Annotated in this window: 110 protein-coding genes, 2 tRNA genes and 5 pseudogenes (2 of these 117 only partly in view); 57 read left to right on the forward strand and 60 right to left on the reverse strand. The window is 33.4% G+C overall.

What is annotated here, in order from left to right:
* Both AAGD44_RS03860 and AAGD44_RS03865 read right to left on the reverse strand, forming a co-directional pair.
* On the reverse strand, positions 1 to 1,007 hold the 5' portion of the coding sequence (locus tag AAGD44_RS03860; RefSeq protein WP_341763462.1) for an IS4 family transposase. Its footprint begins 97 nt before the window's first position; 1,007 of the gene's 1,104 nt are visible here — the first part of the coding sequence; its start codon is at positions 1,005 to 1,007; its stop codon lies off the left edge, out of view.
* An 82-nt stretch (positions 1,008 to 1,089) separates the two neighbouring features.
* The gene (locus AAGD44_RS03865; protein ID WP_341763463.1) at positions 1,090 to 3,663 is read right to left on the reverse strand and encodes a PEP/pyruvate-binding domain-containing protein; all 2,574 of its coding nucleotides are present in this window, start codon (positions 3,661 to 3,663) and stop codon (positions 1,090 to 1,092) included.
* Between the two features lie 468 nt (positions 3,664 to 4,131).
* On the opposite strand from AAGD44_RS03865, the pseudogene AAGD44_RS03870 reads away from it, so the two are divergent.
* Positions 4,132 to 4,584 (forward strand): annotated as a pseudogene (locus tag AAGD44_RS03870) (transposase); the annotation flags it as partial.
* Here the strand turns inward: AAGD44_RS03870 and AAGD44_RS03875 are convergent.
* Positions 4,579 to 4,722 (reverse strand): palindromic element RPE1 domain-containing protein, encoded by a 144-nt coding sequence (locus AAGD44_RS03875; protein WP_341763464.1) that lies wholly within the window; start codon positions 4,720 to 4,722, stop codon positions 4,579 to 4,581. The pseudogene AAGD44_RS03870 and the gene AAGD44_RS03875 overlap by 6 nt on opposite strands.
* A gap of 376 nt (positions 4,723 to 5,098) precedes the next feature.
* Positions 5,099 to 7,591 (reverse strand): valine--tRNA ligase, encoded by a 2,493-nt coding sequence (locus AAGD44_RS03880; RefSeq protein ID WP_341763465.1) that lies wholly within the window; start codon positions 7,589 to 7,591, stop codon positions 5,099 to 5,101.
* A 225-nt stretch (positions 7,592 to 7,816) separates the two neighbouring features.
* Between AAGD44_RS03880 and ubiA the strand changes: the two genes are divergently transcribed.
* A complete protein-coding gene (ubiA, locus tag AAGD44_RS03885; RefSeq protein WP_341763466.1) occupies positions 7,817 to 8,677 on the forward strand; it encodes a 4-hydroxybenzoate octaprenyltransferase in 861 nt (286 codons plus the stop codon).
* Positions 8,678 to 8,889: 212 nt separating this feature from the next.
* Entirely contained in the window at positions 8,890 to 9,144 is a 255-nt protein-coding gene (locus AAGD44_RS03890) for a hypothetical protein (protein WP_341763467.1), read from the forward strand.
* Positions 9,145 to 9,249: 105 nt separating this feature from the next.
* Here AAGD44_RS03890 and AAGD44_RS03895 read toward each other — a convergent pair whose 3' ends face one another.
* Positions 9,250 to 13,155, reverse strand: coding sequence for an autotransporter outer membrane beta-barrel domain-containing protein (locus tag AAGD44_RS03895; RefSeq protein WP_341763468.1), 3,906 nt, complete (start codon positions 13,153 to 13,155; stop codon positions 9,250 to 9,252).
* A 395-nt stretch (positions 13,156 to 13,550) separates the two neighbouring features.
* On the opposite strand from AAGD44_RS03895, the gene rplU reads away from it, so the two are divergent.
* From rplU to AAGD44_RS03925, 6 genes are all read left to right on the forward strand, one after another.
* Positions 13,551 to 13,868 (forward strand): 50S ribosomal protein L21, encoded by a 318-nt coding sequence (gene rplU / locus AAGD44_RS03900; protein ID WP_341764677.1) that lies wholly within the window; start codon positions 13,551 to 13,553, stop codon positions 13,866 to 13,868.
* Positions 13,869 to 13,891: 23 nt separating this feature from the next.
* On the forward strand, positions 13,892 to 14,137 hold the full coding sequence (rpmA, locus tag AAGD44_RS03905) for a 50S ribosomal protein L27 (protein ID WP_341763469.1): 246 nt from the start codon (positions 13,892 to 13,894) through the stop codon (positions 14,135 to 14,137).
* A gap of 106 nt (positions 14,138 to 14,243) precedes the next feature.
* Positions 14,244 to 15,491 (forward strand): aspartate kinase, encoded by a 1,248-nt coding sequence (locus tag AAGD44_RS03910; protein WP_341763470.1) that lies wholly within the window; start codon positions 14,244 to 14,246, stop codon positions 15,489 to 15,491.
* Between the two features lie 18 nt (positions 15,492 to 15,509).
* Complete coding sequence (locus tag AAGD44_RS03915) at positions 15,510 to 16,106, forward strand: phosphatidylglycerophosphatase A (protein WP_341763471.1); 597 nt, start codon at positions 15,510 to 15,512, stop codon at positions 16,104 to 16,106.
* 124 nt (positions 16,107 to 16,230) lie between these two features.
* Positions 16,231 to 16,773 carry a copper chaperone PCu(A)C gene (locus tag AAGD44_RS03920; protein ID WP_341763472.1) on the forward strand — a complete coding sequence of 181 codons (543 nt, stop codon included), beginning with the start codon at positions 16,231 to 16,233 and terminating at the stop codon, positions 16,771 to 16,773.
* 764 nt (positions 16,774 to 17,537) lie between these two features.
* Positions 17,538 to 18,074, forward strand: a complete 537-nt coding sequence (locus AAGD44_RS03925) for a hypothetical protein (protein ID WP_341763473.1) — start codon at positions 17,538 to 17,540, stop codon at positions 18,072 to 18,074.
* A gap of 143 nt (positions 18,075 to 18,217) precedes the next feature.
* Here AAGD44_RS03925 and AAGD44_RS03930 read toward each other — a convergent pair whose 3' ends face one another.
* The 5 genes from AAGD44_RS03930 to AAGD44_RS03950 all read right to left on the reverse strand — a co-directional run bounded on the left by AAGD44_RS03930 (position 18,218) and on the right by AAGD44_RS03950 (position 22,397).
* The gene (locus AAGD44_RS03930; protein WP_341763474.1) at positions 18,218 to 19,504 is read right to left on the reverse strand and encodes an IS4 family transposase; all 1,287 of its coding nucleotides are present in this window, start codon (positions 19,502 to 19,504) and stop codon (positions 18,218 to 18,220) included.
* 223 nt (positions 19,505 to 19,727) lie between these two features.
* The gene (locus tag AAGD44_RS03935) at positions 19,728 to 20,900 is read right to left on the reverse strand and encodes a hypothetical protein (RefSeq protein WP_341763475.1); all 1,173 of its coding nucleotides are present in this window, start codon (positions 20,898 to 20,900) and stop codon (positions 19,728 to 19,730) included.
* Between the two features lie 98 nt (positions 20,901 to 20,998).
* Positions 20,999 to 21,892 (reverse strand): IS3 family transposase, encoded by an 894-nt coding sequence (locus AAGD44_RS03940; protein ID WP_341763476.1) that lies wholly within the window; start codon positions 21,890 to 21,892, stop codon positions 20,999 to 21,001.
* An 11-nt stretch (positions 21,893 to 21,903) separates the two neighbouring features.
* On the reverse strand, positions 21,904 to 22,197 hold the full coding sequence (locus AAGD44_RS03945; RefSeq protein WP_341763459.1) for a hypothetical protein: 294 nt from the start codon (positions 22,195 to 22,197) through the stop codon (positions 21,904 to 21,906).
* Positions 22,198 to 22,247: 50 nt separating this feature from the next.
* Positions 22,248 to 22,397, reverse strand: a complete 150-nt coding sequence (locus tag AAGD44_RS03950) for a hypothetical protein (RefSeq protein ID WP_341763477.1) — start codon at positions 22,395 to 22,397, stop codon at positions 22,248 to 22,250.
* Positions 22,398 to 22,636: 239 nt separating this feature from the next.
* Here AAGD44_RS03950 and AAGD44_RS03955 point away from each other — a divergent pair, with 239 nt between their 5' ends.
* The 7 genes and pseudogenes from AAGD44_RS03955 to AAGD44_RS03985 all read left to right on the forward strand — a co-directional run bounded on the left by AAGD44_RS03955 (position 22,637) and on the right by AAGD44_RS03985 (position 29,880).
* Positions 22,637 to 22,801, forward strand: coding sequence for a hypothetical protein (locus tag AAGD44_RS03955; protein ID WP_341763478.1), 165 nt, complete (start codon positions 22,637 to 22,639; stop codon positions 22,799 to 22,801).
* A gap of 122 nt (positions 22,802 to 22,923) precedes the next feature.
* A pseudogene (locus tag AAGD44_RS03960) lies at positions 22,924 to 23,167 on the forward strand (transposase); the annotation flags it as partial.
* Positions 23,168 to 23,194: 27 nt separating this feature from the next.
* Positions 23,195 to 23,353 (forward strand): palindromic element RPE1 domain-containing protein, encoded by a 159-nt coding sequence (locus AAGD44_RS03965; protein ID WP_410521016.1) that lies wholly within the window; start codon positions 23,195 to 23,197, stop codon positions 23,351 to 23,353.
* Positions 23,323 to 23,819 (forward strand): annotated as a pseudogene (locus tag AAGD44_RS03970) (transposase); the annotation flags it as partial. The gene AAGD44_RS03965 and the pseudogene AAGD44_RS03970, both read left to right, overlap by 31 nt.
* 35 nt (positions 23,820 to 23,854) lie before the next feature.
* Positions 23,855 to 24,130: a hypothetical protein gene (locus AAGD44_RS03975; protein ID WP_341763481.1), complete on the forward strand. Its 276-nt coding sequence runs from the start codon at positions 23,855 to 23,857 to the stop codon at positions 24,128 to 24,130.
* 182 nt (positions 24,131 to 24,312) lie between these two features.
* Positions 24,313 to 24,516, forward strand: coding sequence for a hypothetical protein (locus AAGD44_RS03980; RefSeq protein ID WP_341763482.1), 204 nt, complete (start codon positions 24,313 to 24,315; stop codon positions 24,514 to 24,516).
* Between the two features lie 1,209 nt (positions 24,517 to 25,725).
* On the forward strand, positions 25,726 to 29,880 hold the full coding sequence (locus tag AAGD44_RS03985; protein ID WP_341763483.1) for an ankyrin repeat domain-containing protein: 4,155 nt from the start codon (positions 25,726 to 25,728) through the stop codon (positions 29,878 to 29,880).
* Between the two features lie 121 nt (positions 29,881 to 30,001).
* Here the strand turns inward: AAGD44_RS03985 and AAGD44_RS03990 are convergent, their stop codons facing one another.
* From AAGD44_RS03990 to AAGD44_RS04005, 4 genes are all read right to left on the reverse strand, one after another.
* Positions 30,002 to 30,220 (reverse strand): palindromic element RPE1 domain-containing protein, encoded by a 219-nt coding sequence (locus AAGD44_RS03990; RefSeq protein ID WP_341763484.1) that lies wholly within the window; start codon positions 30,218 to 30,220, stop codon positions 30,002 to 30,004.
* Positions 30,221 to 30,259: 39 nt separating this feature from the next.
* The gene (locus tag AAGD44_RS03995; protein ID WP_341763485.1) at positions 30,260 to 30,613 is read right to left on the reverse strand and encodes a hypothetical protein; all 354 of its coding nucleotides are present in this window, start codon (positions 30,611 to 30,613) and stop codon (positions 30,260 to 30,262) included.
* Between the two features lie 201 nt (positions 30,614 to 30,814).
* A complete protein-coding gene (locus AAGD44_RS04000; protein WP_341763486.1) occupies positions 30,815 to 31,270 on the reverse strand; it encodes a hypothetical protein in 456 nt (151 codons plus the stop codon).
* 58 nt (positions 31,271 to 31,328) lie between these two features.
* Positions 31,329 to 32,522: an FAD-dependent oxidoreductase gene (locus tag AAGD44_RS04005; protein ID WP_341763487.1), complete on the reverse strand. Its 1,194-nt coding sequence runs from the start codon at positions 32,520 to 32,522 to the stop codon at positions 31,329 to 31,331.
* Between the two features lie 790 nt (positions 32,523 to 33,312).
* Here AAGD44_RS04005 and AAGD44_RS04010 point away from each other — a divergent pair.
* Positions 33,313 to 35,574 carry a hypothetical protein gene (locus AAGD44_RS04010; protein WP_341763488.1) on the forward strand — a complete coding sequence of 754 codons (2,262 nt, stop codon included), beginning with the start codon at positions 33,313 to 33,315 and terminating at the stop codon, positions 35,572 to 35,574.
* 372 nt (positions 35,575 to 35,946) lie between these two features.
* Here AAGD44_RS04010 and AAGD44_RS04015 read toward each other — a convergent pair whose 3' ends face one another.
* The 3 genes from AAGD44_RS04015 to AAGD44_RS04025 form a co-directional block, all read right to left on the reverse strand.
* A complete protein-coding gene (locus AAGD44_RS04015) occupies positions 35,947 to 36,951 on the reverse strand; it encodes a virulence protein RhuM/Fic/DOC family protein (protein WP_341763489.1) in 1,005 nt (334 codons plus the stop codon).
* A 17-nt stretch (positions 36,952 to 36,968) separates the two neighbouring features.
* Positions 36,969 to 37,529 (reverse strand): VUT family protein, encoded by a 561-nt coding sequence (locus AAGD44_RS04020; protein WP_341763490.1) that lies wholly within the window; start codon positions 37,527 to 37,529, stop codon positions 36,969 to 36,971.
* Between the two features lie 161 nt (positions 37,530 to 37,690).
* Entirely contained in the window at positions 37,691 to 39,133 is a 1,443-nt protein-coding gene (locus AAGD44_RS04025) for a D-alanyl-D-alanine carboxypeptidase family protein (RefSeq protein WP_341763491.1), read from the reverse strand.
* 324 nt (positions 39,134 to 39,457) lie between these two features.
* Here AAGD44_RS04025 and AAGD44_RS04035 point away from each other — a divergent pair, with 324 nt between their 5' ends.
* Positions 39,458 to 40,234, forward strand: coding sequence for an RNA methyltransferase (locus tag AAGD44_RS04035; RefSeq protein ID WP_341763493.1), 777 nt, complete (start codon positions 39,458 to 39,460; stop codon positions 40,232 to 40,234).
* An 84-nt stretch (positions 40,235 to 40,318) separates the two neighbouring features.
* On the opposite strand, the gene AAGD44_RS04040 is transcribed toward AAGD44_RS04035, so the two are convergent.
* The 5 genes from AAGD44_RS04040 to AAGD44_RS04060 all read right to left on the reverse strand — a co-directional run bounded on the left by AAGD44_RS04040 (position 40,319) and on the right by AAGD44_RS04060 (position 45,002).
* The gene (locus AAGD44_RS04040; RefSeq protein ID WP_341763494.1) at positions 40,319 to 41,065 is read right to left on the reverse strand and encodes a porin family protein; all 747 of its coding nucleotides are present in this window, start codon (positions 41,063 to 41,065) and stop codon (positions 40,319 to 40,321) included.
* 177 nt (positions 41,066 to 41,242) lie between these two features.
* Positions 41,243 to 42,151, reverse strand: a complete 909-nt coding sequence (locus AAGD44_RS04045; RefSeq protein ID WP_341763495.1) for a hemolysin family protein — start codon at positions 42,149 to 42,151, stop codon at positions 41,243 to 41,245.
* 17 nt (positions 42,152 to 42,168) lie between these two features.
* Complete coding sequence (gene ybeY / locus AAGD44_RS04050) at positions 42,169 to 42,666, reverse strand: rRNA maturation RNase YbeY (RefSeq protein WP_341763496.1); 498 nt, start codon at positions 42,664 to 42,666, stop codon at positions 42,169 to 42,171.
* 324 nt (positions 42,667 to 42,990) lie between these two features.
* The gene (locus AAGD44_RS04055; RefSeq protein ID WP_341763497.1) at positions 42,991 to 44,286 is read right to left on the reverse strand and encodes a hypothetical protein; all 1,296 of its coding nucleotides are present in this window, start codon (positions 44,284 to 44,286) and stop codon (positions 42,991 to 42,993) included.
* A 467-nt stretch (positions 44,287 to 44,753) separates the two neighbouring features.
* Positions 44,754 to 45,002, reverse strand: a complete 249-nt coding sequence (locus AAGD44_RS04060; protein ID WP_341763498.1) for a BolA/IbaG family iron-sulfur metabolism protein — start codon at positions 45,000 to 45,002, stop codon at positions 44,754 to 44,756.
* 29 nt (positions 45,003 to 45,031) lie between these two features.
* Between AAGD44_RS04060 and AAGD44_RS04065 the strand changes: the two genes are divergently transcribed.
* From AAGD44_RS04065 to AAGD44_RS04090, 6 genes are all read left to right on the forward strand, one after another.
* On the forward strand, positions 45,032 to 45,628 hold the full coding sequence (locus AAGD44_RS04065) for a nicotinate-nucleotide adenylyltransferase (RefSeq protein ID WP_341763499.1): 597 nt from the start codon (positions 45,032 to 45,034) through the stop codon (positions 45,626 to 45,628).
* 2 nt (positions 45,629 to 45,630) lie between these two features.
* A complete protein-coding gene (rsfS, locus tag AAGD44_RS04070) occupies positions 45,631 to 45,984 on the forward strand; it encodes a ribosome silencing factor (RefSeq protein ID WP_341763500.1) in 354 nt (117 codons plus the stop codon).
* Between the two features lie 962 nt (positions 45,985 to 46,946).
* Entirely contained in the window at positions 46,947 to 48,686 is a 1,740-nt protein-coding gene (locus AAGD44_RS04075) for a cation:proton antiporter (protein ID WP_341763501.1), read from the forward strand.
* 92 nt (positions 48,687 to 48,778) lie between these two features.
* Complete coding sequence (locus AAGD44_RS04080) at positions 48,779 to 48,934, forward strand: palindromic element RPE1 domain-containing protein (RefSeq protein WP_341763502.1); 156 nt, start codon at positions 48,779 to 48,781, stop codon at positions 48,932 to 48,934.
* A gap of 446 nt (positions 48,935 to 49,380) precedes the next feature.
* Complete coding sequence (locus AAGD44_RS04085; protein ID WP_410521008.1) at positions 49,381 to 49,872, forward strand: SH3 domain-containing protein; 492 nt, start codon at positions 49,381 to 49,383, stop codon at positions 49,870 to 49,872.
* A 559-nt stretch (positions 49,873 to 50,431) separates the two neighbouring features.
* The gene (locus AAGD44_RS04090) at positions 50,432 to 50,587 is read left to right on the forward strand and encodes a hypothetical protein (protein WP_341763503.1); all 156 of its coding nucleotides are present in this window, start codon (positions 50,432 to 50,434) and stop codon (positions 50,585 to 50,587) included.
* 53 nt (positions 50,588 to 50,640) lie between these two features.
* Here AAGD44_RS04090 and AAGD44_RS04095 read toward each other — a convergent pair whose 3' ends face one another.
* Both AAGD44_RS04095 and AAGD44_RS04100 read right to left on the reverse strand, forming a co-directional pair.
* The gene (locus tag AAGD44_RS04095; protein ID WP_341763476.1) at positions 50,641 to 51,534 is read right to left on the reverse strand and encodes an IS3 family transposase; all 894 of its coding nucleotides are present in this window, start codon (positions 51,532 to 51,534) and stop codon (positions 50,641 to 50,643) included.
* An 11-nt stretch (positions 51,535 to 51,545) separates the two neighbouring features.
* A complete protein-coding gene (locus tag AAGD44_RS04100; protein ID WP_341763459.1) occupies positions 51,546 to 51,839 on the reverse strand; it encodes a hypothetical protein in 294 nt (97 codons plus the stop codon).
* Between the two features lie 94 nt (positions 51,840 to 51,933).
* Here AAGD44_RS04100 and AAGD44_RS04105 point away from each other — a divergent pair, with 94 nt between their 5' ends.
* Positions 51,934 to 52,182 (forward strand): IS4 family transposase, encoded by a 249-nt coding sequence (locus AAGD44_RS04105; RefSeq protein ID WP_341763504.1) that lies wholly within the window; start codon positions 51,934 to 51,936, stop codon positions 52,180 to 52,182.
* Between the two features lie 439 nt (positions 52,183 to 52,621).
* On the opposite strand, the gene htpG is transcribed toward AAGD44_RS04105, so the two are convergent.
* From htpG to AAGD44_RS04125, 4 genes are all read right to left on the reverse strand, one after another.
* On the reverse strand, positions 52,622 to 54,490 hold the full coding sequence (htpG, locus tag AAGD44_RS04110; RefSeq protein WP_341763505.1) for a molecular chaperone HtpG: 1,869 nt from the start codon (positions 54,488 to 54,490) through the stop codon (positions 52,622 to 52,624).
* Between the two features lie 243 nt (positions 54,491 to 54,733).
* Complete coding sequence (locus tag AAGD44_RS04115; protein ID WP_341763506.1) at positions 54,734 to 56,542, reverse strand: aminopeptidase P family protein; 1,809 nt, start codon at positions 56,540 to 56,542, stop codon at positions 54,734 to 54,736.
* Between the two features lie 414 nt (positions 56,543 to 56,956).
* Entirely contained in the window at positions 56,957 to 57,295 is a 339-nt protein-coding gene (locus AAGD44_RS04120; RefSeq protein WP_341763507.1) for a hypothetical protein, read from the reverse strand.
* The gene (locus AAGD44_RS04125) at positions 57,295 to 57,687 is read right to left on the reverse strand and encodes a helix-turn-helix transcriptional regulator (RefSeq protein ID WP_341763508.1); all 393 of its coding nucleotides are present in this window, start codon (positions 57,685 to 57,687) and stop codon (positions 57,295 to 57,297) included. The genes AAGD44_RS04120 and AAGD44_RS04125 overlap by 1 nt, the downstream gene beginning before the upstream one ends.
* A 413-nt stretch (positions 57,688 to 58,100) precedes the next feature.
* On the opposite strand from AAGD44_RS04125, the gene AAGD44_RS04130 reads away from it, so the two are divergent.
* Positions 58,101 to 58,352: a hypothetical protein gene (locus tag AAGD44_RS04130; RefSeq protein ID WP_341763509.1), complete on the forward strand. Its 252-nt coding sequence runs from the start codon at positions 58,101 to 58,103 to the stop codon at positions 58,350 to 58,352.
* A gap of 78 nt (positions 58,353 to 58,430) precedes the next feature.
* On the opposite strand, the gene AAGD44_RS04135 is transcribed toward AAGD44_RS04130, so the two are convergent.
* The 11 genes from AAGD44_RS04135 to AAGD44_RS04185 form a co-directional block, all read right to left on the reverse strand.
* Positions 58,431 to 58,838: a DUF2660 domain-containing protein gene (locus AAGD44_RS04135; protein ID WP_341763510.1), complete on the reverse strand. Its 408-nt coding sequence runs from the start codon at positions 58,836 to 58,838 to the stop codon at positions 58,431 to 58,433.
* 310 nt (positions 58,839 to 59,148) lie between these two features.
* Positions 59,149 to 60,492, reverse strand: coding sequence for a trigger factor (tig, locus tag AAGD44_RS04140; RefSeq protein WP_341763511.1), 1,344 nt, complete (start codon positions 60,490 to 60,492; stop codon positions 59,149 to 59,151).
* A 138-nt stretch (positions 60,493 to 60,630) separates the two neighbouring features.
* Positions 60,631 to 60,715, reverse strand: a tRNA-Leu gene (locus AAGD44_RS04145).
* A 1-nt stretch (position 60,716) separates the two neighbouring features.
* The gene (dapE, locus tag AAGD44_RS04150; protein WP_341764679.1) at positions 60,717 to 61,865 is read right to left on the reverse strand and encodes a succinyl-diaminopimelate desuccinylase; all 1,149 of its coding nucleotides are present in this window, start codon (positions 61,863 to 61,865) and stop codon (positions 60,717 to 60,719) included.
* 260 nt (positions 61,866 to 62,125) lie between these two features.
* Positions 62,126 to 62,554 carry a universal stress protein gene (locus AAGD44_RS04155; RefSeq protein ID WP_341763512.1) on the reverse strand — a complete coding sequence of 143 codons (429 nt, stop codon included), beginning with the start codon at positions 62,552 to 62,554 and terminating at the stop codon, positions 62,126 to 62,128.
* A gap of 351 nt (positions 62,555 to 62,905) precedes the next feature.
* Positions 62,906 to 64,108, reverse strand: a complete 1,203-nt coding sequence (locus tag AAGD44_RS04160) for a dicarboxylate/amino acid:cation symporter (protein ID WP_341763513.1) — start codon at positions 64,106 to 64,108, stop codon at positions 62,906 to 62,908.
* A gap of 396 nt (positions 64,109 to 64,504) precedes the next feature.
* Positions 64,505 to 64,801 (reverse strand): divalent-cation tolerance protein CutA, encoded by a 297-nt coding sequence (cutA, locus tag AAGD44_RS04165; protein ID WP_341763514.1) that lies wholly within the window; start codon positions 64,799 to 64,801, stop codon positions 64,505 to 64,507.
* Between the two features lie 18 nt (positions 64,802 to 64,819).
* Entirely contained in the window at positions 64,820 to 65,236 is a 417-nt protein-coding gene (locus tag AAGD44_RS04170; RefSeq protein ID WP_341763515.1) for a 6-carboxytetrahydropterin synthase, read from the reverse strand.
* 27 nt (positions 65,237 to 65,263) lie between these two features.
* Positions 65,264 to 66,559, reverse strand: coding sequence for an MFS transporter (locus tag AAGD44_RS04175; protein WP_341763516.1), 1,296 nt, complete (start codon positions 66,557 to 66,559; stop codon positions 65,264 to 65,266).
* A 1,173-nt stretch (positions 66,560 to 67,732) separates the two neighbouring features.
* Positions 67,733 to 67,807, reverse strand: a tRNA-Gln gene (locus AAGD44_RS04180).
* A gap of 256 nt (positions 67,808 to 68,063) precedes the next feature.
* Positions 68,064 to 69,548, reverse strand: coding sequence for an Npt1/Npt2 family nucleotide transporter (locus tag AAGD44_RS04185; RefSeq protein WP_341763517.1), 1,485 nt, complete (start codon positions 69,546 to 69,548; stop codon positions 68,064 to 68,066).
* Positions 69,549 to 69,773: 225 nt separating this feature from the next.
* Between AAGD44_RS04185 and AAGD44_RS04190 the strand changes: the two genes are divergently transcribed.
* Positions 69,774 to 70,193, forward strand: coding sequence for a hypothetical protein (locus tag AAGD44_RS04190; RefSeq protein ID WP_341763518.1), 420 nt, complete (start codon positions 69,774 to 69,776; stop codon positions 70,191 to 70,193).
* Positions 70,194 to 70,919: 726 nt separating this feature from the next.
* On the forward strand, positions 70,920 to 71,567 hold the full coding sequence (locus tag AAGD44_RS04195) for an HD domain-containing protein (protein ID WP_341763519.1): 648 nt from the start codon (positions 70,920 to 70,922) through the stop codon (positions 71,565 to 71,567).
* A gap of 3 nt (positions 71,568 to 71,570) precedes the next feature.
* On the opposite strand, the gene AAGD44_RS04200 is transcribed toward AAGD44_RS04195, so the two are convergent.
* The 4 genes from AAGD44_RS04200 to AAGD44_RS04215 form a co-directional block, all read right to left on the reverse strand.
* Positions 71,571 to 71,717: a palindromic element RPE1 domain-containing protein gene (locus tag AAGD44_RS04200; protein ID WP_341763520.1), complete on the reverse strand. Its 147-nt coding sequence runs from the start codon at positions 71,715 to 71,717 to the stop codon at positions 71,571 to 71,573.
* A 53-nt stretch (positions 71,718 to 71,770) separates the two neighbouring features.
* Entirely contained in the window at positions 71,771 to 73,114 is a 1,344-nt protein-coding gene (locus AAGD44_RS04205) for an MFS transporter (protein ID WP_341763521.1), read from the reverse strand.
* Between the two features lie 211 nt (positions 73,115 to 73,325).
* Positions 73,326 to 73,484 (reverse strand): palindromic element RPE1 domain-containing protein, encoded by a 159-nt coding sequence (locus AAGD44_RS04210; RefSeq protein WP_341763522.1) that lies wholly within the window; start codon positions 73,482 to 73,484, stop codon positions 73,326 to 73,328.
* A gap of 40 nt (positions 73,485 to 73,524) precedes the next feature.
* Positions 73,525 to 74,154, reverse strand: coding sequence for a bifunctional (p)ppGpp synthetase/guanosine-3',5'-bis(diphosphate) 3'-pyrophosphohydrolase (locus tag AAGD44_RS04215; RefSeq protein WP_341763523.1), 630 nt, complete (start codon positions 74,152 to 74,154; stop codon positions 73,525 to 73,527).
* Between the two features lie 1,195 nt (positions 74,155 to 75,349).
* Between AAGD44_RS04215 and AAGD44_RS04220 the strand changes: the two genes are divergently transcribed.
* Together AAGD44_RS04220 and AAGD44_RS07820 are read left to right on the forward strand one after the other, a co-directional pair.
* On the forward strand, positions 75,350 to 77,179 hold the full coding sequence (locus tag AAGD44_RS04220) for a hypothetical protein (RefSeq protein ID WP_341763524.1): 1,830 nt from the start codon (positions 75,350 to 75,352) through the stop codon (positions 77,177 to 77,179).
* A gap of 299 nt (positions 77,180 to 77,478) precedes the next feature.
* A complete protein-coding gene (locus tag AAGD44_RS07820) occupies positions 77,479 to 77,562 on the forward strand; it encodes a hypothetical protein (RefSeq protein ID WP_410521009.1) in 84 nt (27 codons plus the stop codon).
* Between the two features lie 495 nt (positions 77,563 to 78,057).
* Here AAGD44_RS07820 and mobQ read toward each other — a convergent pair whose 3' ends face one another.
* Entirely contained in the window at positions 78,058 to 78,885 is an 828-nt protein-coding gene (gene mobQ, locus AAGD44_RS04230) for a MobQ family relaxase (RefSeq protein ID WP_341763526.1), read from the reverse strand.
* Positions 78,886 to 79,285: 400 nt separating this feature from the next.
* Between mobQ and AAGD44_RS04235 the strand changes: the two genes are divergently transcribed.
* From AAGD44_RS04235 to AAGD44_RS04290, 12 genes and pseudogenes are all read left to right on the forward strand, one after another.
* On the forward strand, positions 79,286 to 79,642 hold the full coding sequence (locus tag AAGD44_RS04235) for a hypothetical protein (protein ID WP_341763527.1): 357 nt from the start codon (positions 79,286 to 79,288) through the stop codon (positions 79,640 to 79,642).
* 19 nt (positions 79,643 to 79,661) lie between these two features.
* Positions 79,662 to 79,880, forward strand: a complete 219-nt coding sequence (locus AAGD44_RS04240) for a conjugal transfer protein TraD (RefSeq protein WP_341763528.1) — start codon at positions 79,662 to 79,664, stop codon at positions 79,878 to 79,880.
* A gap of 657 nt (positions 79,881 to 80,537) precedes the next feature.
* Positions 80,538 to 80,837, forward strand: coding sequence for a helix-turn-helix transcriptional regulator (locus AAGD44_RS04245; RefSeq protein ID WP_341763529.1), 300 nt, complete (start codon positions 80,538 to 80,540; stop codon positions 80,835 to 80,837).
* A 549-nt stretch (positions 80,838 to 81,386) separates the two neighbouring features.
* Positions 81,387 to 81,638, forward strand: a complete 252-nt coding sequence (locus AAGD44_RS04250) for a CopG family antitoxin (RefSeq protein WP_341763530.1) — start codon at positions 81,387 to 81,389, stop codon at positions 81,636 to 81,638.
* A gap of 17 nt (positions 81,639 to 81,655) precedes the next feature.
* Positions 81,656 to 81,928: a hypothetical protein gene (locus tag AAGD44_RS04255; RefSeq protein ID WP_341763531.1), complete on the forward strand. Its 273-nt coding sequence runs from the start codon at positions 81,656 to 81,658 to the stop codon at positions 81,926 to 81,928.
* Positions 81,929 to 82,284: 356 nt separating this feature from the next.
* A pseudogene (locus tag AAGD44_RS04260) lies at positions 82,285 to 82,635 on the forward strand (Tn3 family transposase); the annotation flags it as partial.
* Positions 82,636 to 82,895: 260 nt separating this feature from the next.
* The gene (locus AAGD44_RS04265) at positions 82,896 to 83,225 is read left to right on the forward strand and encodes a hypothetical protein (protein WP_341763532.1); all 330 of its coding nucleotides are present in this window, start codon (positions 82,896 to 82,898) and stop codon (positions 83,223 to 83,225) included.
* Between the two features lie 98 nt (positions 83,226 to 83,323).
* A complete protein-coding gene (locus AAGD44_RS04270; protein ID WP_341763533.1) occupies positions 83,324 to 83,770 on the forward strand; it encodes a hypothetical protein in 447 nt (148 codons plus the stop codon).
* 17 nt (positions 83,771 to 83,787) lie between these two features.
* Positions 83,788 to 84,003, forward strand: coding sequence for an ankyrin repeat domain-containing protein (locus AAGD44_RS04275; RefSeq protein WP_341763534.1), 216 nt, complete (start codon positions 83,788 to 83,790; stop codon positions 84,001 to 84,003).
* A gap of 51 nt (positions 84,004 to 84,054) precedes the next feature.
* Positions 84,055 to 85,176 carry an ISAs1 family transposase gene (locus tag AAGD44_RS04280; RefSeq protein WP_341763535.1) on the forward strand — a complete coding sequence of 374 codons (1,122 nt, stop codon included), beginning with the start codon at positions 84,055 to 84,057 and terminating at the stop codon, positions 85,174 to 85,176.
* Positions 85,177 to 85,274: 98 nt separating this feature from the next.
* Positions 85,275 to 86,450, forward strand: coding sequence for a hypothetical protein (locus AAGD44_RS04285; protein WP_341763536.1), 1,176 nt, complete (start codon positions 85,275 to 85,277; stop codon positions 86,448 to 86,450).
* A 30-nt stretch (positions 86,451 to 86,480) separates the two neighbouring features.
* Complete coding sequence (locus tag AAGD44_RS04290) at positions 86,481 to 87,248, forward strand: tetratricopeptide repeat protein (protein WP_341763537.1); 768 nt, start codon at positions 86,481 to 86,483, stop codon at positions 87,246 to 87,248.
* On the opposite strand, the gene AAGD44_RS04295 is transcribed toward AAGD44_RS04290, so the two are convergent.
* The 3 genes from AAGD44_RS04295 to AAGD44_RS04305 form a co-directional block, all read right to left on the reverse strand.
* Entirely contained in the window at positions 87,229 to 87,375 is a 147-nt protein-coding gene (locus AAGD44_RS04295) for a hypothetical protein (protein ID WP_341763538.1), read from the reverse strand. The genes AAGD44_RS04290 and AAGD44_RS04295 overlap by 20 nt on opposite strands.
* Before the next feature lie 39 nt (positions 87,376 to 87,414).
* Positions 87,415 to 88,305 carry an IS982 family transposase gene (locus AAGD44_RS04300; RefSeq protein WP_341763461.1) on the reverse strand — a complete coding sequence of 297 codons (891 nt, stop codon included), beginning with the start codon at positions 88,303 to 88,305 and terminating at the stop codon, positions 87,415 to 87,417.
* 236 nt (positions 88,306 to 88,541) lie between these two features.
* Positions 88,542 to 89,426: an IS982 family transposase gene (locus AAGD44_RS04305; protein ID WP_341763539.1), complete on the reverse strand. Its 885-nt coding sequence runs from the start codon at positions 89,424 to 89,426 to the stop codon at positions 88,542 to 88,544.
* A 24-nt stretch (positions 89,427 to 89,450) separates the two neighbouring features.
* On the opposite strand from AAGD44_RS04305, the gene AAGD44_RS04310 reads away from it, so the two are divergent.
* From AAGD44_RS04310 to AAGD44_RS04320, 3 genes are all read left to right on the forward strand, one after another.
* Entirely contained in the window at positions 89,451 to 90,434 is a 984-nt protein-coding gene (locus AAGD44_RS04310; RefSeq protein WP_341763540.1) for an IS982 family transposase, read from the forward strand.
* Positions 90,435 to 90,640: 206 nt separating this feature from the next.
* Positions 90,641 to 91,132, forward strand: coding sequence for a helix-turn-helix domain-containing protein (locus AAGD44_RS04315; RefSeq protein ID WP_341763541.1), 492 nt, complete (start codon positions 90,641 to 90,643; stop codon positions 91,130 to 91,132).
* Between the two features lie 4 nt (positions 91,133 to 91,136).
* Complete coding sequence (locus AAGD44_RS04320; protein ID WP_341763542.1) at positions 91,137 to 91,634, forward strand: IS630 family transposase; 498 nt, start codon at positions 91,137 to 91,139, stop codon at positions 91,632 to 91,634.
* On the opposite strand, the gene AAGD44_RS04325 is transcribed toward AAGD44_RS04320, so the two are convergent.
* Complete coding sequence (locus AAGD44_RS04325; RefSeq protein WP_341763543.1) at positions 91,603 to 92,673, reverse strand: ISAs1 family transposase; 1,071 nt, start codon at positions 92,671 to 92,673, stop codon at positions 91,603 to 91,605. The genes AAGD44_RS04320 and AAGD44_RS04325 overlap by 32 nt on opposite strands.
* Before the next feature lie 201 nt (positions 92,674 to 92,874).
* On the opposite strand from AAGD44_RS04325, the gene AAGD44_RS04330 reads away from it, so the two are divergent.
* The 3 genes and pseudogenes from AAGD44_RS04330 (at position 92,875) to AAGD44_RS04340 (ending at position 95,257) form a co-directional block, all read left to right on the forward strand.
* Positions 92,875 to 93,627, forward strand: coding sequence for an IS5 family transposase (locus tag AAGD44_RS04330; RefSeq protein WP_341763544.1), 753 nt, complete (start codon positions 92,875 to 92,877; stop codon positions 93,625 to 93,627).
* Positions 93,628 to 93,739: 112 nt separating this feature from the next.
* On the forward strand, positions 93,740 to 94,345 hold the full coding sequence (locus AAGD44_RS04335) for a recombinase family protein (protein WP_341763545.1): 606 nt from the start codon (positions 93,740 to 93,742) through the stop codon (positions 94,343 to 94,345).
* 24 nt (positions 94,346 to 94,369) lie between these two features.
* Positions 94,370 to 95,257 (forward strand): annotated as a pseudogene (locus tag AAGD44_RS04340) (aminoglycoside phosphotransferase family protein).
* A gap of 238 nt (positions 95,258 to 95,495) precedes the next feature.
* Here AAGD44_RS04340 and AAGD44_RS04345 read toward each other — a convergent pair.
* Positions 95,496 to 95,711, reverse strand: a complete 216-nt coding sequence (locus tag AAGD44_RS04345; RefSeq protein WP_341763546.1) for a hypothetical protein — start codon at positions 95,709 to 95,711, stop codon at positions 95,496 to 95,498.
* A 351-nt stretch (positions 95,712 to 96,062) separates the two neighbouring features.
* Between AAGD44_RS04345 and AAGD44_RS04350 the strand changes: the two genes are divergently transcribed.
* From AAGD44_RS04350 to AAGD44_RS04365, 4 genes are all read left to right on the forward strand, one after another.
* Complete coding sequence (locus AAGD44_RS04350) at positions 96,063 to 97,457, forward strand: DUF6880 family protein (protein ID WP_341763547.1); 1,395 nt, start codon at positions 96,063 to 96,065, stop codon at positions 97,455 to 97,457.
* Between the two features lie 371 nt (positions 97,458 to 97,828).
* Positions 97,829 to 98,320 carry a helix-turn-helix domain-containing protein gene (locus AAGD44_RS04355; protein WP_341763541.1) on the forward strand — a complete coding sequence of 164 codons (492 nt, stop codon included), beginning with the start codon at positions 97,829 to 97,831 and terminating at the stop codon, positions 98,318 to 98,320.
* A 4-nt stretch (positions 98,321 to 98,324) separates the two neighbouring features.
* Positions 98,325 to 98,822 carry an IS630 family transposase gene (locus AAGD44_RS04360; protein WP_341763542.1) on the forward strand — a complete coding sequence of 166 codons (498 nt, stop codon included), beginning with the start codon at positions 98,325 to 98,327 and terminating at the stop codon, positions 98,820 to 98,822.
* Between the two features lie 76 nt (positions 98,823 to 98,898).
* A complete protein-coding gene (locus AAGD44_RS04365) occupies positions 98,899 to 99,684 on the forward strand; it encodes an IS256 family transposase (protein WP_341763548.1) in 786 nt (261 codons plus the stop codon).
* 72 nt (positions 99,685 to 99,756) lie between these two features.
* Here the strand turns inward: AAGD44_RS04365 and AAGD44_RS04370 are convergent, their stop codons facing one another.
* The 4 genes from AAGD44_RS04370 to AAGD44_RS04385 form a co-directional block, all read right to left on the reverse strand.
* Entirely contained in the window at positions 99,757 to 100,269 is a 513-nt protein-coding gene (locus tag AAGD44_RS04370) for a hypothetical protein (protein ID WP_341763549.1), read from the reverse strand.
* Positions 100,270 to 100,292: 23 nt separating this feature from the next.
* Positions 100,293 to 101,954, reverse strand: a complete 1,662-nt coding sequence (locus AAGD44_RS04375; RefSeq protein WP_341763550.1) for a hypothetical protein — start codon at positions 101,952 to 101,954, stop codon at positions 100,293 to 100,295.
* A 462-nt stretch (positions 101,955 to 102,416) separates the two neighbouring features.
* Positions 102,417 to 102,743: a tyrosine-type recombinase/integrase gene (locus AAGD44_RS04380; RefSeq protein WP_341763551.1), complete on the reverse strand. Its 327-nt coding sequence runs from the start codon at positions 102,741 to 102,743 to the stop codon at positions 102,417 to 102,419.
* A 701-nt stretch (positions 102,744 to 103,444) separates the two neighbouring features.
* Positions 103,445 to 104,548: a Fic family protein gene (locus AAGD44_RS04385; protein WP_341763552.1), complete on the reverse strand. Its 1,104-nt coding sequence runs from the start codon at positions 104,546 to 104,548 to the stop codon at positions 103,445 to 103,447.
* A gap of 239 nt (positions 104,549 to 104,787) precedes the next feature.
* On the opposite strand from AAGD44_RS04385, the gene AAGD44_RS04390 reads away from it, so the two are divergent.
* Entirely contained in the window at positions 104,788 to 105,468 is a 681-nt protein-coding gene (locus AAGD44_RS04390) for a Fic family protein (protein ID WP_341763553.1), read from the forward strand.
* A 323-nt stretch (positions 105,469 to 105,791) separates the two neighbouring features.
* Positions 105,792 to 106,016 (forward strand): hypothetical protein, encoded by a 225-nt coding sequence (locus AAGD44_RS04395; protein ID WP_341763554.1) that lies wholly within the window; start codon positions 105,792 to 105,794, stop codon positions 106,014 to 106,016.
* Positions 106,017 to 106,046: 30 nt separating this feature from the next.
* On the opposite strand, the gene AAGD44_RS04400 is transcribed toward AAGD44_RS04395, so the two are convergent.
* The 6 genes from AAGD44_RS04400 to AAGD44_RS04425 form a co-directional block, all read right to left on the reverse strand.
* A complete protein-coding gene (locus tag AAGD44_RS04400) occupies positions 106,047 to 107,465 on the reverse strand; it encodes a replicative DNA helicase (RefSeq protein WP_341763555.1) in 1,419 nt (472 codons plus the stop codon).
* Positions 107,466 to 107,551: 86 nt separating this feature from the next.
* Entirely contained in the window at positions 107,552 to 107,938 is a 387-nt protein-coding gene (locus AAGD44_RS04405) for a hypothetical protein (protein ID WP_341763556.1), read from the reverse strand.
* A 45-nt stretch (positions 107,939 to 107,983) separates the two neighbouring features.
* Complete coding sequence (gene parA / locus AAGD44_RS04410; protein WP_341763557.1) at positions 107,984 to 108,643, reverse strand: ParA family partition ATPase; 660 nt, start codon at positions 108,641 to 108,643, stop codon at positions 107,984 to 107,986.
* Positions 108,644 to 108,741: 98 nt separating this feature from the next.
* Complete coding sequence (locus tag AAGD44_RS04415) at positions 108,742 to 110,007, reverse strand: replication initiation protein (RefSeq protein WP_341763558.1); 1,266 nt, start codon at positions 110,005 to 110,007, stop codon at positions 108,742 to 108,744.
* A gap of 289 nt (positions 110,008 to 110,296) precedes the next feature.
* Positions 110,297 to 110,578, reverse strand: a complete 282-nt coding sequence (locus AAGD44_RS04420; protein ID WP_341763559.1) for a hypothetical protein — start codon at positions 110,576 to 110,578, stop codon at positions 110,297 to 110,299.
* Positions 110,579 to 110,914: 336 nt separating this feature from the next.
* Positions 110,915 to 111,334, reverse strand: coding sequence for a helix-turn-helix transcriptional regulator (locus AAGD44_RS04425; protein ID WP_341763560.1), 420 nt, complete (start codon positions 111,332 to 111,334; stop codon positions 110,915 to 110,917).
* Between the two features lie 201 nt (positions 111,335 to 111,535).
* Here AAGD44_RS04425 and AAGD44_RS04430 point away from each other — a divergent pair, with 201 nt between their 5' ends.
* The 3 genes from AAGD44_RS04430 to AAGD44_RS04440 are packed head-to-tail and all read left to right on the forward strand — an operon-like array spanning position 111,536 to position 114,694.
* The gene (locus AAGD44_RS04430; RefSeq protein WP_341763561.1) at positions 111,536 to 113,413 is read left to right on the forward strand and encodes a Sca4 family protein; all 1,878 of its coding nucleotides are present in this window, start codon (positions 111,536 to 111,538) and stop codon (positions 113,411 to 113,413) included.
* Positions 113,414 to 113,415: 2 nt separating this feature from the next.
* Positions 113,416 to 114,090, forward strand: coding sequence for a hypothetical protein (locus AAGD44_RS04435; protein ID WP_341763562.1), 675 nt, complete (start codon positions 113,416 to 113,418; stop codon positions 114,088 to 114,090).
* Positions 114,017 to 114,694: an HD domain-containing protein gene (locus tag AAGD44_RS04440; RefSeq protein WP_341763563.1), complete on the forward strand. Its 678-nt coding sequence runs from the start codon at positions 114,017 to 114,019 to the stop codon at positions 114,692 to 114,694. The genes AAGD44_RS04435 and AAGD44_RS04440 overlap by 74 nt, the downstream gene beginning before the upstream one ends.
* On the opposite strand, the gene AAGD44_RS04445 is transcribed toward AAGD44_RS04440, so the two are convergent.
* Positions 114,691 to 115,343 carry the final stretch of an MFS transporter gene (locus AAGD44_RS04445; RefSeq protein ID WP_341763564.1) on the reverse strand. 679 nt of this gene lie beyond the right edge of the window, so 653 of the gene's 1,332 nt are visible here — the last part of the coding sequence; the start codon falls outside the window, past its right edge — the gene reads right to left on this strand; it ends in the stop codon at positions 114,691 to 114,693. The two genes, AAGD44_RS04440 and AAGD44_RS04445, sit on opposite strands and share 4 nt — an antisense overlap.

The raw sequence follows: 115,343 nt of genomic DNA on the forward strand, positions 1-115,343 counted from the left end.
TATATTCTTCGTAAGTAATCAAGTCCATACCTAAAAGGTGACATAGCCTTTCTGCCGTGAGTTTTCAATTTTATAGGCCAGATAGAATGCCGCCATAAGCCCACAGTATAAGCAAAGGTAAAAGTTATAGCTAATATCCCTAATAATTTGTTTATTCTATCCAAATGTACTAAATGGGTATTTTCAAAGTTGAAGCCACGCGTCTTAAGGCATGCAAAAAGATTTTCAATTTCCCAGCGTTTTTTGTAAATATCCAAGGCCTGATAGGGGTTGTCATTGGTTGCTATAATTACTAATTCTCCTTCTCCGTTACGCAAAGCAGCCACAGAAACTTTAGGTCCTTTATAGTTCTTACCTAAATATCTCTTACCTCTGAGTACTTTATATTCATTATTCTGTAACTTCTTTACTAATGGATTTGCTGTCACTAATTCGTTTTCTGATCTACCAATAGTTAAATTTTGCTTAATTCTTATATAAAATGGAATATTACGATCTGCTAGAAATTTCAACCAGTCATCACCGATAAATTCACGATCTCCAAGCAATGCTGATATTTTTTCTACTCCAAATACTTGCAAAAATCTACCTATTAATTTCTGACGTTCACCACTATTTGAAACGCCAGTTTTTGGTAACATGTCCCACATGATTGGTATAGCTATGCCATTATGGCAGATTGATAATACTAAAATATTGATATCAAGCTTGCCAAATTTCCAGTTAGTACGATCCAAAGCCAACAACCATTTTTCTGATTCAATTTTGGCAAATGCTACTAATAATTTAGCCAGTGCAGTATAACAAAAACTAAAGCCAGAAAAAAATCTTTGTAGTTTGCGATATCGAGAATTATCATTGCCAGCTCCTTGAACTACCAAAGCTAGTTGAGTAAGATTGACATCTCTGACATAGAACAATCCTGTTATTATCTGCTCGATTAATTTTATACTTGCAAAACTCTTAAAAAAATAGTTTCCTAATAGTTGTGATAACGCTGAAGTCATTCTCCTTCTCCTTAAGTCTTAGACAACTTAAGTTATAGGACTTTGATCATGCGTTATCCACTGTTTTTTTCCTTGTTAACCTTTATGTCATGTACTGAGGGTTTTCATATAATCCTTCAAAATTCTTTGGCTCAGCCCATTGCGATATTTGTTTTTCTAACGAGTTAATTGCTTTAACTGCTTGCTGGATTTTAGTTAGATCAATTTCATTTAAATCGTTTATTAACTTAGCTAAAGTTTTTTGGGGATCTTTAGGATCATTTACTTCAACAAAAATAAACTTCAGCCATTGTTCATGGGCATCATAAGAAACCAATTTTGCTGTGAAAGTACTAAGTATTTTAGCCATAGATGGGTCCTGGCTTGAGCAAATGCGCGCGCAGAATTCATTCCATTTCTTGGTAGTTTCTTTTTCGTGGAAATCTCTATTTAATAGATAATCTCCTAGTCTTAAATTGTCTATTAAATGTTCTTTAGCTTCTTCAGTAAGGTGCGGATTTAACTTTTTTGCTATTTCCCTATATTTATTTGCTTCTAAGATTTGAGCTAAAGAATTGCCACCACCTATTATTAAACCTTCAAACTTCTTGAGAACATCAAAATATTCTATATATATTTTATTTTTTTGTATTTCACTTAATTTATCTGGCTCTAGTGTTTCTATCTTATTAAGTAGCAAATATAATTCACTACCAATTATCATCGCTTGTTTACCTAAATCAGGATTAATTATTTTTTTTTCATTACTCTCTAGAATTGTTCTTAAAGTGTAGCCAAGTTTTTGTCTACATTCCCCATTCTCCTGACCAATCTGAAAAGTAGTTAGTTTGTTAATGTTATCACGCAGTATTAAGGCTTTATCATCCGATATGGAAATATCATCATCTTTCCTATACTCAAAAGCCGTAGCAACAATTGATAATAGTTTTTCAAAACTCTCTGAACTGCCAGTTAGAGAATCTAATATTACCTGGCCAACATTTATATCTAACATTGAGTCGGTTGATAGTGGGGTTATCTGTACTCTGCCTGCTTCAGAAAAATCATATTTTAAGGCAGTTATATAATTAGATGCAGATGAGCCATAAATTCCTTTCACTAACACCTCTTGTTCAAACAACTGTTTTTCAGTAACATTTGCATACTCTGGTGGTAGTTGATAAATTTTACTGTGTTGAGGATCAGCAATTAAGGGTAGCGTAGAATTTCCGCGTAATAGTTTTTCTACCCTACTCGTATCTTTTACCTGCATTACTACTAAACCTTGACCCAGAAAAAAGCCAGAAGCATGTGAAAGTGCCTCTTCCCTATTTTGAACAATTATAGCTTTAATAGCAGATTTATCGCTTATCGCATTATATTTACTTTCAGCCTGATCGCAATTATCGGCAAGTACTAGTTGGTTCATATTAGTAATAAAGGCTGCACTCTTAATCTCTAGAGTTATTACCTGCAGACCATTAATAATTTGCAACTTATTTTTAGCTAAAAATTCTGGTGATATTGTTGAAGGAATACGTCCCTTCTGGCTTCCTTCTGGTATTGCCCTGCCTTGTACTACATTAATAACATGATCCTTGCCACTTTTTATAGCTGCAGGACTATAGATGTATTCTAGATCTAACCTTATACCATACTCTTGCTCTAGATATTTAAATAATTCTTGCATATATAGAGGAACTAACTGATTGCCTAGTGAAGGAGAATATTTTAAAAGCGCATCATTCTCTACTTGCTCTAATTCTACTTGCTTCTGTCCCGCGATATTACTTATCTTAGGTTTATCACGAAACGGTTTAGCAACAATTTCTGCCCGTACTATTCCATTATTACCAAGATTATAAGTATCGCATGGTGCTTTACTATTTACCACATATTCCCCATGACCAGGTGCTACTTGCACTTTAACTGTATCACCATCAGTATAAGCTACCCCAGAGTAAACTTGGCTGTAGCCATTGACTCCTTCTCCCACCATTTCTTGCAATACTACCCCACCGCCTGGTAGTTCAAGTATTGATTCATTAGCTGGATCATTTGCTAGACGTTGATTAAAAGACTTAGCGCCAAAAAAAGAGGCTAAAACCTGACCAATTGCCCTAGATCTACCTGCATTACTGGCATCACACGGCAAACTTTCATTACCACCAGGATTAGCCATATCGGCCCTATCCTCATGCCGGCCGCTACTCCGAGCCATTTCTATTATCTCAGGTGACCCAGGACTTTCTAACGGAAATTCATGAGCATTAAAACAGTTGGTAATTATCTTCTGCAACTTAAGGAAACATTCTTCACTCTCAGCGCTTAAAGTACCTGCCACTTGCTGATTCTTAATACTAGTTTTGGCTTCTTCCCAAGAATAATGCCACGTAGGTACATAATTATCTAAATGTTGATATAATTCTTTTTCTCCTACCAGAATAAACTTCGGCACTTCTGCCTTTATCCCGCTACCTGTTAATTTGATAGATAATTCATTTAATCTTTTACCTATTGCAGTTTCGTTAAATTTTGCTACCACATGGCCTAATTTAATTAAATTAGCCGCTTTATAGCCATACAACTGCGCATCCTTTTCTATTTGAGAATCAGCATAACTAGGAGTCTGTTGGGTGCCAGCAGCTTTATTTTCTACAATTTCTTCTTTAGACATTTTGTATATCCCTCATTTTAGATTATCTTATTCCTTAAACAATTAACATAATACAACTTATACCAAGTCCCATTCGCTAGTGTACCATTCTTTCTGTAAATTTAATTTAGGTAAGCAAGAGCAAAATTAAGTGTAACAAATTATTGCAAAGCGATATACCCATCATGAATGATAATGCTTAAAATAACGGAAAAATAGTCTATTACAAGTTGTATGAACAATAATTTAAATCCAGAAGAGATCGAGCGTCTTAGGAAGCGTCACAAGACGGAGAAGAGTAGAGATGTATGCGATAGGATCAAAGCCGTAATTTTGCGAGATAAAGGCTGGAGTGAAGCGAAAATAGCGGAAGCCTTACTAACGCGAGTTTAGGATAAGGAGAGTTGAGAGAAGTAATAAGAAAGGGTTTTTCAAATCAAAGATGTTGAGTTATAAGAAATTTTTTAAAGAAAATCAAGATAACTCAACATGAAGAAATGTATCACAACAGTATATTATTTAATAGATAATTTTTGTAAAATTTATCAAGAATGGGAAGGTAAGAAGTTGATTGTTTCTGATAGGAAGCGCCAAAGACAAGGAAGTTTAACTCTTTGTGAATTATTAACTATAGTATTATATTTTTATTTATCTCCTTGCAAAGATTTTAAAAATTATTACTTATACCATTTACCCTATAAATATCGAGGTTATTTTAACTTGCCAAGCTATAGCCGTATAATTCAGCTGTGGCCTAGGCTAATACTACCATTAGCAATATTAATGCAATTATTAAGAGGAGAAGATACAGGGATATATTTCATCGACTCTACAAAATTAGCAATTTGCCATAATAAACGTACAGGTAGCAATAAAGTATTTGGTAAAATTGCTAAAATTGGTATGAGTAGTTATGGGTGGTTTATGGGATTTAAATTACATTAGACCTCTTGCATAACCTAATCTAATTGGTAATTTTGTCGTCGAAACTCCTCTCTGTTCCTCACGTACGTCTATGTACGCTGCGGTACTCGACTTCGTTTCTCCTAAAAATTCTTCAATTATCTTTAGGTTATGCAAGAGGTCTATTAAAAAACTTAGCTTGAAATTAGTTACTTCTGCTAATCCTCCTTTGTTCTTATCCTAAACTCGCATTTACTAGACTCAAAGATATTACTTTAACTTATGACATTTTTAACCAATTTAATAGTTGTGGGTAAAGATATGACTTTATAGTATAGCTTATGTCATTATGATACATACACGATAGTATGCGGAAAGCATAGTAGTCGTGCACACTTGAAGATAAATACCCTGTACACACCTTAATAGTCTATGCTATACGCTGCGCTTCTCGACTTTGATCCTCCTCGCTCTTCTTGAAGTTGATTCTATCGTCTACCAACTCTTCAGTTACGAGCAGTATAGATTGTCTTATGCAGGTAATCAAAAATAGTTACGACGCAAAAACTATATTGACCTTTATATTTTCTCCTTCTAACACTTGGCCATTTAAGGAAAATTCTTTAACAAATTCTATTTTATCGGCGGAAGTCACATTTTTAAGATCTGATATTAAACCTTCAGGTAATTTTTCTCCTATGATTTCTAGTAAGCTTATATCAGCTTTTACGGACAAATTCATTCCCGCTTTAGCTTTTCGCACTAAATCCAATATTTTTATCAATTGTTCTGAATGCCTTATCTCTATGTCGGCCAAGGGATTTTCAGTTTTAGGCCAATTACCTCTAGAATGGATAGAGTTCTTGCTATATAAAATTTGCCAGATTTCTTCTGTTACATGCGGGATAAAGGGAGCTAATAATTTCAGTAAAATTTGTACTGCCTGATATAAAGTAGCTATAGCACTATGTTGCCCCTTATCATCTAAACCTTCTTTATTATAAGTTCTAGATTTAGTTATTTCTAAATAATTATCACAAAATACTGCCCAGAAGAATTTCTCTATTAAATCTATACTATGTGCATATTCATAATTTTCCATGTAGGCTTCAACTGTATTCACCAGCTCGTTTAATTTAAATAGTAACCACTTATCAAATTCATGGCAAATCCTTGGCTCTAGCTCAGAAGGGGCAGCAACTTGATCTATCAATTCCAGTTTATCAAAATGCATAGAAGCAAATTTGCAAGCGTTCCACAATTTATTAACAAGCCTTTTGCCATTTTTTATTACGTCTTCCGAATAGGCGCTATCTGCCCCCAACCTAGATTTAGCACTCCAATAGCGTACTACATCAGAACCATATTGGGCCAGCAATTCTTCAGGGACAATAATATTTCCTTTAGATTTTGACATTTTACTGCGATCGGCTGCTAGGCACCATCCGCTCACCATAATATTATACCAAGGCAGCGTGTTCTCATGTAATTGTGCTTTTAAGATAGTATAAAAAGCCCAGGTCCTAAGAATTTCGTGAGCTTGGGGCCGTAAATCTGCAGGAAATATTTTAGTATGACGTGCTAGATCTACACTAAAATTTTCTGAGATCCCATGACTGCTTAATTGCGGAGAAACCGCACTGGTTGCCCAAGTATCCATAACATCATAATCTGCCTCTACTTCTTCCCGAAGATAGCCAGTTGGCAGATCGACAAGAGGATCAACAGGTAATTGCGTAATATCAGCAAATAAAGGTTTCCCTTCTTCTCCTACTTTTTTTGAATACCAAACAGGAAAGGGCACCCCAAAATAACGTTGACGACTTATGCACCAATCCCAAGCTATGCTACTTATCCAATTCTCTAATTTGATTTTCATATTTTCAGGATACCAATTCAGCTCACGGGCCCGTTGCATTAAAATATCTTTATGCTTTATTGTATGCACAAACCATTGAGGGGTAGTAAGTATTTCTAAGGGAGCACCGGAACGTTCAGCACATTTAACCGTTTGAGTAATTTCTACTTGATTAATTAATAAGTTTTCTGCTTGTAAGATTTCTATAATTTTTCCTCTAGCATCTTTTATTTTGAATCCGTCAAGCTGACAATAAAAAGGAGAATTAGAGAATTCACTTGGTAAATTAATACAACCTTTCTTATCTACAATAATTTTTAAAGGAAGCTTATATGTTTTCCACCAACTAATATCTGTGGCATCGCCAAAGGTACAACACATAACAAGGCCAGTGCCTTTATCTATTTGTACTAAATCATCTGCTAAAATTGGTACTTTATTACCAAAAAGTGGGGTGATAGCAAAATGCCCTTTCAGGTGACTGTATCTTGGATCATTCGAGTTATAAAATATAGCAACACACGCGGGTAGCAATTCAGGCCTGGTGGTAGCTATAATAATCTTATGGCTACTATCAGTATAAAAGACGATATCATACATCACGCTAGTTCTTTCTTTATCCTCAATATCTGCTTGCGCTAAAGCAGTACCATCTACTGGGTCCCATAATATCGGTTGATTGTTACGGTAAATTTCTCCCTTTTGTATTAAATCTAAAAACGACATTTGAGATATTTTGCGGGATAACGGGTTAATAGTTTGATATTCCAAGTTCCAATCAACTGATAAAGCGATTTGGTTAAATAGAGCCCGAAATTTTTCTTCCTCTGAAATAATGACGTCCCGGCAAATATCAATGAATTTATGTCGCTCCGTATCGGTAGCTTTAATTTGCTTTTGTTTTTCAACTAATCGTTCAGTAGGCAAACCATTATCATCAAAGCCTATAGGGTAAAAGATATTTTTCCCTAGCATTCGCTTAAACCGGACAATAAAGTCTACTTGAGTATAGCTATATACATGCCCAATGTGTAATTGGCCAGATACAGTAGGTGGCGGCGTATCTACTATAAAACTATTTTCTCGCGTATCATTAGGATCCCATAAATATATTTTTTGTTCCTGCCAAAATTTTTGCCATTTTTTTTCACTTTCTATGAAGTTATAATGTTTTGGAAATTCTGCCATAATGAAAATTATATAATTAAATTAAGCAAAGATATATCATAGTTACCGTAAGATGCCAATTAGATAAACTTTAATTATACTACTCGTCTTTCAAAAATTGTTTTTTTATTTTATCATGGACTCACGTGCTCACATACTAGCATGTACGCTGCGCGCGCTCGCCATTTAAAATAAAATCCAATTCTTGAAGTATGAGCAGTATATAACTGCAATATAGTAAAAACAATGATAAGTAAGATATTTTTATTATTAAAATTAATGAGATTGCCTAACCCTACTGGATATATGGCTTCATTTTTTCCAGCATATTTTGGATTATTCCTGACGACAACCTCCAATCAAGAGCTAATACGATTACTAATATTATTTTTTTTTGGAAGCATTATTACTAGAGGAGGTGGATGTATTATTAATGACATTTGTGACAAAAATTTAGATAAATATGTATTCAGAACTAAGGATAGGCCGTTAGCGAATGGTTCTCTTACTGTTAAAGAAGCTTTGGTCTTTTTAGCTGTATTATTATCTTGTTCTTTAACCATTTTATTATCATTAAATAAAACCTCTATTTATTTAGGTTTTCTTGCTTTTATCCTAATAATTTTATACCCATTAATGAAAAGAATTATTTACCTACCTCAAATATTTTTAGGGTTGGTATTTAATTTTGGCGCTTTAATTGGTAGTAGTGCAGTAATTAACAGAATTTCTTTAGAATCGTTTATTATGTATGTTGGTTGCTGCTTCTGGACTATAGGTTACGATACTATCTATGGCTTTATGGATATAAAGGATGATAAAAAAATTAAAGTTAAATCTATGTCAATTCTTTTAGAAGAGAAGAATTACCTATGCCACTTATATATTTATTATACTATTTTTATAATATTATTCTTATTAGCTAACGCCCTTGCCCATACACATCTTAATTACATAGGAGTATTAATCGCCTATATTTTATTAATGTGGCAAGTAACAACTTTAAAAATCACTGATCCAAATAATTGCCTGGCTAGGTTTAAAAATACCAATTATGTAGGGTTAGCGCTGGCGTTAAGCTGCTTAGGGGAGCGGATAAATTATTAACATTTTCCTAAAATTCTAATATTTTTTACAATAAAATTAATTATTTCCATTGACAGGCTTTTTGGGGGTAGGATAGAGTAATTCTTAAGGCATCAATCTGGTTTTTTAATTTTATATAAAGGAGTTTACAATTTAAAAATCTGCTATATAAGTTTAAACGGTTTAACTCGAACCATAACTTTAAACAAAAGATAAATAAGGCAGGTATATGTATGTCCAAAGCACTACTACAGGAAAGCGCAAGAAGCAGTTCACTTAAAAAATCCCGTGGCTGCGTAAATTTTGCATCTCTAAACATAGAGGAAGATGCTGGCAAGAAGGAAATTAAAGGAACACCATACTCAAATTTAGACGTTCAAGCACCAGCTGGAGCTGGGCCAATTGCTGTATATATGAAGCCTATATTTTATCTCCCGCCGTTGGAGGAAGTGGTGCAGGATTTAGGGGCCACTAAGGATATGTCATAGAAAAGTTAGATAAATTAATATTAATATGCGATATGAAAATATTTATTTTCATATCGCATAGAGGAGTATAGAGGCGTAATATTATAAAACTTTTTTAAGAAGTATTTACAAATTAACTCTGAGCTTTAAGCTACCTTGGTGGGCAATATATTTTTTACCAAGGTCAGCGTTATAGGCTACCCCATATTCCATCATTCTATATTTAGCAGTTAAGCTAGTACCGACGTTATAATACCTTCTATTAGGGTTAATTATCTTGCTATCTAGTGGTCGGTCTAATCCTCCTAGCCTCGCTTCGACTACAGGAGATTTTCGTTTAAACGCATAGTTAAAATAACCATGAAATTCTGGTATTAGTGCTATGTCATTTAATACTACAGAAGTTAAAGCTCTAAGCCCTACTAAGCTCTCTAGTTTATGGTAAGTTCTTTTTTGATAAATTATATTTTGAAAGGAGGTACCTGTTTCCTGATGCCTGGAGTCAGCAAAGTGGGAATATCTTAACCCTAGCAGAGGAGTGAGCACTAATTTATCACTAGCTCGATAATTATACCCGGTCAGTAATTTACCTCCACAATAAGTGGTTTTATACTTACCAATAGCTGTTTCCCTAATAGCCCTATTAGCCCCAACCCCCATTAGCCGTCCTTCAAAATTCTTCACCTGGGTTTTCCCATAAGAAAATATTCCTTCAATCAGCCAGTTGCTTGGGAAATTATATGAGCTGTATAAAGAGAAAATATTAACTTGTCCTTTGGTTTTATCCCCAACTTTTTGATTCTTATAGGACATTTTAGTATTTAACCTACTATATGCGGCGCCAATAAGGAGATTATCATTGATAAACGTATCAATTCCAAATACCCCTCCCATTGATTTTAATTTATAGCCACTCGCCCCTTCTTTCATTTTTTGAGTAGCATATCCATATAAAGGAGAGCCCCAAATTCCATATTGACTTGATTCCTCCTCTCCTGCGCCAATAGTTCGTTTTTGCGAAGTTGCCATTCTGAGAGTAGTATGGTTACTAGTTTGTAGTATGCCGTCTTCTGTCATTTCAGCGGAGTGATGAGGTAGGGTTTCCTGACCGTTTGGTACTTCTGAGTTATGTAGCTTGACCATACTTTCGTTAGCCGCATTTTGATCCTTGATTATAAAGCCTAAACTATTTTTGTACTGTCCAGCTTCACTATTTGGATCTGCGTTAACTAGTTGGGCAATAAATTGCTGCTGCTGCGGCACAGCGCTTCTAGCAGTGCGTAGTAAAACTGGATTTGATATATCCTGAGCACGTAATGTTAAAGTGCCAGGCTCAATTACCCATTTTACAAAATGATTTTCTTCATTGATATCTAAAGTAATTTTATCCTCATCAACTGTAGGTACATCACCATCACTCACAATCAGATTATGTCGCGTATCTTGAGGCAGGTTATTAATATCAGAACGTGCGGTTATTTTAATAAGCATCTTCTCTACGCCTGTTAAGTCCATGGTTGCGGTGTCTTGCATTTTAATATGGCCACCAGTTAAAGTGGAAGTATCATAAAAAATATTGATTTTTAACTCTCCTGCTAATACTGCATCCCCTGCATACCTTAGTTGATTATTACCAAGATCTAACGTTAAATTTTGAGCATGTAAACCGCCAGCGGCAGTTATAGGATTCATTATAATTATATGAGAGTTATTAGCAGTAATATTAGTTGCGGAAATGTTCCCTTCTAATACAGTCAATTTTCCTGGAGCGAAATTGAGGTGAGCCGCGTTATTTACTTCCTTCTGAAACCATGTATCGCCTGTGCAATTAATGCGCCCATTATTAATTGGACTTTTAACCAAAGTGGAAGTTGTAAAATTTATAGTACTATCTGCTGCTAAGTTAAGTCCGTTAGGAGCATCAATCACTGTATTAAAATTCAAAGACTGCGTGGCTCGTGGCAATGCAATATCATCTACAATTGATGCCGCTATATCTTTAGAGCGTGGTTTAGTACCAGCAAAAGTTACATTTTTTCCAGGTGCTACTCTAATAGTATGAGCATAAACATCTCCTTGGACTTCAGAATTACCTTCAAAAATTACCTCAGATAATTTTAAGTTACTTGATCCTAATTCATACGAAGAGTTACCATCTGCTTTAAACAGTACTTTACCGGTATTATCCGCTGCTGTAGATAGGTTTGAATGAAAATTATTACTATTAATAGTAATTAAGTTATCATTTTGTAACTGGACGGTTTTTAACTTATTAGTATTTGAGCCAAACGGTACCGTTAGAGTATCAAAATCCTCCGCAAGCACTAAGGTATGAAGATTATTGCCGGTAGTAGCAACTCCTTCAGTTATAGTAGCTGCTTTAAGTAACGTTAAAGTTGATTCTTTATCACTAGAAAATAATATCTTTCCTACTGAAACCTGTTCAGTAACTTCTACATCTTCATTAGCTACTTCTATGGTTTGTATTGGATTAATATCCCCAATTTTACTATTAACAACAATATTACTATTATTATTAAACTTAACTGTACCTTGGTTATCTGCAAGACCTTTAATATTTTTAGCTGTTATACTTTTAACAAATATAGCAGTTGCTTCATTACCTATCATTATATTATTTGCATTGACTTTATCCTCAAAAATATTGCTCCCCTGCTGCACTTGGATATCACCAACCGGATTATCAGTACTTCCAACTATGCCATTAATTTGATTAATTGCGCCTCCTCTAAATGTTAAATTAAGGGGCTGACCCCCTGTTGAATTAACGCTTCCTTCTAGAGTAAAACCAGGATTAAAAGATAGAGTATTGCTACCATTTCCTTGAATTTCATCAATCTTATGAGCGCCGCTAATGAGCGATACATCGCCTTTCCCTACTATTAGTTTTCCTAAGCCTCTCACTACCCCTTTTTCAATGCTTCCAGTACCTAAAAATGTTATCTCTCCGTTGCCAGCTTCTTCTGGGCTACTAATATTACCTACTATCTTTTGCCCATCGGCAATAATTAATTTTACAGAATTACTAAGTAGGTCTATTTTATTAGTAAATAGAGAGCCTCCTATATTGAGGATACCTAGATTTTCAATATTTATATGAGCGGCACGAACATTTTGTAATAAATCTACTTGCTCAGTTGTATTAAAATTTGCGCTATTGAAACGTGCATTACTACTCCCAATATTTTGTTCTATTTGACAAGCTCCTAAAATTGTCAATATTCCAGGATTCTCGCGACTTGAAACAATATTTTCACGAAGTATAATTTTTTTCTCGCTTTCGGGATCAGTAATATTGACCATAGGATCGATTATCAATTCCCCCTGAACTGTTATTTTGCCTACTCCATCATAAATATTTGCTCCTACCTTGAATCCATGTTTATCTTCAGTAGCTGAAGTACCACTAAATCTCAGTATTTTACCAGGATTTATTACGATAGGTACAGTTCCCTTGGAGATAGAACCAATAGTGATATTTTCCTGAACTACTATGGCCTTAGGGTTATTCCCACCTAGATTAATGGCCGGAATAACCCTATCCTTCACGTCAGCCACCAGTGCGTGATCCCCCTTATAAGTAATTGCTGTCTTATTCGAAGGAGCATCAATATATAGAGCATTGGTATGATCTACTGGTTGCGCTGGGTTCATATTATTAATAAGATCTCCTCGTTGATCTATCTGCTGCCAGTTGTGCAGATCGGCAATATCAGTTAATTTACCATTATTTATTAGCGCTGCCCCCTCTGGCGCCCGAACATCAGAGGTTGCTAGTGCTGTAGAATAACTACTAAGGGCTGTTACAATTGCCATAATTGATGCTTTAGTAAATAGACTTTCTGCATAAGTCAATCTACTGGGTGATTTTGTTGTCAAAACTTGCCTCTCCTCTTCATGTACATTTGAGTACGCAGTTCGGCTCGGCTTCGTTTTTCCTAAAAATCCCTCCACTATTTTCGACTTATACAGAAAGTCTAATAAATTCTTATGAAGCTTGTTTCTATTCATATTTAACCTTTCTATGTTTGTATTTATTAAAGAATATAGCGGGGTAAAAGTATAGATTTAGAAAGTAAAAAATATAGAAGTATTAAAAACTTAAAAATTCCTTATTACTTATTGCAAAACCTTAGAGCAATAACGCTACAATTCAATTTGAAGTAAAACAATTACCTTACAAGGGCTATATTCAGTTCTTAATGATAGACAGGTTTGAAACCATATTTGTATTAATAGTTGCTAAACCTTTAATTTTTAGTAATAAAATATAAATAAAGTTTAAAAACAGTGATAATAATGTTACAATAATGCCTATTATAAATAAGGAATAAGTATTGACTTAAAAAGTTCAGGGTAATATAATGCCGTCTTAACATTTGTTTAAATTTATGGGATATTTTTCTATGTTCGCAGTTATTAAAGCAGGCGGAAAGCAATATAAAGTCGGCAAAAATAGTGTTATAAAAGTAGAAAAAATTGATGGTGAAAAAGGAGCAACGATCCAACTTGATCAAGTGTTGATGTTAGGGGAAGATTCTAAACCTTCATTTATAGGTACTCCAATGGTTAAAGGAGCTCTCGTTACTGCAGAAATTACTAACCAGTGTAGAGATAGTAAAATTATTATTTTTAAGAAAAAGCGACGCCAGAACTATCGTCGTAAGGCTGGGCATAGGCAGGAATTGACTGAGCTAAAAATATTAGATATTACCAAACAATAAGAATAGATTAGGAAAATTACAAAATGGCAACCAAAAAAGCTGGTGGTAGCTCCAGAAATGGTAGAGATTCGGCTGGTCGTAGACTAGGACTGAAAAAATCTGATGGACAATATGTAATACCAGGTAACATAATCGTTAGACAGCGTGGGACTAAAATTCATCCAGGCAAAAATGTGGGGCTTGGAAAAGATCATACCATATTTGCTTTAATTGAAGGTATAGTAAAGTTTTCTACGAAAAGAGACTACAAAATAGTAAATATTGTATAGTAAAAGAAAGGCAGTAATTAAAATTTAGCTGCGTAAAGCATGAGAATGAGTGTTACAAACATGATTATATCAATTCTTCAGGTTTTGCCAATCTAATGCCTGACTTATGCCATTAATAGTTCAAAAATTTGGTGGAACCTCAGTTGCTAACATTGCACGAATAAAAGAAATTATTCCAATTATCAAGCTTGAGCAACAGGATGGTAATAAAATAATAGTAGTTGTGTCTGCAATGGCAGGGGTGACAAACCAATTGGTTACTTTGTGTAACGAGGTATCTAGCCTGCAGACAAATGCGCAACTAGCAGAGTATGATACTGCTTTATGTAGCGGCGAAATGGTAACAGCCTCCTTATTAGCTCTTAATTTACAAGAGGAGGGGATACCGGCTAGATCGGTGTTAGCATGGCAGCTTCCAATAATTACTAATAATAATCACAGTAAGGCTTTAGTAAAACATCTTTCTACTGGTTTATTAAAAAAATGTTTGGATAAAAATATTATTCCAGTTGTGGCGGGATTTCAAGGAATTACTGACACTAATCGCGCCTCTACGCTTGGAAGAGGGGGCTCTGATACAACTGCATCAATAATTGCGGTGGCTATGAAGGCTGCTAGATGTGATATCTATACTGATGTAGTTGGGGTATTTACTGCTGATCCCCGCATTGTTCCACAAGCAAAAAAATTATCTCAAATTAGTTTTGAAGAGATGCAAGAATTTGCTTCTTGTGGAGCTAAAGTATTACATTCACGTTGTTTAGAAATCGCCACTAGATATAAAGTACCTATACGTGTTTTATCATCATTTTTATCTAACGACCCCAACTCAACCGAAAATACCGGTACCTTGATTACCGCAAGAGATCAAATTATGGAAAATAGCCAAATTACTGGCATTACCTCTAATAAAAATTTACTAAAATTAACAGTAGACGCACAGTGCGAGTATAAAAACCAAAGCTGTATAAATTTTTATCAAATTTGTCATCTAATTGCTGATCATAATATACATCTAGAATTAATGGAAAATGTTGCAATAAGTAAACAATATAATTTTATTGCGACATTATCTGATAAAAATAAAACCCAGTTTTTATTAGAAGAGTTAAAAAAGAAAAAACAAATAAATAATTTTGTCATTGATACTCAAATTGCAATAGTATCAATAATTGGCTATGGTATTAAAAATGATCATACCTTAATTAGCTTAATATTAAAGGCCTTAGAAAAACTTAATATTAGCATTAATATGATACAAGTGTCAGAAATTAAGATTTCTATTTTAATAACAGATGCTGATAATGAAAAAACAATACGCTGTTTGCATCAATTATTTGCATTAGAAAAATAAGGCTTTATTAGAGAAGGTATGTTATATAATAAACTCGTGGAATTATTTGTAACTTTTTTTTATATAGGTAAGATAAAATACTGCCCCGGTACTTTTGGCTCTTTAGCCGCTTTTCCTTTATGTTACTTAATTTTGTATTACACCTCAGCACATCCCATAGGTTTTTTACTTTCAGACTTTTCTATACTGCAAGCTCGCATTATCACTATTGTTATTATAGCTTTTTCAAGTTGTATATTGTTATTCATTATGGGAGTATATTTTTCTTCCCATTACTCAAACTATATCAACAAAGACGACCCAAAAGAGGTAGTTATTGATGAAGTAGTAGGACAGATGTTAACTGTAATATTAAGTTTTCTTTCTCTGGTATTTATCAATTATTCACAAGTGATAAAATATTTAAGTGAACCAGTTATTAATTGGGTTTTCCTGTTTGTGTTACCTTTTATCTTATTTAGATTCTTTGATATAATAAAACCATGGCCAATAAATTGGTGCGATAAAAATATTAAAGGAGGGGTGGGTATTATGTTAGATGATGTAATAGCCGCAGTTTTTGCCTCAGTATTGCAATATGCTATAACTTTTACTATAATAGACTGGACAAATTAACTATATTTAACCTCCCTCGACTTAAAGTTGGGAAGATTGATTATCCTGAAAATACTTAAATTCTTATATTGAATTGAGGTTGAATAGTATATGATCAATTAATAATTAATTTAAAGGTACACATATGAAGTTCCCAAAGATAATAATATTACTTATCATTAGTCTTGGTTTTAAGATATCAATATGTTTGGCAGATAGTAGTACTCCTGCCGGAGCTATCGTTCCAGTACAGCAAGAAAATAAGGGAGAAGAAAAACTCTTCACTCCCCAGAGTTGCTCAGCTCCAGATAGTTTGATTGAGGTAGTAAAAGCTTGGGCCCGACCGTCTATTACTAGCAAAAATATAGGTAATAATAACTCGGCGGTATATTTTAAGCTGCATAATAACTCTGATATTGACTATAATTTGATAAATGTGAATTCTGGGGTTGCTAGTAGAGTTGAATTGCATAAGAGCTTTGTAGATGAAAAAGGCATTAGCAAAATGATAAAACTTGATAAGTTGGTGATTCCTGCTAAAGGGGAGGTTATTTTAAAACCAGGGGATTTACATATTATGCTGCTAGACTTAAAAAATACCTTAAAAGTTGGCGATAAATTCGATTTATTGTTATATTTTGATAATGGTGTACAAAAAGTTGTGAAGGTGGAAGTAAAAACTGCTTAGAGCAAAAAGAAACAGTGAAATTAATTTAACAAAAATACTGATGAAGCTCAAGACAAGAGTAAAAAAACGTAAATTTTAGGTAATTTCCTTCCTACAATTCGGCTGTTTGGAATAGCAGCAAATCATCAGAATGTTCTTTATTAATAGGTTCTGTTGCAATAGGTTTGTTCTTAACACGTAGCGGCCTTATTAACCTTCAATTCGATATAACAAGTTATATCGAATTGAAATTGAAAATTAATAGTAGATAATATCTTAGACGTTAAATTATTTACCCACTCGTTAATATTCATTTATATTTCCCTTGTTTTTCTTTGTAGAGCTGCTATTTATTATAGTAACTAACCGATGATCTAATTGCGTCCTCTTATTAGCAAAACCTTGAGGGTTTATTTTACCAATAAATTAAGTAATATTCAGGTTCAGCTGGGTTGGGAGATAGGTATAGCCAATTAATATAAATTATGGACGTCGTCGCTCGTTGCTTCCCTAGTATCCCTAGGATTCGCACCTCGCTCCTGGTCCTTAGCTCATCTTAATTGATTATAGACGGAGAAAGGAGTAATCCAGTTAGCAGCGCAATGAACAACAACATTCCAGGTAAATATACTCTTTTGATCTTAAGAACCCTAATTTTATTTTGAGGAAGTAGGCGCGCAGAAGTAACATATAGCCTGAATCCTTGTAAAATGAAAAATAATTCAGATGTGCAAATAAGTATATCAATTTTTACCATAACCTTATAATCAAAAGGAGCTTCTATCATGTTAAATAATGATCAAACGAATCTATCAAATAATTATGATAAATTACTTACTAAAGTATTTTATACCCGTGAAGCAGCCGAAAAAGCTTATAATATTTTATTAAACCATAACTATCAGAAAGATAATATTAATATTTTAATGTCAAATGACACTAGAGATAAATATTTTTTGAATACTGAACTTCCTGAAACCGATTTAAGTAATAAGGCGTTAGAAGGATTGGGAGCAGGCAGCGCAATAGGAGGAGCTTTGGGGGGAATAGCGGCTGCTATTGCTGCTATTGGAACTGTTTTAGCTGTGCCTGGCCTAGGCCTAGTGATAGCTGGTCCTATTGCTGCAGGGTTGGCTGGTGCAGGTGCTGGTGGTATAGCAGGAGGGCTAGCAGGGGCATTAATCGGTTCAGGAATCCCAGGAGATCGTGCTAAAGAGTATGAAGATGCTATTAAAGCTGGAGGAGTTGTTATAGGGGTGAAACCACGCTCTGAGAGTGATTATACAACTTTAGAAAATGAATGGGCACCTATAAACCGCTAGATTCACTTTAAATTTTTACCTAAGTTTAATAAGACAGGGGCCATATTCAAAAAGCCCAGAAATGTAGTAGAATAAGTTTCTGGGAAACGATTAATAGGCCCTTATAATATAGCCAAATTAAGTGTGACCGTTCACGATTTTTTTTAAGAGAGTTGATTAATTAATTCCTGGAAAGGGTTTAAACATTGGAGTTTTGAGGAGGCAAAAATAGATTTAGCCCGTTCTAAAAATCTATCACCTCTTGTTGACCATGTAAAAAATGAGTTTTTTCTGTATTTCACGTGATGCTTTATTTGCCTCTCGGCATGGTTATTGGCATAGTACCCTACGATTTTTGTAGGGAGGCAGAGTAAGTAGTAAGAAGTTCTATTTTTGGAGGTATTAATAAGGTGCGTATTAGTTGAGTTACAGCTATTAATGATAGATTGATAAAAGATATTTTTAATATGATCAAACCCGTAAGTAAATAATGAAAATAATTGTTTTTCAGTGGTTTTTTGGAGTTTTATACGGATTGGGTTTAGTGAATTTTGTATTAAGCCATTCTTAACTATTAAAGCTGAAGCAATAGCAGTTACCACCAATAATTTTTTGAATCTATCCAAATTTACTAAGTGACTTTTTTCAATATCAAAGCCTCCGCTTTTGAGATGCTTAAACAACCGTTCGATGGACCAGCGGTACCTATATAAAGCGAAAATATCAACTTCGACCTCAATTGATGACACCAAAACCATCAGTTCATTTTTATCATTTCTATATGCAGCAAAATTGACTTTTCTATCCCACAATATTCCAGCACAAACCTTATATTTTAAGGCTTTGAGATCATTAAATATTTTTCCAATCGTTAAAGTTTTTAAACCTTTCTCAAGACGAATTTGGTGATCCGTTCTTAGGGGAATAGCAAATCTTATATGATTATCTATTAAGAAATTTAACCATTCTTTATTCATAAATTCTCGATCAGCAAGTAAATATTTTATTTTTTCAACCCCAAAATTGTCAATAAACTTCTGCAAAAATTCTTCCATAAATTCTTTAGAACAAGCTCCACCATGCGATAAAGAATGCCAATATATTGGCACTGATATCTTACCAATTACAATTACTAAAAACAAAATATTAATATCTGTTTTACCAAATTTCCAATTTGTTCGATCCATTGCTACAACATAATTTCCTACACCGAACAAGCTTAACAGTAATGATGCAACCTTCATATAATCAAAAGTAAATTCTTTTAACAATCGATAAATCCTATGGATTTTTGACGATGCTTTAGCATCACCTGAAATACCAAGCGCTAAACCCTTTGGGTCGATAGAACCTCCAGTTATTAAACTGATTATCATCCCAGACAAACATTTTAATCTTGATTTATTTCCGTCTATATATAAAATCAATTCTTGAAGTAGTATTTGGTGCATAGTTTCTCAAAAAATATCAACCTTATACTACTTCTTCCCTCCCTAAATCAACCCTCCAACCCAAAATCGTAGGGTACTATGGTAGAGCCTATATATCATAGGCAAGCGACGAGTGACGACGTCACCAACTTCTCCTGAATTGACTATAAACATAAAAAAAACCAGTGCGACAAAGTGACTAAGATCCGCATAACTCAAGCGATAAAATTCCCTTCACAGAAGCCTAGGCTTCTTCGTGATTGCCTAAAACCTCTAGCCTATGCTCCTCAGGCGCCGGCTCTAAACTTGAATCCACCCACGTAGGAAGAGAACTGGAGAGGAACTGTTTTAACTTTATAGCACTCCCTACAACTGCTGCAGTAATCACTGCCCCAATTGCACAAGCTGTTCCCCCCAACCAATATTTGATTAACACGTCGTGTTTATGTATGATGTTACTAGGCGTTTTTTGTTGTACGGAAGCCATGGTTATAGGAGCAGCCAGGTTAAATATGAATGTATTATTCTGCTCTGTTAAGTAGTAAGGTAGCACCCCCCCTGCCTGTATGTTATTACGTATTATATCATATTGTTCAGGGTGGATAAGCTGTTGTTTCATATCGTACTGACTCAATAGCACCGCTACTGTCTCTACTATATTTTCGGCATGATTAATATCTTTCATGGTATCCAGGGTTATTAATTTGGTACAGCTAGAGCTTAAAGGAGTCATAACTACTCGATCAAACGCTTCCTTAGTATAGACAGCAATCTTATAATCCGCTGCTGCAAGTATCTTCTCCGTTTCAGTAGCGTTAATATTACTTTCCGACAAGTCAATAAACACTAAAGGCAAATCTTGACTATTTAAGAAGGGATGGCGCCAGTGATTATTACTTAATACTACAACCAGTGAGGCATTTTTGGCTATTGTAGCTGGATCATCACAGGTAGCATGTTGGTTAAGAAGAGTTAAAGCTTGATATAAGGAGGGAGAATTTATTTTAGCGGAAGAAAGATGAAATGTGAGCTCAGGAGAAAATTTACCTATAGGCCATTGTTGCTGTTGCGGCACAGGCAGCTCTTCTAACCTGCTTCCTATTGGCCCCTCAAATAAAGCTTGGAGATTATCCTCATACTCCTGCGCCTGCGATGCTTCTAGCTTCCTTTTACTTCTTTCTAGGATTTTATCCTTAAAACCTACCTCTGATTCAATTTGTCTTATGGGGTTATGTGCCACCATTTCTTCTACAGTCCTATAAGGCTTTAACACATTTTCAGCCTTTTCAATATCCACATTATTTGGTGAAGTTAATGGGTGATTAAGGAAAAAAGGAGGCTGATTCTGCAGAATATGTATATTATTAGTTGAATTATGTCCTATACTAGTGTTTGAGTAATTTGAAACTGGTAGCATAATAACCTCTTTTCTAAATTATCTTATATATACTCGGTCAACTGAACTGCGCCCCTATGTTTAGACCAAAAAAGCTTTAAATAGAGAGACTATTATTTTCATAAACTATCTACAAAAATATTATTTTTATAATTTTGTAGCTGTTGTGGTAATAGTGGAATTGTGGGTAAGTCGCAAGACTTATCCATAAATCCACTATATATCTCAAACGGCGTTTTGTACTCCAAAGCCTGATGGGGCCTTTGATTGTTATACCAATTCAACCATTTCGGGATATTATTTTTCAACTCTAAAACTGAAGTACACCGGTATAAATACGACCCCTCATACTTAAACGATCGCCATAAACGCTCAATATGGGCATTATCGTTACACCTGCCTTTGCCCGTCATGCTGATGCTTATGACGCATCTCCTCAATTCATTAATCCAATCCTCGCTGGTAAACTGGCTACCTTGATCACTATTAATTATCGACGGCTTCCCATATTTAGCTATAGCATCTTCTAACGCTAGCAAACAGCTCTCTGTATTTAAACTATTTGATAAACGATATCCTACTACTAATCTAGTATAAACATCGATTAATGCAACCAAATACATAAAACCACTTTGTACCCTTAAATAAGTGATATCCACCTGCCATACCTGATTTGGCTTTATAACCTCTAACCCTGATAGCAAATATGGATAAATAGCTTCTTTTAGGTTTCTTTTACTTGTATTAATCGAAGGGTAAATTGCTTGCAAATTCATTAGTTTCATCAACCTCCTGACTTTTTTGCTGTTAACAATTACCACTTCTCTCCTAAGTATCGCCGTTATTCGCCGGTAACCATATATCGGATAATTACTATAGATCTCAACTATTCTATTACTTAAATAATTATCTTGATCCTTCTCCGAATCCTTGTAATATAGGCTGGAGCGGTTCAGATTCAATAGCTGACTTTGCCGACGAACACTTAAATCTTTATAATCCTTATCTACCATCACTTTCCTCTTTATAGTTTCAACTTGGCAGATACGAGCTGCAAAAAATCGTTTTCTACCTTCAATTTGCCAATAGTTGCATGCAGTTTCTCTATTTCGCTTGTAGAACTAGAGGAATTACCGTTTTCATAGCTAAACTTAAAAATATCAGCACCATTTTCCAAAAATTGTTTCTTCCACCTTGTCATTACCGACCTTGGAACTTGATATTTTGAGATTATTTCAGCAATACTCAAATCTCCTCGGATCATCTCTAGCGATACTTTAAACTTAAATTCTTTACTGTAACTTTTTGGCTTACTCATTTTCGACTGCTCCTATTTTATATTTATTTTAACATAAAATAGTCTCTCTATCACTGCTCTAGTTTTCGGGGCGCATTACGAACTTCAAGAATTGGCGTCGTCATGTCTAAAGATCTGCGCTGCTCACGTACTTTATAGTACGCTGCGCTGCTCGACTTTGCCACTCCTCGCTCTTCTTGAAGTTGACCTTCGTATACCAACTCTTCAGGTACGAGCAGTATCCTTAACGATATATTTTACTATATTAAAATTAAAATGTATGCTAGTTATTCAACTAATTATTGCATCAAACAAAATGGATAGCAAGTATTTTATTCGTTACCTCGAAATAAAAATAATTATAGTATAGCTTAAGTCACTAAGCTGTAGACATTAGTAACGCGAGTTTAGGATAAGGAGAGTTTAGAGAAATAATAAGAAAGGGCTTTTCAAATCAAAGATGTTGAGTTATAAGAAATTGGCAAGAGCAAAATATCCTACAGATCTAAAAGAAAGAGAATGGAGTTTAATACAAGAATTATTTATCCCATCATGCAAAGAAGGAGGTAGACCCCCTAAATATAGTAAGAAAGACATAATAGACCTCTTGCATAACCTAATCTAATTGGTAATTTTGTCGTCGAAACTCCTCTCTGTTCCTCACGTACGTCTATGTACGCTACGGTACTCGACTTCGTTTCTCCTAAAATTCTTCAATTATCTTTAGGTTATGCAAAAGGTCTAATAGATGCTATTTTCTATATAGCACGTAGCGTTTGTCAATGGAGGAATTTACCACATGATTTTCCGCACTGGAGTACGGTTTACTCACATTTTCGGGATTGGAAGAGAAAGGGATTATTTGAAAAAATGAATAAACTATTAACGGGATATAATAGGATAAGAGCTGGTAAGAATAAAGAACCAAGCGCCGGGGTGGTGGATTCACAGTCAGTTAAATGCACAGAAAGAGGGGGGCCATGCGGTTATGATCCTGTTAAGAAAGTTAATAGACCTCTTGCATAACCTAAAGATAATTGAAGAATTTTTAGGAGAAACGAAGTCGAGTACCGCAGCGTACATAGACGTACGTGAGGAACAGAGAGGAGTTTCGACGACAAAATTACCAATTAGATTAGGTTATGCAAGAGGTCTAATGGAAGAAAGCGTCATATAATAACAGATACTGGAGGATTAGTATTAGGATGTTATGTGGGACCTGCAAATGAAAATGATAGAGATGGAATTAAGCCCGCAATAGATAATATGTTAACCAAATATAGTGCTGTTAAAAAAATATGGTCTGATATGGGTTACAAGGTAGCAAGTTAAAGGATTATATTAATAAAGAGTATGATATTGATTTGGAAATTGTTAAGAGAAAAACAAGGCATGGAGTTTGGGTTCATAAAGATACTCCGGTCCAGAGTTTACCAATTAAACAGTCGGGTTTTAAGGTTGAACCGCGACGTTGGGTAGTAGAGCGTACCTTTGGTTGGCTTGGTAGAAGTAGAAGATTAGCAAAGGAATATGATTTTTTAACTCAAACATCCCAAAATTTTATTTATATTGCTATGAGCAAATTACTTTTAAATCGCTTATTATTATCATATCTTTGGTTTTACAACAAGCTCTATATCTAAAGAAAGAGAGCAGAATAGAAGCGCTGTTGGCAATTATGACATTCTGTTTAATGGTGTATAATTTTGCGCAATATAAAATCAGAAAGGCGTTAGAAGAATATAAAGATATGATTCCTAATCAGGTCAAGAAACTTACAGCTACACCAACATTACGTTGGATTTTTAGGTTAATATATAAAATAAGTGTTGTAACTATCAGTAATACAGCAGGGACTCAGATCAAAAATGTAATGTCAAATTTATGCGATACATCAAGGAGAATAGTACGATATTTTGGACAAGAGGCTATGGATATTTATGAAATTAGTTAAAATGGAGAAATGGCAACTAAAAACTGTAAAACTCATTTAAAAATGACAAATTACTTAATAAAATATGTAATTTTTTAAAAAATTGATAATTGCCTCAACTAATCTGGTGGTTATCAATAGAAAATAACGAAAACTTCTTATAAATATCTATTCCCCAATTTTTGCAGCGGAATGGGAGCTCCTTGGCTGTCGGTAAGGTTTATACCAAACAAAAGGATATTAAATTAAAGGAGAACTTGCCATTATTGGAATTTCATGAGCGATTTTCCGAATTGGATAATCAAGCAAGCCATTCTCAAGATCCTGAGCTTCATTATGAGGATTACTACCAGGAATTCATAGGCCAGGGAGCAGATTTCCCTAGCTTTGTGAGCGATAAGGTATAAGAAACTACACTTCCTGAAGAATGTAGAAGTCAAGATTTGTAATGCCTATACGTTCAAATCTTGTATATTTAATATTGTCTTTAGGTTGCGTGAAGATTTCTATGTAATGATCGATTTAGTCGTTATTTTCGTTCTCGAATCCTCACGTACATTTAGTACGCTGCGGTTCTGTGAGCAAAAATGCCTATAAATCTTCTCATTATATAGAAACCTTCACGCAACCTAGTTAATTACTATAATCTATTTAAGGGCCCTTAAAGTAAGAAGGTTAACATTATGAACCTATAGTCAAGATTAAGAAATTGGCCTTCATATACTTCTTATTTTCATATAGGTCAAAGTTATGGGATGAGTGAAAATGCATCATACTAAGCTGTCAAATAGAGCTCCTTCAAATTCTCTGTGCTATGCGAATTTCAAAAAAAGTCAATTAAATTAGTAATATTCTTCTTAAAACTTAATTAAGATTTTTGTAATTTAAAGATTGTATATGTTAACAAAAAATCTTATAATTTTAACAATGAAGACATATACTGTTCGTACCTGAAAAGTTGGTAGACGATAGAATCCACTTCAAGAAGAGGCAGGAGGCTCAAAGTCAAGCAGCGCACTAAAGTACGTGAAGCCTCGGTCTTTAGGGCACGACGACACGCCAATTCTTGAAGTACGAGCAGTATATATCCCTATTGTTTAAACAAAGGCAGTAAGCCTTGAAGTATAATCAATTAAGATGCACTAGGGTCTAAGTGCCAGGGTAGAGCCTAGAACTACTATGGTAGAGCAACAAACAACGGCGTCCCTAGATTATATTAATTGACTATAAATACATTAGCTGCATACTGCCAGTCGAGGTCATTCCCTTGGAATGGCGTATTTGATTATTGAGCAATATTTAATTATTTAACATAATCAAATTAAGGCTGAAAGTGATCTCTCCAATTTTATTTTCACTGGTCTCATTTACTTCTATTTTCTAAAAACAAAATTTTTAAGTAGAAAGCTTTGTGAAAGATTTTGATCGAAAATATAAGAGGCTTCCTGCATAAGTCGCTCTAGAGAGCGTCGATCTAGTAGGTGATTTTGTTGTCAAAACGTGGCCTTCCGCTCCTCATGTACATCCTTGTCCATTGTGGTGCTCGGCTTCGTTTTTCCTAAAAATCCCAAGCGCTTTTTCGCCTTATGCAGGAAGCCTAAGGAAATATTACTTTTATGCTCACTAACAGTATTTTTAGGCTTAATGATACTAAATTACAGGAGGCTATCTCTTACATTATATCTCAGGGTCAAAATCCTGCATATGCTTTGGAAGTTGCTGAAATCCTCTTAACGATTTACCCCAATAATAATACAGTAATAGCAGGCTTATTGTCTACTGCTATCTCCACAACAGATTTATCTAAAATTACTCTCCCCCTCCAACAAATTAGCAGCCAATTTGGTATAGAAATAGCCAACATAGTAGAGGGAATCCTTAAAACATCAACAATTCATTACTTACCTTATAATATAAGACAAGCACAGAAATTTTTTGACTTCTTACTTTCTATGCCACAAGAAGTAGCAGTAGGAGTATTATTTGTCAAGCTGGCTCACTTATTACATAATATTAGTATATTTTCGGTCAATCCTACACTTGAAAAATACGCTATTTCTGCTTTAGAAATAATAGAAATTTACGTACCCTTAATGTCAAGAGTAGGATTCGAAGCAATTAAAATTGAACTGCAAGAAATTTGTTTAACAATATTGCAACCAGATATTCGAGAATATATTTTAACCCATCTATATGCCTTTTGTGGCAAAGATATCAAAGCTTTAATTACTAAAATTATTAATTCTCTTCATAATAGCTTGCAGGCTGAAGGTATCCAAGCCAAAATATTCGGTAGGATCAAAACTCCTTATTCTATTTGGTTAAAAATGCTACAGAAAAATATTAATATAGGGCAATTATATGATATTTTAGCATTTAGAATTATAGTAGAGAATGTTGAAGATTGTTATAAAGCCCTTGCGGTCATGCATGCCCATTATCAAAGCGTCAAGGGTCAATTTCAGGATTATATTCACAGACCTAAATCTAATGGTTATCAATCTTTACATACTATAATCATTGGTCCCACTAGGCAAAATATAGAGATCCAAATCCGTACTTGCGCAATGAATGAGAAGGCCCAGCATGGAACGGCAGCACATTGGAAATATAAAAAGAAACCAGCAATTATCAAAGAAAAAGTATATAATATATATCAATCTTTGTACCAATCAGCTTATCTTCCACTTATTAATATACTTAAAACCCCAGCTAAAGACCGAGATATCAAACAGCGTATCCATAGGCTTTATAAATTTGAGTCATATAAAGAGCTAGGGATATTAAGAAATATCAATAGCAGATTATCATTTAATGATCACGCTACTAATATTTACCAAAATAACAACAATACCATACTTACATTGTTAGAACCTAATATAAATTCAGATTTTAATCATAGATTACCTAGTCCCCATGATATGATTGTTAGCTGCAGCGTAGATAGTATCTCTGATTATCCTACTGCGCAGCTAGTGATGAATGACCTTACGACCTTCCAGCAGACAAACTTATTATTGGATACCTACTCAGCCGAAACATATCTATCTAGTGATAGTAACTCTACTCCCCACCTTCCCCCTCAGCTAATGCCGAAAACAGAGCCCCTTAAATTCCAGACCCCACCTAATAATCCACAGGCTACTCAGCCGCTGCTTATAGCTCCATCAATATATATAAAAAAAGTTACTCTTGCTCATCAGGCAAGGAATGAAAGTTTTGATTATAATGCTATTGATCCTCTATTATCAGCACAACTAACAACGATAATACGACAAACCTTGCTACGTTATAGTCAGGCATTAGATAATCGTTCTGTTAACCAGCCAGACGAAAATGACTATCCTCCCTTAATAAAGGCGGTAATAAGTAACGATAAAGAGCAAGTGATAGAGATACTACAAGATCAGGAATTAAACCCTAATGAAGGTGCTGCCTTTATTCCGGTAGGTCGGACCTCTAGTAATATATGGTCAGCATTTTTGTTAGCCGTTTACATGAGAGAGGAAGAGATTGTGCGAGCATTTCTCTCTCACCCTAAAACTGATATTACACAAAAAAAACAAGATAATGAAACCGCTTTAATATTGGCAGCGCAAGTTAGTAATGTCGAAGCATTTAAGGTATTAGTTAATCACTTTAAGGCTCATTGGCAAAATATTTTTCAGAATGATATAAAAGAATTTAGAGAATATATTAATTGGCAAGATCACCATGATAAGAGCGCCCTTTCTCACGCAAGACAGAATTATTTAACAGGGGCTACTGATAGTACTGTAATTGTTCGAGTATTGCTTGAATGGAAAGACCTTCAACAGACACCCTTAATCAGTGATTCAGAACAGTTAGTGTTTACTATAATGGTGCTCCAGGCATTGGGTATAGTATGCTTTACATTAGAGAAAGACTATATCATGGATGAAAAGGAATGGGGATATTGCCCCCATGGCTTAACTGAATCATATACAAAAAACCCAGATAATTTATACCAAGTGCTAGAAAAATTCCGCAATCTAAGAGAGATAATCAATCTTGTGCGTGCTTCTTGCAGGAGTAATTTAGAGTTTGACTCATGTACATCTTCAACTGATGTTAAGAGCGGCTTCCACATTAATTTTACTAACATCATTAATATTAATGATGTTGACCAACATGGCAAATCTTTGTTAGTAAATGCGATATCATGTTACGATATAAACACTGTAAAATGTTTATTAAAATTTCCCGAAATAGATATTCACCAAATTAATCCTACGCCCACAATACGAAGTATTAGGGACGATGATTACCCGTTTTTATTAGCGGTTCAAATGGGCAATATAGAAATTATTCAAGCATTTCTTGCTCACCCCAAAACTGATATTACACGGAAAGACCAAAATCATAAAACCGCTTTAATATTAGCAGCGCAAGCTAGTAATGTTGAAGCATTTCAGTTATTGGTTAATCACTTGAAGACTAATTGGCAAAATATTTTTAAGAATGATATCAAAGAATTTAGAGAATATATTAATTGGCAAGATCCCAGTTATAATAGCGCCCTTTTCTACGCAACAGAATATTATTTGACCGGGGAGAATGATAATCCTGCAATTATTCAAGCATTGCTTGAGTCGCAAGACAACCAACCAGAACATATCATAAGTATCTCAGAACAACGAAACTTCACTACTATGGTCCTACAGTCATTGGGGGTAGTAAGTGATATACCCGAAGAAGCAGATAAAAGGAATGAGGAGGAGTATGAAAATTATGGATTAACTGACTCATATAACAAAAACCCAGGTAATTTATACCACGCGCTAGAAAAATTCCGCAATCTAAGAGAGATAATCAATCTTGTGCGTGCTTCTTGCAGGAGTAATTTAGAGTTTGACTCATGCACATCTTCAACTGATGTTAAGAACGGCTTACATATTAATTTTACTAACATCATTAATATTAATGATGTTGATCAACACGGCCAATCTCTGTTAGTAAATGCGATATCATGTCACGATATAAACACTGTGAAATGTTTATTAAAATTTCCTGAAATAGATATTCACCAAATTAATCCTACGCCCACAATACGAAGTATTAGGGAGGATGATCAACCGTTTTTATTAGCGGTTCAAATGGACAATATAGAAATTATTCAAGCATTTCTTGCTCACTCCAAAACTGATATTACTGTAAAACATCAAGATGAGAAAACAGCTTTAATATTGGCAGCGCAAGCTAGTAATGTCGAAGCATTTGAGTTATTGGTTAATCACTTTAAGGCTAATTGGCAAAATATTTTTAAGAATGATATAAAAGAATTTAAAGAATATATTAATTGGCAAGATCACGATGGTAAGAGCGCCCTTTTTCACGCAAGACAGAATTATTTGATGGGGGATACTGATGACCTTACAATTGTTGAAATATTACTTAAATGGAGGGGCAACCAACAGCAGCTGTTAGTAAGTAAGCAGGAACAAAAGCAATTTGTGGAGGGACCAGAATCCGATGAAGGATATGGCTCAGCTATATCTCTTAACTTATTAGAAGAAAATAGCCTAATTTCCCTTCAAAGATTATATGCGCTTGTACAAATAGCAGTTGCAAACCTAGATCCATTGATAACTATATTGACAAATCACTGTATTAAACAAGTACTAGATAAAAAACTTATGTATCAAGCAAAGAACCCTAGCGAAGTATCAGAATATCCATTAATAGATACAGATTGTGAGGAAGAGAGAGTAAAGAATATAGGAGATCGGGACGGTCCCATGTGGGATTAGCGATATTTCAACCTTATTTACAGAACAATTAAACTTATATTAGACTTCCTGCATAAGTCGAAAATAGTTAAGGGATTTTAGGAAACACGAAGCTGAGCCGAGCTGAGTATAGCATAGCCCATTAAGGTGCGTACAGGGTATTTATCTTCAAGAAAATACTATAGATATACCTACTTGGAGGCATATCTGTTGTCAGCATCATTAGACCTCTTGCATAACCTAATCTAATTGGTAATTTTGTCGTCGAAACTCCTCTCTGTTCCTCACATACGTCTATGTACGCTGCGGTACTCGACTTCGTTTCTCCTAAAAATTCTTCAATTATCTTTAGGTTATGCAAGAGGTCTATTATAATTTGATTTATTCCCCTTTTGCGTTGTTAATGAAATGGCAAGGCGTTAGTGAACGCACTTCCTATTAATTCCTTCATAGTAATATTATGGTACGCACTAGTATCATTAGATTGATTACTAGTATCAATATTTTGAGAATATAACTCATATTGATTACCAAATAGAATTTGCATCTGTCGTAAATTACTTTCCTCACTTTTAGTTGACGAGACAGACAAATTGTCTTGATTCCGTTTTATCTTGGGTATCAATAACGACTTTTCTGAGTTGCATTTCGTTAGTATTTCTTGCTCAAATACAGCCTCTTCTTCAAATATAGAATCTTCTTCTTTTAATTTAACGTATTTACTGGTCGAGCGCAAGCTTCGGCAGTATGCCATAATTTTCCTGAACAATTTCATTATTTAACTCCATATTTATTAGGGTCTGTGAAGGTTTCTATCTAATAGTCGATTTCGTCGTTATTTTCGTTCTCGAACCTCACATACACCCTAGTGCACTGCGGTTCTTGGAGAAAAAATGCCTGTAAATCTACTCATTATATAGACTTCATAGAACCTAGTTTTCGGAAATGGTATTACTTATCCTAGCTGATCGTCTACTATTATTATGCTACTCATTAATGGCTTCATTATAGGGTCAGGCGTAAGTATTTCTCTAGCATCATCACAAGCATTAACTATTTCTAATGCCAATTGCACGTCTGTGTTATTATATTGCTCTAGTATTTCTTGCCAGCTATCCTTACTGTCTATTATAATCTTATTACCATTCTGGTCAGAGGTTCCTTTCTGCGTATCTTGTATTGGCCCATCAATTACCTGCAAAAAATCTAATACTTTAGCTCTTTTGACAGGATCAGCTAAAATGTCATCGTATTGTCCTTGGTACTTAACACAATAATTATGAGTTATAGGAAAACTGCTATCTATAGGAAAATTCCCATTAATAATAGCAGCCCCTAAAGTGGCACAAGAAAATTTTACCTGGTAATTTTCTGCTAAGTTGATTTCTTTATTATTAATTTTTGTTTGCATGTCTTCTCAAATATTAATTAATTGCATCTCTTTTATTACATATTTATATAAAGTTCTACTACTTAATCCCATAAAAATCTTTAGCTCCTTGTAATAAAATATCAAATTCTTGCTCATTGCGAGTACTATTAGTTGCACCTTTTACAAAAGTACCGCCTATTACTCCAATATCATTGATACCAGTATTGGCAAAATGTTTTGGGAAAATATAAAATGAACGATCTACTTTTTGTCCAGCTTCAGTGGTACCTTCGCTTAAATGAAGCGAGATCATATGTTGTAAATCTTTAGAATTTTGTTTTTTAAGCATAATCAAATGTCCTTGAACAGAAAGCATTTCCGGGTCATTATTCAGGACGCTTGCCCCCAATCCACTACAGTTGACAATGAATTCATCATCTATTTCAGTAAAGGAGGTGATTTTTTTCTGGATAAATTGAATCTTGTTATTTTTTAAGTATTTGTGAAGATTGCTCATCATTTTTTCAGTGTGAATAAAAATACCATCATCATATGCAACCATAGCTCTAGTAGTGCCATTACCAAAATCAAGAATCACATCTTTTGGTGGTTGCATAACTTTACCGATATAAGGCGTTAGGCGGATATCATTATGGGCTAAATAGGCTGGTAGGATTGCAGCACCCTCATGAAAAACTGGATGTGTTTTTTTAGCAATAGAAGAGTAAAATCTATAGCTATTAATCCCTAGCTCATTAATGAGGGGTTGTATTTCGGGAGCATCGTCCATAGATGATACCGCAAAAAAGCCTCCAGCATTATGAGAAGTTAAGTTTTCAAATTGTTCTGCAATAATTTTAAGATTGCTAAAACCTCTAATCTGTAAGTCATAAGCTGTGAACAGCCCTATCACACCCGCCCCAATAATTGTTATAGGGGTAGTTTTTTGTAGTTGAGTAACGCCCTTAAAGTTTATCAACAAGTCATTAACATATTGTGTAACTCCAGGAGCAATAGTCCAGCCGCTACCACCATGTCCATAATTATGGGCAATTATTTTTCTCTCTTTTTGTTCTATAGATATCTTCGGATGTTTATACCTAAGTGGGCGATAACATAGTATTTTTTGTCCTAAATATGACGATGCTAAGTTTGGAGGATTAATTTTCCTAATTTCTACCTCTTGTGCTAAAATTAAACTTGGCATCCATAATAGAATAACAACCAAAATTTTTCTACTTCGTTTGACCATAGATCGCATTAACAGAAATAATATTTTTGATAAGCTCAATTGCATAGATCCCTATTAATTAAATATATATATACTCTAGGAACTTCAAGAATTGGCGTCGTAGTGCCCTAAAGATCGAGGCTGCTCCCGTACTTTATAGTATGCTGCGCTGCTCGACTGGGCCACTCCTCGCTCTTCTTGAAGTTGATTCTATAGTCTACCAACTCTTCAGGTACGAGCAGTATACTACTTAAATATGATTTTTTTTGCTCTTTTGCAATAGACTTCTTGCATAATTCGCATCGAGTAGGTAATTTGTATACTCTTCGCCTTTCAAGAGTTGTTTTGTCATTTTATCAAAGTTTCGCGTGCTCACGTATAGTATAGTCCATTAAGGTGCGTACAGGATATTTATCTTCAAGTATGCATGACTACTACGCTTCCCGCGTACTATCGTGTATGTATCATAATAACCTAAGCTATATTCTTTATACGCTGCGCAACCTCCCCTTTAAGTTCACGTGTCACCCACTAAATCACTTTGGCCATAGAGTTTGGCTGCACGCCCTCTACTTGATGCGAGCTGTGCAAGAGGCTTATTATAGTCACTTAGGTTAAACTAGCTACGTTGTTGCTCGTCGCTTACCTAGTATCTCCTAAGCTTCACTCCTCGCGCCTAGTATCTAATTCAACCTAAGTGACTATAACAGGAGGGGCCCTAATCCTTATTTATTTGATTTTTATCAATTGACACACATCCTAGAAAGCCGTAATAATAGCGCAAAGCAGATATAGCAAGTAATATCTGCCTTAAATTATATTAACTATTTTGTGGTTCCAGTTTATCAATATGAGTAAAGCAAGTAAAAGAAATCCCCATAATATTCCCCTAGCGAATAATTTTAATAATCAATTAAGTAATACCTACAGAAAATATTTAGCAGATAAACAAAATGGTAATGATCAACAATTGGTCAATAAAAAATTTATAGAGGATTTAACGTCCTTTATAGGGATAGCGTCTAACTGCGGTCGGGAGGTAAGTGTCGCAGAGCTTAAGTATTTAAAGCTTTTCTGGCTCAATTATAATGAAATCTTAAACAATCCACTGCATAAAGCCACAGTACAAGATATCAAAAATCTAGCTTCTTATTCTGCAGAGCAATGGCTGCCAGCGGCTCAACAAGTGGAGTTAACGCAAACATTATTCTATATACAAGATAAAGCTATAAATTTACAATTAGGTGATGTTAAATATTGTAACAGGATACTTGAAAACATCGAGCAGTGGTGGTCCATTCCTGCTACCGGGCTGGACGTGGTAAGACTAATAGAGCGCAGGTTTAATAAGGTAGCGCTAATAAAATATAAAAAATATAAATTTGATGAAAATATCTCTAAGGAAAAAATAGAAGGTAATATATTTCTGGCTGCTTGTAGGAGTCATAATAAAGAGTATCTGGACGAGGTAATTACAGAATTCAGCTTAAATTTAGCAACCTTGCAAATACCTACCACGGCTGAAAATTATTGGATTCAGCCGCATAATACGGAAAGAACTCAAACCCCTTTGGAAGGTCTGACTTTTATTACTCCCTCAACCGGGTTATTATATATTACAAATAAAGCATTTAAAAAAGACTATGCTAATTTGATATTTAAAGAAAAGCGCATTCACCCTGATTCTGATCAGTATAGAGCTGATTTTTCGAAACTGAACTATATGACAACATTAATGTTATGCAGCGTGTCAAAAGATTTTGAGGAAGCACAAGAAAACGCAAGTTTATTAATTGAGTTTGGTGCTGATGTTAACTTAGTAGCAGAAAATCATTTAGGTATACCACGTACAGCGGCGTCTTTTGCAATGGGTAACACAAATTATAAGTTATTAGAGTATTTGGGAGAACAAGGTGCTGATCTAGGAAAAGCCCCTAATATTTTAGGTGAAATAGTTAAAGGTTGGTGTGGAGGAGCGATGCCTCCTAATCTCAAAGTTATCCCCACTTCTATATCGCCCGAGTTAAGGGGAGAAAAATTTGCTACACATTGGCAAAAAGTTTGTCTGATAATAGAAAGATTTTTCTTAAAGAAAATAACTTCCACTAAAACTTTTACTTCTGAAACAATCGAAACTGATCAAACAGACGATTTCCAAAGGGAAGAAAAATTAATAATAGAATATATTGAATTCAAGGAGCAAATTCAAGACGCCCAAAAAGTAGTGTATAATGCAGAGACACAAGAAACATCTGCGAAAGAAGAAGTTACAGCACATAACATCACAAATAAATTTGATTTATTGCTTCTTAAGCTCATACAAAAAAGTGCCAAAATAAATTTAGAAGAAAAAGACTATGAACCAATTCAGCAATTAACTATACAACATCCCGAGCTGGAATGTTATGCTATTAGTAGTATTTTAAATGAATTTAAGAAAAAAAATATTAACAATAAAGCTGATACTAGTTTGGTAGAGAATATATTAGGATATAAACCAGAATGGTTACACAAATTTTTTCTTCAAAAAAAAGCAATTTGTAACACTGAAGTAGAAGAAAATGGGCTTATACCATTTAATAGTAATATATACCAAATTCAAGGTACTAATCTACACCACAAAGTCTTTATTACTTTATCAAAAGATTTAAAGTCGAAATTAGAAAACAGAACAGATTTTTTTTATAAGAAAGTGCAAGATACTTTATCTCATTGTAAGTTTATTACGGCTAATAGTAAAAATATTACAGGTATTAAGGCCTATTCTAAGGGTCAAGACCAAGTGATTAAGCTAAAAATTGCTAATGAAAATTTTTCATTAAGAGCTACTCGTCAATACATTGAGAACAAGACTGGAAACGTCCTTATAATTTTACAAGAACTACAGACTCATAATAATGAAAGTAATAAGCCATTAATTACTACAAGATGTAAAAATTTTAAAGATCATCCAGAAATAATTAGCTTATGTAGGGGAGATTTAGCGCATAAGCAAGCACAAGCCTTGGTAAACCTTATCACGACAGAAAGTTGTTTAGATAACTCAGACAGTTACGAAGCTACCCAAGATGAGGGAGGGAGCGGTAATTTAATAGGGCTATGTGCACATTAATTTGAGTAATTAGCCTTCCTGTATGACAATCACCGCTTCCTCAGTATATACTCGCTGAACTTCAAGAATTGGCGTCGTCTTGCCCTAAAGATCGAGGATGCTCACGTACTATAGTACGCTGCGCTTCTCGACTTTGACTCTCCTAGCTCTTCTTGAAGTTGCCCTTCGTCTAACCCTTAAATTAAAGGAGGGTATCAACTATATGTTTTTGCAACAGGAAATTTTTGTTATTTAAAATTACAAAAACATAGTTGGTACCATTAAGATATATTTAATCCCATGCCAAAAAGTTCTAAATTTATGAGGATAAAGTTGGAAACCTCAGGTAAAACTTACTTGGCTTTGAGCCCATCAAGTTTTTTTTGATAAAATTCATTTTTCGCTTATTAAGTTTATAATTAATTTAGTCATTAGCTCTTTCTGTATAGGATTACTTTCTGCAATCAATAACGTCAGTGAGGTCATACTATGGGCATTCATCATCTTCATTTCAATTTTTGCTTTCCTCAAATAGAGCAAAAACAAAAAACTTGCTATCCTTTTATTTCCATCATTAAATGGGTGGTCTTTAATAATAAAATATAATAGATGCGCTGCTTTTTCTTCAGCAGACTTATATAAAGATATTCCATCAAATGTTTGGTCTATATTACCTAAAATGCCTTTAAAAATATTTTCTCTTTCTGCACCAAATAAACCGCTGATTCCTGCTGATTCTTGCGTTACTAATTCGTTTTTTAATATTAATATTGCCTGAATAGCCTCTTGATAAGTAAGTAATTCTTGAACCCCTTCTTGTAAATTAATTGGAATAGCTAAATTATCATTATCATACTTAACCAATATATCCCAGGTTTTTGAATAAGCTTCAATTAGTCGGACTAGTTCTTTACCTGTCTCGTTAACTAAATCATAATGAACTAAACTATTCGATAATAACTCTATAGTTTGTTTTAGCTGCACCAAATTATCTTTCAATACTTTATCATGGTTGATACTATATCCTTTAATAAGTTGGTCTTTTAATATTTTAGAAGCCCATCTTCTAAATTGAATACCGCGTTTGGAATTCACACGATATCCAACAGATATTATCATATCTAAGTTATAATATTTGGTATTATAGGTTTTACCGTCAGAGGCAGTATGTGCAAAAAGTGCACATACTGATTCATCAAGCTCCTGCTCTTCTAATATGTTATTGATATGTTTAGTAATAACAGTTCTATCTTTAACAAAAAGTTCTGCTATCTGTTGTTGGGTAAGCCATACTGTTTCATCATGTATTGCTACCTCAACTTTTATATCACCACTATCTGTCTGATATATCATTATCTGATTTGCTTGACTACAAGCATCGAGCTGCGTTTTGGCCATATTGTTGTTTTATATTATTAATTTCCGATTGAATTGTTGGAGCGCTTCTCACTATTAATAACATATGAGCCAAAGAATAATAAACCGTATATCACTAATGAATATAAGCATTTGAAGGAAACCTCTGCCCAAAATATTGCAATCACCCTACTAGAGGAAAATTGATTGATCAAGAAACCTATCATTATACTTCCATCTATAATCGCCCCTACCACTAAACCAATAAAATTTCTGAGATTAAAAGAATAAGTAGGTTTTAAATATTGCAACACGCTTGTGCTGCAATATATTGAGACTAAAAGTGAAAGAAATGAGGCTCCTGTCATCATCGGAATAATTCTTCCATGTATATAATAATCAAAGTTCCATAACAACCCAAAGCTTACAACTATACTTACTATCAGACTTATTATAGCACTTTTTTTAGTATGTAATTCAGTAATAATATTTGCAGTTAATGCTAAAAATACAAATACCAGCGAACACTCTGCGATCTTATTAAAAAAATTTAATAAATAGGTAAAGGTAAATAACAAACTCATTAATAGTGCTAAAACCTTATTGTTAATATTGCTCATGCTTTTCTCCTAAATCAATTTACTATATTAATAGATTTTTAATGATAACTATAATAGCAACTATAATTTTTAAACACAAATATTTCTTTAACCGCTTCGCTGCTCTTTGATGAGGTCCCCAAGGAACTAGCACCTCTTCAGGTGCGAGCAGTATCCATTGATTAGTAGATTATACTTTTAATTTTATTTAGAATTTTATGAGTAGCAGCATTGAAGTAGCACCATATTTGCTTTAAAAAACCAACTTTTTCAACTGGATCTTTAGCAAGCAAATCTATTTCTTGGATATCTTCATTAGTAACTACTTTTAATTTCCCTATTACTTCCCCAGCTTTTATCGGGGCAGGAATAGGGGAGGTGAAATTTGTTGTACTTTCTATTTTATGTGCGCCTAGGCGGGTTACAAGAGCGGACACATCTTCAGCTACTATTATTTTCACTTTCTCGCTTACCCCTAGCCAAACCTCTGCTTCTCCAATTTCGTCCCCTTTATTATAAATTTTCTTAGTAGTAAAATTTTGTTTTACCCAATGCAAGAGTGCTAGAGATTCCTCGGCTCTTTTTTGCATAGAACTAAGGCCATTAATAACCATAATATAACGCCGAGCGTTATCTACAAAAGAGGCCACCATGCCAAATCCTCCCTGATCAGTATGACCGGTTTTTATCCCATCACATCCTAAATCTTTGTATAATAAAGGGTTACGATTTCCTTGAGTGATAGCTCTTCCTTTCTGATCTTTCCCAAAAGTAAAATATTTCTCACTGTAAATAGGGTAAAATTCTGAATGGTTCTGAATTAAAAGTCGTCCCAGTACAGCAATATCATATACTGTACTATAGTGGTTTTCCTCAGGCCATCCGCTAGCATTCATAAAATGGGTAGAGTTCATTCCAACTTCGGAGGCCTTTTTATTCATACTATCTACAAAATTCTCTTCGCTCCCTGCCAGCCCTTCAGCCGCTACAACACACGCATCGTTACCTGATTGAATAATTATACCATATAAAATATCTTTTAAATTGACTAATTCCCCAAGAGGCATAAAAGATTTCGATCCTCCCATCCTCCATGCTTTTTCACTAACAACAAATTGGCTATCAAATGTTACTTCCCCTTTCTGAATTTTATCCTCAATTAAATATGAAGTCATTATTTTGGTCATTGAAGAAGGAATCATACGCTCATAAGCATTTTTTTCTAGCAATATCTTGCCTGATAAAAAATCCATTATTATAACTTGTTTAGCTCTCGTTTCTATTGCGCTAGTGTTAGGGTAACGGATAATATTCGAGATAATATTATTATTTTGCTCTTTAATTAGAGGGTCTTTTAAAGAGGCAAAGGCTTTTGTTTCAAAAATAACAAATATTATTAACCCCAGGAAAAAGGAGCGATACTCTTTTGATCTCAAGAATTGGATTTTATTTTGCGCAGTAGGGGCGTGGAAGTAAACTGGTATATGAGTGCGTAAATCCTTGATAAACTGAAAAAACAATTCAGAGGCGCCAAAGAGTGTAGTTGATAAAAATCTACGTAATTTATAAGCACTGTTCATAGTATAGGTATTAAGTTTAAGCATGTCATAATAGACTTCTTGCATAATTCTACTTCTGCTGGTAATTTGTGCGTCGATCCGGTACTCCAATCCTCACGTACACTTAAGTACGCTGCGGGCCTGCGTTCCATGTCTCCTACAAATTCCCTACCAGAAGCGAATTATGCTAGAAATCTATTAGGTGATGGGAGATACAATAATACTTATTTCAAAAAAATAAAGAATAAATTGTATGTTATAAAAATAACCTCTATTTTGTTAAAATTATTGATATACTTAAATGATCTTCTAAATTAGCGCCGCAAAACTGTGGGGGATTCATGTGTTAGAGTATATACCGTATAGAAACCTTCACAGAACCTAAATTTTATGACTGATAATAAGATTACTTCTCCTGAAAATGTCTCTCCTGTAAATCATAATGAGAAACTTAATACCATAAATGTTGCCTCACCTATAATAATTCTAGTATCCCCTCAAATGGGGGAAAATATCGGCTCTACTGCTAGAGCAATGAAAAATTTTAATATTTCTGAATTAAGGATTATATCACCGCGGGACGGGTGGCCCAACGAACAAGCCCGTAGTATGGCAGTAGCGGCAGTTAATATCATTGATAATGCCAAAATTTATAATGATTTAGAGAGTGGTATAAAAGATATTGATTATCTATATGCCACTAGCTCTACTGCGCGTAATATGAATAAAAATTATATCTCCTCAAAGAACTTATACCAAGATTATCCTAGTAATCTTAAAGTAGGCATTATGTTTGGGAGAGAAAGCTGTGGTTTGCACAATAAAGAAATTATTTATGCTAACAAAATCATTAATATAAATACTGGAAATTTTGGATCCCTGAACATTGCACAAGCAGTAGTGGTTATATGCTACGAGCTATTTCACGCTAGTCAATCTCCTAGTACCAATAATATTATAAACGAACAAAAACTAGCAACACGAGGAGAATTAGAGTATTTTTTTGATCATTTATTTAGTGAGTTGAGTAATAAAAATTTCTTTAAAGTCCCTGAAAAAAAATTACATATGACCCAAAATATTATGAATATTTTTACTCGTATAGATAAATTATCTAGTACTGAACTACAGACTTTAAGAGGCATTATCAGTACTCTTAGCTCGTAAGCACCTCCCAAATGTATATGAGGAGTGGAAGGCTACGTTTTGACAACAAAGTCACCCAGTAGATCGACTTATGCAGGAAATCTATTAAATAGGTAGTTTGTAATTAAAGCCTATACCAAATTCTCCCACCGCTATAGTTTTCTTAATCGGTTTAGCTGCTACAAAACTTCTGCTATTAATATCAAGGTTCTCATATTTAATTCTTATAGAATGAGCTACTTGTAACTTTGCAGCAGCAGTGAGACTAAAATTATTTGTTATTTCCTTAGCAAACCCTAGCCCCATTTGCCAAGCCAGGCAGTTACTCCGGTGCCTTATAATCTTAAAATACTCAGTATTGTTAAGTTCAGACCAAAAAGAGGAAGCAGGTCGAACTTTTACTTGCGCTATCCCTCCTCCTAATATGACAAAGGGGGTTAATCCTTTTACTTTATTTAAGTCATACTTAAGATTCAACATATATATCCTTGAATCTACTTTAGTCTGGCCTGAAGTTTTTGGTATTGCTGCTCCTAATGTGGTAGGAATTTCTGGTAAAATATAATGTAACCGATAACTAGGCTGATAAGTTATAGAAAATTCAATTGCCATTTGAGGATAATAACTATAGCCAATTTTAGCATTATGCATTTTTGTTTTTTTGAGTATAAAGTCGCTCTGAGACTCTTTATGGCGGAATTTTTTTATTACCGGCTCTATTAACCCAAGTTCTCCTCCTAGGTAGAAAAAATTTTGTTCAATTCCTCCTTTTTCGGCATAAGTTGAAGTAAAGATTAAAGAATATATTATAAAAACCTTTAATAATAATAATAGATTGGGGAATTTGATCATATTTAACCTGGATGCCCTAGAGAAAGCGTAGATTATATAACAATTACTTTACAGGTCAATAAAAAAGCTCCTTTGATTTTAAGTACGTCTATACGGGGCAGTTTAAAAATTGCAGCTTAAAATTGAGAAAAGCTTAAATAATTCTTGAATAAGTATAATTTACGTTTTACACCTTATCTACAAGGTGCCCAAGTGATTAGGTAAAACCGATCCATCGTTTAACCTTAACTTTACTTCCTTAAGGCTTCTCGGATTTGCATCTATTACTTCTAATTCTACTTGGTCATTTATATTGATTTTTGTCCCTATTGCCGGTACATTTCCTATTTTTGCTAAAACTAGCCCCCCTATTGTATCGAATTCATCGCCTGGGGTTTTTAATTCAACTCCCAAAGCTAATTCCAGCTCTTCTACTTTAACTCTGGCATTTGATATAATTGTATCTTTAGTGACAATTCTAAAGTTATCATTATCAGACTTTTTATCATGTTCATCATCTATTCTCCCTACTATCTCTTCTATTATATCTTCAATAGTCACAATGCCATCAGTGCCGCCGTATTCATCAATTACCACTGAAATCTGCACACAACTCTTACGCATTTCAGCTAATAAATCTATTAATTTCATGGAAGAAGTAGAAATAATAGGTTTCCGAATTATTTTTGCTAACTGTAAGGGTTGGCCAGCCGCAAGTAGCTTAAATAAATCTTTTATATGAATAAAGCCAACTATATTATCTAAAGTTTCATTATAAACTAAAGTTCTAGTACGCAAAACTTTATTACTATATATTTTACTTAATTCTTCAAAACTTGCTGTTAATTTTATAGCTTCAATATCCGACCTAGGAATTATTACTTCTTCTACAGTCTTTTGGCCAAAATCTAATAAATTCATAAAAATTTTTTTTTCTTCCAGCGACATTTTTTTTCGATTAGTATCTAATTTTTTAACCAGATGAAAAAAATTATCCCCCGTTTTCCAACAAGAACACCAAGAAATAAAAATTTTAAAAAAATTTTTAATCATGAATATTTTAGATAAAGGGGAGGAAGAGTCTTCTTTTTTCGAAGATCGCGGCATATAGTTCTTTAAAATAATTAATATGGAGAACCAATTGCAAAACAGTGTAATATTTCTGCTTCTAACTTTTCCATAATCTCTGCTTCTTCATCATTTTGATGATCAAATCCTAATAAATGCAAAATACTATGTACTAAAAGATGTGTAAAATGATCTTTAAAAGTCTTATTTTGACTTATTGCTTCTTTTATAATTGTTTCATATCCAAAAGCTATATCTCCTAAATACATATAATGTAAATCTGGCGTAAATTCAAGTAAATGCCGGAAATCTAATACTATATCAGGAAATGATAACACATTAGTAGTTTTATCTTTACCTCGAAATTGTTGATTTAAATTCAACATTTGACTATCGTCAGTAAGTAAAATCACTATTTCAAGTTCTTGCGTTATTTTTAAATTATTATATCTATTGATTATATTAGCAACAACTTTTTTGACAAAAGACTTAGTAATAAACTTATATTGTTGCCAACTTTGAGAACTTCTAATAATTTCAACCTTAATTTTCATGGGATATATGATGGGCTATAATTATTTGTGCATTGGAATTATTTTGTATTTTATCAGAAATGCCCGTGTTTTTGTACTAGGTTCTTATATCTACTTATAACATATTTCTAAGATATAAGAACCTAGTATAGTCACAATTCAGGAGAATTTGGTGCTAGGAGCGATGGTAGAGCCTATATATAATAGGCAAGCGACGAGTGACGATGTCACCAACTTCTCATCAATTGACTATATAATATGATGGGAAGAGATTAAGTGGAGTCGTATATAATTCCTATTCAAAACTTAAGCAAGTAATTGCTAAGTATAGCTAAATACCGCAGGCTATAAGACTAATAAGGGTAGCATCCCTATTAAAGGAGATTGTTCATTATATTCTTGAGCACAAGTTGAAAACCAGCCCAAATGCTCATCATTTTGAACCAAAACTCCTGGAACCTGAGTTGGTGCTTTAAGGAAATCCTGAAAAGCAAAGGGTTTTACTCCTATTACTTCGTATGTTGGGTGGTCAGCTAATGTTTGTGATGACAAAACTATAGCATCATTACCAGTAGAGATAATTTGGTCCCAGTCTGGGGAATCTGGTATAACTAACTGGTTACCAACCTGCGCCCAATTATCGGTTGGAATAATGCATGGGTTAAGCTGCTCAAAGTACTGAATACCATGATCACGGAGACAGTCTAGTTTTTGGATAGAGGCTGATATTCCTAAATATTGAGCACAGGGTTTAATAATTGCACCAACTATATCATATAAATGTTTAGTAAAACTCCAACTTGTCGATACTTCAATATCTTGATTACCATAAAGCCTTAAATTCACTTGCCCTAGCTGCGGATTACACATATTAATTGGGTTAGGTCTAGCATTCTCACATACCGAATGTTTTCCTACTATTTCTATAGTGTCCTTGAAATTTTCTGCTGTGGTAGTAAGTAAACCATCTTTAAAGGCTGTTGTTATCGCCTTTAAAGCGCCAGGATTTTCATAGGTATTACATGTACCAAGCTTCAGCCCTTTTCCTGTAATACACGCTGCTGCTAATTGTGCATTAACGGCTCCAAGCGAATGACCGCTAGTACTAAACTCAAAATCTGCAGCTGCTTCTTCGCCCCCAACTAATTCAATTGTCTTCGTTATCATTGCTTTGATTGCGTCAATTTTATAAGGAACCTTACCCTGTTGAACCCGATGACAATCAATTAAATCCCTTATATCTGTGGGTATTGTACCTGCTGAGGCAATAAGTACTTTTTTAGCTTGCTCGTTAATAAATACCACGGCTTTATAGCTATATTGATTAGTATCCACACTATCAGAAGATTTAAACGCTAACCTCCAATCTGTACCCACTAACTTTTCCTCTAAGTTCAATGCTTGACCTTTAAAATTCTCCTCCTGATACATATAATAAGAGAGAGAAGTGCTATGGAGAGGAAGATCTACACCCTTTAGTGCGACTCTATCTACTGACAATTCACGTTCATTACAAAAGTCATAGCCGCTTCCTAGCTCTATAGAATTATTATTAATATCAACAATTGAAGTGTCTAACCCACTACTTTCCTTACCTGCAAAGATTTGGCTATCAAATTGCTTACCACTAGTCCCGCTCATTTTCTCCTCTCCTTGAAACCTTATTTTGTTAACCGGTTGATACGGTTTTTTTCAAAGCGTATTATATACTAAACTTTTAAAATATACAATATCTTTATTACAAACTAATGGGCATTGCCGATAAATAGTTGATGGCAATCAAAGATTGTGCTTGGGTGCCGTAAACGTCATGAGCTAAGCGAGCGTTTGCTGCGCGCGGCAATCCAGGAAACATTGGTTTGTTTACAGGATTTTTCGAGATTGCTTCGTCAGCCTTATGGCCTTTTCGCAATGACAATGCTCTGGAATCAACTATTTATCGGCAATGCCAACTAATGCCCTTTTGCTAGGTTCTGTGAAGGTTTCTATCTAACGGTCGATTTCGTCGTTATTTTCGTTCTCGAATCCTCACGTACATTTAGTACGCTGCGGTTCTGTGAGCAAAAATGCCTATAAATCTACTCATTACATAGAAACCTTCACAGAACCTAGTTTATTTTAGAAGGAGGGACTATAGTTTGAATAGTGATAGCATGCAGTTGCTTATTGTCAATTATTTGAGCCAGAGCCTTTTTTACCATTTTGTGTTGGTTAACAAGGCTTACTCCGACAAAGGTGTCATCTTCTATTATTAGAGAATAATGATCTTGATCACCTGCATAATCAGTGATTTTTATTTTTGCATTTGAAAAAGTATACCGTATAATTTCTTCAAGCCTTTGAATAGATATTGCCATCTTTCACTATCTGTATATAAGTATTTAATATGCAAAATATATCAAAAACCTATAATCTACAATCTTTAAATTTTTTACGAAATTGCCATTTAAATCTTGGCATTCTAGGAGGTTCATTTGACCCCGCTCATGTCGGCCATTTACTAATCAGTGAACAAGCTATAAAAATATTAAATTTAGATTATATAATTTGGTTAGTGGCACTTCAAAATCCTCTAAAAAAACAATATAAGCTAGATATATTTGCAAGGAGTTTTAATGCAGCGCAAATAGTAAAACATCCAAGGATTTTAGTGTCGTCAGCAGAGTATGATATTGGATCAAATCGCACTTATACTACTCTTCGAAGGTTTAAAGAATTATTTAATACTATAAATTTTATTTTCCTTATGGGTATTGATAATATAAATAATTTCCATAAATGGTATAGGTACCAAGACATACCTAGCGTGTGTAAAATTGTGGTTTTTGATAGACCAAATATCTCGGGGCGTTTGAATTTTAATCGCTTTAATACAGACTTTAAGGCAAATATTGATAAAACAATAAATAATAATATTACAATATATCGTGGAATGATGTCGGAAATTTCCTCTTCGTTGATCCGGGCAAATCTAAAAGGGTAATTATGCTAGAAAATATTGAAACATTGAAAGAATTTATAGTACAATGTTTAGAAGAAAGAAAAGCTGAAGCAATAACTATAATTGATGTAAGAAAGAACACAACTTTAGCGGAATATATTATTCTTGCTAATGGCCGTTCTACTAAAAATGTTGGAGCGATAGCCGAATATGTAGCTTTGGAATTAAAACAACAAGCGGCCATTAATGTTAATATTGAAGGGCTTGGAAAGTCAGAATGGGTACTAATAGATGCGGGAAATATATTAATTAATATATTTTATCCAGCAGTTAGAGAACATTTTAAATTAGAAGAGATGTGGGCTAAAAAAGCATGCCTCCCTACTCCAACCAACTAGTCTATACTGCTTGGAGTAAGGAAAGAGGATTATTAACAATAATGTCATAACCCTAGCAAAATAGACTTCCTGCATAAGTCGATCTAGTTGGTAATTTTGTCGTTGGCTATATTGTCTGGGTAGGCACCGATAGCCGGCCGGCTTAGTTTTTTCTAACAATTCCGTAAAGCTACTTTGACTTATACAGGAAGACTAATAGAAAAAAATAATTAACTTGTGCTAGACAATTGTTAGTTTTTAAACTAAATTTTTGTTATATTTTCAGTAACACGTGTATAATCATTAATACTTAATTAATTAAGTGCACTCGAGTTCCACAGCTGTTTGTTTTATCATACAATATGAAGGCTCTATTTTAGTTTGTGCCATATACTGCTTTAACCTGCCAGGCCCCTCATTTTATTTTGGCCTAGAAGATTATATGCTATAAATCAATTTAGGTAAATTAAGGAGCCGAAAAGTAAAGCGCGTAGTCAAAAGTTACTAGGTTCTGAGAAGAAAATTTTTATAGCTTGATTTATACGTATTTTATCTGCAAAACAGCAGAAATTTTTTGAGGGGTAGGGCACTGTTCCCGCAAAATTTCTACTGTTTTTTGATAAAAATTCTCTATAAATCATTTCGAAAAAATTTCTTTCAAAAGACTTCCTGCATTAATCAAGCTAGTCCTTCGGAATTGTTAGGAGAAACGCGTCCTGCTACCGCAGAGCTCTTGGATGTGCGTGGGGACCTTTCACCTAGGTCTGACGTGCACACTACCAGTTAGATACGAGTTGCGAAAGAGGACTAATTAAAAACAATTCTTGAAGTTCTGCGAGTATATACTTATATCATATTGACTACTACAGTACTTAAATAATATAGGTAAGACCAGGCACTCATAACAAAATAACCAAGTAATTCTTGAAAGTGAAATAATATTATAACCAGTAATTGGTTTTATCAAATAACATAAGGTATAAATGGACGAGCATATCCTGATTAATGTCATAATTTTACTAGGAACTGCCGTATTCGTAGTAGCGTCGCTTAAACGTCTTAACTTAAGCCCAGTGTTAGGTTATTTAATTGCCGGCGCAACCATTGGAGATAATGGGTTCCGAATTGTAACATATGACCAAACTAAATTATTGGGAGAATTAGGAGTAGTATTCTTACTTTTTGCAATAGGCTTAGAGTTATCTTTTAAAAGATTGAAAGTAATGAGGCGGTATGTATTCGGCCTTGGCTCTTTGCAAGTATTAACTACTGCTATAATAGTGGCTGCCGCTGTTGTGTTAATTAACGGTAATAGTAATGCTTCTATCATTATCGGTGGAGGGCTTGCCTTATCATCCACTGCTCTAGTAATGCAAGTGATAGAAGAAAGTCGAAGTCAATCAACTCAACATGGACGTATCGCTTTATCAGTGTTACTATTACAAGATTTAGCAGTAGTACCTCTACTAGTGATTGTGCCCTTACTTGCAGGAAACAGTAAAGCTTCACTAATTTCAGCTTTAGGCATAGCCTTAGTTAAGGCAATTATTGCGCTATTAACTATTTTTATAGCTGGCAGGTTATTATTAAGGCCATTATTTGCTTTAATTTCCTCAGATAATGGAGATGTCAATGAACTACCTATCTCTATGACTTTATTAATAGTCTTATCTGCCGCTTGGGCTACTGAATATTTTGGGCTATCTCTTGCTTTGGGAGCGTTTGTTGCCGGGGTTTTAGTAGCGGAAACAGAATTTCGTATGCAAGCGGAAGAAAGTATATACCCATTTAAAAGTTTATTACTAGGATTATTTTTTATGACAGTAGGAATGAAAATTGATGCATATGAAATATATGCTCAAATTTCTACTATCCTTACTTGTTCTTTAGCTCTCATTATAGTAAAAACCTTAATTATTACTGCCTTGTGTATTTTATTCGGCTTTAATAAAGGTGTTGCTTTGCATGCTGGATTATTATTATCACAAGGAGGAGAGTTTGCTTTTATCTTATTTGGATTGGGCAAAGAAACAGGGATCCTTGAAGAAAATATAGCAAATATTCTGTTATTAACCGTAACTTGTACTATGGCCTTAACTCCTTTATTAGCAATGCTTGGAAAGAAACTCTCTGAAAGGTTAGATAAAGGTTTAGGTAAAACATCTCTTCAAATTATAGAGCTAGGCGCAAGAGACTTAACCAACCACATAATAATTGCCGGTTTTGGCAGTGTGGGTAAAATGATTGCATTGGTTCTAGAAGCTGAAGGCATTAATTATATAGCTCTAGATGTAAATGATGATCTTGTAAAAGAAGAAACGGCTAATGGCTTCCCTGTCTTTAAAGGGGATGTCTCTCAAATTGATACATTAAAAGCCGTAGGGGCGGAAAGGATTTTAGCCTTAGCTCTAACAATGAATAATCATATTACTATTAAAAAATCTCTGCGAACCACCACAAGTTATTTTCCTGATCTTGAAGTTATAGTTCGGTTGAAAAACCTACAAAATGCTAGAGAATTTTATGATGCAGGAGCCACTACTATTATACCAGAAGATTATGAAACTGGCTTACAGTTAGGAGGAACAATTTTAAAGTTTATTGGTATTAGTGAGTATGAGATCAATCGCATTAAAGGACAATTTAGGTCTGGTAATTATGTAATAGCTAAACGGGATGATGCATTAAGCGCATTAGAAGAAAATGAGTCAGAAACATATTAAAGTTCACTCAGATTCAATTTAAAAAATCAGACTAGTCTATTAATTAGGCTTCTTTTGAAACTCGCATTGCACAGGGAATTTGAATAGACCTCTTGCATAACCTAAAGATAATTGAAGAATTTTTAGGAGAAACGAAGTCGAGTACCGCAGCGTACATAGACGTACGTGAGGAACAGAGAGGAGTTTCGACGACAAAATTACCAATTAGATTAGGTTATGCAAGAGGTCTAATGAAAGCCACGAAGTAAAACCGCAGCGCACTGTGGTACAGCTGAGGAACTTGTCTAAACTCAATGTGCAAATTACTAGCTTGATATGAGTTTCGCATGAAGTCTATTATTGTTATCTTGCTAATCAAATCACCCATAATCAAGTCATCAATATGTTGTATAAGTTATTAGACTTTCTGCATACGCCACAGAGCTCTTCGGAATTTATAGCAGAAACGAAGCCAGCCACTAAAGCGTACATAGATATAGCGGAGGAGGAGAGACGAGCTTCGATAACAACATTCGACTTCTTTCCTAGCTCGTATCGCGCTGGTAATTGGGACAATGAATCTAGGCTCAAATCCTCCGCTGAACTTAAGTACGCTGCGGTTTTGCGTGAGTCATATCCTGCAAATTCCTTGCGCGATGCGAACTGCGAAAGAGGCCTATTACCGATTAGATTGTCTTATGTAGAAAGTCTAGTAATGGCTCTGTGGTCAAGACTGTATCTTCATGTGCTTATTTGCTCAACCTTAGCTATTATGCCTCTGTTAGTCCTAGCTGAGGGCAAAAAACTTTCTCTCCCTCGCTTTGCTTCAATCAAATCTAATGAAGTAAATGCACGGGTAGGGCCTAGTATCAAATCATCTATAGAATGGGTATTTATTAAAAAAGGCGAACCTGTAGAAATTATTGAAGAATACGAGCAATGGAGACAGATACAAGATATTAAAGGAGAAGGTGGGTGGGTACATTCGAGTGTATTATCTGGCAAAAGATCAGTAATTATAATAAGCCCTAATCCAGTGAAGCTTACCAAAGCACCTAACGATATTCATAAGGTTAGAGCCATAGTACATAATAAAGTTCGTTGTTTGCTTAATAAATGCCAAAATGATTATTGTCAAATTAGCTGTCAAAAGAAGAAAGGATGGCTTCCTAAGGGTGATTTATGGGGGGTGTATAAGAACGAATAACTAAAATTATTACAATAGATCTCTTTTGTAATATACTACTCGTCTTTCAAAAATTGTTTTTTTATTTTATCATGGACTCACGGGCTCACGTACTGGCATGTACGCTGCGCGCGCTCGCCATTTAAAATAAAATCCAATTCTTGAAGTACGAGCAGTATACCATTTCCAAAAACTAATCATCACGTAGTGGGGTATAGTCAATTCAGGAGAATTTGGTGCTAGGAGCGATGGTAGAGCCTATATATCATAGGCAAGCGACGAGTGACGACGTCACCAACTTCTCCTGAATTGACTATGGCACTGTTAACAAAATAAGTTATACCAATTCCCATTATTAACTAGGCTATTTAGCGCTAGAATATAGGTTGTATTTCTGTTATAATTTTCTTACGATGAGAAAATAGGTAACAGAATAGACCTCTTGCATAACCTAATCTAATTGGTCATTTTGTCGTCGAAACTCCTCTCTGTTCCTCACGTACGTCTATGTACGCTGCGGTACCCGACTTCGTTTCTCCTAAAAATTCTTCAATTATCTTTAGGTTATGCAAGAGGTCTAATGAAAAACAAATCAAAATTACTGGATCAGGAGGTAGTAGAAATAGCCACGAAAGAGCTGAAGAAATTGGGGAATTACGGATATGTAAGCAAGAAGCTAAATGCAGTGATTGCAGCCAGTAAACATTCTATTACAGAAGTAGCTAAGGTATATTGAACTGCGCCCCTATGTTTAGACCAAAAAAGCTTTAAATAGAGAGACTATTATTTTCATAAACTATCTACAAAAATATTATTTTTATAATTTTGTAGCTGTTGTGGTAATAGTGGAATTGTGGGTAAGTCGCAAGACTTATCCATAAATCCACTATATATCTCAAACGGCGTTTTGTACTCCAAAGCCTGATGGGGCCTTTGATTGTTATACCAATTCAACCATTTCGGGATATTATTTTTCAACTCTAAAACTGAAGTACACCGGTATAAATACGACCCCTCATACTTAAACGATCGCCATAAACGCTCAATATGGGCATTATCGTTACACCTGCCTTTGCCCGTCATGCTGATGCTTATGACGCATCTCCTCAATTCATTAATCCAATCCTCGCTGGTAAACTGGCTACCTTGATCACTATTAATTATCGACGGCTTCCCATATTTAGCTATAGCATCTTCTAACGCTAGCAAACAGCTCTCTGTATTTAAACTATTTGATAAACGATATCCTACTACTAATCTAGTATAAACATCGATTAATGCAACCAAATACATAAAACCACTTTGTACCCTTAAATAAGTGATATCCACCTGCCATACCTGATTTGGCTTTATAACCTCTAACCCTGATAGCAAATATGGATAAATAGCTTCTTTTAGGTTTCTTTTACTTGTATTAATCGAAGGGTAAATTGCTTGCAAATTCATTAGTTTCATCAACCTCCTGACTTTTTTGCTGTTAACAATTACCACTTCTCTCCTAAGTATCGCCGTTATTCGCCGGTAACCATATATCGGATAATTACTATAGATCTCAACTATTCTATTACTTAAATAATTATCTTGATCCTTCTCCGAATCCTTGTAATATAGGCTGGAGCGGTTCAGATTCAATAGCTGACTTTGCCGACGAACACTTAAATCTTTATAATCCTTATCTACCATCACTTTCCTCTTTATAGTTTCAACTTGGCAGATACGAGCTGCAAAAAATCGTTTTCTACCTTCAATTTGCCAATAGTTGCATGCAGTTTCTCTATTTCGCTTGTAGAACTAGAGGAATTACCGTTTTCATAGCTAAACTTAAAAATATCAGCACCATTTTCCAAAAATTGTTTCTTCCACCTTGTCATTACCGACCTTGGAACTTGATATTTTGAGATTATTTCAGCAATACTCAAATCTCCTCGGATCATCTCTAGCGATACTTTAAACTTAAATTCTTTACTGTAACTTTTTGGCTTACTCATTTTCGACTGCTCCTATTTTATATTTATTTTAACATAAAATAGTCTCTCTATCACTGCTCTAGTTTTCGGGGCGCATTACGGAATATCGCCTACTTTGAGTGCAAATTTATTTTATGAAATAAATGAATGGAAGGCATTATATATGGTAGTTTACAGGAGACCCCCGCCGTCTGAGGCTCCAAGCCTGTATGTAATGAACAGGTTAGTTGCCTCATTAGGTGGGTTCTTGAACCGAAAACATGATAAAGAACCTGGGGTAAAATCCATGTGGATAGGACTTACTAGACTCAAAGATATTACTTTAACTTATGACATTTTTAACCAATTTAATAGTTGTGGGTAAAGATATGACTTAGTTGTACGCTGCGCTGCTCGACTTTGCCACTCCTCGCTCTTCTTGAAGTTGATTCTATCGTCTACCAATTCTTCAGGTGCGAGCAGTGAACTATAGTTGTAGATTCTAAAAATTAAGAATTTTCATGACCAAATTGGGGATGTAATTGCATTTTTATACCCAAATTTTAGCGTCAATAATAAAGAAAATATGAAATTTTCTTATAATTTATTCAATCTACAACTGTAGTACTAGGCTCAATAGAATACGCTGCGGTTTGGAGTGAAGAGTCTCCTTCCTATAGTCACTTAGGTTAAACTAGCTACGTTGTTGCTGGTCGCTTACCTAGTATCTCCTAGGCTTCATTCCTCGCGCCTAGTATCTAATTCAACCTAAGTGACTATACAAATTACCTAGCAGGCGCGAGTTTCAAAAGAGGCCTAATATATCACAAAATAGCTTTTTGGATAATATCATTAAGTCTTTTAGCAAAACTTCCAGTGTCGCTTACCGGTTCTCCTTCTAAAATGCAAGATTGATCATAAATCAATTTAACCAGCTCATCATTCATATGATCTGTATTGCCTGCAGTTACATCATTATTAATTTTTTCAATAATTTTATGCTTAGGATTTAACTCAAGTATTTTTGCTGAAGCCGATATTAATTGTTTTTGTTCAATTAAGAATCTCTCCATCCGGATATCCATAGCTCCTTCCCCAACCGCAAGGCAAGCAGGGCTTAAGGTGAGCTTTTTAGAGATTCTTACTTCTTTTACTAATTCTCCTAATATTTCCTTAAAATATTCGATTAGCTTGGCGTATTCATCACTAACTTTTTCTTCTTGTACCGTTTCGGAAGGTTGATTTTCTTTTTCTAAGTCTATATCACTTCTAGTAACCGATTTAATAGCATAACCTTTATAATTACTATTAACATTAACCCAAAAATCATCTACTGTGTCTGTAAAAAGTAGTACGTCAATGTTTTTACTTAAAAACCCTTCTATTTGAGGGCTAGAAAGTAATTTTGCAGGATTATCCCCACTTAGGTAATATATAGTATTTTGCTCTTCTTTAAAATTACTAATATAATCGTCAAGGCTAATCATTTTTTCCTGTAAACTACTTCTAAAGATGCCCACTTCAAGCAATTTATCATGATCAGAAGTTGGTTCACATAAACCTTCTTTTAAAGCAGCCCCAAAACTAGACCAAAATTTACTATATTCTTCAATTGACTCATCTTTCTTCTTTTTCAGCTCTCCTAAAACTTTCTTAGTTATAGCCGATTTAATTTTTTCCAAAGTTTTATTATGTTGCAAGGATTCCCGGCTGATATTTAGAGGTAAATCTTCAGAATCAACTACTCCTCTTAAGAATCGTAAATAGGAAGGGATTAAATCTATATTTTCATCAGAGATAAATACCCGTTTTATATATAATTTTACTCTTCTCTTACGATCTGGGTGAAATAAATCAAACGTTTTAGTTGAGGGGATAAATAATAAATTAGTAAATTCGACAGTGCCCTCATTTCTGTTATGGATAGTTATCCAAGGATCATCAACAGCATAGGATAAGGTTTTATAGAAATCCTTATACTGCTCTTCTGTTATCTCGGACTTAGGTCTAGTCCATAATGCGGAAGCTGAATTAAGTTGCACTTCATTAGAAGTAGTTTCATCAATAAAATATATTGGTATTGCTATATGATCAGAATAGCTTTTGACTATATGTTTTAATCTAAAATGATCGACATAACTCTCTTCGTCTTGTTTAACGTGGATTACTACCTCTGTCCCTCTGGCAAAATCATTGTTTTCACAGTCTCCTACCGTATATTCTCCAAGACCATCTGATTGCCAAGTGTACGCTTTTTCTTCGCCTGCTTTCCTAGAGGTGACAGTTATAATATCCGCGACCATAAAGGCAGAATAAAACCCTACCCCGAACTGGCCGATCAGCATACTATCCTTTTTCATATCACCAGAAAGATTCTGCAGGAAATTTCCAGTACCAGACCTGGCAATAGTCCCTAAATTATCAATTAAATCTTCCTGATTCATACCTATACCATTATCTCTAATGATAATCTGTCTTTTTTCTTTATCTATCTTGACAGTAATTTTAAATACTGGATCCTCTTCAATGAGTTTTGGCTCACTAAGAGATAAATAACGTAATTTATCACAGGCATCAGAAGAGTTAGATATTAATTCCCGCATGAAAATTTCTTTATTACTATAAAGAGAATGAATCATTAAGTTTAAAATCTTGCCTACCTCAGCATCAAATTTCTTTTTTTCTTGCGTCATATTTAATCCTATTTTTTTGCATACCTAGACTTAACTATCTTTGTTCATTTTATATAGTGCTTTAAATGAAAATTTAAACAGTCTAACTCAATATTTTTTTATAGCCAGTAGTATACTTTTGAAAGAGGCCTATTTTATCATGGACCCACGTACTTATATGTATGCTGCGCGCGCTATTCAAAATAAAATGATAGTTCTTGAAGTATGAACAGTATATACATTTCCAAAGCTTTTTCCCGATCGTTAGCAGAAAAACTGGCTATCTAGCCAACTTTTCCCTTTAGTGGATAGTACAGGATATACGTGTTGTCTGATTTTATTATAATATTGTTTTATATAATTTTTCTCATCTTTGCTTAACATTTTTAACTCAATTAATTCTTTAGCATAGGGCACTAAAGTAAGAGTATCAAATTCTAAATAATTAACGTTTATATGTGCTTTGTTCTGTAGTTTAGCCTCTTCAATTTTTAAAGTATTTACCTCGCTATTTGAAGCTGTAGAGCCCAGTGCAATGCTTTTAATATACATTAAATTTTCTATTCTAATACCAAAATGTCCTGCTTTATAATAGCCCGGCTCATTAGATACAATCATGCCAGGTTGTAAGACGATTTTATTATTTAAGCTAATGCCCTGAGGCCCCTCATGTACATTTAAAAAGCTCCCTACACCATGTCCTGTACTGTGGGGATAATCTTGGAAATCTTGCCACAAAAACTGTCTAGCTAACACCTCTAAATTTGCGCCGGTAATATTATTTCCTGGGAATTTAATCTTTGATAACGCGATATGTCCTTTCAGAACTTGCGTATAACGTAATTTTTGTTCTGTTGTCGGGCTCCCTATAGCAAAAGTTCTGGTTACATCCGTGGTGCCTCCTTTATATTGCCCCCCTGAATCAATTAACAGTAAACCCTTACCTACAATTTTTTTCGAGCCAAATGGAGAGGCGCGGTAATGGATTACCGCGCCATGCTCTTTAAAACCACAAATAGTTGGGAAACTATCCATAATATAATTAGTTTGTTTAGATCTAAAATCTGTTAATATTTCTCCCAGATTATATTCCGTTTGTTTCCCTAATAAGTCAGTGGATAATGTAAATAAATATGCAAAAAATTCACATAATGCCACCGCATCTTGAATATGACAATTAACAGCATGGGTAACCTCAGTATTGTTCTTACAGGCTTTTAATAATTGGCAAGGATCACTAATTTCTTCTATTATTTTATTACTTAATAAATCCTGAACATAAATAGAGGTCACCTTCTCATCAAATAAGATTTTGCCCTCTTGATTGTGCAATACCACTTCAAAATCTTCTTCGTGGTAAAAGGTTATTTCAGGCCTAGCTAATCTAATATCCTGATTCACTTTTGCAGGGTGAGTAAATAAAAATAAGTTATCTATAGTTATTATAACTTTACCAAGTAGCAGAGGGGAATAAGCAATATCATTCGCTCTGAGGTCTAATAGCCAGCATATTGAATCTAGTGCAGTAATTATAAGAGCGCTAGCTGAATGTTTTGCAGCTAAATCACGCACTAATGCTACCTTATCCTTATAAGAGCATCCTGAGAATTCTATGTCATGCTGGTATATTGTGGAGGCAAGAGAGGCAGGTTTATTAACCCAAATTTTATCTACTAAATTATCAGCTATTTTAAGTAAACGTGGGGCTATTTTAGAAAATATTTTTAATTTAGCAATAGTAAAAAGCTTAGGGTCATAACCTAATATAGCGTCCTTATCTAAATAATTATCCCAAGGAAAATGTATTAAGTTATTAATATCAGCGATATGGAAAAAACTTTGATCTAATTCTAACTTGCTTTGCTCTAAATAACGGCCATCGGTAAAAAATAATCCCTTATCGGCCTCGATTATAGCTAGGCCATTTGTACCGGTAAAATTAGTAATATATTTGAGTCTTTGGCTGCCTGCGGGAGGATATTCACTAAAATATTGGTCATTGGCAGGGACTATATATGCCCTAATTTTATAGTGATCAAAAAGAGCGGTAATGTTGCGGATAGGTGTATGCATAAAAATTTTGTAATATTAGGTTCTGTGAAGGTTTCTATCTAATGGTTGATTTCGTCGTGATTTTCGTTCTCGAATCCTCACTTATACTACTCGTCTTTCAAAAATTGTTTTTTTATTTTATCATGGACTCATGTGCTCACGTACTAGCATGTACGCTGCGCACGCTCGCCATTTAAAATAAAATCCAATTCTTGAAGTATGAGCAGTATACACCCTAGGGCGCTGCGGTTCTGTGAGCAACAATGCCTATAAATCTACTCATGACATAGAAACCTTCACAGAATTACATAGAAACCTTCACAGAACCTAGATTTTTTGCATAATTCGTATCAAGCGGGTAAAGTGTACGGTTATCCCGTGTCTTCTACAAATTCCTATTCGATGCAAATTCATATCAGAGGAGTATAGACACTACTACCCTCTAGGTCTGTTAGATTTAGTAGACCTTGGAGTTAAAGATTTTACCTGACTTTTAGGTTCTTTCTTTTTATTTGTAGTCGTCAGATGGGGCTGTACCTGTTTGACAATCTCTTGAATCTGAACTTGTTCCTCTAAAGTGAAGGAGGTAGGCGCAATTTGTTTTGGTTCCGTAATATTATTTTTTTTCTCTGCAGTCATTGCTGCGCTAGAAGGAGAGGCGATAAGTTTTTGTTCCTTTGCCCCCTGCGGTCTTCTGCCTAGTACCTTATCCCAACTAAAGGACTTGCCCACATATTGTTGAAGCTTGAAAAGCGTTTTTGTACTCAGTAACATTAAGAATTATTACCTTTTTTTAGAAAACTACGAAATGCGTCTTCACTACAACCAATTTTAACTCCTAACTGATATAAAGTAATATTCTGTTTTTCTAATAAATTATTAATAAAATTTGTTAAGTTAATCCTTAATTCTTCTGAGCTTAGTTTAGTATACTTCTGCCCTTTTTCAGCAGAAGGGGGGCTGATACCTAACATTTCATCAATAGAGCATTCAAAAAAATCGGCAAGTTTAACTATCGTTTCTAATCTTGGGTACCTCTCTCCCTCATATAACTTTCGTATAGTAGTCATAGGAATAGCAGATTTATTAGAAAGCTGACTAACCGTGAGTTTTTGCTCTTCCATTTTTTGTTGTAGAAAATTTCTTAGATTACTGAACCAGTCCATATAAATAAATTTTTAAAATTAATCCGTTAAAAACGGTTTTTCCTTGACAACCAAAAAGAAAATTACTAAAGTACAGTTTAATATCTATTAACAATTACCCAGCTGTTTAGCATAATTATTAAATAACTTTGTAATTCTTAAATATATTGAAACTTTATAATATTTTGTACTGATTAATAAAAACGTAACCTCAGTTATATTAATTCCACTTTGTTATAATTTATTAGTTAAACTTAATAAAGGGATTGTTATCAAAAAAACTTTATTACATAAAATATTCTGTAAATATACCCAAAATTTAAATTAGAAGCAAATGTTATCGTTATTGAAGTTAGAATTTTTTAATCTCATCTAAATTATTTTAAAGTCATACATTTATATAGTGTTAACTATAATGGGAAGAAGAGCTTATCATGCAAAATGATCTTAATGAAAAGAAATATAATATAAGTTACGCTAAAGAGATAAAATTACTAAATAATAAAATTATAACTATGTCTGGTTATATAATCGCTATGAGATCTGAAAATATAAAAGAGGCTAAAAAAACTGAGGATGCTTTGAAGCTATTAGTTAAACAAACTCGCGATATTAAGGGAGGAATATGGATTTGTTTAATTACTTTATGGTTCTTAGCTATATTTTTTCTTCAAAGGAATTTTTGATATACTGCTATCTGTTATGGGGGTAAGGTATTAACTATAAATCATTAGTGCGGACACTTTAGGTTAGCAAACAAGAAACTATATATTAGGGTTAAATCCTTGAAGTTGAGGAGGAGATTGCTCAACATTTGTAGTAATATTTGCCACATTATGCTTAATCCCTAACTCGGATACATGTTCATATTTCATGCCATTAGTTAATAACCTATGACCTTCTATATTTAAGGCATTTTTGTCTTCTGTAGAAAATTTAGTTACTATTAACTCAGTAATCTCATACAAAAATTTCCAAGATAATTCAATTCTCTCTTGTAAAGAAAGCTTTTTTATATATACTTCCCTATTATAAACAATCGTATTAGTTGGATAATTTTCTTGTCCGTTCTCACTAACCGCTGTACTTTTTCTGAGTTTATAAAAAAAATAAATGAAGATTGCAATAACGGCTAATAATAAACTCCCTATTATTAAAACAATATTTTGCATAAATGTTCCTGCTGGCCCTTAAGCTATAATTGATAATATTTCTTCTTCCTGCCGTATTAGCGTAGTAGGTCTTTTTCGATACGCGTTTTGAAAGTATAGCCTGCGGTATTTAGCTAGTCCATTAGAATTCCTGCATAAGTCGAAAATGGCTAAGGGGTTTTTAGAAAAAACGAAGCCGAGCACCACAATAGGCAAGGATGTACATGAGGAGCGCCAGGCCACGTTTTGACAACAAAATCACCAAATGATCGAACTTATACAAGAAGTCTATTAAACCCCAGCTGATTTTAACAATTAGGCCTTAAGAATTTTATATTATTCGATCTTCTTGCTGAGTTAAAAATTCTTCTAGCTCAGTTCTGGTATATTCCTTTTCATTTAAGGTTACTTCATGCTCAAAAATATGTTGTACTGTTTTTTCTTCTAATAAAGGACCTGTTAAATTTCCTAAAGCTTTAGGGTTCTTTTGGTAAAAATCGACTATTTTCTGTTCTTGCCCTGGAAAATGCCTTAACTGCGCTATGATCGCTTTGTTGATATCTTCGTGAGTAAGTTGCAGCGCTTTAATTTTCATATATTCAGCTAATATTAACCCTACTCTAACACGGCGTAAAGCTAATTTATGATAATAATCATCAATTTCTTCTTCGGTCTTGTTTTGAAATACACCATTAGAACCACTATTTTTTTCTGTTTGAGCTTTTAATATATTAATTTCTTGAGTTATTAAGGATGGGGGTACTTGAAAAGTTAGTATTTTTTCTAATTGATCAAATAAACTCATTTTCATTATAGTAAGAATAGGTTCCTCTAATTCTTCTTCAATTTTTTTAGAAATTTTATTACATAAAGTTTCTAAGGTATCACAGTCAAACTTTTGAGCAAACTCATCATCGATAATAACTTCTTGTGCTGAATGCACAGCTTTTATTTGTACAATAAATTTAGCAGCTTTTCCTGCGATTTCCTTTAAATGATAATCTTCCGGAAAGGTGATATTGACTTCTACTTCTTCCCCAGCTTTGGCCCCAATAAGCTGATCTTCAAAATTATCAGTAAAAGTTTTACTACCAAGCACTAATTTATAATCTGTAACTTTTCCTCCTGCAAAAGCTTCTCCATCAATATACCCTATAGCATCAATAGTAACTTGATGTCCCTTTTCTGCTGAGTCCATGTTTTCGTTAGTATAGGCTTTTACAGTAGATGCTAAGTTATCTAGTGCAGCGTTAATTTCTTCTTGTTGAATTATGAGCTTTGGACGATTGATAATAATTTGCTTAAATTCTGGTAAAATAATATTGGGCAGTAACTCATATTTTAAAGTAAATTCTAAGTCCTGTTCTTCTTTGTTATAAAGCTCCTCTAAGGAAGGGTCTAGTATAGGATCTCCTATTATATTTAAGGTATAATTTTTAACAACATCCTTTATAGCTTGCGAGATTTCACGGCCCATAACATCAAATTTGACAGATAGTTTATATTTTTTTTCAATAAGTTTAGTAGGCACTTTGCCTGCGCGAAACCCATCAATTTTAACTTTTTGTGATAAAATTGTTAATTCTTTCTGCACCTCATCGATAATTTTAGCCCAGGGAATCACTATTTTAGCCTCAAAATTTAGACTATCATTTTTAAGTTCTGTAACTTGCATACTGAAACTCTCATTCGCAATATTGAAATAGTATATAAAATCTGAAAAAAGTTAAACTAGCTCTGTTTAAAGAAAATTCTGTTAAGAACTAATACAATTTTGTTCCAGCTAGTTTTGATAACGAATTATTGTTATGTATGGTGCGGGTGGAGGGACTTGAACCCCCATGCCTTACAGCGCTAGAACCTAAATCTAGTGCGTCTCCCAGTTTCGCCACACCCGCATTAGTAAATTAGACATTTCACTAAAAAGCTATAATACACATGATATAGCCTTTGTAAATCAATAATTTTAGTATACTCATTAACCTTATGAGCTGTACTAAATAATAGTCCGAATTCTACCACAGGGCAGTAATTTTTAATAAATCTTGCATCTGAGGTGCCGCCACTAGTAGATATTTTTGTATCTAATAATGTAGTATTAGCGGCTACTTGAATAAAATCGGCAATTAACCCTTTTGGTTCCTGGATAAAACAATCCGCTGACACTACACTATTTAATTGATATTCTATTTTATATTGGCAGCAGTTGTCTTGAATAATTTTCTCTATTAATTTTAGTATACTAACAGATGAATGATTATCATTAAAACGAATATTGAATTTTGCGTTAATTTTAGTAGGAATGACATTAGTAGTGTTGTTACCTACATCAATCGAGGTAATTTCTAAATTAGATTCTTGAAAAAATTGACTACCTTCATCTAAACGATAATTAATTAAATTATTTAATATATAAATTAAGCAAGGAATAGGGTTATTTGCTTGCCTGGGATATGCTACGTGACCCCCTGTCCCAAATAACGTAAGATCAAAATTAATACTACCACGCCTACCAATTTTTGCAGTATCGCCTACTTGTTGTTCACTTGTGGGCTCCCCTACGATAGCAAGATCAATTAAGTCGTTAGCACCTACATGTAAATATTTCAGCATTTCTTTGGTTCCATATTCTGCCTTCCCCTCTTCGTCGCTGGTAATTAAAAAACTAATAGAGCCCTTAAGTTTAGGATTTAATGTAATACAATCTAAACTAGCTGCTAAAAAACACGCTATTGCTCCTTTCATATCTACCGTGCCTCTACCATAGATTTTATCTTCTACAATATTGGCAATAAAAGGGTCACTAAGCCATAAAGTTTTATCGCCTGCCGGCACGACATCAACATGTCCAGCAAAACAGATATTAGGTTTAGAATCACCATACACTGCGTAAAGATTAGTGACTTTATTATCATTTGTACCAAATATCTTTATTTCCGTTTTAAAGCTATTTTTTTCGAGTATATTATTGATATATTCTATACAGCCTGCGCTGTTAGGGGTAATGGATTGAAAAGCAATTAAATCCCGAAGAAAATTTATATACATAAGAATATTTAATTTAATTATAGGTTCTGTGAACATTTCCTGCACAGAACCTAGGGCGCTTGGGACTTGTTCTCCATGTCTTCTGCAAATTCCCTGCTGGGTATGGCTATGCAAGAGTTCTATTATACTCGTTCAACTTCAAGAATTGGCGTCGTCGTGCCCTAAAGATCGAGGCTACTCACGTACATGCTAGTACGTGAGCACGTGAGTCCATGATAAAATAAAAAAACAATTTTTGAAAGACGAGTAGTATATATACACTATTCTCTGATCACTAATACAGACACGCTAGCGTGCCGAACAATTTTAGAGGCATTAGGTCCTAACATATATCCGCGGAACTGTGGTCTTACTGCCGAAATCATGATTAAGTCGCCCCTGGCATCATTAGTATATTGAATTACTTCATCATAGATTGCTCCTCGGCCAACATAAAATTCGCCCTCTATATCGTGCGGTACATATTGACTGATTAATTCTTGTAGTTGTACTTGATATTTTTCCTTTTGGATCTTTGCCCAGTTTTTTGGTAGATAGTCTTCAACCATTTTGATACCAAAATCCGAGATAATATAAATGAAATGTAGTTTTGCTTTAAATTTGTCAGCAATATCTAAAGCTTTAGACAATATAATTTTAATAGATTGTTTGTCTGCTAGATCAACCGGTATTATTATATTTTTAAACATAAGCACCTTTTAACAGTAAATTGGTACGATTAAATTCTTATTAACTAATTAGGAGTTAATATATACTCCTATGTTTTGAAAAGTTGTTAGACGAAGGTGAACTTCCAGAAAAGCAAGGTAGCAGCAAAGCCCGAAGAAGCACTAGCGTACATAAAAGTCGCTACCTTCTTTAGGGCCCCGTATACGCACGCCAATCCTTCACAGACCTAGAGTATACTTTAAGTTCGATATAAGAACAACTATTCTTACAAACGAATTGCCTAGCTAAATCACTTTGGCCATAAGTCGCGCTAGGCTTCCCTTCTTGCGCCTAGTATCTCATTCAACTGAATTCACTATATCCCATATAAATCATGAAAGATACTTTTCTCTATCTAACGTACCTTCGCTGCTATCGATAATCAAAGTAATTGTAGCATCTCCCGTAATATTAATCGCTGTGCGTAATAGATCTAGTACTCTATCAATGCCCGCTATCATGGCCACTCCCTCTATTGGCATATTGACTGATGATAAGACCATTGGCAGCATTATCAAAGAAGCGCCAGGAATTCCTGCTCCTCCTATGGAGCCAAGGGTGGAGGTTAAAATAATAACTAAATAATCATGGAATGCTAAATCTATGCCCATCATTTGAGCAAAGAATATGGTAGTAAGTCCTAGGTTAATAGCGAATCCATCCATGTTAATGGAGGCGCCAAGCGGCAGTATAAAAGAAGTGCTAGATTCTGAAATACCAAGTTTTTCTTGGCATACTTTCATTGTAGTTCCTAGACTTGCTTTGCTGCTACCTGTAGATAGGGCTAATATTTGATATTCTAAACTTTTTTTATAAAAAGGTAACGGGGATATACGTCCAAATACATAAATTAGAATACCAAAAATACCATATTGGCATAACATAGCAATCACTATGGAAATCACTAGCTTTGATAAGCTAACCATTATATCGAGCCCTTGGGTACCAACTACCCAAGCAGTTAATGCAAATGCTCCATAGGGGGACAATTGGATAATCACCGATATCATTTTTAAAATTATTTTTGAAAATAGATGAAATAAATCTTTAATTGGCGCAGTAACGGCCCCCATTTTATTTATTATAACTCCAGAAAATATTGCAAAAAATACTATTTGTAATACATTAGAATTAGCAAAAGCTGCCACTGCATTATCAGGTATGATTTCTACAAAAAAATTAATTAAATTGAAGCTTTTTGTTGGCACGATATTTGTTGGCGAATCAAAATTTACATGTATACCGTGGCCAGGCTTTAATATGAGAGCTACTGAGATCCCAAAAATTACTGCACATAAGGTGGTACCTAAAAATGCGGCCACCGATTTCATTCCGACCCTGCCAAGGGTAGAAGGATCGCTCATGCTAGTGATCCCTGTTACTAAACTAAAAAATATCAAAGGTGCGATAATCATTTTAATGAGACGTAAAAAAATGTCTCCTATAGGCTTGATATACGATACATATTGCGGAAAACATCTTCCTACCATTATACCCAAGATTAACCCCAAGGTAACTTTCATCCATAATTTCATATTTATCCTTAATTAAATTATAGAGTGTTTTGATTCATGAATACGCAAATTTAGCTTAAGTTCGCGATAAGGAAAAATATCTTTATCACGAATTGCCTTATTAAGTATAGTCAGTTAAGCTGAATTAGGGACCAGGAGCGAGGCGTGAAGCCCAGGGATATAGTCAATTAATATAAATTATCGTTGGCTTGTTGCTGTTCATCGTATTCCTAGGCTTCGCGCCTCGCTCTTAGCCCCTAACTCATCTTAATTAACTATTATATACTACATGAGCAACGAGCCAACGCCCATAATAGACTATAATCAAAATGCTTATTTGAGGCGGTGCAGTACACCTGCAAATTGAAGAGAGTATTTTTTTGGATAATCTGGGCTCTAATAAACACTCTGTCAACCTTAGATCCCTTGCATAATCCAATTTAAATACTTAGGTAACCCATCTTGAATCTCTAACTTTATTATTTGTGGAAGATCATAGTTGTGGATATCGGTAATTACCTTTTCTATCTTGCTGTAGTCTGCAGATTTTGCCTTTATCACCACTCGATATTCTAATTGAGAAGAAATTTTACCTTCCCATTTAAAATAGCTGGTAATATTATCTACCTGTATACAAGCAGCTAGTCCTGTGTCTAACAACTGATTAACTAACCGATTTACTAGCTGTTGATCGTTAGAAGTAGTTAAAATCATACAACAACCTTGTACCACTTATACCTCAACAAAGCAATTAGGTGTTTCAAATAATTTCACTTTTGTAATAATAAAATGATTACTAGTAAATAAATTTGGTAATATATCTATTTTTAAATGTAACGCTAAGTTTTCAGCGGTTGGATTTTGTTGCATATAATAGATTTTTTGTCCTGTCCATCGTGCTACATTTTCTCCCATTTCTTTGTCATTTTGGTGTAGAATAAGGTTATGATCAAGATTATCATCAATCCACCTTTTTATTATTAACTTCATTTGTCCAAAATCTACCACCATACCAAGAGGATCTGTAACAGAAGAATTAGCGGTTACCTCTAAAACATAACGGTGCCCATGTAGATATTGGCATTTATTGGTATGGCCAATAATTCTATGCCCTGCATCAAACTCAACTTTACGTGTACATTGAATCATAATTATATAACCTAAGGTTAAGAAAATCTAATTAATTATAGCAGCTTTCCTAGAATTATAATTCCAGGTTAAGGAAAAAAATGCTGCTCCTAGAAAAGCAGCTAAGCTAAAGAATATAAACACTCCGCCCCAACCAAAACTATCGGAGATCCACCCTACACATATCCCTGCGATAGCAGAACCAAGATAACCAAATAAGCCAGACAGTCCATTGGCAGTACCTACAACCTGTTTGTTAGTAAAGTCTGCAGTAGCTATTCCAATTAGCACTTGAGGGCCTGATACAAAGATCCCCGCTAAAGTAATACTAATTAAGCTTAAAATTTCATACTCTTGGGGAAGCTGCCAAAATACAATTAAAGTAATAGATAAGGCCAGCATAAAAACTGAACCTACAGGCCCTCTCCTTCCCTGAAACATTTTGTCTGACATCCATCCAGCCCCAATTCCTCCAGCCAAACCTACAATTTCATATGAGGCAATTTGCCAGCCAACTGCTGAGATGGATATATTTTTTAACTGATACAAAAAGAGGGGAGCCCAAAAAACAATTCCTAACCGTACCATATAGACAAACATATTAGCTATGCAAACATACCACATTAATTTATTATGAAATATCAGTTTGCATAAAGTAAGTATAGATAAATTTTGGTACTCATCTGTAGTAGGTAACTCGCACTCTTTATATTCTTCTACTACTGGTAAACCTACATCAGCGGGGGAATTACGCAGCCTATTATATAAAAATAAAGAAATTATTAAAGCTAGTATTCCTGGAATAATGAATGCTGATTCCCAGCCATAATGCTCTACTAAATAGCCACATATTATCATAGACATTGCTCCTCCTAACTGATTAGAAGTAGCGCCTAACGACCATTTGATCCCTAACTCTTTAGGGGCATACCAATGGGTTAACATGCGTGTTGCGGGAGGCCAACCCATTGACTGAAACCAATTATTTAAAATCCATAAAAGCCCTAATATTACGATGCTCGACACAAAAGCGGTAGTAAAAGTTATTACTCCTACAGCTAATAGCCCTAGCACCATAAATATGCGCCCATTAGATCGATCGCTAAGAAAGCCATTGCATAATTTACCTATACCATAAACTATAGAAGCGGCTGTTAAAATCCATCCCAGTTGAGTTTTGGTTACTTCAAAATGTTCCATTAAAGCTGGCATAGCAATGTTAAAATTCTGCCGACACAAATAAAAAGTTGAATAGCCAATAATTATTGAATATAAAATTCTGATACGCCAACTATTATATTTTTTTACATAAGTAGGCCTTTTTTTGATAGGATTATTTTCCATAATTGCCTTATGTGTATTAATAATTTTAGGTTTTGTTACATATACTACTCGTCTTTCAAAAATTGTTTTTTTATTTTATCATGGACTCACGTGCTCACGTACTGGCATGTACGCTGCGCGCGCTCGCCATTTAAAATAAAATCCAATTCTTGAAGTACGAGCAGTATACTCTAGGTTCTATGAAGTTTTCTATCTAATGGTCGGATTTCATCGTTATTTTCATTCTCGAATCCTCACCCACATTTAGTACGCTACGGTTCTGTGATCAATATAAATCTACTCATTACATAGAAACCTTCACAGAATCTAGCAATTTCAAGAATTAGCGCCACCGTTATTTTCATTCTCGAATCCTCAGCTGCCCCTAGTACCTTGCGGTTCTGCAAGCGAAAATGACTATCAATCTATTTATTGCATAGAAATGTTCACAGCACCTAGAAGGAAATATGAGATAAAAGGATTTAAAACAAATGCGCTTCAACTTTCTATTTTGTCAACACAACCTAGAAAGGGGAAAATTAAATAGACCTCTTCTGCCACTCGTATAGCGCAGGTAATTTGTACCTCGAACCTAGGGGCTCCGCTATAGTATAGTCCATTAAGGTGTGTACAGGGTATTTATCTTCAAGTATACATAGCTACTATATTTTCCGCATACTATCATGTCCGTATCATAATGATATAAGCTACCCACTCAAGTGTGATGCGATTTTGGGTCAAAGAGTCCACCTCAAAATTCCTGCTCGATGCGAGTGGTGATAAGTTGCCTAAAGAAGTAGACTTCCTTCATAAGTCGATCTAGGTTCTGTGAAGGTTTCTATCTAATGGTCGATTTCGTCGTTATTTTCGTTCTCAGATCCTCACATACACCCTAGTGCGCTGCGGTTCTATGAGCAAAAATGCCTATAAATCTACTCATTACCTAGAAACCTTCACAGAACCTAGTTGGTGTCGATTGGGGGATTGATTTTGTCGTCAAAACTTGCCTCCGCTCCTCATGTATATTCTTGTCAACTGCGGTTTCAGCTTCGTTTTGCCTAAAAATCCCTTAACTATTTTCAACTTATGCAGGAAATCTAATATTAAGTTTAATATAAGAAATTTATCCCTTAATATTACGCTTCAGTAAATCTTGTGGTTATTTGGCTAATGAAAGTGAAAACAAGAATTTATTGGCTGGGGCGGATGGACTCGAACCACCGAATGACGATATCAAAAACCGTTGCCTTACCACTTGGCTACGCCCCATCTATTTCATCGATAAAACCTTATAGCAATAAACAATACTAGAGTCAAATATAATTTGATATTTTGCGTTGCTGCTCTCACAATAGGCCTTTTTCGAAACTCGTACCGCGTAGGAAATTTGAAGGAGCCTCAGACCTAAAACCGCAGTGCCCCCGCCCTGCCACCCCCCGGGGGGGCAGCTAAGGGATCCCCCTAGAGGTACACAACATGCAAATTATCAGCTAGATTATTTTTATGCAGAACCTCTCTCCTAGAGTTAACTTACTTTCTGTTTATACTCTTTATTCAAAGCTTTAACAGCATATATCCATAAAATTACAATAACAAAAAATATTCCACCAAAATATGGGGTAGCTTCAGCGAAAGTAAAGGAAGGAAGTAAAATAAAAAAAGTTGACTGGATGATACCCCCCCCAGATTTACCAAATCTACCTCCTATAACCTCCACCGCTGCTTGACCTTTTGTTCTAAGCTCTTTGTCCAAAGGAATATAAGCCATATTTTTAGTAGCATCAAATAATGAATATTTTGTTGCCTTACTTAATACATTTTGTATCATACCAATCATAACTGCTGCCGCTAACGGCCCAGAAGTAAATAGTGCGGTAACATGCAGGGCTATAACATTATCAAAGAGAATAAAAGTAAAGAACGCTATACCAGTAATTAACATCATGATAGGAGTAATCATAGCAGCGGTTAACCATGACACTCTTCTTAAAATATTACTACCAACAATCATAAATAATATAGCAGTAAATCCTTGCCACGCTTGGAATTGCCCCATATACATAGTATATTCTTCTTTCGTGGGATATAATTGCTGAATTTTTGATTTCCATACCCCTTCTACAAGATTTACTGAAACCCCATACGCTAAAACGAGTAAAGCAATGAGCCCTAAATATTTTGATGTCAAAATCATTTTAAAGCTTTCTGCAAGTGACAATTTGACTTTACTTTTCTTAGATACTTTATTAGTGGGTTCATATATAGTAGGGTCTGCCAGTACACTTTTGTTGATCCATCTATACAATAATATAACAACTATACTGCTAAATATCATAATAAGCAGTAATGGAATAAATTTTAACTCTTCTGAAACTATGTGGGTCTCTTTACTTAAAAAATATCCCAATATTAAGGCAGTAACTGGCAAGGATAAATTTGCAAGCATACCAAACATAGAATAAAAACGTTTCGCTTCTTCAGTTTTAGTAATCTGATTAGCAAATTGCCAAAATAGTAAACTCAACATCATACTACCCCAAAGCTCAGCCATAGCATAAAAAGTAGCGAAGCTCCATTTACCAATTATTCTAATAAACCACTTTAAGTTAGGATATTCTTGGCTCAAGGCGCTTATTGTTTCGGCATTAGGATGGACTAAATCAGGATAAGGGTATAAAATTAAAGTAAATATTGCAAAATATGCAATAAAAAAGCCTGTAACTACATAGAAAACATTCTCTTGTTTTAATACATCACAAAGCTTTACATAAGCTACCATAGCAATTACTGCAGCAGGTAGTACAATATAAGTTTTTAGAAAACTGATAGCTTCTGGTCCTATAGCAGTTACAACAAAACCATCTTTTATGGACCTAAGAGTAGAGTAATTTAATAAAATACAAAACATCATAGCGGCCATAGGCAGGAATTTTTTATTTTCATGCCATTCAATTGGCCAAATGACCTTCCTCATTTCTGAGAAGTAACTATTATTTTCTGCCTTACTCATACTACTTTTACAGTTAATAATTAATATCAACGCATGATATAGAAAGATAAGAAAAAGTCAAACCAAATGATTACCGCAATTATTAATTCGCAATAAGATGTATCTTTTGATTGACTAAAGGGGGATATTATAGTGTATATTGTGTTATTAAAATATAACAATAGTTTTGATATTTAGCAAGTACTAATATAAATACTTTGTTTAACAAATATTTAGGAGATTGTCATGACAAAAAAAATTAGGTTAATAACTGCGATGGTAGGGCTTTTATTTTTAAACTCTACTAGCTTAGCGGATCAGCAACCCCCCCCTTCTAGCCCTAAACATCTCAATAAAAATAATACTACCGATGAGTTACAAAAAATTATTAATGATTTTGATTCCTATGTTGCTACCATTCCAGCAAATGTAAGAACAGAAGTAAAAGAATATAGAATTAAAATAGCTAACATCAATAAAGAGAAACGTGAGTTATATAAAAGAATTACTCAAGAAGCACAACACTACTTAGCCGAAGAGCAAAAATATAAAAAAAGAATATTAACTCTAAAAAAAGATCAGGTAAATAAGCAAGAAGCTATTAATACGCCTAAAAATAATGAGGCTCCTCATCAAACCAATACCAACAAGGTACTGGCCAAGTAAAATTAGTTCATTAGGCCTCCTTCGAAGTTCGTACCAAGCTGGTAATTTGGCACGCCGAATCTCTAAGGGGGTCTCTTCAGCTGTACCTATTTATACTGCTCGTACTTCAAGAATTGGCGTGCGCCCGAGCCCTAAAGACCTGTGCTGCGTGACTTTGCCACGCTAGCCCTTTCTTGAAGTTGATTCTATCGTCGTCTACCACTCTTCATTTACTCGCGCACGGTCCTGGGGTGAAGAGGCCCTTTCTAGCTCCTGCTTAATGCGAGGTGGGACATAGGCCTGTTTTTTGGATATTAAGAAGTAATGTTCCCTAGGTTCTTATATCCCACGGGTGGATAAAATAAGAAATTACTCTCAACATAGCTCAGCTCAAACATTTTAAATTTTTGTATTGTTTTCTTTGCTCTATTTCACTTTTTGGTTTTCTTTCTTAAATTTTATTTGTAAATATTTTAGGGTGCTTTATTATAAGGTTGCTTACTAAATTGCAAATATTTAGTTGCTGATATACTACTCGTCTTTCAAAAATTGTTTTTTTATTTTATCATGGACTCACGTGCTCACGTGCTCACGTACTGGCATGTACGCAGCAAACGCTCGCCATTTAAAATAAAATCCAATTCTTGAAGTACGAGCAGTATATACTCTTGTGATCTTCAGAATTGAGGTCGTCGTGCACGCGCGCCACGCGAGAGCAGTATACATAACTTATAATTTTAGTTTGATATGGAAGATATTGAAGATTGGCAAGAAAAGCTTGAACATTGTACTTACAGTGATAGGTTAATTAATAAACTTATGAAGTTAAATAAAGAATTCAATAATCAAGTGGATATTAATGAGGTACAAAAAGCAATATATTATGCTAAAAAATATCACGGGCAGCAGAACAGAGAATCAGGAGAACCTTATTATTCCCATCCGTTAGAAGTAGCATACATGGTTTCTGATTACTTATTTCGGACTGATGTTATTGTGACTAGTATATTACACGATACTATTGAAGACACTAAATTAACTCGTGAGGATATTGCAGTCATTTTCGGAGAACAAGTTGCAAGTCAAGTAGCACAGTTAACTAAAGCTAAATCAGATACAAATAATCGCTCTGAAGATTTAATTAAAGCTTTATGGTTACAAAAAAATTATAATTTATTATTCATCAAGTTGTTCGATCGCCTTCATAACATGCGAACAATCAAAATTAAATCGTTAGATAAAGCTAAGAAAATAATTGAGGAAACTACCTTAATTTTTATAGCTCTTGCTGCGTATTTAGAAAACCCTGAATTAGAAGAGGAACTGTATAAGTTATGTTCTGAAGCCGCCACCTCCTTGAAATTGTTTACTACCGATGGCGACTCCTCTCTTTAAAAATTATATCATTAGACCTCTTGCATAACCTAATCTAATTGGTAATTTTGTCGTCGAAACTCCTCTCTGTTCCTCACGTACGTCTATGTACGCTGCGGTACTCGACTTCGTTTCTCCTAAAAATTCTTCAATTATCTTTAGGTTATGCAAGAGGTCTATTATACTCTTTGGCTCCTTCGACATTCGTTTTCAGATCCAATGCTTCAAATCATTCGAGTATACTGCTCATTTTGTTTCTCCAGCTTTTCAAAATAATTGATACCAATAGCATAGCCTATGATCACTGGTAATAATATAAATAGTAGCCCCATATTACCAAAATAATCTATTAAAGAAATTAGCCCAAAAGAGGTAATGCCATAAATTAGTGCTCGCGATATTGCAAAAGCAAGACTAGCTTGGGTAAAACGTGTAAAAACAGGTAGATTCCTAAAAAATACTGGTGAGGCAGGGAAATCACTCTTAGGACCAAAGATCATGACAAATGCCTGGATTAAAAATAATTGAAAAGGACTATTAATTTTATCCAACAATAAGGGACATAGTAGGCTAAAAATACCAAATATAATAGTTAGGGTCTTCAAAATTTTTAGCGGATATATCCTGTAACTCATTGCTGCTAATATTAGCATAGTCGCCAAATGCACTAGAGAAACGCTAAAATTTTGTTGAATAACTTGCTCAGCTTTATAACCAAATCGACTTACTAATAAATTACCGCAATGAATGTAACCAAAATACATATAAACTGGCCACGAGCATTGCACTAAAAAATAAAATATCCCGGGATTAATATTTAATTTGTCATGTAATATTATATTTTCTTTAAGAAGATCAGGGGTTTTAAAAATTTTTTCTACTTTATTCTTTATTCTTAGTTTGGCATTAACAAATTCTGGGGTTTCTTTTAAGCGAGTCCTGGCTAAAGACCCTACTATAGCGACGGTAGCACCAAGCCAAAAAGCTATACGCCAATTAAGACCATAAGAAGTAAATAATGTAGCAGCGCCCAAAGCGCAGCTAATTCCTAATACACCAAAACAGCCAATCATTGCTACTATCGGATATTGTATAGGTGGCTTACTTATTTCACTTAAATAAATTTCTGCTCCAATTAGTTCAGCTGAGGTAGATATTCCTTGCACAATCCGGCATATGATCATAATCCAAGAGGCAGCAATGCCTATTTGGGCATAAGTTGGTAAATTAGCCATGACTACACAGGATACCGCCATTAAGGCGGTAGTAATTATTACAGTAGCTTTGCGGCCGATATTATCACCTATCCACCCAAATAATAAAGCAGCCACAGGGCGAAAAACAAAAGTAGAACAAAAAGTGGTAGCAGACAATAAGGCCTTCATTCTGTCATCTACTTTAGGGAAAAATAGCTCATTGAGCAATACCGACATATGCACAAAAAGCATTAAATCAAAATGTTCAAGTAGGGTGCCTATTGACAATAACCCAACAGCTTCCTTTTGTTTACTAGTTAGGTGAGTTTGAGGGGTGATAATCTTCCCATCAGCTTGTATATATTTATCCATAATCAAGCACCAATTTAAAAAGCTATATATTACTCATCTCTCAAGAATTGCTTAAAATAAAATGAGGATTCTTCAAAGACGAGTAGTATATCTTACAATACTATTATAAATTAGACTGCTTGTTAATAAAGTTTAATAGCAGGCTCTTAAATAACTAATAAAATTTTTAGTAGCACGTGATATTTTAGTTGAGAATTTATTACGTGCGTTTCTATAAGCTTTTTTGCTCCAATAGACCTCTTGCATAACCTAATCTAATTGGTAATTTTGTCGTCGAAACTCCTCTCTGTTCCTCATGTACGTCTATGTACGCTGCGGTACTCGACTTCGTTTCTCCTAAAAATTCTTCAATTATCTTTAGGTTATGCAAGAGGTCTAATAATTAAATTAACATAGAGGTAACTCAAAACCTAGTCTCGGTCACTTTTAAGTTGCTTTTGTATTTCATGCAGATTAATTAAACAATAATGCCAAAGATTCTTAATCTCTTTTTCATACGCCATTAGATCAAAGGTAGTCCAGTCAAATTCTTCTAAAATCTTATAAGCTTTATGAACTGATATTTTACTTCTTACAGTGTTAAATAATCTTTTGATTCTTTCGCCTTGTTCTTTCTTATATTCATTATGATTTGCCGCACCAAATTCGGCTATTTTATGCATTTGATTAGTACGTATTTGGATTTCTATATTGCGACCTGGAAAAGCATTTACCACGACTACATGTAAAGATTGATAACCGTTACCTTTAGGGTTACTAATAAAATCCTTAAGCTTTTCTAAATTGATTTGGTATATATAATTGATAATACCTAAGCTCTTATAACAGTCTTCTTTAGTCTCTACTATAATTCTAATGGCAATTACGTCAGTTAATTCTTGTATATCAATGCCCTTTCTGATCATTTTTTTGAGAATTGAATAAGGATCTTTTAATCTATAGGATATTTTTGGGGTTACATAATTTTGGGATAAGTGCATACGAATTGTGCTAATAATATTGTATAAACTTTCAGTATAATCATATAGCATAAAATGCATACCCTGCTGCCTTCGGAAGAGTTAAAATACCTGGGGAAGCTAATAAATTAGTTAATGTGTTAAAAATTATTTGGCCATTCTTCAAATTGTTATAATGTACCCCTTGCATTTTTTTTAATAAGCTCCCCTTTTTAATGAGAAGTTATACTAAAAGTATTATATTCTATTACAAGGTTAATTAAATCATTTTCTTAGAAAGTGTCCTATCAGCTCTGATTACATCATTATGAAGTTATGGCTATCTTTTTTATTACAACTTTGTGTTTAAATATAGTAAAAATTATAAAAAAGAAAAGCTGATCTTTATGAAATAAGTTTTTTAATCCTAAAACTTTATTTGAAATATTCAAGAGCAAAATATAAAAATATCATTTAACCTCATAATAACCTTCCTGTATAAGGCGATCTAGTCGGTAATTTTGTCTCGAAACCTGGCCTGATTCCCCTTACGCATAGCCAAAGGGGTTTAATTGATAGTATACTCTAGGAACTTCAAGAATTGGCGTCGTCTTGCCCTAAAGATCGAGGATGCTCACGTACTATAGTACGCTGCGCTTCTCGACTTCGCCATTCCTCGCTCTGCTTGAAGTTGATTCTATCGTCTACCAACTCTTCAGGTGCTAGCAGTATATATGGATTTTAAGGTGAGAGGGCGTAAGCAGCATAAGTAATCTTATATTTGGTATAATATAGATATTTTTGGCATTGCTGATAAATAGTTGATGACGTTTACGGTACCCAAGCACAATCTTTGATCGCCATCAACTATTTATCAGCGATGCCATATTTTTATATTGAATTGCTTGTTGCAAAGTATAATTTTTTATTACCTATTAACAAAAAAGTTTAATTATTAATTAATAATTAATTGATTGCTATTAAGATATGTGTATACTACCGCTGTTTCAAACTTTTAACCATAAACTACCTTGCATTATTTGAGATATCCGCCCCTGACAAGTTTCATTATTTTGCTTTCATTGGGTTAGGATATACTGTTCGTACCTGAAGAGTTGGTAGACGAAGGTCAACTTCAAGAAGAGCGAGGAGGGTCAAAGTCGCGCACCGGAGCGTACATATTAGTACGTGAGGAGTGCAGTCTTTAGACATGACGACGCCAATTCTTGAAGTTCACCGAGTATATATAGAGTTAAAAGTATGAAGCATTATCATTAACTAAATAATTATTAATAATATGAACATTTTGAAACATTTCTTGTCATTATTACCGGTTGTTAGTCACTTACTTAGCAACCTGCCGACTGTTTCCGGACGCCCTCATCATGTGCAATCTGAAGATCTGGCACAGGTTGGTAGCGACATAGGTCGCTCACGTGAGGCTAATTACAACCCTTTCTATAGGCAAGTTACTAAAAACGGACAGAGGGATGATCGCCTAAATGACCGATGGACAAAAGCCTTTTTTTTAGGTTCTCAAGAATACGATAATTTCGGTTTCCCTGAGATGAGCAGTAGCAATAACCACAGAGATGATACCGTACCAAACAGCGGATTACCTCTTCAACCCTCAAATTCTAGAGCTAGCCATAATAATGCAAATTCGCCGGTGCGCGGCGAGGCTAAATCATACCTTAGGTCGGGGGATGCGATAGTAGAGCTAGAGTATGACCCCGATATGTCGGAGGCAGAAATACTGCAAACCGCGGAGGCGATGGGGGATGCTATAGAAATATTGCGGAGTGACTACCCTTCTGAGTGGCCCCATACTGTCCAACTGTGCAAATTTTACAAGAAAACTGTAATAAACGAATCTCCACATTACCTAGGTGCTTATAGTCCTTCTGCTAATTCTACTATTACACTTACTTTGGCTAGTAATAGCAGAACCTTTAATTGTGTTATACAAATTAAAAAAATGGGCCCTCAAGAAGAATATGCTACAACCATACATGAAATAGACCATCTTATAGGTTTCCAGCAGACTTTGGGACATGATAGCAACAGGGGGCTAGCGGAAGGCCGTGCCCGTAATACTGAAGCAACAGCAGTACAAAATAAATACCATGATTCAACACTTGAACGTGACAGCCTTATCACTGCACAGCGACTTATGACTTCCCACTTTCCCCAAGTATATGAGAGCGATTCCTCCCCTCAAGGATGGTATACACCACAGTATCCTAATTTACGACAGATATTAGATCCCTTGGATTACTCGGATAACTATAGTATAGGGTTTGCTGTAGTACGGGATATTAAACAATACAATCCAGCAGGTCTAGAACAATATCTTGGATGTGTTAGTAAGGGAACAGCAAGTGATGAGTGTATAGCTATACATTTAGAGCCGGAATTTAAAGTAGTAAGGTTCAAAGATAATTTAGATAATTATGCTAACACTTATAACAATATACTTAATACAACATCTATAACAACGCCTAAGCCAACAACTGCTAAACCAACAACTTCTAAATCATCTACTGTAGAGGAAGGTAGTTATACTGTCTTAACTTGTAAACCTGAGAACAATAATATTAAAATGTTACGGTGTGACAAAATAGAAATAGAAGCCTATAAAAGTATAAGCTATAGAGAGGAGGCAGATGCGAGGCTGTCAAATCATTGTAATACTATTCACCCTCTACAGAAAATATCACCAGGTGATAATATTTTGATCGTGGGGGGTCAACGGGCTGTGGAGATAGTAGCTGATGATAATAGGATAACTTCAATATCTAAAAGTAGTATAGGTATTTTTCAACAAACAGCCCAGGCAGTTGAAAGCCCAAACGGTCATTATAAGTGTGGCGCCCAATTAGTACGTAAGGGTTATAAGCTGGTTAATAAAGCCATTGCTAGGATAGGAATTAATTCTGAACAAGATGATTGTCAAATCCTACAAAATACCCTAGATAAGATTGAGAAACAGACAAGAGACTGTTATGTCAATCCTTTACCTAATGCCTTAGCAGAAGATTTCGATTCTTATTCTCAAGATTTAACGCAGCAATCAGAAGACTCAAATATATTAGGATGGAGTGATATAGTTGAGTACTTAATTTAAAAAACCCTACCTCTCAATACTATAATGTTTATATTGTTTACATGAATTCAGGATAGCTTATTATCCAGAATTCGTAGGTTTAAGAATAGAGCAATAGGCTACTTGCATAAGACAAATACCGAGTATACTCTAGGAACTTCAAGAATTGGCGTCGTCATATAGCTTAAGTCATTGAGGTATGGACAAGTCAAGGGGGAAGTGATATAAGATTTAGGGAAGATAATAAAGAGAGAGAATACATGGCAGCCCCTTATCCATATGAATTACGTATAAGAGTAATATCGGCCCTAGAATCTAAGATGCCAGTAGCAAAGATAACGGGAATATTTAAGGTTTGTAGAGAGACAGTATATAAATGGAAGAAGATTAGACCTCTTGCATAACCTAATCTAATTGGTAATTTTGTCGTCGAAACTCCTCTCTGTTCCTCACGTACGTCTATGTACGCTGCGGTACTCGACTTCGTTTCTCCTAAAAATTCTTCAATTATCTTTAGGTTATGCAAGAGGTCTATTAAAGAAAGCACTGGTGATATCAAAGCCAAGTGTGGTTATCAGAATGGATATAGTCGGAAGCTAATAAAAGATAAAGCAGAGTTTTTAGAATTCATGAAGATAAATGAGGGGAGAAGTATTCAAGAGATAGGAGAGCTAATGCCCAATAGAATGTCGAGTTCAACAATTAAGCGTGCTTTAAAAAGCTTTAATTACACATATAAAAAAAACCTTTTATCACCCCAAGAGGGATATAGTAGCAAGAGAGAAGTTTTGGGAAGAGATAACTTAAATTCCACCAGAAAAGCTAGTATATCTTGATGAATCTGGGATAGAAGATAACGCTTGTCCTCTATATGGTTGAAGTTTAAGAGGAGCAAGATGTTATGGTAACAAAATAGACCTCTTGCATAACCTAAAGATAATTGAAGAATTTTTAGGAGAAACGAAGTCGAGTACCGCAGCGTACATAGACGTATGAACTGCGCCCCTTTTAGCATTTTCAGCTATGATTTCAGCATTTAATTGCCTGCGTTCTGTTCCATGAATATGATGCGCTACTCCAACATGTATGGTAGGAATAAGGTCTATCCCTCGATCCTTATGTGATAAATGCGATACTCTTGATAAATGACCATAAAACTCTAAATGCTTGTTGATGATTTCTGCTTCCTTCTCCCGTGTTTGTACTATAAAACTTTTACTATTCCACTCTCTATTCTTTAAACCAAATTCTACCATACCATTGTCTTTTTCTACCAAATCTCTCATACTCAACATCACATGAAAATGTGGGTTTTTTGGATTATCTAAATGCAAGTTAGCATCTGCTACCATTCCATATTTGACGTAACACTCTTTAACTATTTCCTCCATCAAAACTTGATTCTGCTCACGCGTTAATTCTACTGGTAAGGCAATGTCGAATTCTCTGGCTAACTGACCATCTTTTCGTGTTTCTCTATGGGTTACTTTATTCCACAACTTCTCTCGATCATATACCCATTCAGGCGAACCTTCAGGAGCATATATATTACTAAACACTACCCCCTGCTTCTTACTATAATCCCATACTTGCTCCGTAGTTAAACCAGTATCGGTATCAACAATATGCTCAAGCAGCTTTGAACCACTTCGATATGCTGCAGCAGCTACCGCGCTTCTACCACTGCTCTTACCGATAACTTGGGTATGATGATGAAATATCGCCATATGCTTGCCAAAAATGTTGTTAGTTTAGTGCAAAAAAGTAAACTAAATATTGAAATAGCCATCGAAAACCAGCAAGTAATATCCTTATTACTTGCCTTAATAGGCATTCCTTACATATTTTAGGTTAGTATTTAACTTACTATAAGCGCACGTTTGGGTGAAACCCAAACGTATCAGTGCACTATTAGCCTACTAATAGAACTTATTCTACAGATGTTTCTACTTTTTTCAACCACTTAATCGCATTTTTTCTTGCTACGGGGTTTAAAAGGGGGTATACTACCCCCTTTTAAACCCCCCAATGGTAATATCGGGGGAGTGCTAACAAATATATGTTGTTGATATGACTATTTGTTTTTACACTGTAACCACCGTAACTCTCTATAGAGTTAGCTTATTTTTGACTACAAATAACAAAATAAACTATGGATTTTATACTATTAGAACTATTTTTAACTTAAATAATGGAACGCATATGCCTTCTAAAACTAGATCTGCTACCGAAAGATTAGCTTCCATAGAAGTACAAAAACAACAATTGATTAAAAAAAGACAAAGTGAATTGGCAAGCATTATTGTTAGGCAAAACTCTTTAACCATTGATGACCACTTACTCACTGGCTTCCTAATATTTGCTGCTGATCCTGAAAACAAAAATCATCCTACTCTTCTACAATTTAAAGAGCTGGCTAAATCCCGTAAATCTCCCAGTAATAGTAAATCATCAAACCAAAAACCAACTCAAACGAATCATTAGAAAAATACATTATTTCCGTATGCAAGAGGTAAAAATATCTATTCAACAACGTAAAAATGATACTCGCAAAAAAATTATTCTAGGGGGCTTATTTGTTAAAGCTGGACTCGATCATTTCTATCCACATGATCCTGCTACTTTATATGGGATGTTATTACATGGTAAAGACTTACTACACAATTCTAACTTTGCACAAAAATTTAAAGAATTAGGCAAAGACTTAATCAAAAAAGTATAGTTGGTTTTTGGTACTTTGTAGAAATATACAAAATGGCTTTAAGTGAAATATAGTTGGAGGAAAGATACCAAATATTATAACTTAAGACTGCAAACCAATCTGCTTGGTTTTGTTGATGTAGTTTGCTCATGGGGAAGCGTGCACAATAAACAAGGTGCTGGCTATAAAGTTATTCCTTGTAATACCCAGGAAGATATTGACCTTGTAATTCAAAACATCACTAAACGTAGAAAAACTCGCGGTTATAATTATACCTAAGTCTCCCCAAAAAAACATACGCATTAAGTTAATTACTTGTAGTATTTTTACTGCTTTTGTTCCTTAATTTACATAAAGTATATAATAGATTCTGGTTATTGCTACCCCCCTTCTTTATTTCCATTTAGATCATCATCTACATTCGAGATTAGAAATTCAATACCCTTTCATCAAATATTCATGGTGAGAAAGAAACATCATGACTCTATAATTCCAAATTACACTAGTCTTAGCAGTAGAAACAAAGTTAGCTGAAGTAAGATACAAGGCTATACTTATAATAACATAAATATACAGCATCCATTAAATAATAAGTTTAAGTTAATATTAGATTATCTATTAGTAGTTTACTTTATTGCTATTTATGCTAAAATATTCTAACCAAACTGTTATATCTATATGATTTATGATGACCTATTTTCCAAAGAATTATTACAAGCTATTGATAGATTTATTGCTTTAAGAATCAGGGCTTTAAGATTCTATCATAAATGTTCAAGAGCACAACTAACCCAAATGATAAATATATCTATTATAGACTTGGAAAAATATGAGTCCGCTACTAAAACAATACCTGTCGAAATTCTAAAATTAATAGCTGAGGCTTTAATAGGAGGTAAAATTGACTATTTCTATAAAGGTCTAAATGCCGTAATCACCCTCCCTCCACTTAATTCTAAAATATCAAATGATACTTAATTAATTTTACTAAGGACAATTAATACTAAGTTGCGATTTATAAGATAGTTAGTATAATCAGTCTATAAGAATTAATAATGAAGGTTTTAATTGGATAATACCTAACCTAAAAATCGCAACTTGGTATAAGATATGATTGTACTACCACAAACTCTACAAAGAGTAGTACGATTAATAAAAAATTATGGTCATAAGATATTGTATCTTGAATATATATCTGACAGTCAAAAATTAACTGACTTTAAAAATACGGTTTGGCTCGATTTAATTGACGCTCAAAATTTCCTGGCTCACATTAAATGATTCTATATTTTCCTCTGGCTCACTTTATTTGACTTTATCCACTGGTGCAATATTGACTGAATTTGGATTTTTAAATAATAATTCTTTAACTATTTTGTAATTTATATAGGTAAATGATTAGATAAAAACGTTCGTTTTTTTATAATAAAAATTATGGTATTTCTTAAAATAGTAAATATACACATGATGTATTGACAGAGTATGTATATTATATGTACAATATACTAAATATAAATATGAAAAACTATGAGCTATAAATTAGACGAATATGAACAGGAAATAGAAAGCAATTTTGAAAAACAGCTTAGTATTAAAAGCCAAGATTATTTTGGCTTATTTCAAACTTCTGCTAAAATGCATTTAAAGAAAAAACATCCCATTACGATAAGAGTAGCTGAACAGGACATTGAAGCTATAAAAATTAAAGCTTCAAAGCTTGGATTAGCATATCAAACATATATTAATATGCTAATTCATAAAGAAGCTACAAAATTATAGTCTTTAGGTAGTTTAAGTTGATTAAATTTAGATACAATTATGAAAAAAATTCAAAATTATTACTAAAAAGAGGAATAGGTTTTGAAGAAATAATTCAAGCAATAGCAGATGGTAATCTATTAGATATAACAAAGCATCCTAATCACGAGCAATATCCAAATCAAAATATTTTATATGTAAGGATAGTAAGTGAAGTATATGCTGTACCTTACATAACAGAAGATGAAGAAACTATTTTTCTTAAAACACTTTTTCCAAGCCGAAAAGCAAGAGAGAAATTTCTAGGTTAAAAAGCCTTAATTAGAAAAAAACCTAATTATTAGTATATTTTTATAATAGTTCTTATAGAAAGAGCAATGATTTTATTTGAATTTACATTATTAAAAAAACGAACGTTTTTATCTAATCATTTACCTATATAAATTACAAAATAGTTAAAGAATTATTATTTAAAAATCCAAATTCAGTCAATATTGCACCAGTGGATAAAGTCAAATAAAGTGAGCCAAAGGAAAATATAGAATCATTTAATGTGAGCCAGGAAATTTTGAGCGTCAATTAAATCGAGCCAAACCGTATTTTTAAAGTCATTTAATTTGAGCCGCTTACCCCAGATGAAAGCAAGCCAACCTCATTTCGAAAGCAAGCCGCTACAGCTAATGGCGGTAAGATCATAGCTAAAACTGAAAATGATCAACTCATATTTAAAGAGTGTGGCCGTTTGATTTGCAATATTATTCTGTACTATAACAGCTATATTCTATCTCAATTTTATTTACAAAAACTAAAAGAAAATAACATAAATCAGATCAATGCTTTGAAGAGGATAAGTCCTGCATCTTGGAATAATGTGAATTTGCATGGGAAGTACGAGTTTAACAAAAATTCTTCTAATATTAGTTTTAGTAATTTAAATAAACTCATTAAGAGTGAAAGTTTAGTGGATGGTATTTTAGATCATCAAGAGCAAACCTTGCTAGACGAAGAGGAAAGTTAATAAAAAAATATTCCTTAATGTACCTTTTAGCGGGGATGGGCAATTAACCCCATATTGTAGCAAATGAAGCAAAGATTAGGGAAGCAAAAAAACAAAATAAGGATATTAACGAAATCTTAAGACAAGAAAAGAAAGTACTAGAAAATATTGTAGGGTTATTATCAACGTCTCAAGAGAAATCACATATTGATGGGCATAAGGTTAAGGAGATTAATTCTAACCCTGAAGACTCAAATAACTTTTTAGCAACACTAAGAAAATTGGTTTATAAATTACTAAATATTTGTACTTTAGGTAAATATGGTAAATCTGCTAATAAAGATCCCGAACATCACACCAATATAATAACTGATCCTGCTCAAGCTATGAAGGATAATATAAATAATCTTAAAAGATATAAGGAAGAATTGACAATAAGAAGTAATAAATGTCAAGAATTAGAGGAATTACAGCAGCAAGTCAAATTATATAAAGATCGAATAGAGACAAACCCGAAAGAGTATAATAAGTCTTCGTATGACAAAAATTTACAAGCACAATTAAAAGAAAAAATGCAATCAAAAATAAGTTCCTCTCAAAGAACAAGATAATTCTAAAATTACTTGCTCAACAAGCATTTTTCACCCTAATATAAAAATACTAATATAAATTTAGTATTTTATAATATAATCTACTAATGGGGTGAATTATGTTTAAACTTAAAGAGCTAACAACAGATACTATAACGCCAGATGAAACAAAAAAGTGTCAAACTCTATTTGATTGGATATTAGGTCATGAAGAACAACGTTTAGAAAATCAACGTATATTAGAACAAAAAGAGAAGAAGCATTCTCTTCTTATAGAGCAAATGTTTAAAGATAGAGAGAAAATAAAACAAAACAACAATAATTTATTATTTGCTTTAAATGTATTAGTACAACAAGTAAATTCTTACTGGGATATAGAAAATCAAGGAAAATTAATTAAAGCAGTAATTAATACAGATAATGATCAATTAATTACATTTAAGTTTAATGAAAAAGACAACTCCAAAGAGCACCAAAAACTTGCTAGATCCTTCACCGATTATATCCAAAAGCGAGATAACTCTAAGCTAGCACATAAAAAACTGAAAAAAAGTATTAGTATATAAAATAAGAAAATGTTGAAATGGTACAAGCAATACTTAAGGAAGATCCTAAATCTACTGAAATTAAAAATAATTTCAGTGAAACTACTCTGCATATAGCAGCACATCCTAAAGATGCTGAAAAAGGCATTGAAATAATAGAAGCAATACTTACAATCAACCCTAAATCGGCAACTATTAAAAATAAAGATGGTAAAACCCCCAGGGCTGCCTCATATAAAAAATTATATAAGTAATATTGAATAAAAATTATTATAGTAGTGGTTACAAATAAGTGAGTGGTAACCATGAGAGAAGAAGAATTACGAGAAAGTTTTGAAGACTTTATTAATGGAATAAATGATCATAGAGTTGATAGGAATAAGCTTCATAGTGTGGAGGAGATTTTATTTTTGACTTTAACTGCAATTATTTGTGGAGCAGAAGGTTGGCGAGATATTGAACGATTTGGCAGGTTAAAATTAGAATTTTTACGTACGGTGTTTCCATATGCTAATGGAATTCCTTCTGACGATACGTTACGACGTTTTTTTCGAGTACTTGATCCTAAAACATTCAGCACATGCTTTACCGTTTGGGCAAGTAGCTTAAAACTTCCAAGTAGCACACATATAGCTATAGATGGGAAAGTGTCTCGTCATACATTCGATGGTGATAAGAATCCATTACATATGGTATCAGCTTTTGCTAGTGAATGTCGAACAGTGTTAGCACAAGAGAAAGTATCTGATAAAAGTAATGAAATTACAGCAATACCTAAATTACTTGGTATTCTAGACATAAAAGGAGCTATTGTTACCATTGATGCTATGGGCTGTCAAAGAGAGATTGCCCAAGCAATTATCGATAAAGAAGCAGATTACATATTATCATTAAAAGGTAATCAAGGAAATTTACACCAAGATATTAAGTTAGTATTTGCAGATAAAGAGTTGCTGAATGAATTGTCAGTTGATATCAATCAAACAACTGACGGAAGTGAGCATGGACGTATTGAAGAACGGATTTATCGAGCTGTTACTATGCCACAAGAATTACAGGAGCAACATAATTGGCCGGAGCTTAAGACAATTATAGAGGTTATAAGTAAACGAGAAATAAAAGGAGTTTTATCTGAAGAAACAAGATATTACATTAGCTCTTTAGAGCAAGAAGCAGTAAAAATCGGTATGGCAATCCGATCTCATTGGGCTATTGAGAATAGTGTGCACTGGATTTTGGATGTTAGTTTTAGAGATGATGATTCACGTATTAGAAAAGGTAATGCTCCTCAAAATATAGCTATTATTAAACACATGGCATTGAATGTATTACAGAAGGCTAAGCAAAAAAGGGATTCTATCAAGCAGCTTAGAAAAGCAGCTGGTTGGGATAATAATCAACTACTCACTATCTTACAGTATATTTAAGTGCGGCAGCCCTGCAGTTTATTACTGAATCTGTTGACTCGCTGGTAACTAATTTTCGTTCCTCTCAGCTTTGGTCAGATAGTCTTCAAAGCCAGTTTATGACTGCGCAAAGTAAAATGGGGTCATTAACTAATAGATCGAGTGAACTTAATTCTCAAGAACAAAGACAATCCGAGAGTCTGACCTTAAAATGGGCCCAAAGTGATTCAATGATTAAAGGTTTTTCATTTAGTGAAAATCAAGCGATCAAAGAATCTATTTTACAAGGGCAATCTCTTAACGAAAATTACGGTAGTAGTGAAAGAAAAGAAACCTCTACTAGTACTAATGCAAGTTTAGGGTTAAATTTAGGAGTTGTTAATGCAGGTGGAGGAGTAGGTGCTAATAATAGTAAAACTGAAGCCTATGATACATCAGCAAGCAAACAAAAAGCCTATAATGATGCTTTAGAAAAAGTAAAATCAGCTCAAAGAGATAATCGGATTAGTACTAGCAATGATGAAGTTAGATCATTAGGCCAAGATTTAATTAGTACCTGGAATGAACAACAATCAGTTAGTAGAGAAATAGCTAAAACAACGCAAACAATGCAACAATTATCCAACCAAAGAAACTATGTTGAGAGTAACTCCGCTACTATTGACCGCAACATGAATGAACCAGTTTTACAAGCAATTATTGCTCGAAATATCCCAGGAGTAACCAGCAAGGAACAAGCAGCTAGATGGGCAAGCCACCACAGTCATGAAGCTATGAACATAGCACAAGAAGTAGTTGGTATAAATAAACCATTACCCCAAAGTAATTGGAACGATAGTCACCCTCAAGTTAAAGATCTACAGTCAATTGATTCTATCATTAACAATACACCAATGACAACACAAGAGGACCTGAAAACCAACTATCTAGAATCAAATAATAGATTACAAGAGCAAGCTACTGTGACAGATAGCACAGGTGCATCAAAAGCATTAGCCGAATCAGTAAAATCTGATTTAAATAAAGGCAAAAAATTGTATAGTCAAAATGTAGATGAAATACTTGACAATCAATTGTCCAGCTCAGAAAGAGAGAAAGCAGTAGATCTTGAAATTACGACTGTTGATATCAAGGATGATAGTAACAAATTAAAAGAGCAATTTGATCAAACCAGCAATTCAACAATTGTTAGAACTGCGGGACGAGTAGTGGATAATATGAGGTTAAATACAGATGCTATCAAAAAGCAAAATATTACTTTGCCTTTAAGCAATAACAAGGATAATAAAAATTAATATTTTAAAAATAAAAAGTAATTTATGAGTATGATAAAAAAGTTAGTTGTAACTATCCTGTCATTGCTATTATTTAATATAACAATTGTAACCGCCAAAGAATCTTTAAACCAAGAGGTTACTAACAAACATAGACTGCAACAAAATATCCAAGATCAGGATTTAACTAACGATTCTGATCTCACTGCTGCAAAATCCTATTATGATAAAGGAATAGCTTTTAAAAGATTTAAAAAATATCAAGATGCCATAGAAAATTTTGACCTAGCCATTAAACATAAACATGATTATGCAGAAAGCTACTTGGAAAGAGGATGTTGTTTATTACACTTAGAAAAATATCAAAAAGCTATAGAGAATTTTGATCTCGCTATTAAATATCAACCTAATTATGTGGAAAGCTATTTAGAAAAAGGACATGCTTTATCAGAATTAGGAAAACAACATGCAGCTATAGAAAATTATAACATAGCTATAAAATACCAACCTGATTATTCAAATGCCTATCACAACAAGGGAGTAGCTTTTGAAAGGTTAGGGCAATATCAAGAAGCTATAGAAAATTATAATTTAGCAATTAAATACCAACCTAATGATGCACCGACATATTATAACAAGGGTATATCTTTAATAAAGTTAGGAAGATACCAAGAAGCTATAGAAAATTTTGACCTGGCTATACAATACAAACCTGAACTTACTGAAAGTTATCAAGAAAAAGGTCAAGTATTACAAAAACTTGGAAAATCTAAGGACGCTACAGAATTATTTAATAAAGCTAAATCGTTGTCAAAGTAAATTTTTTATCTACTAATAGATTAACCGCGCGTGTAGCCTTAAGAAAATGGCTAAAATCGCTATAATAACGCCATGTTCGACTTTTTTTTAAGATTGACAAAAGAATAGGATAGCCTAATAAGGTCATAGTTCAATTATCGAGAAAGAAGCTATGACCCTAGAAACGTTAATTCTGGATAAGAGAGTTATGAATATATAGATTAAAGTCAAGTTTTGTGGAAGGTTTAGTTTTTTTTAGAGAATAAGCAACTAGGGTAGAAAGAATATGAACAAAAGCATTAATAGGAGATCTATGTCTTGTATGTTCAAGATTCATTTTATTTTTTAAAAAATCAAAAACTGTTTCAATTAAGTTTCGTTTTCGAAGCAAGATTTTTTCCTTTAAATCCATTAATTTATTCGCCATATTTTTCTTAATTCCATGAATCATTTTTAAGCCTCTTTCATATAAATTTAAAAACAAATTTTGCTTGATATATCCCTTGTCAGCGGCCATAATGCCAGTTAATCCTTTAGTTAATTGCGCTACCGGAACTCTATCATCTACATTACCATTAGTCACTTTTAATGCCATAATTTCTCCTTGGTTATTAATTATTAAATGTAATTTAAAGCCATAAAAATATCCCATAGAGGATTTACTATGTTTGGCTAATCCTTTAAAAACTTTATTACTATAGCGTCGTTTATTGTGACAAGCTTTAATTGTTGTAGAGTCAATAAAATAAATACCTGTTTCTTGCCCAAATAATAAATGAATCAACATATTTAAGGGCATGAATAATCGCGGCATTAAAGCAACAAATCTGTTATAGCTTAGGGCGCTAGGGAAGTCGTTCTTATGTAAATATTCGACGTAAGTTTTATAGAAAAATTTAAAGTTCTTAGCATGCGATGTATGAAACATAATTATTATTGTTAACATTTCGCTTAAACTCATATTACAAGCGCGATCTCTCTGCTTATTGGATGGTAATAATTTGCTCTTTTCATATTCAAGATAAATTTTACAAAAATCATCTATAAAACTATATAATTCTGTGATATCTTTCTTCATGCCTACAGTTTGTTTTTTTGTTCAAAAACTTCAATACTGTAGGTTGCCTCCCTTGGCAATCCTTATTATACGCCATGTTCGACTTTTTTTTAAGATTGACAAAAGAATAGGATAGACTAATAAGGTCATAGTTCAATTATCGAGAAAGAAGCTATGACCCTAGAAGAGTTTATCATTACTGTGTATTGTTTCATAGAAGAAAAAATGACTATCTTAACGCCATGTTCGACTTTTTTTTAGCAGGTAACTAATTTTTCGAGTTGTGTTGGCACAAGTTTTAAAGACTTTGTCAAAAATGTAGCAATAGTATGAGCAAGTAATTTTCTAGCGATGCGAGATTGTAGATGCCAGTAACTCTTAACTCTGATAGCATTAATAGCAAAACGTTCTGTAAGCTGACCAATAACAGTTTCAATTAAACGACGAGTAGCAGTAATCCATTTAAGGAAATTCTTGGATCTATTATCCTTCATATTCTTTTTTAAAGGTGTTTGTAAATCAATGTTTTTGGTGGCCAACTCATCTTTTAAATCCTGACCAAGATAGCCTTTATCGCCCAGTACCATGCCACTAATATTAGGAGACATTACTTGCAGAGCTTCACGTTCAGACCCATTAGCAGGAGTTATCATGAATCCAGCTATTCGACCTTCTTCATTAATTAATACGTGTCCTAGAAAACCGTAATAATAGCTATCTTTCGAAGCGCAGTACCCATAGTCAGCGTATTCCTTAAAACATCGCCCTCTCGTTGCTCGGGCCAAATTTATTACAGGAATCGGTACCCCATCTATCATATGCAGATCTGATTTGCTTGCACTCTTAAACAAGTCGGCAAGCAGCATGTTCTTAATAGATAAAAGACCGCTACATTGCTTCACATAAGACGGTCTACTCTTTAGATTGGGAAACCATTCTTGAAAATGACGTTTAAAATATTCCCATATCTGCTTGTCTTGGTGCAAACCGATAAATTCTCCCACCACTTCCATTGTTAATGCTTCCACGTCACTTAAGCAAGGTGGAAATCCTGCTTTCCTTACTTTGATATTTTTGGTTATTATAGTCATTTTTTCTTCTATGAAACAATACACAGTAATGATAAACTCTTCTAGGGTCATAGCTTCTTTCTCGATAATTGAACTATGACCTTATTAGGCTATCCTATTCTTTTGTCAATCTTAAAAAAAAGTCGAACATGGCGTTTATTATCTATTATCCTCCCATATTCCCCTTATCCAGAATTAACGTTAGAAGAGTTTATCATTACTGTGTATTGTTTCATAGAAGAAAAAATGACTATAATAACCAAAAATATCAAAGTAAGGAAAGCAGGATTTCCACCTTGCTTAAGTGACGTGGAAGCATTAACAATGGAAGTGGTGGGAGAATTTATCGGTTTGCACCAAGACAAGCAGATATGGGAATATTTTAAACGTCATTTTCAAGAATGGTTTCCCAATCTAAAGAGTAGACCGTCTTATGTGAAGCAATGTAGCGGTCTTTTATCTATTAAGAACATGCTGCTTGCCGACTTGTTTAAGAGTGCAAGCAAATCAGATCTGCATATGATAGATGGGGTACCGATTCCTGTAATAAATTTGGCCCGAGCAACGAGAGGGCGATGTTTTAAGGAATACGCTGACTATGGGTACTGCGCTTCGAAAGATAGCTATTATTACGGTTTTCTAGGACACGTATTAATTAATGAAGAAGGTCGAATAGCTGGATTCATGATAACTCCTGCTAATGGGTCTGAACGTGAAGCTCTGCAAGTAATGTCTCCTAATATTAGTGGCATGGTACTGGGCGATAAAGGCTATCTTGGTCAGGATTTAAAAGATGAGTTGGCCACCAAAAACATTGATTTACAAACACCTTTAAAAAAGAATATGAAGGATAATAGATCCAAGAATTTCCTTAAATGGATTACTGCTACTCGTCGTTTAATTGAAACTGTTATTGGTCAGCTTACAGAACGTTTTGCTATTAATGCTATCAGAGTTAAGAGTTACTGGCATCTACAATCTCGCATCGCTAGAAAATTACTTGCTCATACTATTGCTACATTTTTGACAAAGTCTTTAAAACTTGTGCCAACACAACTCGAAAAATTAGTTACCTGCTAAAAAAAAGTCGAACATGGCGTTAAGATAGTGAGTAGTTGATTATTATCCCAACCAGCTGCTTTTCTAAGCTGCTTGATAGAATCCCTTTTTTGCTTAGCCTTCTGTAATACCATTTCCCCATTATAAGCAGAGATATTAGATTGATAGAATGAGTAATTTATGATATAAAGCTAGGTAATAATGAAATAATAGGAAGTAACAAGGAAATGCCTAAAGTATCAAAAATGATAAATGACGAATTAGTATTAAAAGCAAGGGAAGCTTTGAATAACGGAGGGAAGAATGGTGTTGTAGTAACAAGATTAAAAGCCATACTAGCATCGAGTAAGCATGGTATTAAGAAAGTAGCGGAAGTTTATGATATCAACAGATCTTCGCTACATAGATGGGTTGCTCTATTTCGAGATCAAGGCATTGATGGTCTCAAGAACATAGCAAAGCCTTCTAGATCAAAATTAAATACTGCTCAAAAAGATGAGATTAAAACTTTGATAAAGAGAGACAGTAGTATTACGATTAAGAAATTAAAGATAGTGATAAAAGAAAAATTTGATATAGATATAGAAAAATCTAGTATACATAGAATGCTAGGGGCACTTGGGTTTAGGCATATTACTGGTAGAAAGAGGCATTACAAAGCTGACACATCTTCTCAAGAAGAATTCAAAAAAAAATCTACAACAAGTACACCAAGATAATCCTATGGTACCTATTTATTTTTTTGATGAGACTAGGTTTGGGACCAATACAAAACATGGTTTAGGATGGTTTGAAAAAGGCAGTAGGACTCCAGTTCCTACAAAGCTGGGATTTAAATCATTTTATCTTTATTCTGCTACAAATCATAGAGATGGAGACTCTTTTAGTTTAATTATTCCGAATGTTGATAAGGCCTGTATGCAAGTTTTTCTTAATGAATTTGCGAAACATATAACTACAAAAGTTATACTAGTGATGGATGGAGCTGGATGGCATAAAGGTCTTACAATACCAGCTAATATTGAGATTATGTACTTACCACCATATAGTCCAGAGTTAAATCCTGTAGAGAGGTTGTGGCAACATTTAAAAGATTCGGTATTAAAAAATAAAGTTTACGATTGTTTAACTAAACTTGAAGATGCTGTAATTGAATTTATTCAATCTATTTCAATAGAAACTATAAAATCTATATGTAATTGTTCATATATCTATTTATAATAGGGAAATGGTATAATACATTCAATGCCATGTGTTTAATAATAGCTATATTTTGAGGAGCATTACCTTTTCTAATACGTGAATCATCATCTCTAAAACTAACATCCAAAATCCAGTGCACACTATTCTCAATAGCCCAATGAGATCGGATTGCCATACCGATTTTTACTGCTTCTTGCTCTAAAGAGCTAATGTAATATCTTGTTTCTTCAGATAAAACTCCTTTTATTTCTCGTTTACTTATAACCTCTATAATTGTCTTAAGCTCCGGCCAATTATGTTGCTCCTGTAATTCTTGTGGCATAGTAACAGCTCGATAAATCCGTTCTTCAATACGTCCATGCTCACTTCCGTCAGTTGTTTGATTGATATCAACTGACAATTCATTCAGCAACTCTTTATCTGCAAATACTAACTTAATATCTTGGTGTAAATTTCCTTGATTACCTTTTAATGATAGTATGTAATCTGCTTCTTTATCGATAATTGCTTGGGCAATCTCTCTTTGACAGCCCATAGCATCAATGGTAACAATAGCTCCTTTTATGTCTAGAATACCAAGTAATTTAGGTATTGCTGTAATTTCATTACTTTTATCAGATACTTTCTCTTGTGCTAACACTGTTCGACATTCACTAGCAAAAGCTGATACCATATGTAATGGATTCTTATCACCATCGAATGTATGACGAGACACTTTCCCATCTATAGCTATATGTGTGCTACTTGGAAGTTTTAAGCTACTTGCCCAAACGGTAAAGCATGTGCTGAATGTTTTAGGATCAAGTACTCGAAAAAAACGTCGTAACGTATCGTCAGAAGGAATTCCATTAGCATATGGAAACACCGTACGTAAAAATTCTAATTTTAACCTGCCAAATCGTTCAATATCTCGCCAACCTTCTGCTCCACAAATAATTGCAGTTAAAGTCAAAAATAAAATCTCCTCCACACTATGAAGCTTATTCCTATCAACTCTATGATCATTTATTCCATTAATAAAGTCTTCAAAACTTTCTCGTAATTCTTCTTCTCTCATGGTTACCACTCACTTATTTGTAACCACTACTATAATAATTTTTATTCAATATTACTTATATAATTTTTTATATGAGGCAGCCCTGGTAAAACCCCTAGGTTGTGTTGACAAAAAAAATAAGGTTGAGGTATAAGAGATAGAGGATTGCAATAATAATACTAAGTGGTAGTTTTCAGTCATTGAAACAAAGAAACCACCACAATGAAGTATTACATAAATGAACGAGTATGGGAAGTAATTATAACATTTTTAAAACAAACTAAAGGAATACATAGCCATGATGAAGCTAGCTTAAGGAAATTTATTGAGGCGATATGGTTTGTAACCAGGAGCGGATGTCAATGGCGCCTTTTACCTGAATATTATGGATATTGGTACAGTATTTATCGTAGATTTAAGAGATGGGTAGAACAGGGTATATGGGAAGCATTAATGGATTATGTAACAAGGGATGCAGATATGGAATCAACTATAATCGATGCGACTATTGTCAGAGCACATGCTTGTTCATCTGGGTATCACAAAGGCAATCAAGAGCAAGCAGCCTTAGGTAGAAGTAAAGGTGGTTTTAGTACTAAAATTCATACTAAAGTTGATGCGCTTGGTAATCCTTTGAAGTTTATTCTGACTGCTGGGCAGAGGAACGATATTACTCAAGCTGAAAATCTTACCAAAGATATCCACGATATTACCTTGATAGCAGATAAGGGGTATGATAGTAGTGCCTTTGTAAAAAGCTTAGAGAATAAGGGTTGTAAGGTTGTTATTCCGCCGAAATGTAACCGTAAAGTACAACGTGAATACGATAAACATATTTATAAAGAACGACATTTAATAGAATGTTTTTTCAGTAAAATTAAACATTTTAGACGCATATTCTCTAGGTTTGATAAAATTCCCGACACCTTCTTAGCTTTCCTAAATTTTGCAGGAACTTTAATTTGGTTACGTTAAATTTTTTGTCAACACAACCTAGACAATTATCGTATATTTATTATAGTTAAATTCAAACAACTATCATCCAATTTAATCTAAAATATAGTTTTTATCAAACAAAACCAAATTTATGACCAATTTCGCATATCTTAGAATCTCTCAAGACCAACAAGATATTAAAAATCAGAAGTTTGGCTTGCTAGAATATTGCAACAACCATAATATCAATCCAGTAAAATTTATCGAAGATACAGCAAGTGGCAAAATCTCTTGGAAAGAACGAGCTATTGGCAACATTTTAGAAAAAGCAATAAAAGGTGACTTAATTATAGTAGCTGAGATTTCTAGGCTTGGAAGATCAACTCTGCAAGTCCTTGAAATATTGGAAGCTGCTACAAAAAAAGAAATATCCGTACATATAACTAAAAATCATATTGTCATAGATGGTTCTATCCAATCTACAATAACTGCTACAATTTTAGGACTCGCTGCTCAAATAGAGAGAGAATTTATTTCCAGTAGAACTAAAGAAGCTTTAGCAAAGCTTAAACAAGACGGAATAAAACTTGGTAGGCCTAAAGGCCAAGCACAATTACTCAAACTTGATAACTGCCGAGATGAGATACTCAAATACTTAAAAAAAGGAATTAATAAAAGAGCTATCTCTAAACTAATTGAATGCTCCCCTTCTACCTTATATGAATGGCTTAATCGCAGAAGACTATCAAATGATTAAATTTAAAAATTTAATATTTCTTATATGGTAAATAATCTTGATATCACTCCTAACCTTGCACGCACACTCATAGATAAGCAATTCCCAGAATATGCCCATTTGCCTATTATCTCAGTTAAAAAGCAAGGTCATGATAATCGTACTTATTGTTTAGGTAACGATATGCTGATCCGTATGCCAACTAACGAATCCTATGCATTAAACGTATCCAAAGAACAAGAATTATTACCAAAGCTAGCACCACACTTAAATGTCAATATTCCAACCCCAATAAAAATGGGCGTGCCTTCAACAGATTATCCGTATCCATTTTTTATTTACAACTATCTTCCGGGTACAAGTATTAATCTTCTAACTCTCAATAATAAGGATTTGGAACAGCTAGCTTTTGATTTAGCCAAATTTCTAAAAGAATTACAAGCAATTAATGAGGTTAAAGCACCTCAGCCAGGTCAACATAATTGGTGACGCGGCAACCATGTAAGCATTTATGACAAAGATACTAGAGAACAAATTATAAAACTCTCAAATATTATAGATAGTAATAAAGCAATGCAGTTATGGGAGATTGCTTGTAAAACCAAATGAAGTAAAAGCCCTGTATGGATTCATGGTGATTTTGCAGTAGGCAATATGCTAATCCAAAATGGTAAGTTATTTGCCATTATTGATTTTGGCGGTATGGCATGCGGTGACCCAGCTTGTGATCTTATTATAGCATGGACCTTTTTAAAAGGGAGGGCACGTAAAATATTTATTAAGGAAGTAAATTTGGATGAAGATACCTGGCTGCGCGCTAAAGCTTGGGCTCTTTGGAAAGCATCGTTTGAATTATGTCAGATACTAGATCAAAATATTGTAGAATCATTATTACAAAAAAGAATCATCGAGGAGGTTTGTGTTGGTTTATAGGCATAATGTTATTACAACTCTTATTTTAATGTTATTATTATCTTCATGTGTTAAACAAAATAATTTTAGTAGGCGGTTTTGTGGGTAATAGTCGTTTTGGATGGAATGAATTCACTTTCACAGGATTGAATTGTCCTAACGAGGCCCATAAAAAGAAGTTAGTTCCATCCAAATCAGAAGAAAATTTAACCTACTAAACAAAGCCTGCACTTATAACGCTTACGGTTAAATGATTATGTCAATTAGTAAGTTCGTTATCAATAATTGAGCTTGAATTCTCTCCAGAAATTTGAGTTAATTCCTTTTCTTGGTTATCTAGAGCTTTCTTTATAACAATTTGTACTGTATTTTCTTCTAAGAAAGAATTAGGGGATATGCATGTTAGCGCTAAAAGGATTTTTTGCAAAAAAGTTTGAGGAGGTGTAGATTTGTTATCAGCTTCCCAGTTAATCATATAAAAATCCTTTAATTGTAATTATTTTAAAATAGATGGTGAAAATATATTATATATACTTAATTTGCAATCTTATTTAATTAAAATTTTAATTCTTATTAAAGAGATCTCTGCAATGATTTTGTTTGGGTATAGGTAAATTTTACAGTTAAAAATATATTATACATGCATTATATAGAGAAAAACGTTTAGTAATATTACTTGGAGGAAAGAAAGCTTTGACTGAATGATAAAATCTATAACTAAACTATTCTAAGATTCATAAGTGGCTAATTTTGTGTTAAATTTACTCTAGTAAAATGCCATGCTATATTACTAATAAAGCTATTATAATAGATTAAAAATATTGTTATGTTTACCAAAGAACAGTTAATAAACATTGGAGCAGAAAAATTAGCAGAAATTATTCTATCGCTGCATAAGAATAGACCAGACCTTCAAAAGCAATTAGAGATAATTTTTGCTGGCTTTGATTCAGATCCTAAAAAAATTATTTCGATGATTAAAAAAGAAATAGCATCTTTAAAAAGATCCAGTAGATTTGTTGATTACTATGAATCTGATGCTCTTGCTGATCAGGTGAATCAAGTGCGTATTCATATTATGGAAGACTTATTACCTAAATCTCCTGATCAAGCTATTGAGTTACTGTTAAATTTTCTAGATATTCACCAAAATACTTTAAATCGAGTTGATGATAGTAATGGCACAGTCGGAGATGCCTTTCAACAAGCTTGCGCTGATTTAGGTAAAGCCTATGAACACACTACTAATACCTTAGATGATGTAGTAAATTTAGTTTATGATCGTTTCATGAATAATGACTATGCTGTTTATGATAATATTATCTGGCATTTTAAGGATGTGCTCAAGGATAATGGATTAAGTCTATTAAAACAAAAACTAGAAAAATCTGTTAATCAAAAAAACACTACGACAATCAAAATCGGACTGGAACAGATAGCTGATTGCCAAAATGATGTAGATGCTTATATAGAAGCTTGTTCTTTCACTGGTAAACCACATGCCCATGATCATTTAGAAATCGCGAAACGCCTTATCAAGCATTGGCGTGGTATAGAAGCAATTGAGTGGCTAGATTCTATAGATCTTCCGGTAGCTCATAGCTGGTATCAAGATAAACAAGCTTTAAAAATACAAGCTCTAGATTTATGCGGTAATTATAAGGCAGCACAAGCAGAAAGACTAAATTGGTTTGAAACTACTTTAAGTCCTAAAGTTTATAGTGAAATCTTGAAACATGCTGAAGTAGATTTTATAGAATCGTTTCAAAAAACTGCTATCCAAAAAGCTTTAGATTTTCCCAATCCTCATATCGCTCTTATCTTTCTAAAAGAAATACAAGAATTTGAACAAGCAGCAAAATTAGTACTACTGAAAATTGATGTTCTAGATGGCAGTAATTATTATACTCTACGTCCTATAGCAGATATTTTATGCAAAGTTGATCCACTAGCATCAACATTACTATATCGTAAAATGATAGAGCCTGTTTTAGTAGGAGCTAAATCTAAATATTACAATTATGCTGCTAAAGATTTAGCTACATGTCATAATTTAAGCTCTCAAATCACTGATTGGCATAAATACCAAAACCATCAGCTTTATTTTGAGGAAATATCAAAACAACATAAAAGAAAAACTAGTTTTTGGCCTGAATACGCCTCAGCATTAAATAAACAAATAGCCAAAGACGCTAAAATAGCTAGTAAGAATAATGATTAAAGTAATTTATAAACTAAACACCTTTCATCTATAAGCTACAATGGTATAAAGTAAGATCGATTAAACACCGACCATCATTTATTGCTTTCTTGTTAATCAATATACTGATGTATCATCTAATTAGTGATATTTCCTAAAATAATTTTAAATGGTTGAGCCGAATCATGTGTTGATTGAAGTTAATTAATTTTATATTGTTGTAAATATGAATCTAATAATGCTGAGTCAATATTTTTAATTACTATTAATTTTATATTTGAATTATAACCTAATACCATTTCCCCATTATAAGCAGAGATATTAGATTGATAGAATGAGTAATTTATGATATAAAGCTAGGTAATAATGAAATAATAGGAAGTAACAAGGAAATGCCTAAAGTATCAAAAATGATAAATGACGAATTAGTATTAAAAGCAAGGGAAGCTTTGAATAACGGAGGGAAGAATGGTGTTGTAGTAACAAGATTAAAAGCCATACTAGCATCGAGTAAGCATGGTATTAAGAAAGTAGCGGAAGTTTATGATATCAACAGATCTTCGCTACATAGATGGGTTGCTCTATTTCGAGATCAAGGCATTGATGGTCTCAAGAACATAGCAAAGCCTTCTAGATCAAAATTAAATACTGCTCAAAAAGATGAGATTAAAACTTTGATAAAGAGAGACAGTAGTATTACGATTAAGAAATTAAAGATAGTGATAAAAGAAAAATTTGATATAGATATAGAAAAATCTAGTATACATAGAATGCTAGGGGCACTTGGGTTTAGGCATATTACTGGTAGAAAGAGGCATTACAAAGCTGACACATCTTCTCAAGAAGAATTCAAAAAAAAATCTACAACAAGTACACCAAGATAATCCTATGGTACCTATTTATTTTTTTGATGAGACTAGGTTTGGGACCAATACAAAACATGGTTTAGGATGGTTTGAAAAAGGCAGTAGGACTCCAGTTCCTACAAAGCTGGGATTTAAATCATTTTATCTTTATTCTGCTACAAATCATAGAGATGGAGACTCTTTTAGTTTAATTATTCCGAATGTTGATAAGGCCTGTATGCAAGTTTTTCTTAATGAATTTGCGAAACATATAACTACAAAAGTTATACTAGTGATGGATGGAGCTGGATGGCATAAAGGTCTTACAATACCAGCTAATATTGAGATTATGTACTTACCACCATATAGTCCAGAGTTAAATCCTGTAGAGAGGTTGTGGCAACATTTAAAAGATTCGGTATTAAAAAATAAAGTTTACGATTGTTTAACTAAACTTGAAGATGCTGTAATTGAATTTATTCAATCTATTTCAATAGAAACTATAAAATCTATATGTAATTGTTCATATATCTATTTATAATAGGGAAATGGTATTACATAATTTGTATGTTTTGTTTATGTATTTTCCATTTTTGAGATAAAAAATCAATTATTTCTTGATTAGCTTTACCATTTTCATTGAAGATGTGAAGCTATGGCAAAGTCGTCCTTTAGATAGAGTGTATGCAATAGTATTTTTTGATTGTTTAGTAGTGAAAGTACGTCAAGATAAACGTATTATCAATAAGTCTGTATATGTAGCATTAGGTATCGATTTACAGGGGCGAAAGGATGTTTTAGGATTGTGGATCAGTGAGAATGAAGGGGCAAAATTTTGGCTTAGTAATTTTACTGAGATGAAAAATAGAGGTATGCAAGACATGTTAATTGCTTGCAGTGATAATTTAACCGGTATGTCTGAGGCAATAGAAGCCGTATTTCCAAAAACCGAACATCAATTATGTATTGTACATCAGATTAGAAATAGTTTAAAATATGTATCATATAAAGACCGAAAAGAATTGGTAGCTGATTTAAAGCCTATTTATACAGCTAGCACAGAAGAAGAAGCACATCTTGCTTTAGAATTTTTTGAAGGTAAATGGAATAAACAATATCCACAAATTGCTAAATCATGGTATGCTCATTGGGACAATTTAATGGTTTTTCTAGGGTATCCCGAAGCAATCAGGAAGGTAATTTATACAACTAATAGTGTGGAATCTGTCAATAGTCAATTACGTAAAGTTACTAAAAATAAACGGGTTTTTCCAAATGATAACTCTGTTTTTAAGACCCTATACTTGGCAATTGATTATATGACCAAAAAATGGTCCATGCCTATCCAAAATTGGAATGCAGCCATGGCTCATTTTTTAATCAAATTTGAAGAAAGAATTTAAGGCCTTTGAAAAAATTTACACACTTAACTGGAAAGACTCCGGGGCTTTTCTCAATTTTGGGAAATCCCCATACTATACAAATGAAGCACTAGAACCTGCTACATCTATTGAGCTAGTATCACTTAATGAATTTACACCTAATAAATTATCTACTTCCTCAAATCTTTCTTTAAATTCTTGATTTTCACGTAAATCATTATATGAAGTAAGGATAATATTGCTAATAACGTCTTGGTATTCCTTATTACCTATAACAAACTTCTGAGCGTCTTTCAAAGCATCAGTTAATACTTTAAATTCCAATTCTTTTAATTTTGGGGTACGTTTATTAAACTCATCAAATACTCCAAGTAATTTCTTAAACTCTTCTATTTTACCCCTTCCAAGAAACCCAGCTAAAACAAGTTTCTCAGCTTCAAAGAAAGCGCTCTTTCTTTCTTGACTAATCGCAGGATTTTTATCATAAAATCTCGTCTGAACCCAATTTACAACCCTATCTAACCTATTTTCTCTAATTGAATCAGCTAAAAATTCAGTAAGGTGATCCCTTGCTGATTGATATTCTAGCATTTCTCTTCTTCTCATAATTCAATCCCTCCATTACTTTTTTAATTAAAATCAATATCTACACCGTATAACTGAGCTTCCTCGACTTCTCCACTAGTAAAGAACAATGAACGATCAGCAGCAATATCACTATGAAAGATTCCTATTTTATCTGCTTCTTGATTACGAGTATTTATAAAAATTTGTTGTTCTTCGCCTTCCATGCCATAATCTTTGATAGCTAATACAGAAAAAGTTTTTAATATATCCAAAGCGTAGTTGTCACTTATATAATCCTCATTATTAGCTTCTCTAAACCCTTCCTGAAATGAACTAAAGGGCAATATAGATAGATAAGCATGATCTACAACTTTCTTAGCTAGCAAAGATGGATTTAAATCTTCTTCACGAAACACTATTTTATCATTATAACCTATAGCGCTATTTACCTGATCTTTCCTATACTCTGATCCATTTTTAATATGGTAAGCTGCTTTTCTAATTCCCTCTGCAGAAGGAAACACATTAATTAAGTTTACAGCTTGATTTTTTTCTGATTCATTAGCTGGTACCAATACCTTTGCTTCTAAAGGCTTAAACTCAAATGTAGCATATAAGTGCTTTGTTATATGATACCTAATATGATCCAATGCTTCTTCTTGTCGCTCTATATATAACTTTATAGATTGCAAAGAAATATCTTCATTATAGCTATCCTCCAATTCCTCTGCTAATTCTTTAATCTTTATTTCAGTATTATATTTTTCATTATATTCTTTAATTTTTGGCTGTATCTCAACATCATCATCTCTATCATTTATTAGAAATATAATCTTATCTAGCATCTTTAACGCATCTATAACTTTTTTAACTCTATTACCTTCATTTGGTACAATTCTTACCTTTGGATCTTGTCTTTTTTCAGTCTGTAATTTACCTTCTTCTGCAAGTTTTGCCGCCTCATCATGAGTTAATATCTCAAATTCTTGCCCCCTAGAATCCTTAGCTTTCGCTGCTGTAGAGTAGTAACGAATTTCATTAATCAAAGTATTTCCTTCTTCAGGAAAGGAAGTATAAAGCCTCTGATTAAATAGGGTCAACATTAATCTACCCACAGCTTCATAGGCAATGCTTATTGTATTTTCATCCTGGATTGCTTCTTGCAGTGAATCTATAGAGTAATCAATAAACTTACCCATACTTCTTACATAATTTGCTCTGTATTGTTCTACCTGACGTTCATCAAAGATATTGTCTTCCTCTATTCTCTCAATTATTCTTTCGTCATTTATTAAATATTTGTTTGCCCCTCCTCTTACATTTTTCATCGTGACGTGATAGAAATCTTGAGTAAGTTGCAATTTTTCCTTAAGATCATTATACTCTGTACGATTAAGGCATAGCCCAGATTGATCAGATACAAATGTCTTCATAGGCTCTGCCAACTGCTTTATTAAATCAGATTCTAGGATATCCTCATTCTGTACCTTTGACTTTATAAAAAGTTCTACAAGAGAATATGGCGTAACATGGCGCATTTGCTTTTTATAGCTTCCTGAAACTGGAGGACGACCTAATATTACTATCTTATTACCTTCCTCAGCGTCAAGAACCACATCTATAAGCACTTTATCACTCATGCTCACTCCTGTTACAGCATTTAAAAAACCATGAATTTTAGATTTTTTTACTTGAGAAAATCCAGGATCATTTAATTCTTCCATCAAAAATACTCCCTTTCTATCATAAATAAAAACTGCTACGGTTTTTGTAATTACAACTTATAATTATGAGTTATATCTATCAAATAGCAAACTAACACTTTTGTTAAAAAATGCGGTAAAAATCCTAATATTTTCAGGAGTTTCATTCTAATACTAAATTAGTAAGATGATACAAGACAATATTTAATTATTATCTTAGTTTATACTAACTTTAGTACAAACTAAGTAGCATTTTTGTATAAGTACAAACAGTAAAAATACAAAACCTGTTTTAATTATAAGGTGTTATTTTTAGAAAGCAATAAATTTTGCAATTTAATTTAAATTTATTAATCTTTTTTTTATATTGTTTAGATATATAACCAGATAACACAATTCTGCAAAATAAAATATAAGTATCAGAACCATTCAATTTAAGTGCCAATTTTTAGCTATTTAAGACCCCTGCAAAATAGTTATATTTTAAGATATTGGTACAAGTAAGTATAATATATACAAAATTAATGAATTAATAGCAAAGTAATGTTCTAGCAATGGCTGTATTCTCCTGGACATTGGCACAACTCTAATCTTTGATTTCTTACCATAAGGGCCACCTTTACCCTTAATCTGCAGAGCTTTTTGTTGCCAAAGGACATTTTGAGAGGTAAGAGCGCATAACTCAGATACCCTGAGACCTGTATCTAATAGGGTCCAAATTATTAGCTTTTCCTCAGTTGTCTTACAGATATTAGATAACCTATCTGCTTCTTCTATTGTTAATGGTTCTCTAACATATTGATAAGTCATATAATTTTTTGCTTGTTATTTTAGAACAGTTCGCTTTTACTAAAAAAGTATGAATATAGTTCACTTTATTATTAATAGATAGCAAAGAAGTTACTACTAAGCAAGACAAGTATTTATCTGCTTTGGGATAATTTTATAAATCTTATGACTAACAATGGTTGTTCGCATTTAGGGGCCGAATACGAACTGCAAGAAAATGTTTAGTCATTGGCAATGTCTAAATTACACCTATAAGTGCAATTCAATTATGCAAAAAAAAGCAATTTATTCCTACAGGTGACAATTTATCCGATCAATTTATCCTAAATAATTTTGAAGTTGGTAGACAAACAAATAATCCTACTTCATGTCAGATTAGGCCTACACTTGCCTTATCACTCAGTATTTGCTTGACGATACCCTAGATATTTTCTAATATCCTGATTATATCTTTGGGTGAAATGACAAGTAGGGACCAGATCCAACATTAGGGAGTGTATTGTGGCAATATTTTAGGTAATTTGGTAAAATTATCTTAGGATAATTTGATCGTATAACTATTATTATACGTTGTGATATCACCAAATTGATCGTATAAATGGTATTTTTATAGTAAATTATCTATATAAAAACTAATCGTATAATAAGTTATGCCCAAAATAAAAGAAATTGAAGATTTGATAAAGTACTAAAAAATCTTAATAAATCAGAATGTACATTAACTAATTATTAAGTTTTTTAATTAACTTATAGCGGGTTGCTTTACCTTGTCCTAAACGGCTTAGTCGTTTCAAGTCAACTAATTTCTTAATAATAGACTCAACTGTACGTTCAGGGAAACCTAAAGCAGTTACAGCGTCCTTACGGCTAAATTCAACAATTGCTTTGTTATTTATCCAATTCCATAATTCTAATTGTTTTTCAGAAAGTAAATATTCTATATTATCTCCTTCTATAATCTTGAGAGCTTGATTACTTTGAGATTTTACAATATTGAGAAAAAACATAAGCCAAGGGGTTATATCTTCTGAGTTGGTTTTCCAAGTAGATTGAGTTTTGTTGAGTGCCAAGTAGTAATCAATCTTACTAGCTTCAATACTACGCTCGTGAGAGGCTACTTGAGTAAAATAATACCCTTGTTGTAAAAGCATTAAGTTGGTAAGAAGTCTGCTAGTTCTACCATTTCCATCTTGAAATGGATGAATTGCCAAATATTCAAAAACAAAGTTAGCAATTAAGATTAAAGGATGTTTTATTTTATTTGTTATTGCCCAATTATACCAATCTATTAGCTCCAACATTTCTTTTTTAACTAAATAGGGTGGTGTAGGCTTAAATATTATACCTACGATATTGCCAGCTTGATCTTTTGCTTCAACACGGTTAGTACCAAATTTGTAATTACCTCTATGTCTTATATCTTTATGACTATGAATTAACATATCATGATGCAATTTAAGAATTGAAGATTCACTTATAGGCACATCATTATAATTGCTAAAAACTAATTCTAGACATTGTAAGTAACCAACTATTTCTTGCTCATCGCGAGTTTTAAATTTTTTGACTCCTAAGTTTTTATATAAGTTCTCAACTTCAATATCGGTTAAACGGTTACCTTCAATACGGTTAGATGAACCTGTAGAGGTAACAATTACAGAACGTGTCAAACGTTCTATGGTTTGAGGCAACAATCTATCTGTAATATGCCAGGTATTTTTCACTCCATCGATTTCTGATATGATACTATAAATACTCTCAATAGCTTCAGGTTTAAAATTTAATCTTGCTTGAACTCGATATTCTTGCCAAATCATATTAATCATACACACGTTATATGTGAGATTATGTGATATCGTGTGAATAAAGTCAAGAGATCTTTGATCATTTTAGAAATTTAGTTGCAAATGAAAATATAAACATTGATGAATTATTAAATTTTAATATAGCATAAGAATTCATTGTAAATAAATTATTATACGATTAGTTTTGTTATAGATACATTCTTAGTAAAAGCTTAACAAGTCCTAATATACAAAGGTTTTCTATTCGTATAATAATAGTTATGCGATTAGAAATTTGTAAGATAATTTTTAGAAAAATACATAAAATTTGCCAAAAAACCTCTCTTAATGTCGGATTTGGCCCCTACTTGTCATTTTACCCAATGTTGGAGCTAATAGATTGGTATAATTGGGCAATAACAAATAAAATAAAACATCCTTTAATCTTAATTGCTAACTTTGTTTTTGAATATTTGGCAATTCATCCATTTCAAGATGGAAATGGTAGAACTAGCAGACTTCTTACCAACTTAATGCTTTTACAACAAGGGTATCATTTTACTCAAGTAGCCTCTCACGAACGTAGTATTGAAGCTAGCAAAATTGATTACTACTTGGCACTCAACAAAACTCAATCTACTTGGAAAACCAACTCAGAAGACATAACGCCTTGGCTTATGTTTTTTCTCAACATTGTAAAATCTCAAAGTAATCAAGCTCTCAAGATTATAGAAGGAGATAATATAGAATATTTACTTTCTGAAAAACAATTAGAATTATGGAATTGGATAAATAACAAAGTAATTGTTGAATTTAGCCGTAAGGACGCTGTAACTGCTTTAGGTTTCCCTGAACGTACAGTTGAGTCTATTATTAAGAAATTAGTTGACTTGAAACGACTAAGCCGTTTAGGACAAGGTAAAGCAACCCGCTATAAGTTAATTAAAAAACTTAATAATTAGTTAATGTACATTCTGATTTATTAAGATTTTTTAGTACTTTATCAAATCTTCAATTTCTTTTATTTTGGGCATAACTTATTATACGATTAGTTTTTATATAGATAATTTACTATAAAAATACCATTTATACGATCAATTTGGTGATATCACAACGTATAATAATACTTATGCGATCAAAAATCCTAAGATAATTTTGAATACAAAGAAAACCACCAAAAAACGTCTCCTAATGTCGAATCCAGCCCCTACTTATCATACACTGTGGCCTATCATATCACCCAAAATACAGTAGAAGATAGATTCCTTAAAACACAATAAGCAAATTGACCAGCTTTGCACCCCCCCTCCAAGAATTATTAGAAGAAACTGCTAAAATCACTCAATCCATAGCAAAATCTGGGAGACAGAAAATTAGCAATCCTAAACAACAACGGGAAATTATCCATAAAATGCAAACAGGACCTACTAAAACTGTAAGCACTTCTAATTTACTTATGCCACCTAACACTCCTAGTAATGTGAGATTATCATCAACACGTCAACGTTAACTGACTAGAAAACAATAAATATGGTAAGCACTAATACCTATTTACAATATTATTAAATTTTGAACATTTATCATCATAGTAAAGCTTAACATTACCTATTGGCCCTTTACGGTGTTTGGTAATAATTATTTCAGCCATATTATGCGATTTATTTAGTTTCTCTATCCATTCTTTGTGTTCAAGAGTATTAATCTGTGGCTCCTTACCTTTTAGATAATATTCTTCTCGGTATATAAACATTACTATATCCGCAGCTTGTTCAATCGAACCAGATTCCCGTAAGTCTGACAAAATAGGTCTTTTATCTACTCTTTGTTCTACAGCTCTAGATAATTGTGCTAAAGCAATGATAGGAATATTCAACTCTTTTGCTAAAGCTTTTAATGCACGTGTAATTTCTGCTATCTCTAAAGTCCTATTATCTACTTTTTCAGTACATTTTATTAATTGTAGATAGTCAATAAATAATATACTAAGGTTATTCTGACGCTTTAACTTCCTGGCACGACTACGAATAGCGGAAATTGTTAATGCTGGTGAATCATCAATAAAAAGAGGTAAATTATTTACCTCCGCAATAGTCTGCCTTATTTTATTATAATTTTCCTCATTGATTTTTCCATCAATAAAGCGAGTAGAATCAATCCCACCCTTCATTGAAACTACTCTCGAAATTAAATCTACAGATGACATCTCTAAAGAAAAAAATCCTATAGATTGCTTCTCACTAGATATTTTAATCTTATCACAAGCACTTACTGCCAAGTTTAAAGCAAAAGCTGTTTTACCCATAGACGGACGACCAGCAAGTATTACTAAATCTGAATTACGAAATCCGCCTAATTTACTATCCAAATCAACAAAACCAGTGGAAACACCTATAATATGGCCAGGATTCTTTACTATCTGATTAATATTTTCTAGCACCTCAGAAGTAATTTGAGCAGAACTAATAAAACCACTCTTTACAACATCTTCATTTGCTAAACTATATATTTTACTTTCTAAAGCTTCCACCTGAGTCCTAGCATCATCAAGAATTGAGGTACTACTGGCACTTTTTATTGCCTCTTGACTAATCTCAATCAGTTGGCGTTTTATTGATGCATCATAAACAATACGTCCATAATCACGTATGTCAATTACCATAAAAGCTAATGTAACTAGATTAGCTAAATATTTTGAATCATTCACCTCCTGAAATACAGGCTTATTTTCTAATAAGTTTTTAACTGTTAAAAGTGTAATTTTAATATTTGTCTCAATTAATTTCAAAAAAGATCTATAAATCTCTTGGTGTATCTCAATAGAAAAATGTTCTACTTTTAAAAAATCTTCTACTCTCTCTATATTATGTTGATTAACTATGATAGCACCTAATACTTTTTGTTCAGCTACTATAATCGACGATAGATCATCTTTAATTAACTTTAGCTCACTATTAATCATTTATAATCTTCATATATTAATAATTATATTGTTATAATTATTAATACTATATAAACAGTAATAATTGTTTGTACTGTTACTATTGTTTATATAGTATTTTTAGGCCTACCAGTTTTAATTTTTTCTACCTTCTGTATAGAAAGTAACATATCTTCATCTGACATTTGACTTAATACTATTAAACCAGCTCTTACAATTTCCGATTTGTTGGCGCTGTAATGTTTAGTAAGCAATTTATTTTTACATAAATTAATTAGCTCATAATCTTTTACAGATATAGTAAAAGTATCTCTTATAACTTTATTAGCATTATTTGTACTAGTATCTTGATTAGGAAATTTAGAGTCACTCTCAAAAATCTGATCTGCTTTTGCAAATTTATCATTCGTAAAATTATAATAATTCTTTTTCTTTGCTGCTCTACGTTCTTCTTCTAGGCTACCCCTTAACGATTTTGCTAACACCTCTTTCATACAAACCATTTTTATTATACAAACACTTTTAACTATATAAACTATTTATACAGTTAAAAGTGTTATTATCTCTTTTTTTAAATTATTTATTTCATATATTGCCTTCTCAGCACCTTTTATTCCATATACTACTTTACCTAAAGCTGCAGCTTGTCTATATACTGTACGCAAGCATACTCGAGATTTTAACATTTCAATTCCAAAATCATGCAAAACTTCTAATACTTCTTGAGTTAAATTAAGATTTGACTGACACATATTGATTACCAACCTAGCCATCAATCCATCATTAACACTTTTTATTCTTTCTATTAACTCCTGAATTCCTACTGCAGCCCATAAATCAGCAGGACTAGGTACAATAGGTATTAACACTAAATCTGAAATCAACAAAGCTGACTGAGAAATCTGACTATCAACAGCTGGAGGGCAATCTATAATAATATAATCATATTGCCCCATATATTTTTTTACCTCTTGATGTACTTTCATCCCAGCAGCACTGAGACCAGCAATATACGCAGGAAATGGATCATCCTCTTTAGCATTTGAAGCCCATCGTGTTGCAGTACCTTGAGGATCAGCATCAACAACTAAAATTTTTAAGCTATCATGTCCTAAAGCTCCAGCTAACTGCATAGTAATAGTAGTCTTACCACAACCACCTTTTTGATTAGCTACAGTAATAACTTTTGTCTTTTTCATAAAGCTCCAACGTAATTAACTTCTGAATTATTATCAATAAAATAGTTTAATACAAACAGTATATATTATATATACTGTTTGTATAATTTATACTTAATCTAATAACTCTTAAATTCCAAATATTGAATATTTTTATCAAATCTATTCAATACATCCAAAATGTAGCTACTATAGTTATTACAAATCCAACTCGCTTTAAAATCTGTATCTGCTTTAATAATTACTGTATTTTCTCCATATTGTTCTATTTTTAAATCATTAAACCATGATCTAAAAATATGAATTCCATAATTCTTTAATAAATTCTCCTTCAGCACAAGTGCTATTCCTATTTCATTAGATAATATTGTTTCCATAGTGGAAACAATATCTACACATTCTATATTTTTTTTAATATCTGGTGTTGTAACCGGTATCCAACCTTCTTTAAGAGCAGTAGAATAATATCCTTGAATAGACTTTATATCTTTCCCTCCCATAAAATCATTGTAAGTCAACTCCATTGCCTTTCTTACTTTTTTATCACCATACTTATTTATATCTTTTTGTATTTTTTCTAAAGATAATCCAAGGGTAGTAGCATTTTCCTTCAACCAGGCATCCGCAATCATAACATCAACATTTTCATTACTAATACCAGCTTTAACATCACTTAAATTAACATGTATTGGTAGCTTACGACTTACATTAAAAGCAACCTGTGTAATCTTTCTATGTTCTCTTTTAGATATTAAAGTAACATCAATATCGGACTTTTCATTTATTTCCTTCAAAGCTGGTAGCACAGCTTGAGCTCTAAAAATAGCATAATTATCATAAGATTTATTTCCTAATATTCCTAATAACCTACGCAAATTATCTATAGTAATATAGTCAGTAGTAATTATATTTCTTCTAGAAGAACATAAAATCTCTAATAAATATTCCCATAAAACCAACGCATGCTTATTCTTTAAATTCCTTTGTATTATTAAATTCAATTTGGCATAAATATTCGGATTAAAAAGCATCTCACGTAAAGATTTACTATATGTATAATATACATATCCCTTTTCTATACGTACATCAGCTAAAAATGTCGTCACTCCCCAAGAATTTTTCTTATCCTTATTAAAAATATTCCATTCTAACTGAAATTTATTCAATGTCTTGAGATCAACTTTAACTAGATTAGTCACTTCACTATTTTCTTTCCATCCTAAAGACTCTAAGATCTGATTTAACCTTATCGAGTGTACTTTATCTTCCAATATATTTTTATAAGAATGATACAAAAGAACATTAGCAATTTTTCTTTGATTTAATGTTAGTATATTATTTATGTGAACTGCTGCTGTATGTTTAATTAAATCAAACTTCGTCATATAATTTTAAAAATAAAAATATTATAAATATAATTTTAATATTTAAAACATCTAATTATAGATTAGTAAAGAAAAAAGTTGCATTTTAGCACTTGTTTTTAATAATTACCTAATAAAATTACTAAACATTGATTATCTAAAAACAAATATGATACTATTAACCTCATATAATACTTTTTAATGTTTGCCCTACGAATTTTTAATGTTTGCCTCATTCAATAAGGCATACAAATAGGCTTTCTTTATGCTCTCTAAATACTTTTAAATAAGTATAAACAATAAAAACACTCTAAGGAGTGGGAAAGTTTTTATTAAATTCTTTTTTTTCTAATTCATTCATAAGATAAATAGCTTGACTACCTAAAAACTCAATGCCTCTAGACTCGTAAAAGTTTTGCAATATCTTTAGGGTAGAAAGATGACATCGTGGATAATCTAAATTGGCAGTTTTTTCAATACGTAATAATGTTGCTCTACTAATACAAGACATCTTGCTTAATTCATCAAGTGATAATCTTAAAGCAGTACGGGCTGCTCTAAATTGGAAAGTTGTAAGTTTTGTAGAAACCATTTGTAGAAACACAATATAAATATTCAAGATACAGGCAAGGAAATATATAAAATACCATCAGAGATATGGGTACTATAGTTTATAGTGCTCAAATTCTCTAAATTAACTATATAACATTATAGCATAGGAATCTCCTGTAACTAAAAAAATCATATGATGCAATGAGATCGCTTATAAAAGCCAAAACATTATTTATTTACAGTGATATACTTGCCTCTACCAAAAATTAACTCAATAATAAAGCATTACCTCACTAATATAAGAGTTATTTTTTTAATTATTAAATATGATTTAGATTAGATGAGGACCTCTAATTGGTTTTGATCTACATCTTCATTACTGTTTATAATGTTTTTGAATGAGCCATTTGGTAAAATTTTCATCAGCTTTACCTAGGCCTAGCTGTGAAGAGTATTCGTATATCTCTTTAATCAGAGGAAATATGTTGCTATACCTTATAGCAATCGGATAGTTAATTAGTTCAAGCTCATTGATTATTTTATTAAATGTATCACGGAGTAAAGAAATATTAAGTATGGAATCAGGATTATCCTGATCTAATAACAATTCTTGAATTTCAACATTAAAAGCCCCGGCTATAGATTGTAGTACCTCTATAGTGGGATTTTTTGAAGCACCTCTAAATATATTTGTAACACTTCTGCTTTGTCCAAGTTTATTCTCAAGGTCAGCAACACGCCAATTTCTTTCTTTTAAGAGCCTTTCAATATTTTTCTTAATAATCAAGTGTGACATTTTGAAGATCAAATAGATTTAAATATACATTTTTAGTTGACAACAGAATGTATATATGTACACTAAAACAAAAGTATATTAATATACCTTTATGTTATAAATATTAACTGTATTGATAAACTAAAACCTGTACAGGGTAAAGTAGTTTATTAAACAATTTATCATAGTGCTATTAAATAACAAGATATTTTAGGCTTAATTATGGATAGTGAAATTACAGAACAGATAGAAGAAGCACAAGATTCTATCCTTACTAATATAGAAGAAGAATTAGATCCTATTACCAAAGCTATTAGACAAGAAATCCTTCTAAGGCAGTTCAATATTTTAAAAAATTATATTGCAGGTAATCTCGATGCAACAGTAGATAAATATGATGATCAAGAATTCAACAATTATCTGAAAAATATCAATAATCGAGAAATAGTTAATCAAATATTTCTCGATACTAAAGTAAAATCTGAATTAGAGAAAGTAGAGATAGAAGGTTACAAGAAAGTTCATCATAATTTTGCTGATCGGTTTCAAGCAATCAATTGGCAAGATAGTGAAGAGCAAGGAAATATTAGGTCCAAAATAGTTAAAAATGATCTTGGTGAGCAACTAGCTATTCTTAAGGAAACAACTTATAAAACTAGTGAGATAGTTTATCTGGCAGATGGTACAGGCAAACAAATCAATAATTATAGGACTATAGATCTACCAGTAGGGTTGGACAATAAAACTGGTCCTATGCATTTGTCATTAGTGCTGAAAGATGAGAATGGCAGAAATATTTCTAAAGAAAGGGCTGTATATTTTACCGCTCATTATGATAGTCAAGGTAAATTACAGGAAGTCAGTAGTCCTAAACCTGTGAAATTTAATGGTGAAGGAGATGAAGCAATAGGTTATATTGAGCATCAAGGTCATATTTATACTTTACCAGTAACTCAAGGTAAGTATAAGGAAATGCTGCGTGCTTTAGAACAAAATAAGGGACTAGAAGTGAATCTTTCTCAAGTTGTAAGTCCTTCTTCAGATTTAATAGTTACTTCTAACAAGATTAACACTGTTAATCAGGATATACCCCAACGAACATTAGTGCAAGATAAGATACAATATCATCAAGAGAGAAAAAAAGAAGCTGAAGAAATTTTACAAAAAACATCTGAGTTTTATAAATTAGCAAAAAAAAATGCAAAATTCATCGTAGATACATTAGAACTTGCAAAAAAGAAGAATGATACTAGTAATAGGTTATTATTAGAAACATTTGTAGCACAGTTCCAAAAAATTCATGGTGTTTCACCTAAGCAAGCAATTAGCAAATATCAAGAGATTTTGGATAAATCACTGCCAACAATTACTGCTAAAGATCAAGAAAGAGAAGAATTACAGCAACTTACTCAGCAAAATCCTGCTATAGCAGAAAAAGCTGTAGAAAAACATTTAATTAATCATGCAATAGAATATCAGAAAGAACAACAAGTAAATCCAATTAGTAAAGTATCACAATGGTTTAAGCAAGCTATTAAAACTTGTGGTTCTATGCCTTTTTCCTTAAGAGAACAACAATTAACTAAAGTTACCAAAATAAAAGACAAGGCTGCTAAAATGGCTTATGAGACAGAACAGCTGATGGCAAGGGTGGAAGCAGCTGACCAGTCTTGGTATAAACAACTTCAAGAAACCCAAATATGGGCTACGAGTTTACCAGAAGATAATCCAAGTAAAAAAAGGTTTATTACTTTTATTAATCTACTGTTAGAGCAGGAAGAAAAAATTAAAACAGGCAAGTTGCTAACAACCAGTACAAAAAAAAATGAAACTTTAGGGAAAGAGCATGAATCAGGTAAGCAAATTAATCAAGCAGTTGAAAATGTTGCACAAGAACAGGACATAGCTAATAGTTCTTGTAAAACTAAAACTGATGAAATGATTGCGAGGTTGACTGCTATGAATGATCCGTTAAATAAAAAACAATTTTTAGAAAAAACAACTAAAGATTCTAAATTAGATATTAAAACTGATATAATAGTACCTACACTTGCAACAGCAAAAATTCAATTACATAAAACCCAAGTAAATAAAAGGTAATTATGCCAGGAAAGAAATTTTTATATAGTAGAGTATTAATGTCTGAAACCCCAAAAGATACTCTGGAAAGAATACATACTTATTTAGGTCAGGAATATCATATCAATGTAGCTAAAGTTCTTGAATATTATCAATCAGATAAAGATATGCGTGAGGTAGGAAAATCTTCTGAATTCACAAAATTTCAAAAATTATTTAATAATAGCACAAAAGATACAGCTTGGCATTTATATTTACATTTAGTAGTAGGAGAAAAAGAAGCTGCTTCCTATTTAGCAGAAAGCCTAAGAAATAGTTATGGTACTGTTAAAGATGATTTTTTAGCCGATTTAACTCTAGCAATAGGAGCAGAGTTACAGGATCAAGAATCAATTAAACTCATTGCTGTAACGCCAATATCATCTCAGATCAAAGATTTAGCTAAAAAGTGTGTTCCAGAAATCACTCAGCATAAATTAGGGGTAGAAGGTAGAGAGATATGGTGGGATGAGATTATGGCTAGAGGCAAAGCATTAGCTTACTATATTGAGCAAGCATCTGGTCATTCCTATTATGAAGCTATAGAAGAATCTGAGGCAGCTGGAATAAAATATTGGAGCAATTATGTTACACCAATGTATTGCAGCTTGTCAGATAGTTCAGATGAAATATCAATGGCAGGATCATCGTCAAGTTAAGAATAATATGAATTGTTGCTATAGTGAGAAGTTAGTTAACAAGTTACTTAGGTTAAATGAGAAAGCAAATAGCAAGATAGATATTATAGGGGTTAAAAGAGCTATCTATTTTGCTAAAAAATACCATGGAGATCAAAAAAGGAATTCAGGGGAGCCATATTACTCTCATCCTTTAGAAGTTGCTTGTATGGTTGCTGATTATCTCTTTCGGACTGATATTATTATTACTGCTATACTGCATGATACCATTGAAGATACAGCCTTAACTCAAGAGACGATAGCAGATATTTTCGGGGAGCAGATTGCTAGTCAAGTAGAAGATTTAACTCGTGTTAAGTCTTCCGGAAAAATTAGTTCTGCCAAAATGCTAGAGTTACTTTATCAGCAAAGGAAGTATGATATATTGTTGATTAAATTATTTGATCGACTTCATAATATGCAGACTATAGGAGCTAAATCTCCTGAAAAAATAGAAAAAATTATAGCAGAAACTTTGATAAGCTTTATAAGTTTTGCGGTGCATTTTGAAATACCAGAATTAAAACAGCATTTAACTGAGCTATGTTATCAAGGTTTAGCTGTTACTCAGTTAAATCAGAATTAATATATCTTTTCTTTATTTTCCAACTTTTCAAAGTGAAATACCCCAAGTGTAAATCCTATAACTATAGGAATAACTATAATTAATATCCCTGCATTACCAAAATATTTTGTTAAATAGACAAGTCCAAATGAAGTAATAATATATATAACAGTTCGTGATAAAGCATAAGTGAAACTAGCATAAGTGAAACGTTTGAAAATAGGAAAATGCTTATAAAAAATAGGCATAGCTGAAGAGTAAGAAAGTGAGAATATAATAATAGCTACTTGAAGCATGAGCAAGTCAGAGGGTGAGTGTATATTATTTAGTAAGTATGGGAAAGTAACAATAATAATAGAAAATATTACTGCTTTAATTCTAAGAAGAGTTAATGGATAGATATAACAACTAAGGTAAGTCCACATTATAAATCCTAACACCTGAAATATTGAAACAATGAAATTTTGTTGAATAATTTGTTCAGAATTATAGTTAAAAGAAGTTTTCAGGATATTGCCGCAATGAAAATAGGTAATGTAAAAACACACTGGCCAAGCACATTGTATGGTAAATAAGGCTAGAGAGGATTTCTGATTCACTTTTTCTTGCCAAGTAGGGTGGTTTTCTAACTTTTGCTCCTTTATGTTAACTTTTTCTAGAGCTGATCCTA

This window comes from Candidatus Tisiphia endosymbiont of Beris chalybata, assembly GCF_964026555.1.
Taxonomy (GTDB): Bacteria; Pseudomonadota; Alphaproteobacteria; order Rickettsiales; family Rickettsiaceae; genus Tisiphia.

Coding starts and splice junctions, on each gene's coding strand:
- AAGD44_RS04320 (WP_341763542.1), top strand. CDS start 91,137: ATGGTACCTATTTATTTTTTTGATGAGACTAGGTTTGGGACCAATACA.
- AAGD44_RS04350 (WP_341763547.1), top strand. CDS start 96,063: ATGTTTACCAAAGAACAGTTAATAAACATTGGAGCAGAAAAATTAGCA.
- tig (WP_341763511.1), bottom strand. CDS start 60,492: ATGCAAGTTACAGAACTTAAAAATGATAGTCTAAATTTTGAGGCTAAA.
- AAGD44_RS04355 (WP_341763541.1), top strand. CDS start 97,829: ATGCCTAAAGTATCAAAAATGATAAATGACGAATTAGTATTAAAAGCA.
- AAGD44_RS04125 (WP_341763508.1), bottom strand. CDS start 57,687: ATGGACTGGTTCAGTAATCTAAGAAATTTTCTACAACAAAAAATGGAA.
- AAGD44_RS04115 (WP_341763506.1), bottom strand. CDS start 56,542: ATGCATACACCTATCCGCAACATTACCGCTCTTTTTGATCACTATAAA.
- AAGD44_RS04435 (WP_341763562.1), top strand. CDS start 113,416: ATGCCAGGAAAGAAATTTTTATATAGTAGAGTATTAATGTCTGAAACC.
- AAGD44_RS04250 (WP_341763530.1), top strand. CDS start 81,387: ATGAGCTATAAATTAGACGAATATGAACAGGAAATAGAAAGCAATTTT.
- AAGD44_RS04015 (WP_341763489.1), bottom strand. CDS start 36,951: ATGGCCAAAACGCAGCTCGATGCTTGTAGTCAAGCAAATCAGATAATG.
- AAGD44_RS04360 (WP_341763542.1), top strand. CDS start 98,325: ATGGTACCTATTTATTTTTTTGATGAGACTAGGTTTGGGACCAATACA.
- AAGD44_RS03995 (WP_341763485.1), bottom strand. CDS start 30,613: ATGGCATACTGCCGAAGCTTGCGCTCGACCAGTAAATACGTTAAATTA.
- AAGD44_RS03920 (WP_341763472.1), top strand. CDS start 16,231: ATGAAGTTCCCAAAGATAATAATATTACTTATCATTAGTCTTGGTTTT.
- AAGD44_RS03930 (WP_341763474.1), bottom strand. CDS start 19,504: ATGCACCAAATACTACTTCAAGAATTGATTTTATATATAGACGGAAAT.
- AAGD44_RS03985 (WP_341763483.1), top strand. CDS start 25,726: ATGCTCACTAACAGTATTTTTAGGCTTAATGATACTAAATTACAGGAG.
- AAGD44_RS04310 (WP_341763540.1), top strand. CDS start 89,451: ATGACCTTATTAGGCTATCCTATTCTTTTGTCAATCTTAAAAAAAAGT.
- AAGD44_RS04130 (WP_341763509.1), top strand. CDS start 58,101: ATGCAAAATGATCTTAATGAAAAGAAATATAATATAAGTTACGCTAAA.
- AAGD44_RS04175 (WP_341763516.1), bottom strand. CDS start 66,559: ATGGAAAATAATCCTATCAAAAAAAGGCCTACTTATGTAAAAAAATAT.
- AAGD44_RS03890 (WP_341763467.1), top strand. CDS start 8,890: ATGTCCAAAGCACTACTACAGGAAAGCGCAAGAAGCAGTTCACTTAAA.
- AAGD44_RS04245 (WP_341763529.1), top strand. CDS start 80,538: ATGATTTATGATGACCTATTTTCCAAAGAATTATTACAAGCTATTGAT.
- AAGD44_RS03925 (WP_341763473.1), top strand. CDS start 17,538: ATGTTAAATAATGATCAAACGAATCTATCAAATAATTATGATAAATTA.
- dapE (WP_341764679.1), bottom strand. CDS start 61,865: ATGTATATAAATTTTCTTCGGGATTTAATTGCTTTTCAATCCATTACC.
- AAGD44_RS04020 (WP_341763490.1), bottom strand. CDS start 37,529: ATGAGCAATATTAACAATAAGGTTTTAGCACTATTAATGAGTTTGTTA.
- AAGD44_RS04055 (WP_341763497.1), bottom strand. CDS start 44,286: ATGAGCGGGACTAGTGGTAAGCAATTTGATAGCCAAATCTTTGCAGGT.
- AAGD44_RS03865 (WP_341763463.1), bottom strand. CDS start 3,663: ATGTCTAAAGAAGAAATTGTAGAAAATAAAGCTGCTGGCACCCAACAG.
- AAGD44_RS03895 (WP_341763468.1), bottom strand. CDS start 13,155: ATGAATAGAAACAAGCTTCATAAGAATTTATTAGACTTTCTGTATAAG.
- AAGD44_RS03880 (WP_341763465.1), bottom strand. CDS start 7,591: ATGGCAGAATTTCCAAAACATTATAACTTCATAGAAAGTGAAAAAAAA.
- AAGD44_RS04195 (WP_341763519.1), top strand. CDS start 70,920: ATGGAAGATATTGAAGATTGGCAAGAAAAGCTTGAACATTGTACTTAC.
- rplU (WP_341764677.1), top strand. CDS start 13,551: ATGTTCGCAGTTATTAAAGCAGGCGGAAAGCAATATAAAGTCGGCAAA.
- AAGD44_RS04425 (WP_341763560.1), bottom strand. CDS start 111,334: ATGTCACACTTGATTATTAAGAAAAATATTGAAAGGCTCTTAAAAGAA.
- AAGD44_RS04330 (WP_341763544.1), top strand. CDS start 92,875: ATGAAGTATTACATAAATGAACGAGTATGGGAAGTAATTATAACATTT.
- AAGD44_RS03910 (WP_341763470.1), top strand. CDS start 14,244: ATGCCATTAATAGTTCAAAAATTTGGTGGAACCTCAGTTGCTAACATT.
- AAGD44_RS04075 (WP_341763501.1), top strand. CDS start 46,947: ATGGACGAGCATATCCTGATTAATGTCATAATTTTACTAGGAACTGCC.
- AAGD44_RS04430 (WP_341763561.1), top strand. CDS start 111,536: ATGGATAGTGAAATTACAGAACAGATAGAAGAAGCACAAGATTCTATC.
- AAGD44_RS04185 (WP_341763517.1), bottom strand. CDS start 69,548: ATGAGTAAGGCAGAAAATAATAGTTACTTCTCAGAAATGAGGAAGGTC.
- AAGD44_RS04400 (WP_341763555.1), bottom strand. CDS start 107,465: ATGATTAATAGTGAGCTAAAGTTAATTAAAGATGATCTATCGTCGATT.
- AAGD44_RS04170 (WP_341763515.1), bottom strand. CDS start 65,236: ATGATTCAATGTACACGTAAAGTTGAGTTTGATGCAGGGCATAGAATT.
- AAGD44_RS04035 (WP_341763493.1), top strand. CDS start 39,458: ATGACTGATAATAAGATTACTTCTCCTGAAAATGTCTCTCCTGTAAAT.
- AAGD44_RS04090 (WP_341763503.1), top strand. CDS start 50,432: ATGAAAAACAAATCAAAATTACTGGATCAGGAGGTAGTAGAAATAGCC.
- AAGD44_RS04135 (WP_341763510.1), bottom strand. CDS start 58,838: ATGCAAAATATTGTTTTAATAATAGGGAGTTTATTATTAGCCGTTATT.
- AAGD44_RS04295 (WP_341763538.1), bottom strand. CDS start 87,375: ATGACCTTATTAGGCTATCCTATTCTTTTGTCAATCTTAAAAAAAAGT.
- AAGD44_RS04045 (WP_341763495.1), bottom strand. CDS start 42,151: ATGCCGCGATCTTCGAAAAAAGAAGACTCTTCCTCCCCTTTATCTAAA.
- AAGD44_RS04000 (WP_341763486.1), bottom strand. CDS start 31,270: ATGCAAACAAAAATTAATAATAAAGAAATCAACTTAGCAGAAAATTAC.
- AAGD44_RS04160 (WP_341763513.1), bottom strand. CDS start 64,108: ATGAAATTATGGATGAAAGTTACCTTGGGGTTAATCTTGGGTATAATG.
- AAGD44_RS04325 (WP_341763543.1), bottom strand. CDS start 92,673: ATGAGAGAAGAAGAATTACGAGAAAGTTTTGAAGACTTTATTAATGGA.
- AAGD44_RS04345 (WP_341763546.1), bottom strand. CDS start 95,711: ATGATTAACTGGGAAGCTGATAACAAATCTACACCTCCTCAAACTTTT.
- ubiA (WP_341763466.1), top strand. CDS start 7,817: ATGATAAGTAAGATATTTTTATTATTAAAATTAATGAGATTGCCTAAC.
- AAGD44_RS04300 (WP_341763461.1), bottom strand. CDS start 88,305: ATGAAGAAAGATATCACAGAATTATATAGTTTTATAGATGATTTTTGT.
- ybeY (WP_341763496.1), bottom strand. CDS start 42,666: ATGAAAATTAAGGTTGAAATTATTAGAAGTTCTCAAAGTTGGCAACAA.
- rpmA (WP_341763469.1), top strand. CDS start 13,892: ATGGCAACCAAAAAAGCTGGTGGTAGCTCCAGAAATGGTAGAGATTCG.
- AAGD44_RS04095 (WP_341763476.1), bottom strand. CDS start 51,534: ATGGTAGATAAGGATTATAAAGATTTAAGTGTTCGTCGGCAAAGTCAG.
- AAGD44_RS04270 (WP_341763533.1), top strand. CDS start 83,324: ATGTTTAAACTTAAAGAGCTAACAACAGATACTATAACGCCAGATGAA.
- AAGD44_RS04155 (WP_341763512.1), bottom strand. CDS start 62,554: ATGTTTAAAAATATAATAATACCGGTTGATCTAGCAGACAAACAATCT.
- AAGD44_RS04280 (WP_341763535.1), top strand. CDS start 84,055: ATGAGAGAAGAAGAATTACGAGAAAGTTTTGAAGACTTTATTAATGGA.
- AAGD44_RS04215 (WP_341763523.1), bottom strand. CDS start 74,154: ATGCATTTTATGCTATATGATTATACTGAAAGTTTATACAATATTATT.
- AAGD44_RS04060 (WP_341763498.1), bottom strand. CDS start 45,002: ATGGCAATATCTATTCAAAGGCTTGAAGAAATTATACGGTATACTTTT.
- AAGD44_RS03975 (WP_341763481.1), top strand. CDS start 23,855: ATGACATTCTGTTTAATGGTGTATAATTTTGCGCAATATAAAATCAGA.
- AAGD44_RS04290 (WP_341763537.1), top strand. CDS start 86,481: ATGATAAAAAAGTTAGTTGTAACTATCCTGTCATTGCTATTATTTAAT.
- AAGD44_RS03955 (WP_341763478.1), top strand. CDS start 22,637: ATGTTGAGTTATAAGAAATTGGCAAGAGCAAAATATCCTACAGATCTA.
- AAGD44_RS04285 (WP_341763536.1), top strand. CDS start 85,275: ATGACTGCGCAAAGTAAAATGGGGTCATTAACTAATAGATCGAGTGAA.
- AAGD44_RS04010 (WP_341763488.1), top strand. CDS start 33,313: ATGAGTAAAGCAAGTAAAAGAAATCCCCATAATATTCCCCTAGCGAAT.
- AAGD44_RS04405 (WP_341763556.1), bottom strand. CDS start 107,938: ATGAAAGAGGTGTTAGCAAAATCGTTAAGGGGTAGCCTAGAAGAAGAA.
- AAGD44_RS04025 (WP_341763491.1), bottom strand. CDS start 39,133: ATGCAAGAAGTCTATTATGACATGCTTAAACTTAATACCTATACTATG.
- AAGD44_RS04440 (WP_341763563.1), top strand. CDS start 114,017: ATGTTACACCAATGTATTGCAGCTTGTCAGATAGTTCAGATGAAATAT.
- parA (WP_341763557.1), bottom strand. CDS start 108,643: ATGAAAAAGACAAAAGTTATTACTGTAGCTAATCAAAAAGGTGGTTGT.
- AAGD44_RS04240 (WP_341763528.1), top strand. CDS start 79,662: ATGCAAGAGGTAAAAATATCTATTCAACAACGTAAAAATGATACTCGC.
- AAGD44_RS04190 (WP_341763518.1), top strand. CDS start 69,774: ATGACAAAAAAAATTAGGTTAATAACTGCGATGGTAGGGCTTTTATTT.
- AAGD44_RS04120 (WP_341763507.1), bottom strand. CDS start 57,295: ATGTTACTGAGTACAAAAACGCTTTTCAAGCTTCAACAATATGTGGGC.
- AAGD44_RS04415 (WP_341763558.1), bottom strand. CDS start 110,007: ATGACGAAGTTTGATTTAATTAAACATACAGCAGCAGTTCACATAAAT.
- AAGD44_RS04085 (WP_410521008.1), top strand. CDS start 49,381: ATGGCTCTGTGGTCAAGACTGTATCTTCATGTGCTTATTTGCTCAACC.
- AAGD44_RS04390 (WP_341763553.1), top strand. CDS start 104,788: ATGCGATTAGAAATTTGTAAGATAATTTTTAGAAAAATACATAAAATT.
- AAGD44_RS04040 (WP_341763494.1), bottom strand. CDS start 41,065: ATGATCAAATTCCCCAATCTATTATTATTATTAAAGGTTTTTATAATA.
- AAGD44_RS04205 (WP_341763521.1), bottom strand. CDS start 73,114: ATGGATAAATATATACAAGCTGATGGGAAGATTATCACCCCTCAAACT.
- AAGD44_RS03945 (WP_341763459.1), bottom strand. CDS start 22,197: ATGAGTAAGCCAAAAAGTTACAGTAAAGAATTTAAGTTTAAAGTATCG.
- AAGD44_RS04305 (WP_341763539.1), bottom strand. CDS start 89,426: ATGACCCTAGAAGAGTTTATCATTACTGTGTATTGTTTCATAGAAGAA.
- AAGD44_RS03935 (WP_341763475.1), bottom strand. CDS start 20,900: ATGCTACCAGTTTCAAATTACTCAAACACTAGTATAGGACATAATTCA.
- rsfS (WP_341763500.1), top strand. CDS start 45,631: ATGCTAGAAAATATTGAAACATTGAAAGAATTTATAGTACAATGTTTA.
- AAGD44_RS04385 (WP_341763552.1), bottom strand. CDS start 104,548: ATGATTAATATGATTTGGCAAGAATATCGAGTTCAAGCAAGATTAAAT.
- AAGD44_RS04335 (WP_341763545.1), top strand. CDS start 93,740: ATGACCAATTTCGCATATCTTAGAATCTCTCAAGACCAACAAGATATT.
- AAGD44_RS03915 (WP_341763471.1), top strand. CDS start 15,510: ATGTTATATAATAAACTCGTGGAATTATTTGTAACTTTTTTTTATATA.
- AAGD44_RS04370 (WP_341763549.1), bottom strand. CDS start 100,269: ATGAGAAGAAGAGAAATGCTAGAATATCAATCAGCAAGGGATCACCTT.
- AAGD44_RS04375 (WP_341763550.1), bottom strand. CDS start 101,954: ATGGAAGAATTAAATGATCCTGGATTTTCTCAAGTAAAAAAATCTAAA.
- AAGD44_RS04220 (WP_341763524.1), top strand. CDS start 75,350: ATGAACATTTTGAAACATTTCTTGTCATTATTACCGGTTGTTAGTCAC.
- AAGD44_RS04275 (WP_341763534.1), top strand. CDS start 83,788: ATGGTACAAGCAATACTTAAGGAAGATCCTAAATCTACTGAAATTAAA.
- AAGD44_RS04065 (WP_341763499.1), top strand. CDS start 45,032: ATGCAAAATATATCAAAAACCTATAATCTACAATCTTTAAATTTTTTA.
- AAGD44_RS07820 (WP_410521009.1), top strand. CDS start 77,479: ATGCCAGTAGCAAAGATAACGGGAATATTTAAGGTTTGTAGAGAGACA.
- mobQ (WP_341763526.1), bottom strand. CDS start 78,885: ATGGCGATATTTCATCATCATACCCAAGTTATCGGTAAGAGCAGTGGT.
- AAGD44_RS04315 (WP_341763541.1), top strand. CDS start 90,641: ATGCCTAAAGTATCAAAAATGATAAATGACGAATTAGTATTAAAAGCA.
- AAGD44_RS03940 (WP_341763476.1), bottom strand. CDS start 21,892: ATGGTAGATAAGGATTATAAAGATTTAAGTGTTCGTCGGCAAAGTCAG.
- cutA (WP_341763514.1), bottom strand. CDS start 64,801: ATGATTTTAACTACTTCTAACGATCAACAGCTAGTAAATCGGTTAGTT.
- htpG (WP_341763505.1), bottom strand. CDS start 54,490: ATGACGCAAGAAAAAAAGAAATTTGATGCTGAGGTAGGCAAGATTTTA.
- AAGD44_RS04420 (WP_341763559.1), bottom strand. CDS start 110,578: ATGGTTTCTACAAAACTTACAACTTTCCAATTTAGAGCAGCCCGTACT.
- AAGD44_RS04380 (WP_341763551.1), bottom strand. CDS start 102,743: ATGACTTATCAATATGTTAGAGAACCATTAACAATAGAAGAAGCAGAT.
- AAGD44_RS04100 (WP_341763459.1), bottom strand. CDS start 51,839: ATGAGTAAGCCAAAAAGTTACAGTAAAGAATTTAAGTTTAAAGTATCG.